Source organism: Kitasatospora sp. NPDC090308 (genome assembly GCF_044769485.1).
Classification (GTDB): domain Bacteria; phylum Actinomycetota; class Actinomycetes; order Streptomycetales; family Streptomycetaceae; genus Kitasatospora; species Kitasatospora fiedleri.
Map to the genome: position 1 here is coordinate 444,994 of NZ_JBIVXY010000003.1, position 114,188 is coordinate 559,181.

Here is a 114,188-nt window from a genome sequence, read left to right on the forward strand (position 1 = left end):
GTTGTGGGTGGTTGTGGGTGGTTGTGGCGCAGTGGGGTGGAGCCGGATCGAACGGGGAGGCTTAGAGCGCGTCCTCTTCGATCTTGCTGCCGCAGTAGTTGGAGACGGTGCTCCACTCGTTGAGCTCGCCCTCGTCGGTGTCGGCGACGGACAGGTTCTGCAGCTTCAGGACCTCGGACATGGTGAACTCCTCTGTTCTCGGTGGTGCGTCGACTCCCGGACGGTCGCCCGGGAGGGCAGGTGGGGCCCGGTGTCGGCACGGGCTCAGGGGCGGCCGACCGCGAGGGCCGGCAGGGTGGCGCCGGGCAGGTCCAGCGGTGCGCCGCCGGCGGTGTGGACGGCCAGCAGGACGCCGGCGGTGCCGGTGGCCAGGTCCATCGACAGGCGGTGCAGCTGGTCGCCGGCGATCGCGGTGCCGCCCCGGTACGGGACGGCGTGCCAGGCCAGCAGGCGGCGCTGGCGGGCGATCCGCTCGGCGGCGCCGGGCCGGTCGGGGTGGGCGGCGAGCAGGGCCAGCAGTCCGGCCCGGCCGTGGAACAGGCCGCCGAAGATCACCAGCCGGGCGCGGGCGGCCAGCAGGACGCCGTCCAGGGCGAGGGCGAACTCCTCCTCGTCGGGCCGGTGCCGCAGGTAGTGGCCCAGGGCCAGGCCGACTCCCGCGCTGCCGTTGCCCAGGTAGGGCAGCAGCCGGGTGCCGTCCAGCAGGTTGACCGCGCCCTCCTCGCTGGTGCGGCACTGCGCCAGGTCGGCGCGCAGCGCCCGGGCGGCCAGGTCGAGGTGGGCCGGGTCGCCGCTGTCCTGGTGCAGGTGCAGGAAGAACGCGGCGATCCCGCTCTGTCCGGTCAGCAGGCCCGCTCCGGCCGGGGTCGGGGCCGCCGGGTCGAGGGCGGCGGCCAGCCGTTCGGCGGTGCGGTCCAGGGCGTCGCGCAGGCCGCCGTCGCCGGTGGCGCGGTGCAGCCGGTGCAGGGCCAGTCCGATGCCGGCCAGGCCGCTGCGCAGCGACAGGTCGCCGGGCGGGGAAGGGTCGGGGCTGCGCCCGGCGCGCTGGAGGACGTCCAACGCCTCCTGTTCGCGGCCGAGTTCGTGCAGGACCAGGGCCGCGCCGTGCAGGCCGTCGTACAGGCCGGGGCGCAGGTCGCGGGAGCGGCGGGCGGCCCGCCACAGCCAGTCGGTGTGCTCCTCGTCGACCGGCTGCCCGGTGGCGTGCAGGGCGTGCAGGACGCCGGCCGCGCCGTGGGCCAGGGTGTAGCCGCCGTCGTTGAGACCGGCCGGGTCGCCCGGGAAGAGGCGGTCGGCGCGCTGCGGGGTGGCGGAGGCGAGGATCGCCCGGGCGAGCGCCTCGGGCAGTCCCGTGGCGTCCGGACGGTCGAAGAGCTCGTCGCCGGAGCGGTCCGCGGGGCGGTCGGGGATGCCCGGGCGGCGCAGGCCGCGCCGGACGCGTGCGGTGTGGGCGGTCGGCACGGGGAAGAACTCGGCCATGGCGTCCGCGAGTTGGTCGACCTTCGCGGGGCGCAGGTCGAGCAGCATGGTGTACGGCAGGAACAGGGCGAGCCGGATGCAGTCCAGCGCGTATCTGTCCCGTTCGAAGCCGGCCATGGCGTGCGGGGCGACGAAGCCCGGACAGGCCACGGACGGTTCGGGGTCCAGGCCGGGGCGGTGCGCGACCTCGAAGTCGACCAGACAGATCCGGCCGTCCGGGCGCAGCAGCACGTTCGCCGGGTGCAGGTCGCCGAAGGCGTACCCGCGGGCGTGCATCGCGTCGACCGCCCGCTGCAACTGGTCGAGGACGTCAAGGGCCTGCGCGGTGTAGCGGGCGAGGTCCCCGGGGGAGGGCTCGGGCCGGGTCAGCGGGTTGGAGCGCGCCAGGAACTGGCGCAGCGTCTCGCCCTCGACGTACTCCTCCGCCAGGTAGTGGTGCTCCCAGACGGTGAACTCGTCGATCAGCCGGGGCACGAACTCCAGCCCCGCCAGGGCCCGCAGGGCCCGCGCCTCGGTGCGCAGCCGGGCCACGGCGTCGGCCCCGGAGCCGTCCAGCCCCGCCAGCGGCCGGGCCTCGCGCAGCACCACCGGCGCGCCGTCGCCGTCCCGTTCCCGGGCCAGGTAGACGCCGCCGCCGTTGGAGAAGTGCAGCGCCCGCTCGATCTCGTACGGCAGCCCCGGCTGTCCGGCCGCGGCGGCCTCGTCGGCCCGCAGCTGCTCGGCGACGCACTCCGGCGGCTCCAGCCACGGCGGCAGCGCGAAGTACGGGTCGCGGCGGTCCGGGACGAGGGTGCCGTCCGGTGCCGCGATGGCCAGCACCCGCTCGCCGCCGTCCAGCGTGCACCAGCGCTCCAGGAAGCCGCCGTACCGCAGGTAGAGCGGCCCGTCCTGCCAGCGCAGGTCACCGAGCACGTACGGGGCGCGGCGGCCGGCCAGCAGCGGGCCGAGCGCGTCCAGCACGGTGCGCAGCCGGGTGTCGTCGGCCGGGTACAGCGTCATCAGCTTGCCGCTGCTGCCCCGGCGGGCGTACTTGCTGTTGTTCAGGTGGTGTATTCGGGGGTTGACCAGGAACTTGTGCGGCAGCCCGGTCTCCAGACAGTACGCCGAGACCAGGTCGATCACCTCGGCGGCCTCGGCCGGCACCGCGGAGACGTGGATCTTCCAGCCCTGGTCCGGCAGTTCGGCCTGCTCGGGGGTGAGGAAGAACCAGGACCCGTCCTCGTGGCTCCGCCAGCCCGCCGGGGCGGGACGGTCGGCGGCGGCGAACCGGCGCCTCTCGGCGCGGTCCACGGGGTGGTCGTAGAAGTGCGGATCATCCCCGGCGAACATGTGGTGATTGCGTTTCACGTCGTCCACCCCTTTCCGTGGTCGTGGATCTCGGTTTCCCTTGGTGGTGCGGATTTCCGTTCCGGAATTTCCGCTCCGGAGTTTTCCCGGCGGTTCGGGCGCCGGTTCAGGCGACGATCCAGCCCTGGTTCAGGTTGCGGCGGGTGTCACCGAGGACGCGGTCGGTGCGCTCCGCGGACTCCGGCGAGTCGGCGAGGAAGTTCGAGGTGGCGTGCATGGCGGACTCCTTGGCGAGATCGGTGGGTCACTGACCCCAGGTCACGTCGTCGGGGTGTGCGGACGGCGTGGCGGTGGGCGACGGGACGGAGGTGGCGGACACCCCCGGGCCGTCGGCCCGGGTGGCGGTGCCGTGCGGGGAGGAGAGCGCCGGGCCGGTCAGACCGACCAGTGTCGAGAGCCCGGCGACGAGCAGTCCGGCGAGCGCGGTTCGGGCCGTACGGGTGGCGTTCACGGAATTTTCTCTCCCTCGGGAAATCGATTCTGCTGCGGCATTCTCCGGCATTCTCCGGCTTTTGCGGAGTGCGGTCCGGTGCTGTCGGCATTCGCTTTCTTCGCTCTTTCTCCCCTGCCGACACCTCTACTTTGGCGTGCCCGGCGGGAGCGCGGAAGGCCGGTGGGATGGACGGATGTTGCCCTGGCACAAGTCGTCCACTCGTCCCACCCGTCACTCCTGTCCCACTGGTGCGCGGCGGCCCTCCCGCGCCCCACCGGTACCCGGACGGGGCCGCCCCGGCGACCGGCGGGAACCCGCTTGGAACCGGCTTGGAGCGCAGGTGGGCGGGGGTGGCGCGACGGCATCGCATAGGCTCGACCCCACGATGGTGCGGATCACTGTGCTCGGGACGCTGACGGCGCAAGTGGCGGGGGCCGCCACCCGGTTGGGGGGCCCGCGCCAGCGCGGCGTGCTCGCCCGACTGCTGGTCGCCCGCGGGACGGCCGTCCCCGCCGACCGGCTGATCGACGGCCTCTGGGACGGCCGCCCGCCCGCCAAGGCCGCGACCTCCCTCCAGGCGTACGTCTCCAACCTGCGCCGCCTGCTGGAACCCGAACGCGGCCCCCGGCAGGCGGCCCGCCTGCTGGTCAGCGAGGCCGGCGGCTACGCGCTGCGCGGCGTCCGCACCGACGCCCAGGACTTCGAGGACCTGCTCGACGCGGCGACGGGGGCAGCGGCAGGAGCGGGGGCGGGGACGGTGGGCGGGGCCGCCGGGGCCGAGCGGTTCCGGGCGGCGCTCGGGCTGTGGCAGGGACCGGCCTACCACGAGTTCGCCGACCGGGCCTGGGCCGCCCCCGAGATCGCCCGACTCGAGGAACTGCGCACCACCGCCCGCGAATCCGCGATCGAGGCCGACCTCGCCGCCGGTCGGGCCCGCCCCGCCGCGCAGGAGGCCGCCACCCTCGTCGAGGACCACCCGCTGCGCGAACAGACCTGGCGCCTGCTCGCCCTCGCCCTCTGGCACAGCGGCCGCCAGGCCGACGCCCTCGCCGCGATCCGCCGCGCCCGCACCTACTTCGCCACCGAGCTCGGCCTCGACCCGGGACCACTGCTCACCACCCTCGAATCCGCGATCCTGCACCAGCGCACCGACCAACTCGCCCCCGGTCAGGGCCCTTTCGCGGCCGAGACGACGACGCAGACCACCGGCCTGCCGAGCGGGGGCGGCCTGCCGGGCGGAGCCGGTGGGAGTGGCTTGATCGGCGGAGTCGGCCTGCCTGGCGCGGGCGTTGGGGTCGGTGGGGTAAGCGAGGTTGGCTTGCCTGCCAGAGCCGGTGGGGCCGACGGAGTTGGCCTGTCCGGCCTGTCCGGCTTGCCCGGCGGGGTCGGTGAGGTCGGTCTGTCCGGCGGGGTCGTTGGGGTCGGCAGCGATGGCCTGCCTGGCGCGGGCGTTGGGGTCGGTGGGGTAAGCGAGGTTGGCTTGCCTGCCAGAGCCGGTGGGGCCGACGGAGTTGGCCTCCCCGGCCTGTCCGGCTTGCCCGGCCTCCCCGGCCTGTCCGGCTTGCCCGGAGGGGTCGGCGGGATCGGTCTGTCCGGCGGGGTCGTCGGGGTCGGCGGCGATGGCGAGGTCGGCCTGCCCGGCGGAGCTGGCCTGTTCGGCGGAGGTGGCGCGGGTGCGGTGGCCGGTTCCGTCCTCGGGCCGACGCGGGCTTCCGCCTCTGCCTCCGGTCCCGCGTCCGCCTCCGGTCCCGGTCCCCTCCCCGTGCCCGCCTCCTCCTCCGCCTCCGCGTCCCTCTCCACCTCCACCTCCCTCCCCGTGCCCGCGTCCGGTCCCGCGTCCGTCTCCCTCCCCGCGTTCCTGGGTGCCGGGCCCGATCGGCCCGCCAGCGGTCGGCCGCAGGTGTTCGTCGGGCGGCGGGGCGAGTTGGCGGCGTTGCTGGGGGCGGCCGGGCGGGCGCGGGGCGGGGTGGGGTTCGCGTTGGTGAGCGGGGAGGCCGGGGTCGGGAAGTCCACGGTGCTGGGGCGGTTGCGGGAGCGGCTGGCGGCGGACGGCTGGCGGGTGCTGACCGGGCGCTGCCCGGAGAGCGCGGGGGCCCCGGCGGCCTGGGCGTGGACCGAGGTGTTGCGTGAACTCGCCTGGCACGAACCGGACACCGCCGCCGATCCGCTGCTCGCCCCGCTGCTGGCCGGGCCGGAGTTGACGGGCCGTCAGGACCCGCTGTCGGGGCGTTTCCGGCTGCACCGCGCGGTCGTCGCCCGGCTGCACGCCGCCGCCCGGACGGCGCCGCTCGCCGTGCTGCTCGACGACCTGCACGCGGCCGACCCGGAGACCCGGGAGCTGCTGGGCGAGTTGGCCGCCGACCAGGCGTCCTTCGGGGCCGGGGGCGGTCTGCTGCTGGTGGCCGCCCTGCGTCCGGGCGAGGGTGAACTCGCCGAGGTGCTGGCCCGGTTGGCCCGTCGTTCTCCGGTCCGGGTGCCGCTCGGCGGGCTCGCCGAGTCCGACGCCGGGCGGCTGATCGAGGCGGTGTGTGCCGCTCCGGTCCGTCCCGAGACCGTCCGGGCGCTGGCCGAGCGCACCGGCGGCAACCCGTTCTACCTCGCCGAGAGTGCCCAACTCCTCGCCCTGGAGGGGGAGTCGACCGCGCTGCGGCAGGTCCCGCAGGGTGTCCGGGACGTGCTGCGCCGCCGGTTCGAGCGGCTGCCCGCCCCCGCCGTCGACCTGCTGCGGCTGGCCGCCGTGGCCGGTCGGGAGAGCGACGTCGACCTGCTGCTGCGGGCCGGTGAGCAGGACGAGGACACCGCGACCGAGGCCGTCGAGGCGGCCGTCGCGGGCGGCCTGCTGCTCGAACCCCGGCCCGGCACCGTCCGGTTCGCCCACGTGCTGGTGCGCGACACCCTGTACGCCGATCTCGGCGGCCTGCGCCGGGCCCGCCTGCACGGCCGGATCGGACACGCCCTGCACGACCTGCGGCCCGGCGAACTCACCGCACTGGCCCACCACTTCACCCAGGCCGCGACCACCGCCACGGCCGCCCTCGCGGTCGACCACTGCGTCCGGGCCGCCGAGGCCGCCGAGCGGCGCTACGCCCATCCCAGCGCCGTCAGCCTGCTCCGGCAGGCCGTCGACAACCTGGACCGCGCCGCCGAACAGCCCGGCGAGGACCGCGCCGCCCGCCGGATCGAGCTGCTCGGCGCGCTGCTGCGCGCCCAGGTCCGGGCCGGGCAGGTCACCGCCGCCACCGGGACCAAGGCGCGCGCGCTCCGGCTCGCCCGGGAGAGCGGCCGGGAGGAACTGCTGATCGCCGCCTGGACCGCCTGGACCGAGCCCACCCCGTGGGTCACCCACCCGTACGGCACCTTCGACCAGGAGGCCGTCGACCAGCTGACCCGGCTGCTGCGCCGCACCGACCTGCCGCCCGCCACCCGCTGCCGCCTGCTCGACGCGCTCACCCAGGAACTCGACTGCACCGGCTCGCCGGAGGCGTTCACCGCCGGGAGCGAGGCCGTCGCGATCGCCCGCGCCGAGGGAGACCCGCTGCTGCTCTGCCTGGCGATCGCCGCCCAGGCCCGCTCCTGCGACCACGAGTTGGCGCCCATCGACCGGGCCAGGCTGGCCGCCGAACTCGCCGAGCTGGCCACCGAGCACGACCTGCCCGCCTACCGCTGGCACGCCGAGCACCTGGCCGCCACCGCCGCCGCCGTGCACGGCGACCTCCCCGCGCTGCGCCGCCACCTGGCGGCCGGCGAGGAGATCGCGCACCGCTACGGGTTGCCCGAACTCGCCGACGTGGTGCTGTTCCAGCGCGGCATGCTGGAACTCGCCGCCGGCCGCGTCGACGAGGCGGTCGCCCGCTACGAGCAGGCCCTGGCCGGTCTGCGCGCCCGCGACTCGCTGCACGCCGGCGGCCTGGCCGCGCTGATCCGGGTGGTGATCGCCCACCGGCAGGGCCGGCTGGCCGAGATGCTCCCGCTGATCGAGGAGCACCGCGCGCAGTACGGCCCGCTGGTCGCCGACGTCACCGCGCTCGCCCTGCTCGCGGCCGGGCACGGCCCGGAGGCGGCCCGGCGGGCCCGGGGCGAGCGCCGGGGAGTCCAGGCCGACTACTTCCGCTCGCTGTTCCTGCAACTGCGCGCCGACCTGGTCATCGCCCTGGACGAACGCGCCGAGGCCGCCGAACTCCTGGACGAGATGCGCCCGTTGGGCCACCTGGTGGCCGGCGCGGCGTCCACCTCGATCGCGGTCCGCCCGGTCGCCCTCACACTCGGGGAACTCGCCCGCCACCTGGGCCGCACCGCCGAGGCCGCCGAGCACTTCCGCCGGGCCGCCGAGGTCGCCCACCGCTGGGAGGCGCCGGGCTGGGAGGCCGAGGCGCGGGCGGCACTGGAGCAACTGCCGGCACCGGGGGAGCCGGGGGAGTGACCCGCGGGGCCGCCCCGAGCCGCCCGCGCCCGGGGCGGGACTTGGAGCGGCGGTGCCAAGCGGGCTCCAAGCGCCGCCTTCCACACTGGGGTCCGACACCGCGTCGACCCCTGAACGGAAGGCTTCTGCCATGTCCACACTCCTCGGCCGCCTCGGCGGGGCCGCGGCGGCCCGACCCTGGCGCACCGTCGCGGCCTGGGTGCTGCTGATCGGTGCGATCTTCGGCCTGGCGCAGGCGTTCGGCGGCGAGCCGCGGGACGACTACCGGGTGCCGGGGACGCGGTCCACGGCGGGCATGGACCTGCTGAACGCGCGCTTCCCGGAGAGCTCGGGGACCAGCGCCCGGGTGGTGGTGCACGACCGGGAAGGGAAGGCGCTGCCCGCGGCGGCGCTGGTGGGCCTGCGGGAGCGGCTCGCCGGACTGCCGCACGCGCTGTCGGTCAGCGAGCCGATACCGTCGGCGGCCGGTGACACCGCGCTGCTGACGGTCGGTTACGACGTCAAGACGACCGCGTTCAAGGGCGCGGAGGGCCTGGACGCGCTGCGCGCCGCCGCTCGGCCGACCACCGACGCCGGGTACCAGGTGGAGTTCGGCGGGGAGCTGCCGGAGAACTTCACCGCCCCCGACGGCGCGGCCGAGGCGATCGGCATGGCCGCGGCGCTGGTGATCCTGGTGGTCGCGCTCGGGACGGTGACCGCGGCGGGCCTGCCGCTGCTGGTCGCGCTGGCCGGGCTCGGCGCGGGCACCGGGCTGATCACCCTGATGGCGGCCGTCACCGGCATCAGCGACATCGCGCCCACCGTGGCGTCCATGGTCGGCCTCGGCGTCGGCATCGACTACGCGCTGCTGCTGGTCTCCCGGCACGTCGAGGGGCTGCGCCGGGGCCTGGACGGCCGGGCCGCCGCCGCCGAGGCGAACGCCACCGCCGGCTCCTCGGTGGTGGTCGCCGGGGCGACCGTGCTGGTCTCGCTGTTCGGCCTCAAGCTGGCCGGGCTGGCCACCTACGCCTCGTTCGGCTACGCGACCTTCGCCACCGTCGGCGCCGTGATGGCCGCCGCGCTCACCCTGGTCCCCGCCCTGGCCGCCCTCGCCGGACCCCGGATGCTGCGCCGCGCCGAACGCCGGACCGAACGCCGCGCCGCCGCCGCGCCCGCCGAAGCCGGAAGCACGGAGGCCGAGAGCGCCGGCCCGACCCGCACCGAGCGCTGGGCCCGGCTGATCGGCCGCCGCCCGGTCACCGCCGTCGTCCTCTCGCTGGTGGTGCTGCTCGGCCTGGCCGCGCCGGTGCTCGGCATGCGCACCTGGCCGCAGGACGCGGGCAGCCAGGCGGCCGGCAACACCACCCGCAAGGCGTACGACCTGATCGCCGGGGCGTACGGCCCCGGGGCGAACGGGCCGCTGCTGCTCGCGGTCGACCTGGAGCAGCTGCCGGAGTCCGAACTGCCCGCCCTGGAACGGAAGCTGGCGTCCGACCCGGCGGTCGCCGCGGTCCAGCCGGCCCGGCTCAGCGCGGCCCGGGACGCGGCCGTGGTCAGCGTCCAGCCGACGACCGGCCCGCAGGACCGGGCCACCGAGAAGCTGCTGAAGCGGCTGCGCGGCGGGGAACTGCCGGCCGGGGTCGAGGTCACCGGCCAGGTCGCCGCGTTCTCCGACATCTCCGACCGGCTCGCGCAGCGGCTGTGGGTGGTGATCCCGTTCGTGGTCGCGCTCTCGCTGGTCCTGCTGACCGTGCTGTTCCGGGCGCCGGTGATCGCGCTCAAGGCCGCCGCGATGAACCTGCTGTCGGTGGCCGCCGCGTACGGGGTGATGACGGCGGTCTTCCAGCACGACGCGGGCGCGAAGCTGCTCGGGCTGCCGCACGCGGTGTCGGTCTCCAGCTGGGTGCCGATCCTGATGTTCACCGTGCTGTTCGGCCTGTCGATGGACTACGAGGTGTTCCTGCTCTCCCGGGTCCGCGAGGACTGGCTGGCCACCGGCGACGCCCGCGGCAGCGTGGTGCGCGGGCTGTCCGCCACCGGGCGGGTGATCAGCAGCGCCGCCGCGATCATGGTGGCGGTCTTCACCGGCTTCGCGATCGACCCCGACATCACCGTCAAGATGATCGGCGTGGGCATGGCCGTCGCCGTCCTGGTGGACGCCACCGTGGTCCGGATGGTGCTGGTGCCCGCCACCATGACCCTGCTCGGCCGCCACAACTGGTGGCTGCCCCGCTGGCTGGACCGCCTGCTCCCCGAGCTGCGGATCGAGCCCGGCGAGACCCCGGCCCCCGCCCGGCAGCCGGTCACCGCCTGACCCCCGGGAGCCCGTCCCGCCCGCCCGCGCCCCCGCCCGCCCGCGCCCCCGTACGGCCGCGCGGGCGGGCGGCCGGTCGAAGCCAAGTGATCATGACGGCGTGTTGAAACGGACATCAGGGTACAAATCCCATCTAATACGCTCATGAGTCTCCTGCGTGAGAACGCCGTTCTCGCCCTCTTCTTCTGCCTGGGCCTCGGCTACCTGGTCGGAAAACTGCGCGTCGGACCGATCCAGCTCGGCGGCATCTGCGGAGTCCTGATCGTCTCGATGCTGGTCGGCGCCCAGCACGTCTCGGTGAACGCGGACGTCAAGAACGTGGCGTTCGCGCTGTTCATCTTCTCGCTCGGCTACATCGCCGGCCCGCAGTTCTTCGCCAACCTGAACGCCAAGGGCCTGCGCTTCGGCGTGCTGTCCGTGATGGAGGCGGTCGTCGTCGTCCTGATGGCCCTGGGCATCGCCGAGACGTTCGACCTGGACGTCGGCACCGCCGCCGGCATCCTGGCCGGCGCCGCCACCGAGTCCGCCGCCGTCGGCACCGGGCAGGACGCGATCGCCAAGCTCCCCGGCATCACCGCGGACCAGACCACCCAGCTCCAGGCGCACGTCGCCACCGCCTACTCGGTCTGCTACCTGTTCGGCCTGATCAGCATCGTCCTGCTGACCAGCCAGCTGTTCCCGATGCTGATGCGGATCAAGCTGCCCGAAGCCTCCCGCCAGGTCTGGGAGAAGATGCGCGGCGGCGGCAACGAACTCGAACCCGGCGAAGCCCCCGCGCTGCCCGCCCTGGTCGGCCGCACCTACCTGGTCTCGCAGGGCGAGGGCACCCGGGTCAGCCAGATCCAGGAGCGCTCCGGCCAGCTGGTCACCGTCGAGGCGGTCAACCGGGGCGGCAAGAAGCTCGGCGTCGACGACGACCCGGTGCTGCGCCGCGGCGACCAGGTGCTGGTGGTCGGCCGCCGGGCCGCCGTGCTGGACGCCGGGCACGAGCTCGGCCCCGAGACCAGCGGCGTCCCCGGCCTGGACAGCCCGATGGCGGTCCGCCAGGTCGTGGTCACCAACAAGGAGGTCGCCGGGCGCACCCTCAACGCCGTCCGCGACCGGGACCACGACGCCACCGGCGGCGTGTTCCTCACCGACATCCAGCGCGTCGACCACCACCTGCCCGCCGTCGGCGACACCGAGGTGCACCGCGGCGACACCCTCACCGTGATCGGCGCCCGCTCCCGGGTCGAGAAGTTCGCCGAGAAGGTCGGCGCCACCGTCCGCTCCGACACCGCCGACTACATCTACATCTCGCTCGGCATCTGCCTGGGCGTCCTGCTCGGCAAGATCGTCGTCCGCTTCGGGGACATCAGCCTGACCCTCGGCACCGGCGGCGGCTGCCTGATCTCCGGCCTGGTCTTCGGCTGGCTGCGCTCGCTGCGCCCCACCTTCGGCGCCTACCCGCCGGCCGCCGCGCAGACCATCAAGGACCTCGGCCTGGCCGTGTTCATCGCCGTCACCGGCATGGCCGCCGGCCCCGACGCCGGACCGCTGCTCAAGCAGTACCCGGTGCTGCTGCCGGTCTCCGGCATCCTGATGGTGGTCGTCCCGGCCTTCCTCGGCCTGTTCATCGGCCGCCGCCTCCTCAAGATCGAACCGCCGATCCTGGTCGGCGCGATCGCCGGACAGCAGTGCTCCACCCCCGCGATCACCGCCGTCGGCAACGCCGCGCAGAGCAGCGTCCCGATGCTCGGCTACACCATCACGTACACCATCTCCAACTTCCTACTCCCGCTGACCGGCCCGCTGTTGGTCGGCCTGGTCGGCCTGAACGGAGGGTGACGGTGGACTGGATCACCGACCACGTCTTCAAGCCGTACCCGGAACTGCTGATCTTCCTGACCATCGCGATCGGCTTCCTCGTCGGCCGGCTGCACTGGAAGGCCATCGGCCTGGGCGCGGTCACCGGCTGCCTGGTCGCCGGGCTGTTCACCGGCTGGCTGACCGACGTGCAGGTCAACGGCACCGTCAAGTCGGTGTTCTTCATCATGTTCCTGTTCGCCCTCGGCTACAAGGTCGGCCCGCAGTTCTTCCGCGGCCTGAAGAAGGACGGCCTGCCGCAGGTCGCGGTCACCCTGGCGGTCTGCCTCAGCGGCCTGGCGATCTGCTGGGGCTTCGCCGAGATGCTCGGCTACGGGCCCGGCCTGGGCGCCGGACTGCTCGGCGGCGCGCTTACCCAGTCCGCCGTGATCGGCGTCGCCCAGGACGCCATCGGCGGACTGCCCGGCCTCAGCCAGGACCAGATCACCGCCCAGCAGAACCTCGTCCCGATCGGGTACGCCGTCACCTACCCGCTCGGCACCATCCTGTGCGCGATCCTGCTGGCCAACATCGCCCCGCGCTTCCTGCACAGCGACCTCGCCGCCGACTCCCGCGAACTGGCCGCCGAACTCGACGCCCCCGCCGACGACCCCGACCTCGCCCAGGGCTACTACGAGGTCGTGCTGCGCGCCTACACCGTCGTCAACGGCCCGGCCGGCTCCACCATCGAGCAGTTCGAGCAGCGCGAGCAGGCCGCCGGGCGCCGGATCTACCTCACCCGGGTCCGCCGGGACGGCAAGATCCTCGACCACGACCAGCAGACCGTCATCGAACGCGGCGACGTGCTCGCCGTCAGCGCGATCCGCCACGACCTGGTCGAGTTCGACCCGGTCTCCGGCATCGGCCCGGAGACCGACGACGTCGAACTGCTCGGCTACCAGACCGAGCAGCTGCACGTCGTCGTCTCCGAGAAGGCCCAACTCGGCCGGACCATCGCGGACCTGCGCCGCGAACCCTTCATGGTCGGCGTCTTCGTCGACAAGGTCTACCGCTCCGGCGCCGAGTTCCCGTACCGGCTCACCACCCAGCTCGAACGCGGCGACACCCTGGTGCTGTCCGGCCCGCAGCGGCTGGTCGGGCCGGCCGGGAAGGCGATCGGCAAGCCCGTGCCGACCAGCTTCGCCACCGACATGACCTGGGTCGGCCTGGGCATCTTCCTCGGCGGCTGCATCGGCATCCCCGCGCTCACCCTCGGCGGGGTGCCGATCAGCCTCTCCACCTCCGGCGGCGCGCTGATCATGGGCCTGGTGTTCGGCTGGATCCGCGGCAAGTACCCGACCTTCGGCAACGTCCCGCCCGGCGCCCAGTGGTTCATGGACACCCTCGGCCTGTGCGCGTTCGTCGCCATCGTCGGCATCAACGCCGGACCGAGCTTCACCAGCGGCCTCTCGCAGGCCGGTTGGGGCCTGCTGGTGTGGGGCGCCGTCGCCACCGTCGTCCCGCTGGTGGTCGGCCTGCTGATCGGCCACTTCGTGTTCCGGATGCGTCCGCCGATCCTGATGGGCGTGGTGGCCGGCGCGCAGACCACCACCGCCGCGATCGGCGCCATCAACGAAGCCTCCCGCAGCCAGATCCCCACGCTCGGCTACACCATCCCGTACGCCGCAGGCAACGTCCTGCTGACCATCTGGGGCGCCGTCATCGTCGCCCTGCTCGGCTAGCCGCCTCCCCGGAAGGACCCGCACCCATGAGCAAGCCTTCGATCAGCCGTGAGGAGATCCACCGGCTCTCCCAGCTCAGCCCGTTCGAACTCAAGGGCAAGTTCATCGAACTCGCCGAGCACTACCAGGCCGACCAGCCCGGGCAGAAGGAGAAGTCCACCGCCAACATGCTCAACGCCGGACGCGGCAACCCCAACTGGGTCTGCACCGGCCCCCGCGAGGCCATGCTCGCCCTCGGCCACTTCGCGCTCAGCGAGTCCCGCCGGGTCTGGACCGCCGACAACCTCGGCGGCATGCCCGAGCAGACCGGCATCGCCGGACGCTACGACCACTTCGCCCGCTCGCACCCCGAACTGCCCGGCATCGACCTGCTCACCGCCTCCGTCGGCCTCGCCGTCGACCGCTTCGACCTCGACCGCGACGCCCTCCTGCACGAACTCGCGGACGCCGCCATCGGCGACAACTACCCCGTCCCCGACCGGATGCTGACCTGCGCCGAACAGATCGTCACCGGCTACCTGCAGGACGAGCTGATGGACCGCCGGCCCCCCGAGGGCGCCCTCGACCTGTTCGCCACCGAGGGCGGCACCGCCGCCATGTGCTACATCTTCGACTCCCTGACGAAGAACGGCATCCTGCACAAGGGCGACAAGATCGCCCTGATGGTGCCGGTCTTCACCCCCTACATCGAGATCCCCGAACTCGACACCTACGAGTTCGAGGTGGTCCAGGTCCAGGCGTCCTCCTTCGCCGAGGCCGGCGTGCGCGAATGGCGCTACCCCACCGAGGAGGTCGCCAAGCTCGCCGACCCCGCCGTCAAACTGGTCTGCCTGGTCAACCCCAGCAACCCGCCCTCCCTGGCGCTCTCCCAGCGGGTCACCGACCAGATCAAGTCCATCGTCGCCACCGACAACCCGGGCCTGATCATCGTCACCGACGACGTCTACGGCACCTTCGTCGACCACTTCCGCAGCATCGCCGCCGACCTGCCCCGCAACACCCTGCTCGTCTACTCCTACTCCAAGCACTACGGCTGCACCGGCCACCGCCTCGGCGTCATCGGCCTCCAGCGCGACAACGTCATCGACGACGCGCTCGCCGCCCTCCCGCAGACCGAGAAGGACCGGCTCGCCAAGCGCTACGGCAGCCTCAGCCTCGACCCGGCGGGCATCCGCTTCATCGACCGGCTGGTCGCCGACTCCCGGCAGGTCGCCCTCAACCACACCGCCGGGCTCTCCCTCCCGCAGCAGGCCCAGCTCACCCTGTTCTCGCTCTTCGCGATGCTCCCCGAGGGCAAGGCGTACAAGGCCAAGGTGCAGTCCATCGTCAAGCAGCGCCTCGACCTGCTGCTCGAAGGGTCCGGGATGAAGATCTCCGAGGACCCGAAGCGGGCCGGCTACTACGTCGAACTCGACCTGCTCGCCGAGGCCGAACGCACCTCCGGGACCGAGTTCGCCACCTACCTGCGGCAGAACTACGAACCCACCGAACCCCTCTTCCGCCTCGCCGAACAGACCGGCGTCGTCCTGCTCAACGGCGGCGGCTTCGACGGCCCCGAGTGGTCCGTCCGGGTCTCCCTGGCCAACCTCGACGACCTCGACTACCTCAAGATCGGCCACCACCTGAAGACCATCTTCGACGACTACCGCGCGGAGTGGCAGGCCGCCGAAGGCCGTTGACGTCCCCGCCCCGTCCGGGGTCCGTCGGGGGTCCGCCCGGGGTCCGCCCGGGTTTGTCCCGGGCGGGGCGGGCGGCGCATGCTGGAAGGGCGACCGGGGCGAGCCGGCCCCGAGGAGTGCGCCACGGAGATGCGCCATGGAGACCACGGAGACCAGGGCAGCGAACGGGGTGGTGGTAGGGGTCGACGGGTCGGTGCCCGCCGCCGAAGCGGCGGAGTGGGCCGCCCGGGAGGCCGAGCGGCGGGGGGTGGGGCTGCACCTGGTGCACGCCGTCAACACCGGGACGGTGACGCTCTCGCCGCGCACCGGGACCACCGTCACCGACCTGATCCTGCGCGAGGCCGCCGAACTGCTGGAGGCGGTGCGGGCCACCCTGGCGGCCGCCCACCCCGGGCTGCGGATCACCGGCGACGTGGTGCCGCGCGAGGCCGGGGACGCGGTGCTGACCGCCGCCGAGCACGCCTCGCTCGCGGTGCTCGGGACCAGGGGCCACGGCGGGTTCGCCTCGCTGCTGCTGGGCTCGGTCAGCCTGCGGGTCGCCGCCCACGCCGCCTGCCCGGTCACGGTGGTGCGCGCCGCCGGCCACCCCGACGGGCCGGTGCTGGTCGCCCTCCACGACGAGCGCGACACCGCCGCGCTGCGCTTCGGCTGCGAGACCGCCGCCCGCCGGGGCCTGCCGGTGCGGGCCGTGCACACCTGGTCGCCGGTGGTCGCCGACGTCGGGCGGATGGCGCCCATGGTCGACGAGTTGGGGGAGGAGGCCCGGCTGCACGAGCAGCTGCTGCGCCGCACCTGCGACCCGGTCCGCGAGGAGTACCCGGGCGTCGAGGTGGAGAGCCACCAGGTGACGGGTTCCGCCGCCGCGACCGTGGTCGAGGAGTCCCGGACCGCCGCCCTGGTGGTGCTCTCCCGGCACGAGCCCGCGCCGCGCTTCGGCCTGCGGCTGGCGACCCCCGTGCACGCCGTCCTGCACCACGCGCACTGCCCGGTGGCGGTCGTCCCGGTGTGACGGCGGGCGGGGGGACGGGGGACGGGGGATGGGGGATGGGGGATGGGGCGGGCGGGGTGACGGCGCGTCAGGCGGGCGGGAGGAGCGGTCCGACGAGGCGGCGGACGACGGTGCCGGCGAGCGCGGCGGCCGTGGCGGGGGGCGGGTCGCCGACGGCCCAGGTCTCGACGGCCAGGCGCATCGCGGTGCTCGCGGCGGCGGCCGGCAGCCGGACGTCCAAGTCCTCCGGGTCCAGCCCGGTGAGCCGGGCCAGCGCGGGGCGCAGCGCGGTCTCGGCGTCGTGGTGGACCCGGTGCCAGACGTCGCGCAGCGCCGGGTCCCGGGGCATGGCGCGCAGCAGGCCGCGGGTCCGCTCCAGGGACTCGGCGGCCGGGCCGGGCGCGGGGGCCAGGGCGGCGCGGGCGGAGTCCAGCAGGGCGGTGAGCGCCGGGGTGCCGGGGGCGGTGGCGGCGAGCAGGGCGACCCACCGGCGGAGTGCCTCGGCGAGCAGCGGGGCGACCGCGTCCTCCTTGGCGCGGAAGTAGCGGTAGAAGGTGCGCAGCGAGACGCCGCAGCCGCGGGCGATGTCCTCGGCGGTGGTGCCCTCGGCGCCGTGCTCGGCGAACAGGCGGGCGGCGGTGAGGGCGATCTCCTGCTGGGTGGCGGCCTTGCGGCGCTCGGTGAGGGAGAGCGGCGGCGGGGCGGGGACCGGACGGGCCGGGCGGGTCGGCCGGGCGGGATCGTGGGACTCGGACATCTGTCTCCCCCGGTGCGTGGTCGTGCGGTCGGACGGCTGCGCGGACGGCTGCGCGGGCGGCGGGGCGGACGGTGGTGCGGGCGGTCGCGCGGGCGGGTCACCAGCCTAGCCGGGGGGTGGCACGGGGTGCGGAGTTGGCGCAACGTGCCAGCCGGTCGTGCCGTGCGCTTCGGCGGCCCCACCCCCGAGGCCGTTCCCCCGTCCCGGGGCGCGGAACCGCGGGACCGGGTCCGGGCGTCACCCCGGCGGCGGGCATACTGCTCGCCGTGCGCGGGTATCCGCGCGTGCACGCACCGCCACGCCCGCGCCGGGCGGCGGGCACCGCGAGCGGAAGACACGGGGACCACGGGGCATGGGGCTGACCAGCACGACGCTGCTGCTGTTCACGATCGAGGTCGCGGTGGCGGCGCTGGGGGCGACCGTCTGGTGGTGGCCCGCCCTCGCCCGGCGGCACTGGCGGGCGGTGCTCGGGCGGGTCGGGATGCTGCTGGGCAGCCAGCTCGCGCTGCTCGCCGTGATCGGCCTGCTGGCGAACAACTACTTCTCGTTCTACAGCAGTTGGAACGACCTGCTGGGCACCGGCCAGGACGCCCCGGTCTCCGTGCGGGCCGCCGCCGCGCCCGCCGCCCCGGCCGCCCCGGCCCCGTCCGCCGCCCCGTCGACCGAGCCGGACCCGCCGAACCTCCCCGTCCTGCCCGCCCAGGAGACCGGCCGCGAGCCGGTCAACACCGGCGGCCCGCTCGACCCCGGGCGGGTCGGCGAGATCCGCGCGGTGCGGATTCCCGGCGCCCGCACCGGCCTGAGCACCGACGGGTACGTCTACCTGCCGCCGCAGTACTTCCAGCCCGGCAACGAGCAGCGGAAGTTCCCGGCGGTCATCGCGATGACCGGCTTCCCCGGCGACGCCAAGGCGCTGATCACCCGCTTCAACTACCCGGGCGTCGCGCTCGACGAGATCCGGGCCGGACGGATGCAGCCCACCGTCCTGGTGCTGATGCGCCCCTCGCCCGCGATGCCCGCCGACCCCGAGTGCGAGAACGTCCCCGGCGGGACGCAGGCCGAGACGTACTTCGCCAAGGACGTCCCGCGCGCGATCGGCGCGACCTACCGCACCGCCGACGGCCCCGGCGGCTGGGGCGTGATGGGCAACTCCACCGGCGGCTACTGCGCCGCCAAGCTCGCCATGCGCCACCCCGAGGTGTTCGCGGGCGGCGTCTCCATCTCCGGCTACCTGAAGGCCGCCGAGGACGTCACCACCGGCGACCTGTTCCAGGGCAGCGGGCGGCGCCGCGACGAGGCCGACCTGCTCTGGCGGCTGCGGAACCTGCCGATGCCCGCCACCGGAGTCATGCTCAGCGGGGCGGAGAAGGGCGACGGGGACTTCCGCGCCGAGGCCGACGCGTTCACCGCCGCCGCCGGGCCGCCGCTGACCACCGCGGTGGCCTCCGTCCCCGAGGGCGGGCACAACTACACGACGTGGATCAAGCTGCTGCCGGCCGGCTTCCGGTTCCTGTCGCAGCGCCTGAAAGCCTGAGAGCCTGAAAGCCTGAAGCCGGGGCCGGGAGGGGGGGCGGTCCGGGGCCGGTCCGGGGCCGGTGGGGGTCAGGCCGGGGTGAGGGTGCCGGTGTGCAGCTCGCCGACCCGGCCGGTCTCGCCCTCCCAGGTCCAGAAGACCTTGACGGTCAGGGCGGTGAGGTCCATGACGTGGCTGACGGTGATGCCGCTGCGCTCCGTCCAGGAGACGAACCAGACGCCGGGGGCGACGGCCGCGACGTGCAGCGGGACGTCCTCGTACTGGCCGGCCGACTCGCCGAGGCCCTCCCAGCGCAGCCGGGTGCCGTCCGCGGAGTACGAGTTGCGGAAGGAGGCGCCGTTGTCGACCTCGAAGAGGTAGGTGCGGCCGGCGAAGCCCGGCAGGGGGGCGTTCATGGAGGTCCTTCGGGCGGTCGGAGCGGCGGGCGGGTGCGGCCGGATCGGCCGCACCCGCCCAACCTATCGGACCGGGGGTCGGGTCAGCAGCCGAAGTCGACGCGGCGGAACGTCACGTAGTGGTCGGCCGTGTAGTAGTCCTCGTGGTGGACCTTGCCGGTGATGATCCGCCGGGTGCCGCGGGTCGAGCTGCCCGGGGTGATCACGGTGTACTCGTGGTAATAGCCGGAGGACTGCGCGGGCAGCACGCCCTCGCGGTTCTGGAACACCACGCCGTCCTGCGAGTACGGGAACGGCCCGCCCGCGTCGATCAGGCGGATGGTGTCGCGGCCCTGGCTGGGCAGCGCCGAGTAGCAGATGTTCCCGCTGACGGCGGCGTGGGCCTGGCCGGTGGCCACGGCGGCGGGGGCGAGGGTCAGCAGGCCGAGGGCGGCGACCGAGACGGCACGGATCTTCAACGCGCGTAGAGTCATTCGCATGCCAGCAGTGTGACGCCGGCCGGACCCCGGCGGAACCCTTGGCGCGAACACTTCACTTTCGGGTAACTGGCCTGGAACCCGGCCGACTTGTGCCGTACCGCCGCCAGTGGCGTCCCCGCCGTGCGGTCCTGACATCCGGGCACCGGCCGGGCCGCCGCCCGGTCGGGGTGACGGAGCGTGGTGTGAGAGTGCTCTCAGCCGGGCGGAGGCCCTTGGAGACAAAGCGACAATCTGCCTAGCCTGCGGGGGCGCCCCCGACCGGGCGCACCCGCCGTCGGGACGCCGAGTCCCGCCCGACCGACGGCGTCTTCCCACAGCACACACGGGCGGGAGCGGGGGACCCACGGCAGTACGCCCTGCCCTGCCCCCGCCCTGTTCGGCGGCGGGACGGGCGCGGCTCGGGGTGAAGCCGCGCACCCGCGCGCGGCCGGGCGGCCTCAGCGCCCGAACCCGACAGCTCACCTCGCAGGCGTCGCGGAGGACCCCACCCCATGCGACCCACCACCCTTGCCACCCCCGCCCGCCTCGGCGTGCTGGCCGGTGCCGCCGCGCTGGTCGGCGTACCGCTGGCCGCCGCCGGACCGGCCGGTGCCGCCACCGCCACCACCGTCGTCCAGGACCGGCTCGCCCCGGCCGGGATGACCGCCGGCACCGCGAGCACCGCCTCGCTCACCCTGCACGCGAACCGCTGCTTCACCGCGAAGACCGTCGGCGTCGGCATCCGCGACGCGGCCGGCGCGAACCTGGACTTCCCGGGCAGCGCGAGCAACGTCCGGGTCTGCCCCGGCGGCACCACCGTCACCACCGCCGCCCGCACGCTCCCGGCCGGCAGCTACACCCAGTTCGGGTTCTGGCAGGACACGGCGGGCGGCTGGCACAACCTGCCCGCGCGGACGCTGACCGTGGCGGGCGCCACGGCCACGCCGACGCCCAAGCCCACCCCGACGCCCACCTCGACCCCGACGCCGAACCCCGGCACGCCGACGCCGACCCCGACGCCCGCGCCCAGCGCGGTGCCCGTCCCCGGCAAGGCGCTGACCTGGTCGGAGGAGTTCTCCGGGCCGATCGCCTGGGGAAGCAAGTGGACCGGTGACCGCAGCAGCGCCTACCGCTACGGCAGCCACAACCCCGACGACAACAAGCTGGACTGGCTCGCCCCGTCCGCCGTCACCGTCTCCGGCGGCGTCGCCACCTTCACCGCCACCCCCTCCGCGCACACCCTGGAGAACGGCAAGCAGGCGTGGGACACCGGCCTGCTCACCACCGAGTACAGCAAGGACGGCTTCCAGGTCCGCACCGGCGACTACATCGAGGCCCGGGTGAAGCTGCCCACCGGCGGCGGCGCCTGGCCCGCGCTGTGGACCTGGAAGGACGGCAACAACGAGATCGACAGCTTCGAGTACCACCCCGACAACCCGAACCTGCTGGAGCTCTCCAACCGGATCCGCTCCGGCCTGAACTACCACACCGACGCGAACGCCGTCGCCCCCGACCGCTGGGTCACCATCGGCACCTACTACGGCGCCGACTCGGTCGACTGGTACGTCAACGGGGCGAAGGTGTTCTCCGACGGCACCGGCGTCGGCGCGAACTGGTCGGCCTACCCCATCCTCAACCTGTCGCTCAGCGCCGGGCAGTACCACCCGGCGGCGAGCGGCAGCGCGCCGGTCTCGTTCAGCGCCGACTACCTGCGGGTCTACCGCTGACGGTCGCCGGCCCCTGCCGGCGCCCGCTCACGAGACGGTGAGCGTGAACGGCGTCCGGTCGTCCGCCGGGTCGTGGTCGTCCGCGCTCACCACCCGCACCTGCCCCACGGCCCGCCGGCCGTGGGGCAGGCGCGCGTCCGCCCGCACCGGCACCAGCGCCGTCGCCGACCGCAGCGGCGGCAGCCCCGCCGGGAAGACGCAGCTGACGGTCCGCCCGGCGGCCGTGCACGAGGACGGGAAGTACGGCCCCTCCGGAGCGAACCCCGGCGGCAGGTCGACCACCACCGTGAACGGCGAACCCGTCGCCTCCGGACCGCCGTTCCCGACGAACCCGTGCACCGTCGTCACCCCGCCCGGCGCCACCGGCTCCGGGTCCAGCCGCACCACCCGCAGATCCGAGTCGGACGCCGGCGCGGCGGCCGCCCCCAGCGCCCCCAGGGCGAGCACGGGCGCGGCGAGCAGGGCGAGGAGACGGGGCACGGGTGTCCTCCTGCGGAGCGTGAGTACCTGGACGCCCAGCGTAGTGAAGGGTCCGGCCCGGCCGGGTCCGGCCACGCCGCTGCGGTGCGGCACACGACCGCCCTGGCCGACGCCGTCCGGGCCGACCCTGATCAGCCGAGCAGATCGATCACCCAGGCCGTGACCGCGCGGGCCACCCCCGAGGCGAGGCCGCGCACCACCTGGGCGGTGAGCGTGCGGTCGGTGGTCCGGGCGGGCCTCTTCATGGTGCGGACGCGCTGCTTGCGGGACATCGTTTCCTCCCCTGACGGGTCGTGGTGGATCCGGGTCGGCCGACCGGTGTGAACACCACGATCCTTGGGCGGAGCGGTAGTTGGCGGATCGGCGGACGGACCCGGACCGGCCCGGAAGCGGCCCGCGTCGCCGCAGGTGGGCGCTAGGGTGAGAGGCCGCTCGGCGGACGGCGGCGGACGGCGGCGGACGGGCGGAGGAGGTCGGGTGGGGCGGGGACGCGGGCAGGGCGCCCGGGCGCAGGCGGAGATCGGGGAGTTCGCCCGGGAGCTGGCGGAGTTGAAGGCCGACGCCGGGGATCCCAGCGGCCCGCAACTGTGCAGGGCGGCCGGGGCCGGGCTGAGCACCAGCGGGATCAGCGAGCTGCTGAGAGGCAAACGCGGCGAGTTCGGGATCCCGCAGTGGGAGACCGTCCGGGCGTTCGTCGGCGGATGCCGGGCGCACGCCGCGAGCAAGGGCATCGCGCTGGCGGAGCCGCTGGGGGATGTCGCCCACTGGCGCAAGCGGCACGGCGAGCTGGTCAAGACGCTCGACCGCCTCGACCGGGACGGACCGGTGCTGCCCCCGTTCGCCCCGCTGCCCGCCGTACCGCCCGGGTTCACCGGGCGCGGCGCCGACCTGGAAGAGCTGCTGGCCGTCCTCACCCCCGCCGCGGGCGACGAACAGGCCGTGCTGGTGGCGTCCGTCCACGGCATGGGCGGCATGGGCAAGACCACGCTCGGCCTCGCCGCCGGGCACGCCGCCGTCCGGCGCGGCCTGTTCACCGGCGTGCTCCTGCTCGACCTGCACGGCTACGACGACAACGCCCTCGACCCCGGCCAGGTGCTGGACACCGCCCTGCGGGCTCTGGGCACCGCGCCCGAACAGATCCCGCCCGACCCCGACCAGCGGGCCGCCCTCTACCGCACCCAGCTCGACGCCCGCGCCCGGGCCGGTGAACGCGTCCTGGTCCTCGCCGACAACGCCTCCGGCGCCGACCAGGTCCACCACCTGGTACCGCCGCCCGGCGCGCATCGCCTGCTGGTGACTTCTCGCGACGACTTCGCCGCCGTCCTCGACGCCCACTTGATCGACCTCGACGTCCTCACGCCGGAACGCGCCGCCGAACTCCTGGACACCGCCCTGCGCCTGACCCTCCCGCAGGACGCGCGGATCACGGCCGACCCGGACGGCGCGGCCCGGCTCGCCGACCTGTGCGGCCGCCTGCCGCTGGCGCTGCGGATCGCCGCCGCGCAGCTCGCCGCAGACCGCAGCCTGCGACCGGCCCGGCTCGCCGACGAACTGGACGACCTGACCGAGCGGCTTGACCTGCTCGACGACGGTTCGCGCGCGGTCCGCAGCGTGCTGGAACGCTCCTACCGTCGCCTCGCGCCCACCCATGCCGAGGTGTTCCGGCTGCTGGCCGTCAACCCCGGCCCGGACCTGTCCCTGGACGCCGCCGCGGCAGCCACCGGCATCAGCAAGACCAGCGACGTCCGCCGCCGACTCGTCGCGCTCTCCCGCGCCAGCCTGATCCGCCAGGACCCCGGGACCGGCCGCTGGCGGATGCACGACCTGGTGCGCGCCTACGCTGGGGAGCTGGCCCGCGAGCATCCCGGCCACACCGCAGTGGCGTTCCAGCGGCTCCTGACGTACTACTGCCGCCTGGCCGCAGCCGCGGACGCCGATCTGCAGCCCACCCGCATCCGGAAGGACCACGCGCGGCAGTACGCGGACTGGACGAACGCGCTGGCGATCATGGACGCCGAACGTGCCAACATCACGGCCGCCGCCCACGCGGGGCGCGAGGCCGGGCACCACCACCTCGTGGTGTTGCTGGCGATGTCCTTCGAGACGTACTGCGACGTACGCCGTCACCTCAAGGACAGCCTGGCCGTGGCCCAGGTGGCTCTCGCCTCCGCCCAGGACTCCTCCGATCGGTTGGACGAGGCGTCGGCCTGGGACAACCTGGGCGTCGTGCTCAGGGGGGTGGGCCGTTTCGAAGAAGCGGAGCAGGCCCATCGCAACGCGCTGGCACTATGGCAGGACGTCGGCGACAGGCGGAACGAAGTCGTCGGTTGGGGCGGCCTGGGAATCGTGTTGCGCGAAATGGGGCGTTTCGAGGAAGCCGAGCGGGCTTTCCGTGCAGCCATGTCGCTGAACCTGTCCCTGGGACGGCACAACGGCGGGACCGCGCACAACCTCGGCCTCGTGCTAGAGGAGTTGGGCCGTTTCGAAGAAGCGGAGCAGGCCCACCGCACGGCGCTGGCGCACAACCAGGCCCTCGGTGACTACCGGAACGAAGCCGGTGTCTGGCACAACCTGGGCACCGCGCTGCGCAGCGCAGGCGACATGAGGCAGGCCGTGGATGCCGGTCGGCGGGCCGTCACGATCTTCCGGGAGCTGGGCGACCAGTATCGGCTCGGCTGGGCGTCCGACGAGTTGGCCGACACGCTGCTCGCGGCGGGCCACCCCGCGGCCGAGGTGCGGGCGTTGCGGGAGGAGTCGGCCGCCGCGTACCGGCTGGCCGGGGCGGAGGAGAAGGCGGTCGCGGCGCTGGCCAAGGCGGACGGGCCGGGGGCGGAAAGCGGGTGACGGGGCGGCGGGGGCGCTGGGATGATCGGGCGGCCGGTGCACGTACCGGTTGATAAGGGAGGCCGTCATGTCCGCTCGGGTGTACCCGTGGCAGTTGTCCTGGGGCGAGGTGGATCCGGCGCGGCACCCGTTCGCGCTCGACGAGGGCGGGCGGGACGAACTCGCCGCCGCCGTCCTCGCGTTGCGGCCGCCCGCGGCCGATGCGCCCGACCGGTACGAGTTCGGACCTCGGGTGACGGAGCTGTTGGTCGGGCGGTACGGGGCGTGGGCGTGCGGATGGGACTGGGCGGTGGGGGAGGGGGGTGGCGGCGGGCCCGTGCAGAGTTGGTGCTGCCCCGCCCATTCGCTGCGGGCCGGGCCCGGGCAGCGGCCCGGACGGTGGTGGCGTCGCTGGGGGAGTGGCGAGAGTGGCTGGAGCGGCTGGCCGAACGATTCGCCGAGCTCGCGCCGCCGCCGGGCGCGACGGCACCGGAGCGGAGCCGGGCCGTGCAGCGGGCGGCCGTCCGGCTGGTGACCGTGGTGGTGGACGCGACGCAGGCCGAGGACGCCTGGTACGCCCTGTGCGAGCGGACGCTCACCTGGTACCTGGACGCGGCCGGGATCGCGGGGGAGGCGGCGGCCGCGCTGGTGGACGAGGCGATCGGCGGGCGCTTCGCGAGCTGGGTGACACCGGAGGCCGCCCTGGTCGACACCGTCGGCGCGGACCTCGCCCGCGCCTGCCGTGCTGACCACTGACGCCGACGCGCTCGCCGGCTGGCGCGCCGTGCGGCGGCAGGTCGACTGGGCCGGGGCCGCCCCGGCGGGCGAGTACGGTCCGCTGCGCCCCGCGACCGACGGGCTGGCCGCCTGGATCGCCGCCCAGCGGGTGACCCGCGGCGCGCCACGGGCCGAACGGCTGCTGGCGGCAGCAGAGTCGGCGCGGGCGGACGCCGCCCGGGGGCTGCCGCTCACGCCCGAGCTGCTGCTCGGCTGGCAGCGGCTCGTCCTCGGCGACGGGGAACTGGGCTTCCGACGCACCGACGCGTTCGCCAAGGGCGGCCGCGAGCGGTACGGGTACGCGCCGTCGCTGCGGGACGACCTCGCCGCGTGCCTGCGGGAGAGCGCCGATCCGGGGCTGCCGCTGCCCGCGCGGGCGGCCCGGGCGTACCTGGACGTCGCGTTCTTCCACCTGTTCGCGGACGGCAACGGACGCTGCGCGATGCTGGTGCTCTGCTACGTGCTGGAGCTGGCGGGTGTCCGGCTCGACCTGGTCGGGCCGCTGGCCGTCGCCCGCTATCCCGACGACCCGGCGGGCGCGGCCGATCTCGCTCTGCTGGTGTCGGTGTTGATCCGGGCGGCCCGGCGGCGGGCGGATCCGGGCCCAGACCCGCACCACCGCTGACGGCGGGTCAGAGGACTTCGCCGAGGCGGGCGGCGATGGACTGCATGAGGGGGACGAGGCCGGCGGCGCCGGACTGGGCTTCGAGGGACTGGATGCGGGCCTCGGGGCCGGAGACGGAGAGGGCGGTGGGGGTGGGGGCGCCGGGGACGGCGACGGCGATGCAGCGGACGCCGATCTCCTGCTCCTGGTCGTCGACGACGTAGCCGAGGTCGCGGGCGGTGGCGAGCTGGGCGAGCAGCGCGGCGGGGGCGGTGACGGTGTGCGGGGTGTGGGCCTGGAGCGGGCCGGGGCCGAGCAGGGCGCGGGCCTCGTCCTCGGGGAGCTGGGCGAGCAGGGCCTTGCCGACGCCGGTGCAGTGGGGCTGGACGCGGCGGCCGACCTCGGTGAACATGCGCATGGAGCGCCGGGACTGGACCTGTCCGACGTAGACCACCTCGCCGCCCTCCAGGACGGCGAGGTTCGCGGTCTCGCCGGTGGCCTCCATGAGTTCGGCGAGGTAGGGGCGGGCCCAGGAGCCGAGCAGGCGGCCGGCGGTCTCGCCGAGGCGGATCAGGCGCGGGCCGAGGGTGTAGCGGCGGGCGGTGTCCTGCCGGACGTAGCCCTGGGCGACCAGGGTGCGGACCAGGCGGTGGATGGTCGGCATCGGCAGGCCGGAGGTGGCGGACAGTTCGCTGAGGGTGGCGACGCCGCCGGAGTCGGCGAGCGCCTCCAGGAGTTGGAAGGCGCGCTCGACGGACTGCACCGAGCCGGTGGTGCGTTCGGTGGAGGTGCTGGCCACGAGCGTTCCCTTCGATGTCCGGGGAGGAGTAGAGTCCACGCGATTCATCAACAAACCGTTGAAATTCTGTATCGCGGAAACTAGTCTCCACTGTACAGAACGGAACAGTCCAAGGAGAGTCCTGCCCATGGCCGCCGCAGATCAGGGTTCGTCCCCCTCCGTCCCCGGTGTCACGGTCTCCGGTCCGCCGGTGCCGCGCGCCGGGGAGGTGCTGACCGCGGAAGCGCTGGAGTTCGTCGCCGGCCTGCACCGGGCCTTCGAGGGCCGCCGCCGGGAACTGCTGGCCGCCCGCCGCGAGCGCCGCGCCGAGATCGCCCGCACCGGAACGCTGGACTTCCTGCCGCAGACCGCCAACGTCCGCTCCGGCGACTGGCGGGTCGCCCCCGCCCCGCGCGCGCTGACCGACCGCCGGGTGGAGATCACCGGCCCCACCGACCGCAAGATGGTCGTCAACGCGCTCAACTCCGGCGCCCGGGTCTGGCTCGCCGACTTCGAGGACGCCACCGCCCCGACCTGGGAGAACGTCGTCTCCGGCCAGGTCAACCTGATCGACGCCTTCGAGGGCCGGATCGACTTCACCGGCGAGCGGGGCAAGGCGTACGTCCTCAGGCCCGCCGCCGAACTCGCCACCGTCGTGGTCCGCCCGCGCGGCTGGCACCTGGACGAGCGGCACCTCACCGTCGACGGCGCCCCGGTGGCCGGCGCCTTCGTCGACTTCGGCCTGTACTTCTTCCACAACGCCGCCCGGCTGCTCGCCAGGGGCGAGCAGGACCCGAACTCCGGCCCGTACTTCTACCTCCCGAAGACCGAGAGCCACCTGGAGGCCCGGCTCTGGAACGAGGTCTTCACCCACGCCCAGGCCGCCCTCGGCATCCCGCACGGCACGATCCGCGCCACCGTGCTGATCGAGACCATCACCGCCGCCTTCGAGATGGACGAGATCCTCTACGAACTGCGCGACCACGCCGCCGGGTTGAACGCCGGCCGGTGGGACTACCTGTTCTCGATCGTGAAGAACTTCCGGGACGCCGGCGAGCGCTTCGTCCTGCCCGACCGCAACACCGTCACCATGGCCTCCCCGTTCATGGCCGCCTACACCCGCCTGCTGGTGCGGACCTGCCACCGGCGCGGCGCGCACGCCATCGGCGGGATGGCCGCGTTCATCCCCTCCCGCAAGGACCCGGAGGTCAACGCCGCCGCGCTGGTCAAGGTCCGGGCCGACAAGGAGCGGGAGGCCGCCGGCGGCTTCGACGGCTCCTGGGTCGCCCACCCGGACCTGGTGCCCGTCGCCCGGGAGTGCTTCGACGCGGTGCTCGGCGAGCGTCCGCACCAGAAGGAGAACCCGGGCCCGGCCGAGCCGGTCACCCCCGCCCAGCTGCTCGACGTCGCCGCGGCCGGCGGCAGCTGCACCCGCACCGGGCTGCACAACGCCGTCCAGGTCGGCATCCGCTACATCGAGGCCTGGCTGCGCGGGCTCGGCGCCGTCGCCATCTTCCACATGATGGAGGACGCCGCCACCGCCGAGATCTCCCGCTCGCAGGTCTGGCAGTGGATCCACAACGGCGTGGTGCTCGCCGACACCGGCGAGAAGACCACCGCCGACCTGGTCCGCCGCCTGGTCGCCGACGAACTCGCCGCGCTGAGCGCCGAGTTGGGCGAGGACGCCTACGCCGCCGGGCGCTGGACGGAGGCCGCCGCCCTGTTCGAGCAGGTCGCCCTCGCCGAGGACTTCCCGGACTTCCTCACCCTCCCCGCGCTCGCCCTCATCGACTGAGCGTCCCACCGACTGAGCGTCCCACCGACTGGGCGTCCCGCCCCGCCCACTCCGCCCCGTACCGCCGCACCCCCACGCCGGCCGCGGTACGGGGCGGTCCCACGAGAGGAGCACCATGGCACGCGTCTTCTTCAACGGCCAGGCGATGACCGGCGGCCCGTTCCACGCCAAGGTCCACGGCCACCTGATCGGCCCGGCCCGCACCGCCCCCGGCTACCGTTTCTTCTCCGTCCGCGACGAGTGCCCCGCCCTGCTCGCCGACCCGGACGCCGACACCGCCGTCGAGGGCGAGCTGTACGAGCTGCCGCTGGAGCGCCTGCGGGACGCCGTCCTGCCCGGCGAACCGCGCGAACTGGAGCTCGGCGTCATCGAGTTGGCCGACGGCACCCCCGCGCTGTCGATGGTGCTGGCCCGCGGCCAGCTGGAACGCGGCGTGCACCGCGAGATCACCGCGCACGGCGGCTGGCGCGCCTACCTGGCCACCCTCGGCCGCGAAGCCTGAACGGAGCGCCCGGGCCGCCCCGGCACCGGGGAAAAGCGGGTGCGGCCGGGGGAGTGCGCTGGCTAGGGTGATCCACGTCCGGGTGCGCAGGCAGGGGTTACTTCTCTGGATGGGTCCGTCGGCTCCGGCCGGTGCGGCCCAGGTGAAGGAACCGTTCCACGTCACCCCCGCCGCCTCGACCTCCGGACACCCAGCTGTACGCAGACTGCCACCTCCCGGTGCGCAGGCGCCGGTTACTTCCTGTAAAGAACCCACCGGCGCCGCTTTCGATCTCGGGAGGCAGCCGCGCCGGGGCGTCCGGTGCGCAGGCGGGGGTTACTTCCGGCTTCGGCGGTTCCGGGTTCGAGTCCCGGTCGCCCGTGCCCCGCACGGGCGGTAGCTCAAGGGCAGAGCACTGAACTGTCACCTCCACCGCGGCGGGCCGACCCGGCCCGCACGATCTCGGACGCCCCGGCCCGGCACGCCTCCCCGCAGGACGCAGGAGGAGTTCCCATGGCCCGCTTCAACACCCGCCGCGCCACCACCGCGAGCGGCCCGACCTCGCCCGTCGCCACCACCGGGCGGACCGCCCCCAACCACAACGGCGGGACGGGCCACCTGCGGGACGAGAAGTCCGAGCTCTTCCTGCTCGCCGTCGCCAACCTGGTCGGCCAGGACACCTTCTACGAACGCGGCGGCGACCGCGACGACCGCTACACCGCCCTGGTGCGCGAACTCGCCGTCCGCGACCCCGAGTGGACGCTCGGCCTGCTGCGCTGGCTGCGCTACGGCGCCGCGATGCGCACCGCCCCGCTGGTCGGCGCCGCCGAGTTCACCCGCGCCCGGCTCGACGCGAAGCTCCCCGGGCACTCCCGGCAGGTGGTCGACGCGGTGCTGCGCCGCCCCGACGAGCCCGGCGAACTGCTCGCCTACTGGACCTCCCGGTACGGCCGCGCCCTGCCCAAGCCGCTCAAGCGCGGCGTCGCCGACGCCGCCGCCCGGCTGTACGACGCGCGCGCCCTGCTCAAGTACGACACCGCGAGCAAGGGCTACCGCTTCGGCGACGTCCTGGAGCTGACCCACCCCGGCCCCCACCGCGACAAGCCGTGGCAGGGCGAGCTGTTCCGCTACGCGCTGGACCGGCGCCACCGCCCCGACGAGGCCCTCCCGCCCGCCGGGAGCGCCGTGCTGACCGCCCACCGGGAGCTGATGGCGCTGCCCGTGGCCGAGCGCCGCGCGGTGGTCGAGAGCCCCGGCGGGGCCGAGCGGCTGGCCGCCGCCGGGATGACCTGGGAGGCGCTGGCCGGCTGGCTCCAGGGCCCGCTGGACGCCGCCGCCTGGGAGGCCGTCATCCCGTCCATGGGCGCGATGGCGCTGGTGCGCAACCTGCGCAACTTCGACCGGGCCGGCGTCTCGGACGAGGCGGCCGAGGCGGTCGCCCGCCGGATCGCCGACCGGGGCGAAGTGCGCCGCTCGCGCCAGTTCCCGTTCCGCTACCTCGCCGCGCACCGGCACGCGCCCTCGCTGCGCTGGGGCCACGCCCTGGAGCGGGCGCTGCGGCACTCGCTGGAGAACGTGCCGGAACTGCCCGGGCGGACCCTCGTCCTGGTCGACCGCTCCGGCTCGATGTTCGACCGGCCCGGCGCGCAGACCGAGCTCAACCGGGCCGACACCGCGGCCGTCTTCGGCACCGCGCTCGCCCTGCGGGCCGCCGAGGCGAACCTGGTCGAATTCGGCACCACCAGCCGGGAGATCGACCTCCGGCCGGGCGACTCGCTGCTCAAGGCGGTCGACCGCTTCGGCAACCGCGGCGGCACCGACACCGCCGCCGCCGTCCGGGCCCACTACCGGGGCCACGACCGGGTGGTGATCGTCACCGACGAGCAGGCGTACGGCGGCCGGGTCCGCGACCCGCTGGAGTCCGTCCCGGCGCACGTCCCCTGTTACACCTGGAACCTGGCCGGCTACCGCACCGGCCACGCCCCCTCCGGCACCGGCGGCCGCCACACCTTCGGCGGCCTGACCGACGCCGCGTTCCGCCTGATCCCCCTGCTGGAGGCCGGGCAGCACGCCGCCTGGCCGTGGGAGCGGCAGGAGAACCAGGAGCGGCAGGACCGGTAGGACCGGTAGGGGCGGCAGGACTGGGAGGTGACGGGCCGTCAGTCGGTGGCCGGGTGCTCCCGGCCGCTCGCGTCCCTGCGGGCCGCTCCGTCCGGAGGCTACCGGGCAGCGGCCCGGACGGCGGCGTTGACGGCCAGCGGTACGGACGGCCAGCGGTACGGACGGCGGTGTGGAGCGGCCCCGGACCCTTCGCCGTGGGTCCGGGGCCGCGGGTCCGGGGGCCGGCCGTCGTCCCTGGCGGCCGGTCCCCGGAGCTCGGTGGGGCGTCAGCCGCGGGCGGCCAGGTCGCGGGCGGCGCGGGCGGCGGCGAGGGCGATCCGGTCCTCGTCGGCGGTGGTCAGGCGGCCGTTCTCGACCACCGGGTTGCCGTTCACGAACAGCGCGGTCAGCGGCGGGAGCGCGCCGAGGACGAGCGCGGCGACCGGGTCGGCGATCGAGGAGTGCAACACCCCGTCGACCTTCCAGAGCGCGAGGTCGGCGAGCTTGCCGGCCTCGATCGAGCCGATCTCGGCCTGCCGCCCCAGCACTCGGGCGCCGCCCATGGTGCCCAGGCGCAGCGCCTGGCGCACCGTCAGCGCGTCGGGGCGGCCGTGCAACCGGTTGATCAGCAGCGCGTTGCGCAGTTCGGTGCCCAGCTCGCCGGACTCGTTGGAGGCGGTGCCGTCCACGCCCAGGCCGACCGGCACGCCCGCCCTCAGCATGTCGGGGACGCGGGCGATCCCGGCGGCCAGCCGGGCGTTGGAGGACGGGCAGTGCGCGACGCCGGTGCCGGTCTCGGCGAACTTGGCGATGTCGGAGTCGTTCATGTGGACGCAGTGCGCCATCCACACGTCCTCGCCCAGCCAGCCCGTCGACTCGAAGTAGTCCGTCGGGCCCATCCCGAACAGCTGCCGGCAGAACTCCTCCTCCTCGGCGGTCTCCGAGCCGTGGGTGTGCAGCCGCACCCCCTTGCGGCGGGCCAACTCGGCGGACTGCCGCATCAGTTCGGTGGAGACCGAGAACGGCGAGCAGGGCGCGATGGCGACCCGCAGCATCGAGCCGAACGAGGCGTCGTGCCACTTGTCGACGGCGGACTCGGAGGCGGCGAGGATCTCGTCGGTGTCCTCCACCGCGTGGTCCGGCGGCAGCCCGCCGTCCTTCTGGCCGCGGTCCATCGAGCCGCGCAGCGCGGTGAACCGCAGGCCCAGCTCCTGCACGCCCGCCACCGAGGCGCCCAGCACGTCGCCGCCGCCGCGCGGGAAGACGTAGTGGTGGTCGGAGGCGGTGGTGCAGCCCGACTTGAGCAGCGCGGCGGCCGAGCCCTGGGTGGCGGCGTGCACCAGGTCCTCGTCGATCCGGGCCCAGGTCGGGTACAGCGCCACCAGCCAGTCGAACAGGATGCTGTCCTGGGCCAGCCCGCGGGTGATCCACTGGTAGAAGTGGTGGTGCGTGTTGACCAGCCCGGGGGTGAGCAGGTGCCCCTCGCCGTCGATCCGCCGCGCCACGTTGTCCAGCCAGGCGGGCGCGGGCCCGTCCCCGACCGACTCGATGGTGTTGCCGAGCAGGACCACGTGGCCGCGGGCGTACTCGGTGTCGTGCGCGTCGACGGTGGCGATCGCGACGTTCTCGATCACGATCCGCCGGTCGGCGGCGGGGGGCTGGACTGCCATGGGGGGACTCCTTGGAGGGAACGGCCGGCGGAGCCGACGTGGTGGAACAGCAGGTTGAGCAGCACCGCGGCCAGGCAGCCGGCCGAGATGCCCGAGTGCATCAGGGTGCGGACGGCCTCCGGGAACCCGTCGTAGAAGGTCGGCACGGCGATCGGGACGATCCCCACCCCGAGCGAGACCGACACCAGGATGGTGTGCGAGGTCGACTCCATCCCGGCCTCCGCGAGGGTGCGGATGCCGGACGCCGCGACCGTGCCGAACAGCACGATCCCCGCGCCGCCGAGCACCGGCTGCGGCACCAGCGACACCAGCGAGCCGAGCACCGGGAACAGTCCGAGCAGCACCAGGATGCCGCCGCCGGCCGCGACCACGTACCGGCTGCGCACCTTGGTGAGCGCCACCAGTCCGATGTTCTGGGCGAACGCGCTGCACGCGAAGCCGTTGAACACCGGGCTGACCGCGGTGGCCAGGCCGTCGGCGCGCAGCCCGGCCGCCAGGGTCGGCTCGTCGGCCTCGCGGTCGACGATCCGGCCCAGCGCCAGCATGTCGGCGGTGGACTCGGTCATCGCGACCACCATGACGATGCACATCGACACGATCGCCGCGGCGTCGAACCGCGGCCCGCCGAAGTGGAACGGCGAGGGTAGCGCAAACACCCGGGCGTCGCCGACGGCCGAGAAGTCGGCCAGGCCGAGCGGGAAGGCCGCGGCGGTGCCGACCGCCAGGCCGATCAGCAGCGACATCTGCTGCCAGAAGCCGCGCAGCAGCCGGTTGCCCAGCACCACCGCGGCCAGCGTGAACGCGGCCAGGCCGACCGCCTTCGCCGAGCCGTAGCCGGGCGCGCCCGGCGAGCCGCCGCGCGCCCAGTTGACCGCCACCGGCAGCAGCGACACCCCGATCAGGGTGATCACGGTGCCCTGCACGACCGCCGGGAAGAACCTGACGAGCCGGCAGAAGTACGGCGCCGCGAGGAAGCACAGGACCCCCGCGACGATCACCGCCCCGAAGACCACCGGGAGGGCGTCCTGCGGGCCGTGCTCCTTGGCGATCGCCAGCATCGGGGCGACGCCGGCGAACGAGACGCCGTTGACGAACGGGAGCCGGGCCCCGATCCGCCAGACGCCCAGGGTCTGGAGCAGGGTGGCCAGCCCGGCGGTGAACAGGCTGGCCGATATCAGCAGGGCGAGTTCGCCGGGGCTCAGCCCGACGCCCGCGCCCACGATCAGGGGTGGAGCGACCACGCCGGCGTACATCGCGGCGACGTGCTGGAGCCCGGTGCCGAACAGCTTCGCCGGGGAGAGCACCTCGTCGACCGGGTGGGTGGGGGTGGAACCGTCGTCGGTGGTGGGGGTGGTGCGGAGTGCCATGGAAGAGCCCCTTTGCTGTCCCTGGCTCTCGGCGCAACCCGGGCGCTGGAGAGGGTGGGTGGATCGGCCGGAGGACGGGACGACGGTGCAGGGTCCCTCCGGGGCGCTCTCCGGCCCCCGGGACTGCCGCCGTGAGGGCGGGCACGGTCTCCGAACGGTGTGGGGGAGGGAGCGGAAGCGCGGTACTGCGGCGTACGGCGGTGCGGAGTGCCGCGGTCGGGGCGTCGGGCGCGTTACGCGACCGGGATCACCGGGGTGACGCCCTCGCGGTGCACGGTGCCCTCGATCAGGCCGTACATCCGGTCGGCGGCGAAGTAGACCTCGTTCTCGTTCTTCAGTCCGAACGGTTCCAGGTCGACCAGGAAGTGGTGCTTGTTCGGCAGCTCCAGGCGGACCTCGTCCACCTCGGCGCGGTTGTTCAGCACCCGGGTGCCCATCGCGTGCAGGGTCTGCTGCAGCGAGTAGGAGTAGGTCTCGGCGAACGCCTCCAGCAGGTGGCGGCGCACCTGCTGGTATGAGCGGTTCCAGTTCGGCTCCGGCTGGCCGTCGCGGCCGTGGAAGCCGAACGCCCAACGGGCCGTCACCTGGGTGGCCAGGATGCGGTCGTACGCCTCCTGGAGGGTGGTGTACCTGTCCTTGATGTAGCCCCAGAACTCGGAGTTGGTGGTGTTCATCACCACCAGGTCCTTGAGTCCGGAGACCACCCGGAACCGGTCGCCGTCGTACACCACCTCGGTGGTGCGCACCTCCTGGCCCTTGCGGACGAAGGAGTGGCCGACCTCCTCGGAGCCGATGAACCGGGAGGAGGAGTCGGGGGTCCTGATCCGCTCCCAGGCGTACTCCTCGACCCGGATCCGGGCGCTGTGGACCACACCGCGCTCGGTGTCGTCCACGAAGTGCCGGGCCAGCAGGACGGCGAAGCCCTCGGCGGACTCGATGCCGTGCTCCTTGGCGTAGGCGTACACGGTGTTCTTGGTGGTGTCGGTGGGCAGGCAGTTGGCGTTCGAGCCGGTGAGGTGCACGTCGTCGAACTCGCCGCGCAGCGAGACCGAGACGTTCAGGTCCTTGATCTCGTGGCGGGTGGAATCGCGGGAGACCCGGACGATGCGGTTCTCCGCCTTGCCGTACTGGTTCTGGCCGAGCACGTGGGCCATGACGTGGCTCCTAGGGTTCCGGGCGGCCTACCTAGCTTCCGCGGTAGACCGAGTAGCCGAACGGGTTGAGCAGCAACGGCACGTGGTAGTGGTGCTGCGCGGGCGCGACCGTGAAGACGATCGAGACCTCGGGGAAGAACGGCCGCCCGGCCGACCCCGCGTAGTACGCGGCGGTGTCGAACAGCAGCCGGACGACCGAGCCCGCCTCCGCGGCCGGCAGGTCCTTGACCCGGCCGTCGGAGTCCGTGGCGGAGGTGCCGAGCACCTGCCAGCCACCCTCGGTGTGCAGTGCCAGCTCGACCGGTACGCCCGCGGCCGGGCGGCCGAGGCTGGTGTCGAGCACGTGCGTGGAGATGCCGGTCATGATGGGGAAGACCTCACTGGATGGCAGGGAGTGACTGTCCGTCGGTTCACCGGGGCGCGTCAAGCAGGCGGTCGATGCGGATCTCGTTGATCTTCCGCAGCTCCTCCCGGACGGTCTCCGCCTCGGTGGCGGGGTCGTTCGGGTAGCGCGCGCGCAGCGCGGCGAGCATGCCGTCCGCGGTGCGCCCGGTCGCGCAGACCAGGAACACGTGGCCGAACTTCGCCTCGTAGGCGGTGTTGGCCGCGCGCAGTTCGGCCAGGACGGACGGGTCGGCGCCCCGGACGCCGGCCTGCTCGCGCTCGGAGACGGCGTCCCCCGGCTTCGGGGTGCCGATCCGGGCGTGGCCGGCCATCGCGTCGCGCAGGTCGGCCGCGGAGAGCCCCGCCGTCGCCGCCGCGTTGGCGGCGGACAGCTCCGCGCGGTCGTGCCAGGGGCGGGTCGCCGCGACGGCGGCGGCCCAGGCGGGGCTGGAGCAGACCTCCAGCAGGAGCTCCCGCAGTCCGGCCGCGTCGGTGGCGGCCAGGGCGGAGAGGGCAGGGGGTGGCTGGGTCACGGTGGACCTCCTGAGGGTTGGTGCCACCCGCACAAGCTAGATCGGCCGCAACAGGCCGTCAACACTTTGTTGAACTGTTTGTGGGGACGGCGCACGGCGCCGGGTCCGCGACCCGGCGCCGTGTGCGATCCGCCAAATCCCCGGGGCCGGGCCCCGGCGGGGTCAGGACTTCTCCTGCCGGTTCAGGTAGTTGTACACCGTGAACCGGCTGACGCCGAGCGCCGACGCGACCGTCTCCACCCCGTGGCGGACGGTGAACGCGCCGCGCTCCTCCAGCAGCGCGACCACCCGCTGCTTCTCGGCGCGGTCCAGCTCGGCCAGCGGCCGGCCGTCGAACTGCCGGGCCGTCTCCGCCAGCAGCCGGTCCAGCGCGCTGCTCAGGTGCGGCAGCCGCACGGCCACGGCCGGGGCGCCGTCCCACTCCAGGACGACGTCCTCCGCGCGGGCCTCGGCCGGCTCGATCGCGGTCGCGCCGACGGCGGCCAGCAGGGGTTCCAGGGCGGCGGCGAGCGGGTGCTTCAGGGCGTCGCTCACTGCTTATCCCCTCCTTCGGATCCTTCCGGACCGGCTGTCCCCGGGGCGCCGGGCTCCTCGTCCAGCACGCTGACCTGGACCGAGATCCGGCTCGCCCCGGCCGCCAGGGTCTCCCGCAGCAGGCGGGTGACGGCGGCCAGGGCCGGCTCGGCGTCGCCCTCGGCGCTGGTGCCGAACGGTCCGACCGAGACGGCGAGTCCCGCCTCGTCCACCACCCGGCGCGCGGCCCTGGCGTGCTCGGGGAACCCGTCCAGGTCGAACGGCTCTGTCGTGAACTCCACCATCAATCGCACCCGCCCACCTTATCGATCCGGCCGGTCCGGACGATCGGACAGGTGTGCGCGGGCGGACGGCCGACGGCCCGGGCAGCTTCAACAAAATGTTGCGGCGTCCTTGACAGTTCCGGGCGGCGGCGGAGAAGCTTCCGTCAAGCAGAATTCAGCTTCCGGATCGTGGAAGTTGCACGGCGAGAGAGCGAGAGGTGAACGACGTGACCGCTGCCGCCCAGCACCGCTTCACGGTCAACCTGTCCATCCTGTTCGGCGAACTGCCCCTGCTGGAGCGGCCCGCGGCCGCCGCGGCGGCCGGCTTCACCGCCGCCGAACTCTGGTGGCCCTTCGGCGAGGAGCCCGCCCCCGGGGCGGAGGAGACCGGCGCGCTGGTCGCCGCGTTCGAGGAGGCCGGGGTCGAACTGACCGGCCTCAACCTCCTCGACGACCTGGTCCGCGGCGCCCGCGGCACGCTCTCCCTCCCCGCCGAGAGCGAGCGCTTCCGGGCGAACGTCCCGGTCGCCACCGCCCTCGCCGCCCGCCTGGGCACCGGCGCGCTGAACGCCCTCTACGGCAACCGCGTCCCCGGCACCGACCCCGCCGAGCAGGACGCCCTCGCCCTGGAGAACCTCGCCCTCGCCGCCCGGGCCGCCCACTCGATCGGCGCGGTCCTGCTGGTCGAGACGCTCAACCGGGCCGAGTCCCCCGACTACCCGCTGGTCACCGCCGCCGCCGCGGTCGACGTGGTCGACCGGGTCAACGCCGCCACCGGGCTCGGCAACGCGAAGTTCCTCTGCGACCTCTACCACCTCGCCCGCAACGGCGAGGACCCGGGCGCCGTCATCGGGGCGCACGCCGACCGGATCGGCCACGTACAGATCGCCGACACCCCCGGCCGCAACGAACCCGGCACCGGCGACCTCGACTTCGAGGACCTGTTCGCCCGCCTCACCGCCGCCGGCTACCGCGGCCGCGTCGGCCTGGAGTACCGCCCGGCCGGCGGCGTCAGCGCCGAGAGCTTCGACTGGCTGCCGCGCGAACTGCGCGCCGCGCGCTGAACTCTCCCCTCAAGACACTCACGTAAGGACCCGCACGCGATGAGCCGCAAGATCGCCTTCATCGGCCTCGGCATCATGGGCAAGCCCATGGCCGTCAACCTGGTCGGGGCCGGCCACCACGTCACCGGCTACAACCTCACCCGGGAGCCCGTCGACGCCCTGGTCGCGGCCGGCGGCCACGGCGCCGCCTCGATCGCCGAGGCCGTCGCCGACGCCGAGGTCGTCATCACCATGGTGCCCGCCGACCCGCAGGTCGAGCAGGTGATCCTGGGCGAGGGCGGCGTCCTGGAGCACGCCCGGGACGGCGCCCTGGTCATCGACATGTCCAGCATCACCCCGCAGACCTCGATCAAGGTCGAGGCCGCCGCGAAGGCCCGCGGCGTCCGCACCCTGGACGCCCCCGTCTCCGGCGGCGAGGCCGGCGCCGTCGAGGCGGTGCTCTCCATCATGGTCGGCGGCGCGGCGGCCGACTTCGCCGAGGCGAAGCCGCTGTTCGACGCGCTCGGCACCACCGTCGTGCACGTCGGCCCGGCCGGCGCCGGGCAGACCGTCAAGGCCGCCAACCAGCTGATCGTCGCCGTCAACATCCAGGTGCTGGCCGAGGCCGTGGTCTTCCTGGAGAACGCGGGCGTCGACCTCGCCGCCGCCCTCGACGTGCTCGGCGGCGGACTGGCCGGCTCCACCGTGCTGAACCGCAAGAAGGGCAACATGCTCGCCCGCGAGTTCGCCCCCGGCTTCCGGATCGACCTGCACCACAAGGACATGGGCATCGTCACCGACGCGGCCCGCGCCGTCGGCGCCGCGCTCCCGCTCGGCGCGGTCGCCGCCCAACTGGTCGCCTCCGCCCGGGCCAACGGCGACGGCTCGCTCGACCACTCCGCGCTGCTGCGCGGCGTCGAGCGGCTCTCCGGCCGCGAGGTCAAGTAAGGGAAGCAACCGGACTCCCCCGGCGGCGCGCACCTGTCCGCCCGCGCCCGCGCCGCCGGGGGGCACGAACCCCTCCCCGCCGAGGGGAGCCTCCCGCACGGGAGGACGGCGGGGAGGGAGACTCTCGGGCAGCCGGGTGGCGCGCGTCCGGGGGGTCCGGACCCCTGCCGCCCTCCCGGCCCCGTTCCGCCCGCTCGTTTCTGCAGAAAGGCCCGGTGCCGTGCGAGGTCATGTGGTCGTCGCCCCCGACAAGTTCAAGGGGTCGCTGGAGGGCGCCGAGGTCGCCGCGCGGATCGCGGCCGGCATCCGGCGGGCGGTGCCCGGGGTGGAGGTGCGCGAGCTGCCGGTGGCCGACGGCGGGGAGGGGACGCTGGCGGCGGCGCTCGCGGCCGGGTTCTCCCGGGTGGAGGTGAAGGTCGCCGGGCCGACCGGCCTGCCGGTGGTCGCGGGGCTGGCGGTGAAGGGGGAGACCGCGGTGGTCGAGCTGGCGCAGGCGTCCGGGCTGGCCCGGCTGCCCGGCGGCCGGACGGCGCCGCTGGCCGCCGGCTCGTACGGGGTCGGGCAGCTGGTCGCGAAGGCGGTCTCGCTCGGGGCGACCCGGGTGGTGCTGGGCCTCGGGGGGAGCGCCTGCACCGACGGCGGCGCGGGCCTGGCGCAGGCGCTGGGCGTCGAGCTGTACGACGCCGACGGCGCGCCGCTGCCGCCCGGCGGGGCCGCCCTGCGGCGGCTGGCGCGGGTGGAGCCGGGCCCGCTCGCGGACGGGCTGCGCGGGGTGGAGGTGGTCGTCGCGTGCGACGTGGACAACCCGCTGCTGGGCCCGCGCGGGGCGGCGGCCGTGTACGGCCCGCAGAAGGGCGCGGACGCCGCCGACCTGGTGGTGCTGGAGGAGGGGCTGACCCGCTGGGCGGACGCGGTCGCCGGGCTGACGGGCCGTGAGGTCCGGGACGCGCCGGGCGCGGGCGCGGCCGGCGGGGTGGGTTTCGCCGCGCTGGCGCTGCTGGGGGCGACGATGCGCCCGGGCATCGAGCTGCTGCTGGAGCTGCTGGGCTTCGAACGGGCGGTGCGCGGGGCGCGCCTGGTGGTGACCGGCGAGGGCTGCCTGGACGCGCAGACCCTGCACGGCAAGGCCCCGGCGGGGGTGGCCGCGGCGGCGGCCCGGGCCGGGGTGCCGGTGGCGGCGGTGGCCGGGCGGCTGGAGCTCGCCGAGCGGGAGTGGCGGGCGGCGGGCTTCGTCGAGGCGCTGGCGCTGGCCGAGCTGGCGGGCGGCCCGGCGGAGTCGATGGCCCGGGCGGGCGAGCTCGCGGAGCTCGCGGGGGAGCGGCTGGCGGCCGCGCTGCTGCGCTGACGGACCGTCGCACTCTCGTACGTTCACACATTGACGTTTTGTTGAAGGCGAGCCTAGGCTCCCAGCACTCCTTCGACCCACCCTCGCCCTCACGACGCTCGGAGGTCCCCTCATGCCCATCGACGCCGCGGTGATCCGCTCCCGGCGGGTGGTCCTGCCGGACGGCGAACGCCCCGCCGACGTGCTGGTGCGGGCCGGGCGGATCGAGCGGGTCGCCCCGCACGGCACCCTGCCCGCCGACGGCCGGCCGCTCACCGACCTGGGCGCCACCGCCCTGCTGCCCGGCCTGGTCGACACCCACGTGCACGTCAACGAACCCGGCCGCACCGACTGGGAGGGCTTCGCCTCCGCGACCAGGGCCGCCGCGGCCGGCGGGGTCACCACGATCGTCGACATGCCGCTCAACTCGATCCCGCCGACCACCACCGTCCGGGGCCTGGCCGCCAAGCGGAAGACCGCCGAGGGCCAGACCTGGGTCGACCTGGGCTTCTGGGGCGGGGCCGTCCCCGGCAACACCGGCGAACTCGAACTCCTGCACCGAGAAGGGGTGTTCGGCTTCAAGTCCTTCCTCGCCCCGTCCGGGGTGGAGGAGTTCCCGCACCTGGCCACCCCCGCCGACCTGGAGTCCGCGCTGGCCGAACAGGCCCGGCTCGGCGCGCTGGCGATCATCCACGCCGAGGACCCGGCCGTACTGGACGCCGCCCCCCAGGTGCCCGGCGCCCACTACCGGGACTTCCTGGCCTCCCGCCCGGACGGCGCCGAGGCCGCCGCGGTCGCCGCCCTGCTGGCCGCCGCCCGCCGCACCGGCGCCCGGGTGCACGTCCTGCACGTCTCCTCCGCCGCCGTCCTGCCGCTGCTGCGCCGGGCCCGCGCGGACGGCGTCCAGGTCACCGCCGAGACCTGCCCGCACTACCTGACCCTGGCCGCCGAGGAGGTCCCCGACGGGGACACCGCCTTCAAGTGCTGCCCGCCGATCCGCGACGAGTCCAACCGCGACCTGCTCTGGCAGGCCCTCGCCGACGGCGAGTTCACCGCCGTGGTCTCCGACCACTCGCCCTCCACCCCCGACCTCAAACTCCTCCGGCGGCACGGCGGCAGCGGCGACTTCGCCGCCGCCTGGGGCGGCATCGCCTCCCTGCAACTGGGCCTGCCCGCCGTCTGGACCGAGGCCCGCCGGCGCGGCCACACCCTGGCGGACGTGGTCCGCTGGATGTCCGCCGGACCCGCCGCCCTGGTCGGCCTGACCGGCACCAAGGGCGCCATCGCGCCCGGGTACGACGCCGACCTGGTGGCCTTCGACCCGGACGGCGAACTGACCGTCCGCGCCGAGCGCCTCCACCACAAGAACCCGGTCACCCCGTACGCGGGCCGCACCCTCACCGGGCTGGTCCGGCACACCTGGCTGCGCGGACGACCCGTCGACCCCGACGGCGCCCCGCACGGCCGACAGCTCACCCGACCCCGAACGCCGAACGAAGGAGCACCAGTTGAGTACTGACCTGACCCCGGACGCGCCCTTCACCGAGCTGGTCGACCTGGCCTCCCGGCTGCTCGGCGCGGGCGTGGTCGCCACCAACGAGGACACCTTCGCGGACGCCGAGAACCTGCTGGTCGCCAAGCCCGCCGAGTTCCGCCCGCACACCTTCGGCCACAAGGGCCAGATCATGGACGGCTGGGAGTCCCGCCGCCGCCGCGGCGCCAGCGCCGAGCAGCCGCACCCCACCGAGGACGACCACGACTGGGCGGTCGTCCGACTCGGCGCCGCGGGCCGGATCCGCGGCGTGGTCGTCGACACCGCCCACTTCACCGGCAACTACCCCGAGACCGCCTCCGTGCAGGCCGCGTCCGTCCCCGGCCACCCCTCGCCCGAGGAGCTGGCCGCCGCCGAGTGGACCGACCTCGTCCCGCGCACCGCGCTCAAGGGCGACACCGCGCACCGGTTCCCGGTCGACGACCCGACCCGCTGGACCCACGTCCGCCTGAACATCTGGCCGGACGGCGGCGTCGCCCGCCTGCGGGTGCACGGCGAGGTGCTGCCCGACCCGCGCGAGCTGGCCGGCCTCACCTTCGACCTCGCCGCCCAGGAGCACGGCGGCGTTGCCGAGGCCGCCTCCGACCGCTACTTCTCCTCCCCGCACAACCTGAACGCTCCCGGCCGAGCCACCGTCATGGGCGACGGCTGGGAGACCCGGCGTCGGCGCGACAAGGCCAACGACTGGGTGCGAGTGGCCCTGGCCGGGGGCGGCGAGGTGCTGGCGGCGGAGGTGGACACCTCCTGCTTCGTCGCCAACGCCCCCGGCTGGGCCGAACTCGTCGGCACCGACGGCGAGACCGAGACCGTCCTGCTGCCGCGCACCCGCCTGCAGCCCGACACCCGCCACCGCTACCGGCTCCCCGCGGGCACCCCCGTCACCCACGTCCGGATCAACGTCTACCCCGACGGCGGCCTCGCCCGCCTGCGCCTCACCGGCCGCCTCACCCCCGCCGGCCAGGACGCGCTGGCCCTGCGCTGGTTCAACGCGCTCCCGCTCCGCGAGGCCCGCGAAGCCCTCGCCGCGGCCGGCCTCCCCGCGGACCTCGCCGAGGCCCGGCCCCTCACCGACGCGACGGCCATCCGCCCGCTCCACGAGAGCTGAGCCCGGGGGCGCGCCCACCGGGGTCCGGGCCCGCCCGCCGCAGAGTCCCTCCTCCACACGCCCGAAGGATCACCATGCCCAGAACCCTCACCACCGAGTCCGGCGCGCCCGTCGCCGACAACCAGAACAGCGCTTCGGCGGGCGAGTACGGCCCGCTGCTGCTCCAGGACCAGCACCTGCTGGAGAAGCTGGCCCGGTTCAACCGGGAGCGCATCCCGGAGCGGGTGGTGCACGCCCGCGGGTCGGGCGCGTACGGGTACTTCGAGGTGACCGACGACGTCTTGCGGTACACCAGGGCCGCGTTCCTCTCGGCGGTCGGCAAGCGCACCGAGCTGTTCCTGCGCTTCTCGACCGTCGCGGGCGCGCTGGGCTCCACCGACGCGGTGCGCGACCCGCGCGGCTTCGCCGTCAAGTTCTACACCGAGCAGGGCAACTACGACCTGGTCGGCAACAACACCCCGGTGTTCTTCATCAAGGACCCGCTCAAGTTCCCGGACTTCATCCACTCGCAGAAGCGCGACCCGTACACCGGCGTCCAGGAGCCCGACAACGTCTGGGACTTCTGGGCGCACTCCCCGGCCTCCACCCACCAGATCACCTGGCTGTTCGGCGACCGCGGCATCCCGGCCTCGTACCGGCACATGAACGGCTTCGGCTCGCACACCTACCAGTGGGTCGACGCCGAGGGCCGGGCGCACTGGGTGAAGTACCACTTCAAGACCAACCAGGGCATCCGCTCGCTGGACGCCGAGCAGGCCGCGCAGACCGCCGGCGGGGACGCCGACAGCCACCAGCGGGACCTGCGCCAGGCGATCGAGCGCGGGGTGTTCCCGTCCTGGACGCTGTACGTGCAGCTGATGCCGGTGGAGGACGCCGCCGACTACCGGTTCAACCCGTTCGACGTCACCAAGGTGTGGCCGCACGCCGACTACCCGCTGGTCAGGGTCGGCCGGCTGGTGCTGAACCGGAACCCGGAGAACGTGTTCGCCGAGGTCGAGCAGGCCGCGTTCTCGCCGAACAACTTCGTGCCCGGCATCGGCCCGTCGCCCGACCGGATGCTCCAGGGGCGGCTGTTCGCCTACGCCGACGCCCAGCGCTACCGGCTCGGCGTCAACCACACCCAGCTGCCGGTCAACGCCCCGCGGGCGACCGGGGCGGCCAACTACGGGCAGGACGGGTACGCCGCGCTGAACCCGAACGGCCGGAACAGGAACTACGAGCCCAACTCGTACGGCGGCCCCGCCCAGACCGACGAGCCGCTGCACGCCCCGCAGCCGCTCTCCGGCCACACCGGCACCCACACCACCCCCGCCCACAGCAAGGACGACGACTTCTTCCAGGCCGGCGAGCTCTACCGGCTGATGACGGCGGACGAGAAGTCCCGCCTGATCGCCAACCTGGCCGGCTCGCTCGCCCAGGTCGGCCGGGACGACGTGGTCGAGAAGAACCTCGCCCACTTCCACGCCGCCGACCCGGACTACGGCAGCCGCCTCGCCGCGGCCGTCGCCGCCCTCCGCGCGGCCCAGGAGGACTGACCCGGCGCCCGCCCGGGAGGACCGGCCCCGGCGTGCGTGCGCCGGGGCCGGTCCGGCATATGCGTGTCAAGGGGGCGGCCCTCCGTGGGGGCGAATATCCGGTGAGGGGACGGTGCGCGGGCGGTGCGCTGGCTACGCTGGGCGGAAGGCGGGACCGGCGGGGAGGGGCGGAGCCATGTCGACGGTGCGCAGGGGCCGGCGTGACGGGTTGCTCGGGCCGGGCGGGGGCGGGAGCGGGCCGTTCGGGGTGCTGCGCCGGGCGCTGCGACTGCTGGAGGCGGTCGACCGCCGCCCGGCCGGCGCGACGCTGGCCGAGCTGGCCCGGGAGCTGTCCGTCCCGGAGGAGCAACTGCGGCCGCTGGCCGAGGAGTTGGAGACCGAGGGGTACCTGGTCGGGCTGGACGGCGGCTGGGCGCTGGGCGGGGCGTTCACCCTGCTGGGCACCCAGCACCGGGAACCGATGGTGCGGGCCCGGCTGCACCACCGGCTGGAGGAACTCCGCGAGGAGCTGGGCGCGGCCGTCTACTTCAGCCGCTACCACGACGGCGAACTCTCGGTGGAGGCGGTGAGCGCCGCCGAGGACGCCCCGGCGGTGCACGAGTGGGCGGACTTCCGGGCCACCGCGCACGCCTCCGCGATCGGCAAGTGCCTGCTCGCGCAACTCGACCACGACGCCCGGCTCGACCACCTGGCCCGGCACCCGGCCGCCCGGCTGACCGCGCGCACCATCACCGAGACCGACCGGCTGCTGCACCGGCTCGACCGGCAGCCCGCCACCGTCCCGGTGCTGGACCTCCAGGAGTACTCGATGGACACGGTCTGCGCGGCCGTCCCGATCGTCGCCGGGAGCACCGTCGGCTGCCTGGCCACCTCGCTGCCGGTCGCCCAGGCGCACCGGCTGCGCGAGGCCGCCGAGCTGCTGGCCGTCCGGGCGACGCCGCTGATGCTGGCGATGGCGGTCTGACCGCCCGTCAAACCGCTGTACGAACCGGGGACGGGCGGCGAGGATGACCCGATGAACGACCACTCGCCCCGGGCCGTCGTCCGGCCCTACCGGCCCACCGACCGGGCCGCCCTGTTCGACGTCTGCGTGCGCACCGGCGAGCTCGGCGGCGACTCCCGGCAGACCTACCCCGACCTCGACCTGCTGCCGAACATCTTCGCCGCCCCGTACGCCGAGCTCGAACCGGACCTGTCCTTCGTGCTGGACGACGGCGAGCGCGCGGTCGGGTACGTGGTGGCGACCGCGGACACCCCCACCTTCGTCCGCCGCTTCCGTAACGAGTGGCTGCCCACCCTCGCCGACCGCTACCCGCCGCCGACCGGCGCCCCGGCCACCCCCAGCGAGACGATGATCGACCTGATGCACACCCCCGAGCGGATGGTGCTGCCCGAACTCGCCGACTACCCCGCCCACCTGCACATCGACCTGCTGCCCAGCCACCAGCGGGCCGGCTACGGACGGGAGTTGATCCACACCCTGCTGGCCGCGCTGGCCGCCAAGGACGTCCCGCGGGTCCACCTCGGCATGGTCACCGCCAACACCGCCGCCCGCCCCTTCTACGACCGCCTCGGCTTCCACCCCATCCCCGTCCCCGACCCGGGCCCGATCACCTACCTGGGCCGCCGCACCACCGACTGAGCCGCCCCGCTACGACCACCGCCGGTCGAAGGGGAGGCTGCGGGGAGGGCGGGGGCGAGGCTGTTCGCGGGTCGCCGATCTGCTGGACGAGGTCCACCGGGCCGCGGCGGGCGGCGGGTTCGCGGAGGCCGAGCGCTTGGCCCGGCAGGCCGCCGACCTGGGCGGTGCGGTCCCGGCGTGGCGGAGACCGCGGGCACGCCCGTCATGGTGAGCCGCACGCTACAGGCGCAAGACCGCCCGGCGGAGGCGGGACGCGAACTGCGGGCCGGGTCGGCCGGCGGTGGCCGCCTGAAATCCGACGCCGAAGCGCTGCTGCGCACCGCGCTCGCCACCCTGCTGCGCCGCGCGGGACGGCACCCGGAGGCGGACGAGGAGATCGGCCGCGTCTTGGTGGCGGATGCCTCGCCCGCCTGGGCGGTGCGGACCCGGCACGCGAACGCGGCCCCGCCGGCCGAGCTGGGACGGCACCGGGAGGCCGCCGAGCGGTACGCCGAGCAGTGCGCCGAGGTCGCCGGCCGGGCGGCACAGGAGGGTTGACGCGGTCTGCCGGTCTGCCGGTTAGCCGATCAGCCGGTCCCGGTCCGCCGCGCCCCGGTGTCGGGTCAGCAGCGCCGGGGGCGGACAGGACTGACGGTGCGTGCGTTGCTCCCCGAAGAATTTCCGTTTTGCGCATATTGTCACTCCAGTGCCCCGTCGGGGCACGGGGCCGGACCCCGGCAGCGGGCCCCGGCCGTGGCACACGACCGCGCGGAGCACCATGGCGAGCACCGGGACACCACCCGAGACCCCCGACCGGTCGGCCGACGCCGGGCGGGTGCTGGGCCGCCGGCGGAACTGGCTGACCCCCGTGGTGCTCAGCGCCCTGGTCGCGCTGGGCCTGTCCCTGCTCTACATGGGCAACATCCTGACGCCGCAGAAGCACCTGCACCGGATGCCGATCGCCCTGGTCGACTCCGACGCGGGCCCGCCGCTGCCGGGGCAGTCCCGCCCGCTCGGCGCGCAGGTCGTGGAGCAGGTGGCGGCCGGCACCCCGGCCGGCGAGATCGACTGGCGGCGGGTCAGCCGGGCGGAGGCCCAGCGCCAGCTCTCCTCCGGCAAGGTGTACGGGGCCCTGGTGGTCCCCGAGGACTTCTCCCGCGCGGTGGCCGCGCTGACCACCGCCGACGCCCCCGCCCGCCCGAAGCTCCAGGTGCTCACCAACCCCGGGACGGGCAGCCTCGGCTCCGGCATCGCGAGCCAGGTCAACCAGGAGGCCGCGCACCGGGTCTCGCTGGCGATCGGCGGCCAACTGGCCGCCACCGCCACCACGGAGACCGCCAAGGTGTTCCTGACCGACCCGGTCGAGGTGGTCACCGAGGTGGGCCACCCGATCGGCGAGCACAGCGGCTCCGGCCTCGGCGCGTTCTACTTCACCCTGCTGCTGCTCCTGGCGGGCTTCATGACCGCCAACATCGTGCACGCCGGACTCGACGTCTCGATGGGCTTCGCGGACGCCGAGATCGGCCCCTTCCACCTGCGCGAACCCACCCTGCGGATCAGCCGCGCCCAGGTCCTGCTGGCCAAGATGGGCATGACGGCGGCCGTCGCGCTGGTCTCCGCCAGCCTGGTGATGCTCGCCGCGGTCGCCGTCCTGGGCATGGAGGCCCCGCACGCCTGGCAGCTGTGGCTGTACTCCTACTGCGCCGTCACCACGGTCGGCCTGGGCGTGCTGGCGATCATCGCCGCGTTCGGCAACGTCGGGCAGTTGATCGCGATGTTCGTCTTCATCGCCTTCGACCTGCCAGCCTCCGGCGCGACCGTGCCGCTCAGCGCCTCACCCGGCTTCTACCGCTTCCTCGGGGTGTTCGAGCCGATGCGGCAGATGGTCGACGCCGTCCGGTCGATCCTGTACTTCGACGCGCAGGCCGGCGCCGGGCTGGTCCGCGGCTGGCTGATGCTGCTGCTGGGCGTCGTGGTGGCCCTGGCCTTCGGCTTCGGCATGACCCGCTACTACGACCGCCGGGGCATGCGCTTCGAACCCGGCCACCGCTCCTGAGCCCCCGGCTCCGGACCGCCGTCACCGCCGCCGGGCGCCCGCCACCTCCCCGGACGCCCGGCGGGCCGTCTCACCACACCGCGCCCGCCACCCCCGCGCCCGCGAACGACAGCGCCGTGCCGAGCAGCACCGAGACCGCCAGGTACAGCCCCGACAGCGCGAGCCGCCGGGTCGAGGCCAGCGTGAAGACCTCGTACGAGAAGGTCGACCAGGTCGACAGCGCCCCGCAGAAACCCGTGCCCAGCAGCAGCAGTCCGTCGGTGTCCAGGCGGCCGCGCAGCGCCGCCTCGGAGAGGAAGCCGAGCAGCAGGCAGGCCGCGGCGTTGGCGGCCAGCGTCCCGTACGGGAACGGGCTGCGCACCCGGGACTTGACGGCCACCCCGGTCAGGTAGCGGGTCGGCGCGCCGAGCAGGCCGCCGGCCAGGACGAGCAGCCAGTCAGCGACCACCGGACGCCTCCTGGTGCGCCGGGACGCCCACCGCGGCGCGGGCCGCGAACACGCCCAGCACCACGCCGGCCAGCGCCGCCAGCACCGTCAGCAGCAGGTAGGCCGCGGCGGTGCCGTAGGCGTCGCCGCGCACCAACTCCCGCACGTTGTCCGTGTAGTGGGAGAAGGTGGTGAACCCGCCGAGGAAGCCGGTGCCCAGCAGGGCGCCCGCCAGCCGCTTCTGCCGGGGGAAGCGGGCCGCCAGCACCGTCATCAGGGCGCCCATCACCAGGCAGCCCACCGCGTTGACGGTGAGGATCGGCCACGGGAACGCCGTGCCCGTCGTCGGCCACAGCCGCTCCACCCCGTAGCGGGCCCCCGCGCCGAACGCCCCGCCCACCGCCACCGCCCCGACCACCGGCAGTTGCCGGCCCGGGGCGTGCTCGGAGTGGGCGTGGCCCGGGGGCCGGGCCGGACGGCCCGGGTGGTCCTTCAGGTCGAGGTACGGGTTGGTCATCGGGCTCCTCCGAGGGACGCCGTGGGCCGATCGGGCGAAAAGCGCGAACACGTGGGTGACCCGTCCGGCCGGTCGGACGGAACGGGATAAGAAGTGACAGGCGGTCATGTTCGGTACGAAACAGCGTATTTGACGCAGACCGCCGGTCCGCGGACATTCGGGAGCGAGACGTGACGCACGGAGCCGAGGAGCGTTCCCGCAGCGCCCTGGAGCGCGGGCCGCTGGCCTACCTGGCCGCCTCGCTGCGCGGCGTCGGGCAGGTCGACCTGCAACCGCAGCTGCTCACCGGGGCATTCATCCTCGCCGGGCTGTGGGCGGCCGGCTGGAAGGTCGGCCTGTTCGCCACCCTCGGCACGCTGGTCTCCACCGCCGCCGCCCACGCGTTCGGCGTCGACCGCGGCTCCATCGCGCTCGGCCTCCAGGGCTACTCGGGCTGCCTCACCGGCATCGCCCTGATCACCTCGCTCGGCCACCACCCCGCCACGTACGTCCTCGCCGCGGTCGGCTGCGTGCTGTGCACCGTCCTGACCGCCGCCCTCACCACCCTGCTGCGGCCCTACGGACTGACCGCGCTGACCGCCCCGTTCTGCGTGGTCTCCGGGGTGATGGTGCTCGGGGCCCCCTCCTTCGCCCGGATCTGGCACGGCGCGCCCGCCCCCGTCGCCGACCCCACCAGCGGCGACACCGGCATCACCTTCTCCGACCTGTGGCACGCCTTCTTCACCAACGTCTCGCAGGTCTTCCTGGTGGACAGCTGGTACGTCGGCCTGATCATGCTGGTCGGCCTGGCCTGCGCGGGCGTCCGGGTGCTGCTGGCCGCCGCGCTCGGCTCGGTCGCCGGCATCGTCACGGCCTGGGCGCTCGGCGCGCCCACCGCGCAGGTCTCCGCCGGCATCTACGGCTACAACGCCGTCCTGGTCGGCATCGCGCTCGGCGCGGTCTTCCTGGCCGCCACCCCGTGGAACGCCGGCTACGCGCTGTTCGGCGCGGCCCTGTCCACCGGCCTGACCGCCGCCGTCACCTCGCTCTTCAAGCCCTTCAACGGCCACACCTTCACCTGGCCGTTCATCCTCACCACCTGGGTGCTGCTGGCCGCCGTCCCGCAGCTGCCCAGGCTGCGGGCCGCCGCCAGCGGCTGAGCACCCCGCCGCACCCCGTCCCCGTCCCCGTCCCGTCCCCGTCCCGTCCCCGTCCCGTCCGAGGAAGGCACCCACCGATGAACCTCGCGCCCCGCGAGATCGACAAGCTGGTCGTCTACGTGGTCGCGGACCTGGCCCGCAAGCGCCAGGGCCGCGGCCTCAAGCTGAACTACAGCGAAGCCGTCGCGCTGATCACCGAAGCCATCCTGGAAGCCGCCCGGGACGGCAGGTCCGTCGCCGACTGCATGGAACTCGGCCGGCACGTGATCGGCGCCGACGCCTGCATGGACGGAGTGCGGCAGATGCTGCCGCTGCTCCAGGTCGAAGCCTCCTTCGTGGACGGCACCAAGCTGGTCTCCGTGCACGACCCCATCGGCGGCTGAGGGTGTCCGGCACCCGGATCCACGTCCTCGCGGTCTGCGGGCACGAAGCCGGGCACGGCACCGCCCTGCGGCAGCTCGCCGGGCCGGACACCACCGTGGTCACCAGCGGCCGGGAGCTCTACCGGGCGCTCGCCGCCCGCCCGGCCCGGCAGGACACCGCGGTCGTCCCGATGACGCTCGGCCGCGACCCCGGGCTGATCGCCGACGCCGCCCGCACCGTCCGCGCCCTGCCGCCCGACCTGCGCCGCACCGTCGCCGTCGCCGACCCGTTCGGCGGCCCCGAGCACCTGGTCGGCTGGCTGCGGGCCGCCGCCTCCGCCGTCCCCGCCGAGGCCGCGCTGCTGCTCACCGCCCCCGGCGGCGACCCCCACCAGGACGCCGAGCTGGACCGGGTCGCGCACCTGGTGCGGCGGTACGGGCGGCACCGGCTGGTGCAGACCGCGCTGCCGGGCGGCGACCCCGACCCGGCCGAGGGCGTGCGCCGCTGCGTGCTGCTCGGCGCCCGGCAGGTCGCGGTGCTGCCCGCGTCCTTCGTGCCCGCCGCCCCGCCGCCGGCCCCCGCCAAGGTGACCGTCCTGGACGCCGGACCGCTGCTCGGCCCCGCCGCGCTGGCCGCGGTGCTCTCCGCCCGGGCCACCGCCGCCGTCCGCCGCCTGCACGACAGCGGCGAGGACGGCCTCGCGGCCGCCCTGGCCGCCGCCGACCGGCACGGTCCCGCCCACAGCCACGGGCCGGACGGCGGCCACTCCCACGGGCCCGACGGCGGCCACGGCCACGACCACCATCCGCACCACGGGCCCGGGGCGGGCCACTCCCACGACCACGCCCCGCCGCCCCCGAAGGCGCAGCAGCACATCCACTCGTCCCCGCTGACGGCTGCAAGGAGTCACCAGTGAGTTTCGGCACGTACCTGTACGGCGACGGCGACATCGAGATCAACGCGGGCCGGCGCACCGTCGAGGTCGAGGTGGTCAACACCGGCGACCGGGCGATCCAGATCGGTTCGCACTACCACTTCTTCGAGGTCAACTCGGCACTGCGGTTCGACCGCGACCGGACGCTCGGCATGCACCTGAACATCCCGGCCGGCACCTCGGTGCGGATCGAGCCCGGCGGCACCCGCGAGGTCGAGCTGTGCGAGTACGGCGGCACCGGCCGGCTGGTCGGGTTCAGCGGCCTGCTCAACGGCAGCACGGTCTCCTCCCGGGCCCGGTTCGAGGCCTTCCACCGGGCCCTGGAACTCGGCTTCGAGGGCGCCGCCGAGACGCCCGCCGACAGGCCGGCGGACAAGCCGAAGCCCGGGGGCACGCCCGCCGACAAGTCCGCCGACAGGGGCCCGGGCAAGGGCTCCGCCAAGAAGAAGGGCGCCAACTGATGCCGATCATGACCCGCCGGCAGTACACCGACATGTTCGGTCCCACCGTCGGCGACCGCTTCCAACTCGCCGACACCAACCTGGTCGTGGAGGTGGAGAAGGACTACAGCGAGGGCCTGTACGGCGACGAGATCGTCTACGGCGGCGGCAAGAGCATGCGCGACGGCATGGGCGCCGACCCGCAGGCCACCGCCGCCCAGGGCGCGCTGGACACCGTGATCACCAACGTGGTGGTGATCGACCCGGTGATCGGCATCGTCAAGTGCGACATCGGGATCAAGGACGGGCTCATCGCGGGGATCGGCAAGTCCGGCAACCCGCAGACCCAGAACGACGTCCACCCGAGCCTGGTGATCGGCCCCGGCACCGAGGCGATCTCCGGTGAGCACCTGATCGCCACCGCCGGCGCGATCGACACCCACGTCCACCTGATCTCCCCGCAGCAGGCCCAGCAGGCGCTGACCAACGGCATCACCACCCTGATCGGCGGCGGCACCGGCCCCTCCGACGGCTCCAACGGCACCACCTGCACCCCCGGCCCGTTCAACATCGCCCGCCTGCTGGAGGCGTGCGAGGACGTGCCGGTCAACATCGGCCTGATGGGCAAGGGCAACGGCAGCCTGCCCGGCGCGCTGGACGAGCAGATCGAGGCCGGCGTCTGCGCGCTGAAGGTGCACGAGGACTGGGGCGCCACCCCGGCGGTGATCGACGCCGCACTGTCCGCCGCCGACCGGCACGACGTGCAGGTGGCGATCCACACCGACAGCCTGAACGAGTCCGGCTACTTCGAGAGCACCCGCTCGGCGTTCGACGGCCGCACCATCCACACCTTCCACTCCGAGGGCGCGGGCGGCGGCCACGCCCCCGACATCCTGCGGGTCACCGGCGAGCCCAACGTGCTGCCCTCCTCCACCAACCCGACGCTGCCGTACACCAAGAACTCGGTGGACGAGCTGCTCGACATGGTGATGGTCTGCCACCACCTGAACCACGACATCCCCGAGGACGTCTCCTTCGCCGACTCCCGGGTGCGGGCCGAGACCATCGCCGCCGAGTCGGTGCTGCACGACCTCGGCGTGATCAGCATGGTCTCCTCCGACTCGCAGGCGATGGGCCGGGTCGGCGAGTCCGTCACCCGCACCTTCCAGATCGCGCACCACTGCAAGGACCAGCGCGGCCCGCTGGAGGGTGACAGCGCCCGCAACGACAACCAGCGGGTGCTGCGCTACCTGGCCAAGGTCACCATCAACCCGGCCATCGCCACCGGCATCGCCGACCACGTCGGCTCGCTGGAGACCGGCAAGCTCGCCGACATCGTGCTCTGGCCGATCCACTCCTTCGCCGCCAAGCCCAAGATGATCATCAAGGGCGGGATCATCTCCTGGGCCCAGATGGGCGACCCGAACGCCTCGCTGCCCACCCCCCAACCGGTGCTCTACCGGCCGATGTTCGGCCAGTTCGGCCGGGCCCAGCAGTCCACCCACGTCACCTTCATGTCGCAGGCGGGCATCGCCGCGGGCGTCCCCGAGCGGCTCGGCCTGCGGCGCAAGGTGCTGCCGGTGCGCGGCACCCGGGTGATCGGCAAGCACAACATGGTGCGCAACAACGCGCTGCCGAAGGTCGAGGTCGACCCGGAGACCTTCAAGGTCACCCTGGACGGCGAGGTCGCCACCATCGAGCCCGCCCAGTCGCTGCCGCTCAACCAGCTGTACTTCGTGGTGTAGCGGATGTTCCTCAGCCCGGACGACCGCCCGGAGCCCCCGTCCCCCGAGCAGCCGTCGCCACGGCCGCAGCCGCAGCCGCCGCTGCTCGGGGGGCTGTCCGCGCTGCTGGTCAGCCTCCAGCTCGCCGACTCCGCGTTCCCCAGCGGCTTCTACACCCTCTCGCACAGCCTGGAGGGCTACGCCCAGGCCGGGGCCGTCACCCCCGACACGCTGCCCGCGCTGCTCGCCGACCTGCTGCGGCACGCCGTCGGCCCGGGCGACGCCACCGCCCTCGCGCTGGCCCACCGGGCCACCACCGCGGGGGAGCCGGACACCGTCGCCCGGGTCGACCGGCGGCTGTACGCGGGCAAGCTGAGCCGTGAGATGCGCCAGGCCGCCACCCGCACCGGGCGGCAGCTGCTCGACCTGGCCGCGGAGGTCTTCGACCGCCCCCCGATCGCCGCCTACCTGCGGCTGGTCGAGGAGCGCCGGGCCCCCGGCTGCCAGGCCGTCGCGGCCGGCGTGGTGCAGGCCGCCGCCGGGGTGCCGGTCGGGCAGGCCGTGGCGAGCGACCTGTTCGCGTTCAGCGCCAGCTTCGCCGGGGCGGCGCTGCGGCTGCGGCTGACCGACCACCGCAGGGCCCAGGTGCTGCTGCGCGGCGCCGCCCCCGTCATCGAGGAGACCGTCCGCGCGGCCCTCGCCCGTCCGGAGGCCGACCTCGGGTCGACCGCCTTCGCCTCCGACATCATGTCCGGCCGCCACGAGCGCGCCGAGGCGCGCCTGTTCGCCAGCTGAGCCACCGGCGGCGACCGCCGGAGGAAACCAGCAGCAACCACCAGCAGCAACCACCAGAGAAGGAGTGCCCGTGGACGACAACGTCCTGCGGATCGGGATCGGCGGGCCGGTCGGCTCCGGCAAGACCGCGCTGATCGAGGCGCTGGTGCCGGTGCTGATCGCCCGGGGCCACCGCCCCGCCGTGATCACCAACGACATCTACACCCAGGAGGACGCCCAGCACGTGCGCCGCGCCCTGGCCGGGGTCCTGGACCCCGAGCTGGTGGTCGGCGTGGAGACCGGCGCCTGCCCGCACACCGCCGTCCGCGACGACCCGACCATGAACCTGGCCGCGGGCGCCGAACTCCTGGAGCGCTTCCCGGAGGTGGACACCCTGCTCTACGAGTCCGGCGGCGACAACCTGACACTGACCTTCAGCCCGGTGCTGGCCGACGTGTTCGTGTTCGTGCTGGACACCGCCGAGGGCGAGAAGATGCCCCGCAAGCGCGGTCCGGGCATCACCGAGTCCGACCTGCTGGTCATCAACAAGATCGACATCGCCCAGTACGTGCGCACCGACATCGAGGTGATGGAGGCCGACGCGCACAAGGTCCGCGGCGGCAAGCCGGTCATCCTCACCAACTCGCTCGACGGCACCGGCGTGGAGCAGCTCGCCGAGTTCCTCGGCAGCCGCCGCAAGGCGCTGATCTGACCGTGGCCACCGCCCCGCCCCGGCCGACGGCGGCGACCGCCGACCGGCTCGACGCGGCGTACTGGTCCGCCGGCCGCCTCCCCGCGGAGGTGGCCGGCTGGGCCGCGCGCCCCGACACCCTCGCCCCCGGCTCGCCCGCCAAGGTCGGCATCCTCGACCTGGCCTTCGCCGTCCGCGCCGGCCGCACCGAACTCGTCGAGCGGTACCAGAAGACCCCGCTCCAGATCATGCGCCCGCTGTGGATCGACCCCGCCCGGCCCGACGCCGCCCACGTCTACCTGATGGCCACCGGCGGCGGCGTCACCCAGGCCGACCGCTACCGGATCGACGTCCGCTGCGGCCCCGGCACCCGGGTCCACCTCACCACCCAGGCCGCCACCAAGGTGTTCCGGATGGAACAGGACTACGCCAGCCAGCTGGTCCACCTCGAAGCGGCCCCGGGCGCGTACCTGGAGTACCTGCCCGACCCGCTGATCCCGTTCCGCGACTCCCGGTTCTACCAGCGCACCACCGTCACCGCCGCCCCCGGCTCCACCGTGGTGCTCGGCGAGACGATCACCGCCGGACGGCTCGCCCGCGACGAGCGGCACGACTACCGGGTGCTCGCCACCGACCTGGAGATCGTCCGCCCCGACGGCACCCCGCTCGCCGTCGACACCCTGCGGCTCACCCCCGGCGGCGACCGGCGCACCGTCACCGGCCCCGCCGTGTTCGCCGGGCACGACCACCTCGCCACCCTGTTCGTGGTCAGCGACCTGCGCCCCGCCGCCGAGATCGCCGACACCCTGCACCGCGCCCTCGACGGCCGCGGCCTGCGGTACGGCGTCTCCACCCTGCCCGAGGACGCCGGCGCCTGGCTGCGCCTGCTGGAGGACAGCCCCGTCCGCACCGCCGCCGCGCTCGCCGACGCCTGGCGGGCCGTCCGGCTGCTGCTCACCGGCACTCCCGCGCCCGCCCTGCGCAAGACCTGACCCGCCCGTCCCAGGAGGTAAACCCCCGTGCTCTCCGCGCCCCCGCCGATGCCGCCGGCCTACAACGCCGGCGACACGGCCTGGCTGCTGGCCTCCACCGCCATGGTCCTGCTGATGACGCCCGGCCTGGCGTTCTTCTACGGCGGCATGGTCCGGCTCAAGCACATCCTGATGATGCTGAAGATGAGCTTCGCCGCGCTCGCCTTCGGCACCCTGGTCTGGTGGGCGCTCGGCTACACCCTGGCCTTCGGGCCGGACGCCGGCGGGGCCGGGGTGATCGGCACCCTGGACCTGGCGTTCTTCCGCGGCATCGAGATCAACACGCTCAGCGGCGCCATCCCCACCTACATCTTCGCCACCTTCCAGATGGGCTTCGCGGTGGTCACCGTCGCCCTGATCAGCGGCTCGGTCGCCGACCGGGCCCGGATGCGCGGCTGGCTGGTGTTCGTCCCGCTGTGGCTGCTGGTCGTCTACGCGCCCGCCGCGCACTGGGTGTTCGACTCCCAGGGCTGGATCCACGACCGGCTCGGCGCGCTCGACTTCGCCGGCGGCCTGCCCGTCGAGCTCAACTCCGGCGCCGCCGGGCTCGCCGTCGCCGTCGCCCTGCGCGGCCCGCGCGACTGGGCCCGGCGCGCGGAGCGGCCCAACAACATCCCGCTGGTGGTGATCGGCGTCGGGCTGCTCTGGTTCGGCTGGTTCGGCTTCAACTCCGGCTCCGCGCTCAACGACCAGGGCACCGCCGCCGCGGCCTTCCTCAACACCCAGCTCGGCGGCGCCGCCGCGATGGTCACCTGGCCGCTGGTCGAGAAGTGGCGCACCGGGCGGGTCAGCACCACCGGCGTGGTCTCCGCGGGCGTGGCCGGCATGGTCGCCATCACCCCCGCCTGCGGCGAGATCGACCCGCTCGGCGCGGTGGTCACCGGCCTGGTCGCCGGGCTGGTCTGCGCCTGGGCGGTCACCCTCAAGTACCGCTTCGGCGTGGACGACACGCTCGACGTGGTCGGCGTGCACGGTGTCGGCGGCATCACCGGCCTGGTCATGGTGGGGCTGTTCGCCACCGCCCGGATCAGCGGGCAGAAGGGCCTGTTCCACGGCGGCGGCTGGAGCCTGCTGGGCAAGCAGGTGCTCGCCGTGCTGGCGGTGGCCGCGTTCTCCTTCACCCTGACCTGGCTGCTGGCCAAGCTCGTCGACGCCGCGGTCGGCTTCCGGGCCGCCGCCGCGTACCAGCACGTCCCCGGCGAGGCCGCCGAGACCGCCTACGACACCCTCACCGCCGAGCGCCTCGGCACCCTGGTGGACTCCGGCGCCGTCCGCAGCGACAGCGAACTCGTCCGGAAGATCGCCGAGTTGATCAGGACCAGGCGCGAGGACGGGAGCTGACGGGAGGCCCGCCGACGGGGCCGCCGGGGGCGGGCCGGGCAGCCGACCGGACAGCGGCCCGCGCAACGGCCCGGACGCACGAAAGGCAGGGAGCGCGCGCTCTCCTGCCGATATCAAACTTATACCGCAAGGGGGGCCTTGCGGCAAGGCCCCCCCGATGCCGCACAATCGCTGGTCTGAACCGGGGAACCCGCGCAAACAGCACGAACGGGGCAGACCGCGAGCAGCACGCGGACGGAGCGCGGCCGACCCGGCAGCGGATCGGAGTCACCACCCATGAACCAGCCGACGACCAGCGCCTTCGACCTGCCCGCGCGGCTCGCCGCCAAGGCGGACCCGGCCCTGATCGCCGCCGACGACCGGCACTTCGCCGAGGTCGCCGACACCCTGCGGCGGGACGTCGCGGAGCTGACCGCGCGCCTGGAGGAGGTGCGCCGCAGCCCCGGCGGGGCCGGGCAGGCCGCGATGGACCGCGACAACGAGGTGCACCGGCTCTCCGCCCGGCTGCGCACCCTGGGCCGCTTCGGCCACGACCTGTGCCTGGGCCGGATCGTCCGCGCCGACGACCCCGAGCCGATCTACATCGGCCGCCTCGGCCTCGCCGACGCCGACGGCCGCCGCCTGCTGGTCGACTGGCGCTCGCCCGCCGCCGAACCCTTCTTCGCCGCCACCCACGCCAACCCGATGGGCCTGGCCAGCCGCCGCCGCTACCGCTGGCAGCGCGGCCGGGTCGGCGACTACTGGGACGAGGTGTTCACCGCCGACGGCCTCGAGGGCCACGCCGCGCTGGACGACCAGTCCGCGTTCATCGCCAGCCTCGGCAGCTCCCGCTCCGCGCGGATGCGCGACGTGCTGGCCACCATCCAGGCCGACCAGGACGCCATCATCCGGGCCGGCTCGCGCGGCTCCCTGGTGGTCGACGGCGGCCCCGGCACCGGCAAGACCGTGGTCGCCCTGCACCGCACCGCCCACCTGCTGTACTCCGACCCGCGGCTGGGCCACCGCAAGGGCCGGGTGCTGTTCGTCGGCCCGCACCAGCCCTACCTGGCGTACGTCGCCGACGTGCTGCCCAGCCTCGGCGAGGAGGGCGTGCTGACCTGCACCCTGCGCGACCTGCTGCCCGAGGGCGCCGCCGTCGCGCCCGAACCCGACCCCGAGGTGGCCCGGCTCAAGGCCGCCGCCGGGATGGTGCACGCGATCGAGAAGGCCGTCGCCGTCTACGAGGAGCCGCCCGCCGAGGGCCGCAAGCTCTCCACCGAGTGGTACGAGCTGTGGATCGACCCCGAGGACTGGACCGAGGCGTTCGCCGCCCCCGGCCCCGGCACCCCGCACAACGAGGCCCGCCAGCAGATCCTGGACGAGCTGATCACCATCCTGCTGGACAAGAACGCCGACTCCTTCGACGACGAGGACGGCATCTCGCCCGAGGTGCTCCGCCGCGAACTGCGCCGCGACCCCGAACTGCTCGGCGCGCTGCGCCGCGCCTGGCCGATCCTGGAGCCCACCGACCTGGTCGGCGACCTGTGGACCGTCCCCGCCTACCTGCGGCTGTGCGCGCCCTGGCTGAGCCGCGAGGAGATCCGCACCCTCCAGCGCCCCGACCCGGCCGCCTGGACGCTCGCCGACCTGCCGCTGCTGGACGCCGCCCGCCGCCGCCTCGGCGACACCGACGCCGACCGCCGCCAGCGCGTCCAGCGGGCCCGGCTGGCCACCGAGCGCGAGCTGATGGACGGCGTGGTCGACCACCTGCTGACCTCCGACGACGACGGCGAGGGCGCGGTCGCCATGCTGCGCGGCGCCGACCTCCGCGAGGCGCTGATCGACCACGACGACCCCGAGCCGGTCCACCCCGACCTGCTGGCCGGGCCGTTCGCCCACGTCGTGGTGGACGAGGCGCAGGAACTCACCGACGCCGAGTGGCAGATGCTGATCGCCCGCTGCCCGTCCCGCTCCTTCACCATCGTCGGCGACCGGGCCCAGGCCCGGCACGGCTTCACCGAGTCCTGGACCGAACGCCTGGAGCGGGCCGGCCTGGAGCGGATCACCCTCACCTCGCTGACCGTCAACTACCGCACGCCGGAAGAGGTGATGGCCGAGGCCGAACCGGTGATCCGGGCCGCGCTCCCCGACGCCAACGTCCCCACCTCGATCCGGCGCAGCGGCCTGCCCGTGCACCACGGCGCCCGGGCCGAACGGGACGGGCTGCTGGCGGCCTGGCTGGCCGAGCACCCCGAGGGCACCGCCTGCGTGATCGGCGACCCGTTCTTCCCCGGCCTGCCCCGGGTCCGCTCGCTCAGCCCCGAGCTGGTCAAGGGCCTGGAGTTCGACCTGGTGGTGCTGGTCGACCCGGACTCGTTCGGCGACGGCATCGAGGGCGCCGTCGACCGCTACGTCGCGATGACCCGGGCCACCGGGCAGCTCGCCGTGCTGCGCTGAGCCCGGGCGCCGGGGGGCCGCGGCTCAGTCCACCGCCTCGGGGTGGGTGAGCCGCAGCTCCTCGATGTCCAGCCTGGTCTCCAGCGTGACCAGCACGGTGTCGTCGATCCGGTGCTCGGCGCGCAGCCGCACCAGCGCGGCCCGCTTGCGGGCCAGCAGGGCCAGGTGCAGCGCGGTGTCCCGGGGGTCGCGCGCGAAGGCGTCCGGGGCGTCGGAGGAGGTCAGGTCGGCCAGCGCGGCCTCGAGTTCGCGCCGGTAGCGCTCGACCAGCTCCCCGTCCGCGCCGACCTCGGCCGCCGCCTCCGGCAGCGCCGCCAAGGCGGTCCGCAGCACCGTCTCGTGGGCGAGCCGCTCCTCCGCGCCGTCCGCCGAGGGGTCCGGCAGCCGGGCCCAGCGCACCACGCCCGGCAGCACCAGGCCGGGCAGCAGGGTCAGCACGATCACGCCGAAGGTGACGAAGACGACCAGGTCCCGGTCCGGGAACGGCTCCCCGGAGTCCAGCACGGCCGGGACGGCCAGCGCCGCCGCCAGCGACACCGCGCCGCGGAACCCGGCCAGTCCGCTGACGATCCGGGCCCGGCCGCTGACCCGCCGGGCCCGCTGCTGCGGACGCCGGTCCACCGCCCGGATCAGGTACGCGGAGGCGAACAGGAACGCGATCCGGGTGCCGGTGAGCACCGCCGCCACCACGACCACCAGGGCCAGCGCCCGCGCCAGCGTGGTGGCGGCCAGCCCGCGCACCGCGCCCTGCGCCTCGATGCCGACCAGCACGAACAGCGCGCCGTTCAGCAGGAACGTCCCCAGCGACCAGGAGGCGACGATCTGCCGACGGGCCGCGGCGCTGCCGGTGGTCGGCGAGGTCTGACTGATGATCAGCCCGGCGGTGACCACCGCCAGCACGCCCGAGGACCCGATCGACTCCGCCAGCAGGTAGCTCCCGAACGGGATCAGCAGGAAGACCAGGTTCGCGCTCAGCGGGTCCGAGACCCGGCGCCGCACCAGCACCCCCAGCCAGGCCACCAGCCCGCCCGCCGCCGCCCCGCCCACGTACGAGAGCGCGAACAGCCAGGACACGTGCAGCACCCCGAGCGGCTCCTCGCCCACCGTGACGCCCACCGCCAGGCCGTAGACCACCAGCGCCGTACCGTCGTTCACCAGGCTCTCGGCCTTCAGCACCATCAGGTTGCGGCGCGGCAGCAGCCGGGCCACCACCCCCACCGCCGTCGCGTCCGTCGGCGCCACCGCCCCGCCCAGCACCCAGGCCGAGCCCCACGGCACCCCCGTCGCGTGCGCCGCCGCGGCCACCGCGCCCGCCGTCAGCACCACCAGCGCGGTGCTCGCCAGCACGATGCCGCGCAGGTTGCGCCGGATCTCCTGCAACGAGGAGGTCATCGCCTCCCAGTACAGCAGCGCCGGCAGGAACAGCAGCAGCACCGCCTCCGGCGGCAGCTCCACCTCGCGCAGCGCGGGCAGGAACCCCAGCAGCACGCCCGCGCCCAACTGCAGCACCGGCGCGGCGATCCCCAGCCGCACCGAGGCCGCCCGGCACGCCAGCAGCGCGACGCCCAGCAGCACGACCAGTTCCAGCCCGACCATCAGGGACCGCCGCCTCCCGCGCCGCCCGCACGGCCCTCCCGGACGGGGCCGCGCGCCCTCGGACGCTACTGCGGCCCGGCCGCGCCCACCCGCATTGACCGAGCGGCCGATCGGGTGCTCCCGGCGGGCCGCCACCGGCCCGGCCCGCGGGCGGGGCCCGACGGGGGCGGGGAAAACCAGGGGAGCGGACGGCCGCGCGCTGCTACGGTCGGGCGCCATGAGCTGGCTTCCCGACGACTTCGTCCACCCCGTCCTGGTACCGCTGCCGGGCGGCGGTCACCACCTGCGGCCGATCCGGGAGGCGGACACCCCCCTCGACTACCCGGCCGTGATGGGTTCGCGCGAGCGGCTGTGGACCGTCTTCGGCCCGGCCTGGGGCTGGCCCGCGGCCACCATGACCTACGAGGCCGACCGGGCCGACCTGCTGCGGCACGAGCAGGAGATCGCCGCGCACCAGTCCTTCAACTACGCGCTGTTCGACGCGGCGGAGACGGCCCTGCTCGGCTGCGTCTACATCGACCCGCCGGAGAAGGCCGGTGCGGACGCCGACATCTCCTGGTGGGTGGTGGACGAGCTGGCGGGCGGCGAGGTCGAGCAGGCCCTCGACGCGCTGGTACCGCAGTGGATCGCCGCCGACTGGCCGTTCGAGCGGCCGCGCTACCCCGGCCGCGGGATCTCCTGGTCGGACTGGCTCGCCCTGCCGTAGGGCCCGTCGTCGAACCCCCGGAGCCTGAGCGGCCGTCCGACCCGTCCGACCCGTCCGACCCGTCCGACCCGGCAGGACCGCGGGGACGCCCCTCCCGCGCCGAGCCGCACCACGCCCGAGCAGCGGGGGGACCAACGGATCGCGTCCGGTGGGGTACAACTCCGGAAGCATGACGCAGAAGCCTTACCTGGACCGGGAGACGGCCGCCGCCCTGGCCGCCCGCGGCGGGGTGCCCGCGCCGCTGACCCCCGAGGCGCTGGGGGAGTGGCAGCGACGGGACGCGGAGCGGCGGCCCCGGCCCACGCTGCGGCAGCTCGCCGACGGCGGGCGGTTCGAGACCGCCGAGCACGACGCCGACGGTACCCCGCTGATCGCCGCCCGCCCGGCCGGGGCGGCCGGGCCGCTGCCCGCGCTGCTCTACCTGCACGGGGGCGGGCTGATCGGCGGCAACGCGTACGCCGTCCTGCCGCGCGTGCTGCGGGAGTTGGCCGAACCACTCGGGCTGGCCGTGCTCTCCGTCGAGTACCCGCTCGCGCCCGCCGCCCGCTACCCGGCCCCGCTGCACGCCTGCCGGACGGCGCTGCGCTGGACGGCCGCGCACGCCGGGCGGCTGCGGATCGACCCCGGGCGGATCGTCCTCGCCGGCAAGAGCGCCGGGGGCGGGCTGGCCGCCGCGCTCGCCCTGCTGCTGCGCGACGAACGCGACGAACGCGACGAGTGCGGTGAACTCCCTTCCCCGGCCGGGCAGTTGCTGCTCAGTCCGATGCTGGACGACCGCGGCGGCACCGCCTCCGCCCGGCAGGCCGCCGGGCACGACACCTGGGACGCCGTCTCCAACGCCACCGCCTGGCAGGCCGCGCTCGGCCCGCTGCACGGCACCCCCGACCTCCCCCCGTACGCCGCGCCCGCCCGGGCCCGCGACCTGTCCGGCCTGCCGCCCGCCTACCTGGAGGTCGGCTCCGCCGAGACCTTCCGCGACGAGGTCACCGCCTACGCCGACGCCCTGTGGCGCGCCGGCGGCCACGCCGAACTGCACGTCTGGCCCGGCGCCCCGCACGGCTTCGACACCCTCGCCCCGCGGGCCGCGATCAGCCGGGCAGCGGTCGCGGCCCGGGCGGGCTGGCTGCGGCGGCTGCTGTTCAGCTACGACCTCGGGGGAAATTGACGTCGGGACGTGCTCGTCCGGCGGGCCGGCTGGTGGTCGATCGGCAGCCGGTCTGCTGGACCGGCGCCGGCGCCGGCTCAATGCTCGGCTTCCACCGGGTCGCCCGCCGGGCGGAGCGGTCGCCACCGCCCGCACTCGGCGTGGGTGGGCTCCACGCAGATCCGTTGCACGGATCTCTTCGAGCAACCCGCCCAGACGTGTACGCGAGATGCCGGACGGAGCGGGATGCAAACAGGCCGCACGGGTCCGGCCGCACCTCACCGCTCACCCGATCTGCGGGGACCTTCACAGGTCACTGTCCCACCGGGGTCGGGGCTGCTCGTTCCTGGTCGTTCCTGGTCGTCAGCCGACGCTCTTCGGGGCGGTGACGAGGGTCTGCAGGGCGCGGACCAACTGGGTTGCGTCCGAGGAGGAGAGCGGGGCGAGGAACCGGCGTTCCATCTCCGCGCGGGCGTGCTCGGCTTCGCGCAGACAGTCCTGACCCGTTGGGGTCAGCTGCACGGTGTTCTTGCGCCGGTCCTGGGGGCTGCGGTGGCGCGCAACGAGCCCCTTCTCCTCCAGGGCGTCGACGAGCGCCACCATCGTCGTGCGGTCGACGCCGAGCCTGCCCGCCGCCTCCAGCTGGGACAGCGGGTACTCCGCCGCGAGCACGACGAGGACCGCCAGCTCGCGGCCGTCGAGGCCGAACGGCGCCAGCGCCAGCGCGGAGGCCTCGGTCAGCCGAAGGTGCACGTGCTTGAGCAGATAGCCGAGTCGGGAGGCGAGGGCCTCGGATGTCGCGTCGCCCGTCATGCTCGCATTGTATCCCAGAACTGATGGTCAGTATTGCTGACGATCACCTATGGTGACAGTATTGCCGTCGCCGGGGGCGGCACGTCGAGCCGAAGGGGGCGTGTGCACCATGACCGACCAGCAGCAGGACCGAGTGACGTTCGGTATCAAGACCACCCCGATGCGCGTCGCCTACGAGGACGTACTCCGGGTGTGGCAGGAGGCCGACGCCCTGCCGGAGATCGCGGACGCGTGGCTGTGGGACCATCTGATGCCGATCGCAGGCCCCAGGAACGGGCAGATCCTCGAAGGGTGGACCCTCCTGAGCGCCTTGGCCGCGCAGACCCAACGGCTGCGGCTGGGACTGCTCGTGACCAGTAACCGGATCCGCCGGCCCGCCGTCCTGGGCAAGATCGCCACCACGGTCGACGTGATCTCCCGGGGCCGCCTGATCATGGGTCTCGGCGTGGGCGGCACCCACCAGCCACCCAACGCCGGTGGCGTCACGGGCGAGAACCCCGCCGTCGCGGAGTACGACGCCTACGGCCTGACCCTGGTCCCCCCGGCCGAGGGCATCGCCCGCCTGGCCGAGACCGTCACCATCCTCAAGCGCATGTGGACAGAGGAAGCCTTCGACTTCCACGGCCGCTACTACACCCTCAAGGGCAACCGCAACGAACCCAAGCCCGTCCAGCAACCGGGCCCACCGCTGCTCATCGGCGGCTGGGGGACCAGAACACTCCGTCTGGTCGCCGAGCACGCGGACATCTGGAACATTCCCGGCCCGCCGCACAACACCCTCGACTACATCATCCAGCGCAGCCGCGTCCTGGACGCCCACTGCGCCGCCATCGGCCGGGACCGCCGGACGATCACCCGCTCCGTGCAGTACACCGTCTCCTACGACGACCTCGCCGGTGACCGCAGGTCGGTCCTGGACCTCATCGGCGCCGGTCTGACGCACATCGTGCTGAGCCTGCGAAGCCCCTACCCCCCGCAGGCCGCACAGCGGCTCGTCGACGAGATCATCACGCCCGTACGCGCGGAGCTCGACAGGCAGTGAAGGCCGGGCGTCGGTCCAGGCGGGCGGGGCGCCATCGACTGAACCGGGCGACCGTTGACGCCGGGCCGGCGTCCTCGAACTCAATTTCCCCCGAGGTCGTCGGCGGGCAGCCGGGTGTCGGTCCAGCCGGTGTCGGTCCAGCCGTCGGTGGTGCGGGTGTGGCGGCGGCGCAGGTGTCGCTGTTCCGGGCCCGCCTGCCAGAACTCGGCCTCCGCCGCGTGCAGGGCGTAGCAGTGCAGGGCGGGCGAGGGCGTGGAGCAGGCGGGGGAGGGGCGGACCGGCCCGCGCAGGCGGACCTGGCGGCCCTGGGCCGGCCAGTAGACGGTGAGCGCGGCGTCCGGGCGGGTGGCGAGCTGGTGGGCCTTGGCGGAGTCGGGCTCGGTCCAGAAGTGCCAGGCGGCGGCGGACGCGTCGACGTCCCGCAGCACCAGCACCCGGGCGTCCGGCCGCCCCGCGGCGTCCACCGTGGAGAGCGTCACCACCTGGGCGTCCGGGCCGCCCGCCGCGAGGGCGTCCAGCAGCCAGGCGGTGAACAGCGCGGCGGGGCCGGTGGCCGTCCGGTCCGGCGGCGGGTAGGCGGGTGCGGCCAGCACCGGGTGGGCGATCAGGGCGCGGACGAGGGGGGTGCGGTCGTCGGTCACGGGGCTTCCTGGTCGGAGGGCGGGGCACCGGGCGGCATCAGCACGCTGACCCGGTAGGTCGTCGGGTGGGCGAGCCGTCCGCAGAGCGTGTCCACCCGCAGGTGCGACGCGTCGTACGGGCAGGAGCGGAGGTACGCCCGGAGCGCGTCGGCGTCCTGCGTCGAGTGGAGCGGGTGCCACTGCCAACCCGTGTGCTCCTCGGCGTGGCGGCGGCGTTCCCCGTCCTGTCGGCGTTCGCGCTTCCGTTGACCTGGCATGGGGCACACACTGGCGGTTCGCGGGGGCGGGGGCAAGCGGGTCGGCGGCGGCGGGTCACTCGATCGGGTCTTATTAGACTCGATGTTGATAAGAGTGGTCGAACCCCTTGTCCGGCCCGCTACCCGCGAGTAGTTTGCCGGTGTGCCCACCCGGGGCCGCTCCCCCCGTCCGTCGCGCGTCAGGAGGCACCCCCATGCCCCGCCCCACCCCGCCCGTCAGCGTGCACGACAGCCTGGTGCTCGAACCGCGCGACGTGCGCTTCGACTGGTCCCGGCTGCCGCTGCACTGGATCCCCGACGAGCCGATGGCCACCCACACCATCAACGTGCTGCACCTGCTGCTGCCCGAGGGCGAGCGGTGGTTCGTCAAGGTGTTCAAGGAGGCGCTGCCGCTGATCCGCGACGAACAGCTGCGCGAGGAGGTGCTCGGCTTCATCGGGCAGGAGGCGATCCACGCCGAGGCCCACCAGGAAGTCCTCGACCACCTGCTCGGCCAGGGCCTCGACCCGCGCCCCTACGTCCGGCAGATCAGCTGGCTGTTCCGCCGCGTCCTGGGCGACAAGCCCGGCCTGACCGCCCGCCAGCACCGCGAGAACGTCATCGAGCGCGTCGCCTTCGTCGCCGCCATCGAGCACTTCACCGCCTTCCTCGGCAACTGGGCCCTCAACTCGCCCGGCCTCGACCGGGCCAAGGCCGACCCCACCATGCTCGACCTGCTGCGCTGGCACGGCGCCGAGGAGGTCGAGCACCGCAGCGTCGCCTACGACCTGATGCGCCACCTCGACCCCGGCTACCTGCGGCGCGTCCGCGGCATGTTCGTCTCCGGCCCGCTGCTGATCCACCTGTGGATCCGCGGCGCCCGCTTCATGCTCGCCGCCGACCCCACCCTGGAGGGCCGGCTCGTCCCCACCTGGCGCGAGGCCCGGCGCGCCGCCCGGCGCGGCCTGCTGCCTGAACCCGCCCGCTTCCTGCGCTCCGCCGCGCGCTACTTCGGCCCCGGCTACCACCCCACCCGCGAGGGCAGCTCCTCGCAGGCCCTCGCCTACCTGGCGAAGTCGCCGGCGGCCAAGGCCGCCGCCACCCACTGAGCAGGGCGCGCCCGAACGGGAAACCCGGCGGAACCGGACGCCCGGCGGAACCGGGCGCGCGCCCGAACCGGACGCGCGACCAGGGACGCGAACACCGATGGCCCCCGGCGGGGCGTGAACACCTCTTGGAGCCGTACCCCCATGGATCTCGAAACGCCACCCCCCGACCTGTACGGACGCCCCCGGGCCGACCGCTTCTTCGCCCGGCTGACCGCCTTCGGCGACTGGTACAGCCCCGCGCTGGGCCGCCCCGGGCTGCGCCGCAGCCCGCGCCGACCGGAGGCCCGGCCGGTGCCGCCGCTGCACCTGGTGGTGGTCTCGCACCGGGTGGTCGCCGAGGACGTGGCGGAACTGCGGCTGGCCGACCCGTCCGGCGGGATGCTGCCGCCCTGGCAGCCCGGCGCGCGGATCGTGCTGACCCTGCCGTCCGGCCGCGAGCGGCACTACTCGCTCTGCGGCGACCCGGCCGACCGGCACGCCTACCGGATCGCGGTGCGCCGGATCGCGGACGGCGGCGGCGGCTCCGTCGAGGTCCACGACGACCTGCACGTCGGGGTCCGCCTGCGGGTGCGCCGCCCGCGCAACGGCTTCGCGTTCTGCGGCGAGGAGAAGGTGCTGTTCCTGGCCGGCGGCATCGGCGTCACCCCGCTGCTCCCGATGGCCCGGGCCGCCCGACACGCCGGCCTCGACTGGCGGCTCGTCCACACCGGCCGCACCGCCGCCGCCCTCCCGTTCACCGACGAACTGCGCGCCCTCGACCCGGCCCGGGTGATCGTCCGCACCGACGACGAGCACGGCCTGCCCGACGCCGCCGAGCTGCTCGCGCACGCCCCCCGCGGCGCCGCCGTCTACGTCTGCGGCCCCGCGCCGATGCTGCTCGCCGTCCAGCGCGCCCTGCCCCAGTCGCCCGCCACCGCACTGCACTTCGAACGGTTCGGGGCCGCGCCGATCCGCGACGGGCGCCCGTTCGGCATCCGGATCGACGGCCGGACGCTCACCGTCCCCGCCGACCGCTCCGCGCTGGACGTCGCCCGCGAGGTCAGGCCCGACCTGCCCTACTCCTGCCGACAGGGCTTCTGCGGCACCTGCGTGCTCAGGACCACCGACGGCACCCCCGAGCACCGCGACCGCCGGCTCACCGCCGAACAGCGGGCCGCCGGCCTGATCCTGCCCTGCGTCACCCGGGCCGCCGAGGGCGAGACCCTCGTCCTGGAGGTGTGAGAGATGAAGCAGCCGCCCCGATTCCCGTACAGCGAAAGGGACCTGGCGAAGTTCCGGGAGGTCCAGCAGCTCTCCTACCACTGCGCCGAACAGGTCGCCGCCTGGATCGAACCCGGCGTCACCGAACGCCAGGCCACCGCCGAACTGCGCCGCTGCCTGGTCCGGGCCGGCGTGCAGGACTTCTTCCACGTCCCGTTCGCCTGGTTCGGCGACCGCACCGCCTTCCGGCACTTCCGCACCCCGCTCCAGTTCTTCGCCGGCTCCCGGGTGCTCACCGAGGGCATGCCGTACGTCCTGGACTGCGCGCCCGTGGTGGACGGCTACACCGCCGACATCGGCTACGGCGGCAAGGTCGGCGACAACCCCGTCTGGGACCTGCTCGCCAAGGACCTCCGGGTCTACCGCGAACTGATCCTGCGCGAGGTCAGGGCCCGCCGCACCCTCGCCGAGGTGTACGCCGCCGTCGACGCCCAACTCGCCGCCCACGGCTACGACAACCGCCACCAGGTCTACCCCGGCCGGGTCATCGGCCACCAGGTCACCCGGAACACCGCCCGCGGCCCGGCCGGCGTCAACCTGTTCGGCTTCGGCGTCCGCACCCTCCAGACCCTGGGCCGCGAACTCGTCAAGGAACGCCTGGAGGGCCGCTCCCCGCTCTGGGCCGGCGGCCGCGCCTCCCACCACGCCCCCACCCCCGGCCTCTGGGCGGTCGAACCGCACATCGGCTTCCGCGACGTGGGCATCAAGTTCGAGGAACTCCTCGTCGTCACCGAGGACGACGCGTACTGGCTCGACGACGACCTGCCGCACGTGCGGCGCTGGACACTCCAGGAGGCACGCGCATGACCGGCCGCAGCAACGGGACCCGCCGGCGCACCGTCGACTCCGGCGGGATCGCCCTCGCCGTGTACGAGCAGGGCGACCCGGCCGACCCGACGGTGATCCTGGTGCACGGCTACCCCGACGACCACTCGGTCTGGGACGACGTCGCCGCGGACCTCGCCGTCGACCACCACGTGGTGCGCTACGACACCCGCGGCTCCGGGGCCTCCGGGGTGCCCGCCGCCCGGGAGGACTACCGGCTGGAACTGCTCGGCGCGGACCTGTTCAACGTCGCCGACGCCGTCAGCCCCGACCGGCCGGTGCACGTCGTCGCGCACGACTGGGGGAGCGTGCAGTGCTGGGAGGCCGTCACCGCGCCCGGCGCGTACCGGCGGATCGCCGGCTACACCACGATGTCCGGCCCGTGCCTGGACCACATGGGCCACTGGATCCGGCACCGGCTGCGCCGCCCCACCCCGCGCCACCTGTCCCAACTGCTGCGGCAGGGCGCGCACTCCTGGTACATCGCGCTGTTCCACCTGCCCGTGCTCGCCCCCGCCGCCTGGAGGCTCGGCCTGGCCCGGCTGTGGCCCCGGGTGCTGCGCGACCTGGAGGCCGTCCGCCCCCGGCCCGGCCACCCGCAGGCCACCCTCGCGCGGGACGCCGTGCACGGCATCGAGCTGTACCGGGCCAACATGCGCCCCACCGTGCGCCGGCCGCGCGAACGGCACACCGAGGTGCCGGTGCAGCTGATCACCCTGCAACGCGACCACTACGTCTCCGACTTCCTCTCCGAGGGCCTGGAACGCTGGGTGCCCCGGCTCACCCGGCGCACCCTGAACGCCACCCACTGGTCCGCGCTGCTGGAGAAGGGCCCCGCGGTGGCCGCCCTGGTCCGCGAGTTCACCGCCCGCGACCACGGCGCCGTCCGCCAGGAACCCTCCGCGGCGGGCGAGTTGGTCGTCGTCACCGGCGGCGGCAGCGGCATCGGCCGGGCCACCGCGCTGGCCTTCGCCGAGCAGGGCGCCCGGATCGTGGTCTGCGACCGCGACCTGCCCGCCGCGCAGCGCACCGCCGAACTCTGCACCCTCTCCGGCGTCAAGGCCGCCGCGTACCGGGTCGACGTGAGCGACGGCCCGGCCGTCGACGCGTTCGCGCAGCAGGTCGCCGCCGAGCACGGGGTGCCCGACGTGGTGGTCAACAACGCGGGGATCGGCCACTCCGGCACCTTCCTGCAGACCACCGAGGAGGAGTGGCGGCGCGTCCTGGACGTCAACCTGTGGGGCGTCATCCACGGCTGCCGCGCCTTCGGACAGCTGATGGTCGACCGCGGCGAGGGCGGCCACCTCGTCAACCTCGCCTCCGCCGCCGCCTACCTGCCCTCCAAGGTGCTCGCCGCGTACGCCACCTCCAAGTCCGCGGTCCTCATGCTCTCCGACTGCCTGCGCGCCGAACTCGCCCCGCACCGGATCGGCGTCTCCACCATCTGCCCCGGCATCGTCAACACCAACATCACCCGCACCAGCACCTTCTCCGGCCTCGGCGACGGCGAACTCGCCGCCAAGCAGGCCAAGGTCGCCAAGATGTACGCCCGCCGGGGCTTCCCGCCGGAGAAGGTCGCCGCCGAGATCGTCCGCGCCGTCCGCACCCGCAAGGCCGTCGTCCCCGTCACGATCGAGGCCAAGGCCGCCCGCCTGCTCGGCCGGCTCAGCCCCGCGCTGCTGCGCCGGGCGGCCCGGATCAACGCGGGCTGAAACGTCCCTGCCGGGGGCGCGCACCACCCCGCGCCCCCGGCTGCGCGGTCCGCCGCGCCGCCCGGCTCCCGGTCCAGCACCGGGAACGGCGGCCCCGCCGCCCCGTAGACTGGCCGTCCGTGGACCTGACGACGATGGCCGGACCGCTCGCCTCCTTCGCCCTGGTGGTGGGCCTGCTCACGCTCACTCCCGGGCTCGACACCGCACTGATCCTGCGCACCGCCGTCCTCGGGCGGCGACGCCAGGCGTGGGGGGTGGTCCTCGGCATCCAGACCGGCACCCTGGTCTGGGGCACCGCCTCCGCGGCCGGGATCAGCGTGCTGCTCACCGCCTCCCGCCTCGCCTACGAGACGCTGCGCTGGGCCGGCGTCTGCTACCTGCTGTGGACGGGCGTGCGGATGCTGCGCGAACGGCACCCGCGGCGGGACGGGGCGGGCGACGGCAGCGACGGCAGCGACAGCGGCGACCGTGACGGCGACGGCAGCGACGACGGGGCGGGCGGGTGGTGGGCCGGGTGGCGGCGCGGGACGCTCACCAACCTGCTCAACCCCAAGGTCGGCGTCTTCTACGTCGCCGTCCTCCCCCCGTTCATCCCCGCCGGGGCCCCGCACCTCGCGGCCGGCGTCCTGCTCACCTCGGTCCACGTGGCCGAGGGCCTGCTCTGGTCCGCCGCCCTGATCGCCTTCGCCCACACCCTGCGCGCCCGCCTGCGCCGCCCCGCCGTCCGCCGCCTGCTCGACCGGGCCACGGGCGTCGCCGTGCTCGGCTTCGGCGCGAAGCTCGCCCTCGGCGACTGACCGCGCCGGGCGGCCGACCCCGCCGGAGCGCCCGCCCGGGGGCGGGGCACCGGGCCGGTCAGCCCGCGGCCGGGCGGGTCAGGGCGTGCAGGTGGCGTTCGCGGGGGCGGGGGAGGAGGGCTTCGAGGGGGTAGCCGGCCTTCCGGGCGACCCGGCAGGAGGCGGGGTTGTCCGCGTGGTGGATCAGTTCCAGGCGGGTCAGGGCGGGGCCGTCGGCGGGGGAGAGGGCCCAGGCGGAGAGGAGGGCCACCGCTCGGGGGGCGAGGCCGCGTCCGCGGGCGGGGCGCCGGTCCAGTAGCCGACCTCGCCGGTGGGGCCGGTGCCGCCGGGGCGTTTGAGCACGACGTGGCCCACGGCCCGCCCGTCCGTGACCATGGCGAAGGCGAGGCGCTCGCCGGTGGCGCGGCCCGCGCGTTCGGCGGCGATCCAGCGCAGTGCCCCGGCGCGGTCGGACACCCGGTGGGAGGTCCGGCGGCGGATCTCCGGGTCGGCGAGCAGGGCGGCCAGCGCGTCGGCGTCGCCGTCCTCCCACGGGCGGAGCGTCAGGTCCGCGGAGGTCAGTGTCGTCATGCCGGTGCGCTCCGTTCCGGTGGGGTCCGTTCCGTCGGGGTCCGCTGGGGTCCGTCGGGGCCCGAGCCTATCCGGTCGGGCACGTCCCGTTCCGCCGGCCGGCCGGCGAACATCTGATGATCCGTCAGGAGGTCGCAGGGCGGGGGCGCACGAGGCGCACGCACGGGTGATCGATATGATTCCTGACGGGTCGTCAATTTCCTTTTCCTGCAACGCGGATGTCCGTATTCCGCTTACCATTCGGCCAAAAGAGGTGCATGCGGGGCCGTACCGGTGATCTTCCCGCGGTGGTTCGGCGTGCCTTCCCGACGACGGACGACGAGAGCAGGGCATGACCCAGACAGAACAGCAGACCAGGGCGCCCGTGCGGGGCGCCGGGCGGCGGCGGGCCGAACGGGCCGCCGCCGTGGTGGCGGCCTTCGCGGCGGCCACGGCCGTCGCCGCCCCCTCGGCCTCGCCGGCCGGTGCGGAGGGGTCGGTGACGGTGCGGGTGGTGCGGGCGGTGGACGAGAGCGGGACGTGGAGTCCGGCGCTGGAGCCGGGGCTGGCCGGGGTGACGGTGACGCTGACCGGCGAGGACGGCGCGGTGCGCACGGGGGTGACGGCGGCCGACGGGACGGTGACGCTGGCGCCCGCCAAAGCGACCGCGAGCGGCCGGTACCGGGTGGACGTGGTCAATCCGCGGCCGGGCGTGCTGTACCCGGCGTTCGCCGCCCGCGAGGGGCTGACCGGGGCGCCGGACCGGCTCAGCAGCAACGAGGAGTTCGTCGACCTCTCCGACGGCGGGCAGGCCGTGCTCACCACCGGCCTGTGGAACCCGTCCGACTACTGCCAGCGCAACGCCCCGCTGGCCACCGCCTGCCAGCCCGCCGCCGCCGACCCGGCGAGCAAGCGGACCCTGCTGAGCTTCCCGTACGAGTCGCGCGGCATCAACCAGGACGTCACCGACATCAGCACCGCCGCCGACACCGGCAACGTGTTCGGCCTGGCCTGGGACCGCGACGGCCGACGGCTGTTCAGCTCGGCCCAGGCCAAGCGCGACACCCGGTACGGCCCCGGCGGGCCGGGCGCGATCTACGTCACCGACCCGGCGAAGAGGACCACCGCCCTGTTCGCCACCGTTCCCGACGCCGGGACGGCCGCGCACGGCGGCGACGGCGACCCGGCGTTCCTGGCCGCGGCCGGGAAGGAGAGCCTGGGCGGGCTGAAGCTCACCGAGGACGGCCGCGACCTGTACGTGGTCAACCTGCACGACCGCAGGCTGTACCGGTACGACGCCACCGCGGCGTCCGCGTCCGCGCCGAAGGCGGTCTACCCCATCCCGTCCGGCGGCTGCCCGGCGGCCGGGGACTGGCGCCCGTTCGGCCTGGGCATGCAGGACGGGACCGGCTACGTCGGCGGCGTCTGCTCCGGCCAGTCCACCCAGCGGCTCGCCGACCTGCGGGCCGTCGTGCTGCCCTTCGACCCGGCCACCGGGACGTTCGGCGCGGCCGTGCTCGACCAGCCGCTCGACCACCGCGGCACGTCCGCCAACGACTGCGCCGGCTACTACTGGTACCCCTGGCTGGACACCGCGCCGTCCGCCGGGGTCTGCTACTTCCACGGGGAGCCCGAACTCGGCGAGATCGGCTTCGAGACCGACGGCTCGATGCTGCTCTCCTTCCGCGACCGGTACACCGACCAGGCCAACTCCTACCCGGTGCCCGGCCGGCCGCTCCCGCCCGGCTCGACGCTGGCGCTCTCCTCCGGCGACCTCAACAAGGCGTGCGAGTCCGGCGACGCGTACGTGCTGGACGTCAACCTCGGCTGCGGGCAGACCACCCGGGGCAAGGGCTTCTACGACGTGCGCCGCTACTACGGCTCGCACACCTACGCCAGCTACGCGGGCATGGCGCTGTCCAGGGCGGAGGACTCCATCGCCACCTCCGGCTACGACGTGCTCGACCACGCCAACACCGCCGGCACCATGTTCACCCTGCGCACCGGCGCACCCGACCCCGGCGCGGGCCAGGAACTCTCCGACGGCTTCTCCAGCTTCGGCAAGGGCTCCGCGATGGCCGACCTCGAAGTGCTCTGCGACCGCGCCCCGCTCCAGATCGGCAACCGGGTCTGGTACGACCCCGAGCGCTCCGGCCTGCAACTGCCGCAGCAGCGGCCGGTGCCCGGCGCGACCGTCCACCTGTACGACGCGGACGGCACGCTGGTCGGCACCACGAAGACCACCGACCGCGGCGAGTACTACTTCGACGACGGCGACGTCACCGGCGGCCTCCGGCCCAGGACCGCCTACACCATCCGGCTCGACAACCCCGCCGACTACACCGAGGGCGGACCGCTCCACCACTGGGTCCCGACCGCGGACAACGTCGGCGACAACCGCCTGATCGACTCCGACGGCACCGTCCCCGACGGCGGCACCTACGTGGAGCGGGCGCTCACCACCGGCGGGCCCGGGCAGGACGACCACGGCTTCGACTTCGGCTTCCAGCGCCAGCGCGGCGCGCTGCGCCTGGTCAAGCACGACCAGGACGGCCGGCCGCTGCCCGGCGCGGTCTTCCAGCTGTGGCGCGAGGCCAACGGCACCGGCGGACTCCAGGCCGACGGCGACCGGCCCGACACCAAGGTCGGCGACCCGTGCACCACCGGCACGGACGGCACCTGCGCCGACCGGGCGGACCTCGGCACCTACTACTGGCAGGAGGTCAGCCCGCCCGAGGGCTACCGAGCCCCCGAGCGGCCGGTCCTCGGACCGGTCGTGCTGGACGACGAGCACCTCGACGCGGGCATCACCACGACCGCCGTCAACACCCTCCTCCCGCAGACCGGTCCGAGCCCCACCCCGACCGCGACGCCCACGCCCACGCCCGCCCCGGCCCCCACCCCGGACGCGCCCGCCCCGCCGCAGGCCCGCCCGGCCCCGTCCGGCAGCCTGGCCAGCACCGGCCTGGACGGGGCCGTCCCGTTCGCGCTGGCCGGCGGCGCGCTGCTGCTGGTGCTCGGCACCGGCCTGGTGGTCGTGGCGAGGAGGCGCCGCAGCAGCTGATCCGCCGTCAGACCGGGGCCCCGGGCCCGGACCCGGGGCCCCGCCCGTCAACTCCCGCCCCCAGCAGAGGAATCCGTGGCAACACAGCAGAAGAACCGCCGCCGGTACGCGGTCGCGGCCGTGGTGGCCGCCGTCCTGGTCGCCGCCGCCGGGGTGACGGCCTGGCAGGTGGCGGGCCGGGAGGGCGGCAGCCGCCCGCTCAGCACCGAGGAGGCGTCCCGGCTGGCCCTCTCCCGGTTCACCCTGTACGGGGCCAGCCCGGTCCAGGTCGCGCTGCGCGTCGACGAGGGCGCCGGCACGGTGGTCGAGGTGCACGGCCTCGTCGACTACCGGACCGGGCACGCCGCCGGCGGCTACCGGGTGCGCGGGCCCGGCGGAGCGCTCCACACCGGGCTGGTGGTCTGGGACACCGGCGGCCTCGGCCTGGCCGACGCCCCCGCCGGAACGGACGGCCTGCCCTGGGAGCAGGCCGAACACGTCCCGCGCACCGGCTGGACCTCCCGCCCGTACGGCAGCGACCCGCTCGACGCCGGGCTGGAACTGGCGGTCCGGCTCGGCGCCGACCGCCCCGACAACCCGCTGCTGCTCGCCCAGGCCGGCCCCCGCCGGCTCGGCCGGGACCGGATCGACGGCCGCGAGCACGACCGGATCTCCGGCCCGCGCCCGCGCGACGCCGCCGCGGGCACCGGCGACGCCACCTCGCCGCTCACCTACTGGGTCGACGCCGAGGGCGGCCTGCGCCGCGTCACCATGCGGATGCCCGGCCTCGGCACCCCCGCCACCCTCGACTTCGAGGGCGGGCGGGACGGGGCGCGGCTGCCCGAGGCGCCCTGGGCCACGGCGGGCTGAGGTGGCACCAGACGTTCCCCCGCCGGGGGGCCGACGGCGGGCCGGGGCGGCGTCAGGAGTCCGCGGGCAGCGGGTAGGCGTCCGGGTCGACCGGGCCCGGCAGGCCGACGGCCGGCACCGCCGGGGCGTGCGGGTCGGCCAGCGAGGGCTGCGCGGGCGGCACCGGCACGGCGTTGAACGCGGTGCCGGGCGGGGCCTGCACGCCCGCCGCCCGGCCGGCCGGAACGGGCCCGCCGGGGGCCGCCGCGTCGCAGGCCGCCAGGCGCTCCAGCCCGGGCGGGCTCTGGGTGGCCGGGCCGTTGCCGGTGAAGCAGTTGCCCGGGTCGGCCGCCGAACTGACCAGGTCCACCCCGTTGCCGGTGACCCGGTTCGCGGTGACCCGGTTGCCGGACGCCGGGTGGCCGGGCGGGTCGGTCACCACCACGCCCGCCGCCCGGTTGCCCCGGACCAGGTTCCGCTCCACCCGGTTGCCGGTGCCGCCGCCGATCCCGATGCCGATCCCGAAGCCGCCGTCGGCCTGCTCCGGCGAGTCCGCCGCGTTGTTGTCGGCCACCACGTTGCCCGCGATCACCGCGGCGTGCTGCGGGGCCAGCGACTCCAGGTCGTTGGAGTTGACCGTCACCCCGACCCGGTTGCCCACCACCCGGTTGCCCACCACGGTCAGGTTCTCCGAGGCGTTGGTGATCTCGATCCCGACCGCGTTGCGCTCCACCGTGTTGCCCCGCACCAGGGTGTCGCACGGCTTGCACTGCCCGACGTAGATCCCCGAGTCGGCCTGCCCGGACGCGTACGACTCCTCGATCACCCCGCCCCGCGCGTCGAACGCGTAGATGCCGTACAGCGCGTTCCCGTACGCCGTCACCCGGGTCGCCCGGAAGCCCCGCACGGCGGGGAAGCGGGTGGTGTCCAGCGGGTCGTACGCCGAGCCGCCCGCGCCGTGGCGCTGGAGCTTCTCGTCGGTGACGCCGGTGAACAGCACCCCGTTGGCCAGGTAGCCGTGCACGGTCAGGTTCTCCACCACGCTGCCCGCGCCGGTCGCGGTGATGCCGTTGACCAGCTTCAGCCCGCCGTCGAACACCACCGCGCCGCGGTCCGTCCCGCGCAGCACCACCCGCGGCCGGGTGATCCGCACGCTCTCCCGGTACGTCCCGGGGCCGACCAGCACCAGGTCGCCCGGGTTCGCGGTGTCCACCGCCCGCTGCACGGTCGGGAAGTCCTCCGGCACCCGCAGCACCGTCCCCGGCGGGTGGCGGTCGGCGGACCGGGAACCGCCGTCCGGGGAACAGCCGGCCGCGGCCGGGAGCAGCAGCAGTGCCGCGCCGAGCAGCAGCCGGCCGGACCGGAACTGACGGTACGTCAATCGTGAAGCAGTGAGGAGCAGTTGCATGAAGCGTGTTCTACCGTCTGTCACGGCCGCCGTGCACACCGAACGGGCGAACCCGCCGGACGCCGCCGTCCCCGCGCGCCCCCGGATCGACCGCCGGGCCCTGCTGGCCGCGGGCGCCGCCCTCGCCGCCGGGGCGGGCGCCGCCACCGCGACCGCGCTGGTCCGCGAACCGGCCGCGGCACCGGCCGCCCCGCCGCCGCCCGCGGCCGTCCCGTTCCACGGCGCCCGCCAGGCCGGGGTGACGCACCGTCCGCTCGCCGCCACCCGGCTGCTCGCCCTCGACCTGCCCGCCGACGCCGACCGGGCCGCGCTGCGCGCCCTGCTCGCCGCCGTCGGCGAGGTGCTGGCCCGGGCCGCGGACGGCGGCCTCGACGACCCGCGACTGCCCGGCACCCCGCCGGTCACCTCGCTCGCCGCGGTCGGCCCCGCCCTCGCCGCCCGCCTGCGCCTGCCCGCCCCCGGGACGCTCGCCGAGCTGCCCGCCCTCCCCGGCGACCGCCTCGACCCGGCCCGCGGCGGCGGCGACCTGCTGCTCCAGGTCGGCGCCGAACAGCCCTGGACCACCGGCCTGCTGACCGAGCACCTCCTCGCGGCGGCGGCCCCCCACGGCGCGGCCGTCCGCTGGCACCAGTCCGGCTTCCTGCCCCCCACCCCGGACGGGCGGACCCCGCGCAACCTGTTCGGCTTCAAGGACGGCACCGCCAACCCCGACCCCGCCGACCCCGCCCTGTGGCACCGGGACGGCACCGTCCTGGTCTACCGCCGCATCCGGATGGACACCGCCGCCTTCGCCGCCCTCCCCGCCGACCGCCGGGAACTCGCCACCGGCCGCCGCGCCGCCACCGGCGCCCCGCTCACCGGCACCGCCGAGCACGACGACCCCGACATCTACGCCAAGCACCCCGACGGCTCCTACGTCATCCCCGCCACCGCCCACGTCCGCCTCAGCAGCCCCCGCCTCGACGGCGGCGCCCGGATGCTCCGCCGCGGCTGGTCCTACGACGACGGCCCCACCGACCGCGGCCTCCTCTTCTGCGCCTTCATGCCCGACCCCGCCCTCTTCACCCGGGTCCAGACCCGCCTCGCCCAACGCGACGCGCTCACCCCGTTCCTGACGCACACCGCCTCGGCGGTGGGCTGGGTCCTCCCGGGCGCACGGGAGGGCGGCACGCTGGGGGACGGGCTGTGAGCGCCGTCCGGGCCGGGTGTTGACACGGGGTGCGCGGCCCCTGATCATCACTTGCCATGATCATTGCTGAGGATGTCGCGGAGCCCGGGATACCCGTGGCCGGGTTCGTGGTGGGCTGGTTGTTCGCGGCCGCGATCATCGTCCACGGGCTGGTGCTGGTCACCGATTTCCGCGGCGTCCGGACGCGGCTCGCCGACCGCTGGACCGCGCTGCTCGACCGCTCCCGGCTCACCGGGAACCCGGTCCCGCTCCTGGCGCCGCTCTTCGCCCGGCACGGCATCGCCTACGGGGTGGCCTCGCTGGCCGCCGGCGCCGTCATGGTGGTGTTCCTGGTGCTGATGGCGCTCTACCCCGTCGTGCAGTGACGTCCCGGAAGCGGCGTTCCGGGAGTCACGGCCCCGGGGCGACGGGCTGTTCGAGGAGTTCGGCCGAGGGTGCGAAGCCGTGCCGCCGGTACAGCGGGGCGCTGCGTTCGGAGGGCCAGACGACCAGGGTGTCCAGCGGCCGGGCGCGGGCGTGGCGGTTCAGCTCCTCCAGCAGGGCCCGGCCCAGGCCGTGGCCGCGCCGTTCGGGGGTGACGTAGAAGTTCGTCACGTAGCCGAGGGCGTCGGCGGACGGGTAGGGGCTGGGCACCTTCTCCACCAGGCAGAGGAACACGTGCCCGCAGACCCGCCCGTCCGCCTCCGCCACCCAGGCGAGCCACGGCCCGGCCAGCCGGGTGCGCAGCCACCGCTCGCACTCGGCGAGGAACTCCGCCGCCGACCCCGGCGGTTCGCCGCCCTCGTCCTCCCGCTTGAACCGCAGGCGCAGCGCGGCCAGCGCGGACGCGTCGTCAACTCCGGCCCGGCGGACGGTCACTCCGTTCATGGGGCCCACTCTAGGCGGCGTGCGAGGAACTGCCGCCCGGGGCCCGGGTGTCGGCGAGGTCGTGGTGGATCGGGCCGCCGGTGGTGGAGAGCGGGAGGCAGGAGCCGCCGCGGGTGAGGGAGACGAGTTGGGCGGCGATGGAGACGGCGGTCTCCTCGGGGGTGCGGGCGCCGAGGTCGAGGCCGATGGGGGAGTGCAGGCGGGAGAGTTCGGTCTCGGTGAGGCCGGCTTCGCGCAGGCGGGTCTCGCGGTCGCGGTGGGTGCGGCGGGAGCCCATCGCGCCGACGTAGCCGACGGGCAGGCGCAGGGCGCGTTCGAGGAGCGGGATGTCGAACTTGGCGTCGTGGGTGAGGACGCACAGCACGCTGCGGCCGTCGAGCCGGTCGAGCTGGGTGTCGAGGTAGCGGTGCGGCCAGTCGACGACGAGTTCGTCGGCCTCGGGGAAGCGCCGTGCGGTGGCGAAGACCGGCCGGGCGTCGCAGACGGTGACGTGGTAGCCGAGGAACTTGCCGATCCGGACCACCGCCGAGGCGAAGTCGATCGCGCCGAAGACCAGCATCCGCGGCGGCGGCACGTACGCCTCGACGAAGACGGTGACGGTGTGTTCGGCGGACGGGTCGCAGGGCCGCCCGTCCAGCCCGAGGACCAGGCGGCCGGTGCGCCCGGCGGAGAGCATCGCGCGGGCCTCGGCGACGGTGGCGCGCTCCAGCCGGAAGGAGGCGAAGGAGCCGTGGTGGGCGTCGGCGGTGACGGCGAGGGCGCCGCCGAGCAGGGCGGGCGGGCCGTCGACGATCCGGGCCACCGCGACGGGGGTGCCGGAGGCGGTGTAGGCGACGGCGGCGTCCAGGCCGGGGTCGGCGCCGGGGACGACCGGCTGGACGAAGACGTCGAGCAGGCCGCCGCAGGTCAGGCCGACGGCGAAGGCGTCCTCGTCGCTGTAGCCGAAGCGTTCCAGGGCGGGCGTGCCGGTGTGCAGCGCCTCCCGGCACAGCTCGTACACCGCGCCCTCCACGCAGCCGCCGGAGACCGAGCCGACCGCCTCGCCGTCCGCGTCGACGGCCAGGGCCGCGCCGGGGTCGCGCGGCGCGGAGCCGGAGACGCCGACCACGGTGGCCACCGCGAAGGGGCGTCCGGCGGCGTGCCAGGTGTGCAGCTGGGCGGCGATGTCGTGCACGGGATTGCTCCTCACGGACTCACGGACGGCGGGTGCCGCCCCGCCGGAGGGTGCGGCGGGGCGGCGGGGAGGGCCGGGCGCTAGTGCACGCCCAGCCAGGATTTGATCGGGACGATCGCGAAGTACACGGCGAACACGCCGGTCAGCACCCACATCAGCGGGCCGGGCTCCCGCCACTTGCCGGTGCCGGCCTTGATCGCGGTGTACGAGACGACGCCGGCCGCGACGCCCGCGGTGATGCTGTAGGTGAAGGGCATGACCACGCAGGTGAGGAACGCCGGGATGGCGGTCTCGCGGTCCGACCAGTCGATGTGCCGGGCCTGGCTCATCATCATCGAGCCGATCACCACCAGCGCGGCGGAGGCGACCTGCACCGGCACCACGGCGGCCACCGGGGAGAAGAACAGCATCAGCGCGAAGACGCCGCCGGTGACGGTGGAGGCCAGGCCGGTGCGGGCGCCGTCGCCGACGCCGGTGGCCGACTCGACGAACACGGTCTGCCCGGACGCCCCGGCCAGGCCGCCGATCGCGCCGCCCGCGCCGTCGATGAACAGCGCCTTGGACAGGCCGGGCATCCGGCCCCTGTCGTCGGCCAGCCCGGCCTCGGTGCCGACGCCGATGATGGTGGCCATCGCGTCGAAGAAGCCAGCGAGGACGAGGGTGAACACGGCGACCGAGGCGCTGATCGCGCCCAGCCCGTGCGAGCCGAACGCGCCGAACAGGTCGACGTGCCCGAACAGCCCGAAGTCGGGGGCGGCGACCGGCGAGCCGGGCCAGGTCGGCGCCGAGCCGCCCCAGTCCGCGCCGGTCAGCCCGGCCGCCCTGTCGACCACCAGGGCGACCGCGGTGCCCGCCGCGATGCCGATCAGGATCGCGCCCCGCACGCCCCGGGCCAGCAGCACGAAGACGGTGAGCAGGGTGAGCGCGAAGATCAGCACCGGCCAGCCCCGGAGCTCGCCGAACGGGCCGAGCGAGAGCGGGGTGGGGCCGCCGGTGTGCACGAACCCGGCCTTGTAGAAGCCGATGATCGCGACGAACAGGCCGATGCCGATGGTGATGGCGTGCTTGAGCGGCAGCGGGATGCCGTTCATGATCCTCTCGCGCAGTCCGGAGACCACCAGCAGCACGATCAGCAGGCCGTAGATCACGCACAGGCCCATCGCCTGCGCCCAGGTGGTGTGCGGCGCGACCAGCGCCGATATCGCGCCGGAGACGGACAGCCCGGCCGCGACCGCCAGCGGCACGTTGCCGACCACGCCCATCAGGACCGTGGTGACGGCGGCGGCCAGCGCGGTGGCGGTGGTCAGCTGGGCGTGGTCCAGCTTGGCGCCGGTGACGTCCGCGCCGCTCAGGATGATCGGGTTGAGCAGGACGATGTAGGCCATCGCCATGAAGGTGGTGAGTCCGCCGCGGATCTCGTTGCCCAGGGTGGAGCCGCGCGCGGAGATCTTGAAGTAGGTGTCGAGGGCGCCGCGCGGGGGTGTGTCGGGCGCGGTGGGGGCCGCGTCGGTGGGGCCGGGCTCCGTGGAGGTCCGGTTCATGTCCACTCCCAAGGTTCATAGGGGGTTGGGGTGGGCGAGCCGACCTGAATGCCCGTCAGGGGGGTACGCAGGGGGACTGGTTCGACTCACGGGTGGGGGTGCTGCGGGGCCCGGCGAGACTCCGGCAGCGCCCCGGGGCCGGGGGAAGACTGGACACCGGCCCCGGGGACGTTCTCGAACGGTCCGTCAGAGCGTGTCGGTCAGGTGCTCCGGCCGCACCGGGATGCGGGTGAGCGCCTTGCCGGTGGCCTGGCGGATGGCCGCGACGATCGACGGGGTGGCGGAGACGGTGGGGGCCTCGCCGACGCCGCGCAGCCCGTACGGGGCGTGCGGGTCGGGCAGTTCGAGGATCTGCACCGGGATCGGCGGGGTGTCCAGGATGGTGGGGATCAGGTAGTCGGTGAAGGAGGCGTTGCGCACCTTGCCGTCCTCGACCACGATCTCCTCCATCACGGCCAGGCCCAGCGCCTGGGTGCAGCCGCCCTGGATCTGGCCGACCACCGAGAGCGGGTTGAGCGCCTTGCCGACGTCCTGCACGGCCGTCAGCTCGACCACCTTGACCAGGCCCAGCTCCACGTCCACGTCCACCACCGCGCGGTTGGCGCAGAAGGTGTACTGGACGTGGCCGAAGCCCTGCCCGGTCTCCTTGTCGAACGGGACGGTGGGCCGGTGGTGGTGCTCGCGGGTCTGCTCGATGGCGTCGTCCCCGAGCAGGTCGACCATCGAGATCAGCACGCCCGCCGAGGCCGAGACCACCTTGCCGCCGGCCAGCGACAGGTCGGTCTGCTTCCAGCCGTAGCGGTGGCGGCCCCGCTCCAGCAGCTCGTGCCGCACCGCCTCGGCGGCGAGCTTCACCGCGCCGCCGGTCATGTACGTCTGCCGGGAGGCGGAGGTGGAACCGGCCGAGCCGACCTCGGTGTTGGCCGGGTGGATGGTGACCTGCTCGACGCCCAGCTCGGTGCGGGCGATCTGGGCGTGCACGGTGACGCCGCCCTGGCCGACCTCGGCCATCGCGGTGTGCACCATGGCCACCGGCTCGCCGCCGATCACCTCCAGCCGGACCCGGGCGGTCGAGTAGTCGTCGAAGCCCTCGGAGAAGCCGACGTTCTTGATGCCCACCGAGTAGCCGACGCCGCGCACGATGCCCTCGCCGTGCGAGGTGTTGGACAGCGCGCCCGGCAGGGTGCGCACGTCCAGGTGCTCCAGGTCCAGCGGCGGCGGCAGCGGCATGTCCTTGACCCGCTGGAGCAGTTCGGCGACCGGCGCGGGCGCGTCGATCTCCTGCCCGGTCGGCATCCGGTCGCCCTGGGTGACGGCGTTCAGCTGCCGCAGCTCCACCGGGTCCATGCCGAGCGCCTCGGCCAGCTTGTCCATCTGCGACTCGTAGCCGAACGCGGCCTGCACCGCGCCGAAGCCGCGCATCGCCCCGCAGGACGGGTTGTTGGAGTACAGCGCGATCGCGTGCATCCGCACGTTCGGGATGACGTACGGGCCGTGGCCCAGCGAGGCGGCGTTGCCGACCACCGCGGGGGAGGCGGAGGCGTACGCGCCGCCGTCCAGCACGATCCGGCAGTCGGCGAAGACCAGCCTGCCGTCGCGGGTCGCGCCGTGCTCGTAGCGCATCCGGGCCGGGTGGCGGTGCACGTGCCCGAAGAAGGACTCGTCCCGGGCGTAGACGATCTTGACCGGCTTGCCGGTGTGCAGCGCCAGCAGGCAGGCGTGGATCTGCATCGACAGGTCCTCGCGCCCGCCGAACGCCCCGCCCACCCCGGCCAGCGTCAGCCGGACCTTCTCCTGCGGCAGGTCGAGGACGGGCGCCATCTGCTGGCGGTCCACGTGCAGCCACTGGGTGGCGATGTACAGGTCGACGCCGCCGTCCTCGGCGGGCACCGCCAGGCCGGACTCCGGGCCCAGGAACGCCTGGTCCTGCATGCCGACCTCGTACTCGCCGGACACGATCACGTCCGCCAGCGCCCGCACCTCGTCGGTCACGCCCCGGCCCGACACCAGCCGCTGCTCGTGGCAGACGTTGCCGTGCGCGTGCGACTTGTACTCGTGCGGCTCGTGCACGTAGCCGTGCGTCTCCGGGTCCAGGCACTGCTCCTCGGTGGTGATCGGGGTGAGCACCTCGTACTCGACCACGATCCTCTTCACCGCGCGGCGGGCCGTCTCCGGGTGGTCGGCGGCGACCAGGGCGATCGCCTCGCCGTGGTAGCGGACCTTGTCGATCGCCAGGGCCGGCTGGTCGGCGATCTCCAGGCCGTAGTACTTCTCGCCCGGGATGTCCTCGTGGGTGAGCACCGCGTACACCCCGGGCACCTTGAGCGCCTCCGAGACGTCCACCGACAGGATGTTCGCCCGCGGGTGCGGGGAGCGCAGCGCCGTCCCCCAGAGCATGTCCTCGTGCCACAGGTCGGAGGAGTAGGCGAACTCGCCCTTCACCTTCAGCGTGCCGTCCGGGCGCAGCGGGGAGCCGCCGATGCCGTCCTTGGACGCCTGGTTGATCTTCTGCAGGTTCTTCTGGCCCTGGATCGTCCGCTCGCTCACTTCCCCGCCCCCTCGGCCGAGGCGGCGCACGTGCGGGCCGAGGCCAGCCGCACCGCGTCCATGATCTTCTCGTAGCCGGTGCACCGGCACAGGTTGCCCGACAGCGCCTCGCGGATGTCCGTGTCGGACGGCTGCGGGTCCGCGGCCAGCAGCGCGTCGGTCTGCACCAGCAGGCCCGGGGTGCAGAAGCCGCACTGCACGGCGCCCGCGTCCACGAACGCCTGCTGCACCACGCCCAGTTCGCCGTCCGGGCCGGCCAGGCCCTCCACGGTGCGCACCTCGCGGCCCTGCACCTGGCCCGCCGCCACCAGGCAGGAGCACACCGGCACCCCGTCCAGGTAGACCGTGCACGAGCCGCACTCGCCCTGCTCGCAGGCGTTCTTCGAACCCGGCAGGCCGACCCGCTCGCGCAGGACGTACAGCAGGGACTCGCCCTCCCACACGTCGTCGGCCTCCACCGGCTTGCCGTTCGCGCTGAACGTGACCCTCATGCCGCGCTCCTGATCTGCTTGCGATAGTCGTTCCAACACCACGTCAGGGTGCGCCGGGCCATCACGGCCAGCGCGTGCCGCCGGTAGTCGGCGGTGCCCCGGACGTCGTCGATCGGGGAGGCCGCGCCCTTCACCAGCTCGCCGAAGCGCTGCACCACCTCCGGGCCCAGCAGCCCGCCCGACTCCCACAGACCGCGCCCGGCCAGCACCCCGGCCAGGTACTCCTCGGCCTCCACCGCCCGGCGCGGCGTCGGCGCGGCCGAGCCGATGCCGGTGCCGACCGTGCCGTCCTTGGGGTGCAGCGCGAAGCCGAACGCGCAGACCGCGATTACCATCGCGTTGCGGGTGCCGATCTTCGAGAACTGCTGCGGCCCGTCCGCGACCGGGATGCGCACTGCGCGGATCAGCTCGTCCGGCTCCAGGCTGTTGCGCTTCACCCCGAGGTAGAAGTCGTCGATCGGGATCAGCCGCACCCCGCGCACCGAGTGCGCCTCCACCAGCACGTCCCGCCCCGCGGCCAGCAGCGCCGGGTGCGAGTCGCCGGCCGGCGAGGCCGCGCCCAGGTTGCCGCCGACGCTGCCCCGGTTGCGGATCTGCGGCGAGCCGACGGTGTGCGCGGCCAGCGCCAGGCCCGGCAGCGGGCCGGACAGCTCCTCGATGATCCGGGCGTACGGCACCGCCGCGCCCAGCCGGACGGCGGCGCCGTCGCCGCTCCACTCGGTGAGCTCGGTGATGCGGTTCAGGTCGAGGATCGCGGATGGCCGGTGCACGTCGAAGTTCATCTCGACCATGACGTCCGTGCCGCCCGAGATGGGCAGCGCGGTGGGGTGCTCGGCCTTCGCCGCGAGTGCCTCGTCCCAGGTGGCGGGCCGAAGGAACTCCATGCGGGTAACTCCTCAAGTCGTCGCCGGCGGACGCGGGCACTGCGCCCTTGCCGGTGCCGGCCGGGCCCGCGGGCCCGACCGGTCACCGCGGTGCAGCCCGGCGGCGTGTTGGCAAGTGAACCGCTGTGACGGGGGCCACTGGCAGTCACCGATGGCATGAGGCCCGGCGGTGACCCGCAGCACCGTCCTGTACGTTCCTCTAAGGTGCACGACCCCCCCGCTCACCTCGTGCACACTGGGCCGTTCCGGCCCACCGCTCCCACCCTCACAGACCAACTCCCAGACCGAGAAGGGCCCGCCCATGCGCGTCCGTGACCTGCTCGCCCCCGGCGCCCCCCGACTGCGCCTGCTCGCCGGCGAGGACGAGCTCGACCGGCAGGTCACCGGAGTCATGACCACCGACCTCCAGGACCCGGGCCGCTACCTGCACGGCGGCGAACTCGTCCTGACCGGCATGCTCTGGCGCGCCGCCCCCGCCGACTCCGAGCGCTTCGTGCGCACCATCGTCGCGGCCGGCGCCGCCGCCCTCGGCGCCGGCGAGGTCGAGGTCGGCCCCGTCCCCGACGACCTCGCCGACGCCTGCCGCCGCCACCGGCTGCCGCTGCTCGCCGTCCCCGACGACGTGGCCTTCGGCGCCGTCACCGAGTACGTCGGCCGCCAGGTCTCCGCCGACCGGGCCGCCGACCTCGCCGCCCTGGTCGACCGGCACCGCCTGCTGGTCTCCGCCGCCGGGGCGGGCGGCCTGGACGCCGTCCTCGACCTGCTCGGCGGCGACCTCGACCTCGACTGCTGGGTGCTCACCCCCACCGGCCGCGTCGTCGCCGGGCCCGCCGACCACCTGCCGCCCGCCGACCGCGACCAGCTCGCCCGCGCCCACCTCGCCGCCCAGCGCCAGCGCCGCCGCCCCCCGCACCGGGCCCGCCTCGCCACCGGCACCTACTCGCTGCTGCCCGCCGCCGCCGACCCGGACACCGACAGCCCGCTCGCCGACTGGATCCTCGCCGTCGCCGGCGACGTCACCGAGTGGACGCCCAAGCGCCAGCAGCTCGCCGAGAACCTGGCCCGCCTGGTCGCCGCCGAACGCACCCGCCGCGACGAGGGCCGCCGGCTGCGCCGCCGGATCGCCGACGAGGTCCTCGCCCTGCTCCGGCGCGACGCCGACCCGGCCGAGATCGGCCGCGCCCTCCAGGCGTCCACCACCATGGCCACCCGCTACGAGGGCTCCACCGAGACCTCCGGCGACCAGCCGCAGTGGCTGGTGCTCTCCGCCGACGCCACCGGACTGCCCGACGGCGCGCTGCGCCCGATCCTGGAGGAGGCGCTCGCCGCCGCCACCGACCGGGCCCTGGTCGCCGCCACCGGCCCCCACGGCGCCGTCGTCGTGCTGCCCGCCCTGGACACCGCCGTCCCGGCCGACGCCGTCCGCGCGCTGCTCGCCCCGCTGGAGGCCGGCCTCGGCTCCGAGGGCCGGATCACCGTCGGCGTGTGCGCCCCCGCCGCCGAGTCCGGCGGCCTGCGCGGCGCCCTGGAGGAGGCCCGGCACGCCCGCCGGATCGCCGCCGCCCGGGTCGGCCGGGTCTGCGTCGCGGGCCCCGAGGAACTCGCCTCGCACGTCCTGCTGCTGGCCGCCGTCCCCGACGAGGTCCGCCGCGCCTTCCGCAGCCGCCTGCTCGACCGGGTCATCGCCTACGACCTGGAGCACCAGGCCGACCTGGTCCGCACCCTGGAGGTCTTCCTGCGCTCCGACGGCTCCTGGACCCGCTGCGCCGCCCAGCTGCACGTCCACGTCAACACGCTGCGCTACCGGATCGGCCGGATCGAGGAGCTCACCGGCCGCGACCTGTCCCGGCTGGAGGACCGGGTCGACTTCTACCTCGCCCTGGAACTCTCCTGAGACGCGGCCGGGGGCCCGCCGTCCGGCGGGCCCCCGGTGGTGCGGTACCCCTGCGTCACACGGCGCCGCGGCGCTTGCCCCGCTGCCGGCGCGGGTACGGGAACAGCTGCGGCGAGCGCTTGGCGGCCACGTCCTCGACCCAGCCGAAGACCAGCACCAGCAGGCCCAGCAGCGGGATGCCCACCAGCAGGGTGAGCCACTGGCTGGTCAGCAGCCACCGCATGTGCGCGTAGAAGAAGTCGACGTCCCACAGGTGGTCGATCAGCGGGACGGCCAGCACCAGCGCGGTCACGTGCCACAGGTAGACGCTGACGGCCCGCGAGTTGAGCAGGCTGACCAGGCCGTTCCAGCGCTCCAGCGGGGCGGGCCAGCGCTCCCAGGACGGGCTGAGGTGCAGCAGCATGGCGACGAAGCCGAAGGACCACACCGCCTGGGCGATCGGCCAGGCCTCGATGTCGGTGGGCTGGCTCGGGTCGACCGGCCGGGTCTGCAGGTACCAGAACCCGGCCACCATCACCAGCGGCGCGAGCGACGGCAGGACGTACTGCGGCAGCCGCTTGAGCAGCCCCTCCTGGTGCGCCATGCCGAGGATCCAGCAGGAGCCGAAGGTGGCGAAGTCGTTGACCGTCTCCCAGACCCGCTGGTAGACGAAGTCGTGCTCGAAGGCGAACCCGTTCATGGCGATCACCAGCGCCAGCGGGGCGCACAGCGTCAGCACCGGGAAGCGCCGCAGCATCCGCAGCATCAGCGGCGAGAGCAGCACGTACCAGAGGTAGGCCCGCAGGTACCACAGCGGCACCACGAGCTGGGTGGCCCAGCCGGACTCCAGGTGCAGGTGCAGGCCGTGCAGCCCGTCCTCCGCGTACGGCGGCGTGCTCAGCGGCAGCAGCCAGAACGCCAGCTTGCCCCACCACCAGCCGGGGTGGCCGTCCGCGTCGGGGCCGCCGCCGTCGACCACCTGGAGGGTGACCACGATCGCGCCGAACAGCCACATCGGCGGCAGCAGGCGGCGCAGCCGGCCGCGGATCACGCCGAGCGCGGGGCGGCCCAGCGAACGGGCCATCAGCGAGCCCGCCAGCGCGAACATCACGCCCATCGACGGGAACAGCAGCGGCAGCCAGAACCAGCCGAAGTTGTGGTAGAGCACCACGCGGACCAGGGCCAGCGCGCGCAGCAGGTCGAGGTAGCGGTCCCGGCCGCCCTTGCGGACCGGCGGCGCGGGCTCCTCGTGCTCCTCCAGCTGGCGGCGCATCTGCTCGGGGATGCGCAGCGCCATGGTGTCGTCGTGGCGGACGAAGTCGGCGGGGACGCGCAGCGCGATGGTGTCCTCGTGGCGTCCGCGCCGCTCGGCGGGGGAAGTCATGTCAGCCCTCCACCGGTGCCGCGGCGACCTCGCCGGTGCGCCGGAGCTTCTGCCAGCGCAGCCGGCCACCGGTGAACGCGGTGATCGTGGACTGCAACAGGACGATGTACATCAACTGCCGGTAGACCACCTGCTGGAGCGGCAGGCTGATCAGGTGCCAGGGCTTCTCCCGGTCGAGCCGGAAGGCGTACCAGGACAGCGCCGCCTGGAGCAGGATGAAGCCGCCCCAGCTGGCCAGGGTGATCGGCGCGTCGGTGAACAGGATGCCGTACAGCAGGAACAGGTCGACCAGCGGCGCCAGCAGCGGGGCGACCACGCCGAACAGCACGACCAGCGGCAGGCCGATCCGGCCGAACCGGCCGGCCGGGCCGCGGGCGGTCACCGCCCGGCGGTGCTTCCACATCGCCTGCATGGAGCCGTAGCTCCAGCGGTAGCGCTGCGACCACAGCTGCTGGAGGCTGGCGGGGGCCTCGGTCCAGGCCCGGGCGCGCTCGGCGTAGACGATCCGCCAGCCCGCGGAGAGCACCGCCATGGTGATGTCGGTGTCCTCGGCGAGGGTGTCGTCGCTCATGCCGCCGACCGCCCGCAGGGCCTCCTTGCGGAAGGCGCCGACCGCGCCGGGGATGGTCGGGATGACGTTGAGCACGTCGTACATCCGGCGGTCCAGGTTGTGGCCCAGGACGTACTCGATGTGCTGCCAGGCGCCGATCAGGCTGTCCCGGTTGCCGACCTTGGCGTTGCCCGCCACCGCGCCGATCCGCGGGTCGGCGAAGGGCTGCACCAGCTCGCGCACGGTGGACGGCTCGAAGACGGTGTCGCCGTCCATCATCACGACGATGTCGTAGGAGGCGGCCGCGACCCCGGCGTTCAGCGCGCTGGGCTTGCCGCCGTTGACCTTGCGGATCAGCCGGACGAACGGCAGGGCCATCTCCTCGACGATGTCCGCGGTGCCGTCCGTGGAGCCGTCGTCGATGACGATCACTTCGATCGGGTAGTCGCTGGCGGCGAGCGAGTTGAGCGTGTTGGCGATGCACTCGCGCTCGTTGTACGCCGGGACGAGGACGGTGACCGGTTCGGTGACCGGCTCGCCCCAGGCGCCCTGCCGCTTGGAGCGGCGGGCGTGCACCGGCGCGAGGACGATCATCAGCGCGAACCGGCCGAAGTTCAGGAAGCCGACCAGGGCGAGCAGCCCGACCAGCACCGGCAGGGTGATCACGGCGAACTGGCTGGCCCAGATGAACACCTTGCCCGCCCACAGCTGGTAGCCGTGCACCGGCACCATGGCGGCGGGCGCGCCGAGCGCGTCGGAGATGGTGGTGAAGCGGTAGCCCTCGCCCTGGAGCTTGACGATGATCTGCTCCAGCGCCTCGACGGTCTCCGAGCGGTCGCCGCCCGCGTCGTGGAGCAGGACCAGCTCGCCCGCGCCGGGCTTGGCGGGCATCGCGGCCTTGACGATCTCCTCGACGCCGGGGCGCTTCCAGTCGTCGGTGTCGCGGTCGATGAACGCGGTCAGGTAGCCGTGCGCGCCCACGTACTTGATGACCGGGTAGTTCCAGTCGTCCATCGCGGAGGCGTCGGAGGAGTACGGCGGCCGGAACAGCGAGCTGTGCACGCCCGCGACGCCGGCCAGCGCGAGCTGGGTCTGCGCCAGCTCCCAGCTGATCCGGGCGTGCGACTGGAAGGCCAGGTCGGGGTGGGTGAAGGTGTGCAGGCCGATCTCGTGGCCGTCCGCGACGATCCGCCGGATCAGGTCGGGGTTGCGGGTGGTCATCGAGCCGGTGACGAAGAAGTCGGCCCGGACGCCGTGGTCCTCCAGCACCTTGAGGATCTTCGGGGTCCACTCGGGGGAGGGGCCGTCGTCGAAGCTCAGCACCACGGTCTTGTCCGGGATGCGGTAGCTGACCGGCTCGGCCTTCTTGTCGCGCGCGTCGATGACCGGGCCGCCCTTGAGCAGGTCCTCGGGCACGGTGGTCTTGTCGACCGACTGCGCGATCCGGGTGTCGTGGAACACCTCGTTGGTGGCCAGGCCGCGCAGCACGAGGAGCGCGAGCAGGCACGCCAGCAGGGACAGCGGCATGAAGAACCGCAGCGGCGGCGCGGCCAGTCGGCGCGGCCTCAGCAGGGACTGCCGGCGGCGCTGGTGGCGGGACAAGGGCGCTCCTGGAGATGGGCGGTGCGGAGGATCAGGGCTGCTTGGACGGGGAGGTGCCCGTCGGCGTCGAACCGTGCTGCCCGGAGGTGGACTTCGTCCCGGCGGAGGTGGCGGCCGTGCCCGCGGGGGTGGACCTGGTGCCGGCCGGGGTGGACTTCGTGCCGGTGGGGGAGGACTTCGTCCCGGTGGCCGCGCCCTTGGACGCGGTGGTGCCGGGCTTGGCGGTGCTCCGGGCCGACGAGGACGCCGAGGGCGAGGGCGAGGCGCTGGGGGAGGGCGACACCGGGGCCGTCGCGGCCGGGGCCTGCGCGGGCTGCGGGGGGATCTCCAGCGCCGGGGCGTCGGCCTGCATGCCGATCAGGCTGCCGCCCATGGTGACCGCCAGGACCGCGCCGACCAGCGAGACCGGCCAGCCCAGCCCGCGCAGCAGCCGGCCGCGCAGGCCCGACTGGTCGACGAACACCGGTTCGGGCGGCAGTTCCTCGAACGCGTCGAACTCGTCGGACTCGTCGAACTCCTCGAAGGCGTCAGGCCCTTCGAACTCCTCGAAGTCGTCGTCGGGTGCGGCGGATCGTGCCGGATGCGCCGGTCCGGGACCGGAGGGAGTCATGGCAGGGCGCACCTTGCGGGGCCCCTTTCAGTGCAGGGTGACGGGATACGCGGGAGCTTAGGCCGAACGCTAGTCCACCGGTCCGAACCGAATCTGCACCGATGTCCGGATTTGGTGCGTTCTGGCGCGGTGTTGTAATCGGATCGAGATCACCGGAGAGGTGTAACCGTGCGTACAGGTGTACGGACCGTTGACCTTGGCTCATGTCCGTCAGAAACCGGCCCCCGTCCGGCGGAGTGCCCTTGCGGGCCTCGTTAGGATGACCGCCTCATATGATCGGCCGTTCGACCCCCGTGCTGCGCAGCCGCCGGACGTTCTGCCGCCGGACCGCCGCCACGCCCAAGGAGCCCGTGTGAGCCAGCCCCGCCGCGTCCCCCGTTCCCGCGCGTGGAGGGTGCTCGCGCTGCCGGCCCTGGTGTGCGTGCTCGCCGCCTGCTCCAGCACCCCCGCGCCCGGCGGCGGCGGGACGGCCGCCGGCCCCGGGGCGTCCGCCTCCGGCGCCGCGCCGTCCCCGACGCCGACCGGCCCGCCCGGCACCCTGTTCGACACCTTCCACTACACCGGGGCCGACGACCCGGCGCTGGCCGAGCACGGCTGGGAGGTCCGGGACGGCGCGGGCGGCCCCGGGATCAAGGACACCTGGTCCACCGCCGGCGCCGCCTTCCCCGAGGACGCCGACGCCCAGGGCGGCCGGGTGCTGCGGCTGCGCTCGACCACCGACGGCACCAAGCAGGGCACCGGGCAGGTCGAGGTCTACAGCACCGGGAACAACCTCTTCAACGGCACCTTCGCCGCCCGGGTCCACCTCGCCGACAAGCCCGGCAGCGGCCGCACCGGCGACCACGTCGTGCAGACCTTCTTCCCGATCTCCGCCGAGGACTCCTCGGCGAACTACAGCGAACTCGACTACGAGTACCTGCCCAACGGCGGCTGGGGCTCGGTCGGCCCGCAGCTGGACACCACCAGCTGGTTCAAGGCCGACCCGCCGGACCGGGTCACCCACGCGCTCAAGAAGAGCCTCGGCGGCTGGCACCTGATGATGATCACCGCCCTGGACGGCAAGGTCACCTACTCGCTGGACGGCAAGGAGCTGTTCACCAGCTCCGGCAAGTACGTCCCGCGCGAGAAGATGGACATCCACTTCAGCAACTGGTTCATCGACCTGCTGCCCTCCGTCGCCGGACCGCGCAGCTGGGACATGAAGGTCAACTGGTTCTACTACAAGGCCGACGAGGCGCTCTCCCAGGCCGACGTGCAGCAGGCCGTCGACGGCTTCTACGCCGCGGGCACCGACTACGTCAACACCGTCCCGAAGTCCTGACCCGCGGCCGGGCCGGGGGGACGCGGGCCGGCCCGCGCCCCCTCGGCGGCGTCAGTGCCCGGCGGCCGGGATGACCGAGGTCAGCCAGGTGAACACGCCCGGGACCATCGGCTTCCAGACGTCGCTGCTGTGCGCGCCGGCGGTCTCCTGCACGGTGACCGTGGTCGGGGCCTTGGCCGCGGCCTTCAGCGCCTCGCCCGCCTCCAGGCCGTCGCCCCGGTTGCCGCTGACGTACAGCGCGGTCCTCGGCGGGGTCTTGGCGGACTTCAGGATGTTCAGCGGATTGGAGACCTCGCGCAGGTGCGGGTCCTTGGCGGTCAGCGACTTGTCCTCGGTGCCCGGGTCGTTGTACCCGGACAGGCTGACCCCGGCCCGGTAGCGGTCCGGGTGCTCCAGGGCGAGCTTGGCGGCGCAGTGCGCGCCCGCCGAGTAGCCCGCCACCGCCCAGCGGTCGGCGGCCGGGTCGGCGCGGAAGTTGTCCAGCACCATCTGCGGCACGTCCCGGGCCAGCCAGGTGTCCGCGTTGACCTTGCCCGGGACGTCGGCGCAGCCGGTGTCGGTGTTGTCGCCCAGCAGGTTGGTGCGCGGCGAGACCAGGATGAACGGGGCGACCTGCCCGCTGAGCATCATCGGCTTCAGCTGCTCGGACACCCGCAGGGTGCCGAACCAGGTCTTCGAGGAGCCCGGCCAGCCCGGCAGCAGCTCCACCACCGGGAAGGTCCGGTCCTTGTACGCCGGGTCGTCGTACTGCGGCGGCAGCCAGACCAGCACCTCGCCGTCCACCCCGGAGACCTGCCCCTTGAGGTCGGTGGTCCGCACGTCGTCCGGCACCTTCGCGTCGCCGACCGGCTTGAACTGCTGGACCACCTTGGGGCGCTGCGCGTCGTTGCCCGGCCCGCCGTCGGTCTGCGCCTGCACGTTCGGCACCGCGCGGACGTGGTTGCCGGTGCCCAGCAGGTCGTCCCAGCTGCCGTAGATCAGGTTGGCGTTGTTCACCATGACGAACACCATCAGGACGGCTGTGAGCTGACAGAACAGCAGCATCACGATCCTGGACAGCGCCTGGAAGGGCTTCGGGCCGCGCACCCGGCCCCACAGCAGCAGGGCTACCGCGATCGAGACCGGCACCAGGACGATCGTGAGGAGGAGGAACGGGGTGCCTGTCAGCTGCATCGGGGTCTCTCGAATCGGGTCGTCCGGCCGTCCGGGGCACGGTCCCCCGGTACACGCATCACACTTGTCAGACTGCGTCATACGCGCGGTCAGTTGCCGTCGACACTCGCGAAAACCTGAGAGGAACATCACGTTTTCGTGAGAATCCGCTGTGTGATCCGGCCCCAGTCTGCCAGTTCGCCCACAGCCTTCCGCCATCGGACCGCAACCTTTACCCGATCAAGGAGCATTCGTTCCGTGACCCGTACCAACGGCCCCGCCCGCCCCGTCCTGCCCAGCCTGCTGGGCCTCGGCCCGCGCGCCGAGCGCCGCCGCCGCACCCTGCCCGCCGGGGTGCTCAGGCTCCCCACCATCGGGGTGGACATCGGCGGCACCAAAGTGGTCGCGGGCGTCGTCGACGGCGAGGGGAACGTCGTGGACCGGCTGCGCACCGAGACCCCCGACAAGAGCAAGAGCCCCAAGGTGGTCGAGGACGTCATCGTCGACCTGGTCCTCCGGCTCGCCGACGAGCACGACGTGCACGCGGTGGGCGTCGGCGCGGCCGGCTGGGTGGACGCCGAGCGCTCCACCGTGCTGTTCGCCCCGCACCTGAACTGGCGCGGCGAACCGCTCCAGCAGGCGCTCAGCTCCCGGCTGCGCTTCCCGGTGGTGGTGGAGAACGACGCCAACGCCGCCGCCTGGGCCGAGTGGCGCTTCGGCGCCGGGCGCGACGAGGAGCACATGGTGATGATCACCCTCGGCACCGGGATCGGCGGCGCGGTCGTCCGCGACGGCCGGGTCGACCGGGGCAAGTACGGCCTGGCCGGCGAGTTCGGCCACATGCAGGTGGTGCCCGGCGGCCACCGCTGCCCGTGCGGCAACCGCGGCTGCTGGGAGCAGTACTCCTCCGGCAACGCGCTGGTCCGCGAGGCCCGCGGGCTCGTGGTCGAGGAGTCCCCGGTGGTCCAGCCGCTGCTGGCCCGGGCCGGCGGCACCCCGCTGGGCATCACCGGCCCGCTGGTCACCGAGGCCGCCCGGGACGGCGACCCGGTCGCCGTCGAACTGCTCTACGAGGTCGGCCGCTGGCTCGGCGTCGGCATCGCCAACCTGGCCGCCGCGCTCGACCCCGGGCGCTTCGTCGTCGGCGGCGGCGTCAGCGAGGCCGGCGACCTGCTGCTCGGCCCCGCCCGGGACGCCTTTCGCCGCACCCTCACCGGCCGCGGCTTCCGCCCCGAGGCGGGCATCGTGCACGCCGCCCTCGGCAACGAGGCGGGCCTGGTCGGCGCCGCCGACCTGGCCCGCCAGGTGGCCCGCCGCTTCCGCACCGTCAAGCGCCGCCGGGTGGACGGCTGAGGACGCCTGACGGGGCGGGAGCGGCGGGCGGCGGGGCTCAGCCCGCGTAGGTGCGGACGTAGTCGAAGCGCGCCGTCGCCCCCGACCGGTTCATCGACACCAGGCCGATCTTCAGCGGGCCCTTCACCGGCAGCGTCCACACCCCGGCGTACGTCCAGGTCACGCCGTCGCGGCTGGTGACGGCCCGCACCTCGTGCTCGCCGTGCGCCGCGTCCAGGTGGTGCACCAGGCGCAGCCACATCGTGTCGGCCGTCGGGCCGCCGAACATCGGGGCGTTGGCCACCGCCGTCGGCGGGGTGGTGGTCGGCCGCTCGCCCTCCTTGCCGAACTCGCTGACCTGGAGCACCGCCCCGCCGCCGTTGTTCAGCGCCAGCACCGAGTGCACCAGCTTGAACCACCGGTCGTCGTTCTCGTACAGCACCAGGCCGGCCTGCTGCGAGGTCTGGCCCGGCGCGAAGACCAGCTTCGTCTCCACCGTGAAGTCCCCGTCCGGGGCCGGGCGCTGGAGCACCGAGGCGCTGTTGTCGCCCAGGTACAGCTCCGCGTCCTGGGTCGGCCAGGAGAGCGAGCCGCCGCCCGCCGCCACCCCGGCGGCGGGGCCGCGCACCCAGCTCCACGGCGAGCCGGCGGTGGTGCCCGGCACCGCCGCCGCGTCGAACTCGTCGCTGTAACCGGGCAGCAGCGCGCCCGGCGCCGGGCCCGCCACCCGGGCGGTCACCGGGGCGTACAGCGCGGTGGCGCTCACGTTGTCGCCCGCCGCGCCCGGGCCCCGGGCGGCCAGCGCGACCGCGCCGGAGCGGGCCGCCCCGGCGGGGACGGTGCGCTGCTGCACGGCCACCGGGTCGTGCAGCCGGTCGTGGCTGACCTCCACCGTCAGCGCCGTGCCGCGCAGTTCGGCGGTGACGGCGTGCCAGGTGTTCCAGGTGAACCCGGCGGGCAGCGCGGTCAGCTGCTCCCCGGCCGGGGCCCCGCCGACCACCGCCTCGGTGACCAGGGCGTTCCGGCTCCGGTCCAGCCAGGCGGTGATCCGGTCGCCCGGCCCGGCGTAGGCCAGCGCCAGCCCGGCCCGGCCGCCCGCCGCGGTGACCCGCAGGTCGGCCTCGGCGCGGACGTTCGCCGGGGTGGTGCCCGCGCTGACCGCGAACGCGGGCGCGTCCCCGCTGTCGGCGTGCGCCGCGTACCCGCCGGAGTCGGTCTCCACCCGCGCCGACCAGCCGCCGGTGCCGGCGCCCTCGGTGCGCCAGCCGGTCAGCGTCCCGCCGTCGAACGCGCCGCCGGCCGCCGGGGCGGTGACCGGCGCGGTCTGCGCGGTGTCGGACGGGCCCGCCCCGGCGCGCAGCACCGGCCAGCCGTCGATCCAGTCCAGCCGGTCGATCAGCAGCGGGCGGCGGGTCAGGTTGAGGGTGCCCCCGGCGGCGGGCGCCAGGTCGGGCGCCTCGGCCGGGATGCCGTGGTAGACCAGCCAGTCCTGCCCGGACAGGTCGGTCTGCACCGCGTTGTGGCCCGGGCCGATCCAGCGGTTCCCGTTCGCCCCGGCCACGATCCCGGCCTTGCTGGTGAGCGCCGTCAGGTCGGTGCCCAGCTCGTCGCGGAACGGCCCGGTCGGGCTGCTGGCCCGGCCGACCTTGACCTGGTAGCCGCTGAACGCCCCCGAGCAGCAGCCGCCGTCCGAGTAGAACAGGTAGTAGTAGGCGTCCCGGTGCACCACGAAGCCGCCCTCGACCCGCCGCCCCTTGGCGACCTGGGTCACCGCGCCCTGGGTGCGGGTGCGGTCCGGGGTCAGCTGGGCGACGCAGATGGTGTCGTAGCTGCCCCAGTACAGGTACGCCTGGCCGCCGGTGTCGGTGAACTGGGCCTGGTCGATGTTGCCGCTCGGGCAGCCGCTGGGGGAGGGCAGCACCGAACCCCGGTCGGTCCACGGGCCGGTGGGGGTGGGCGCGGTGGCCAGCGCGACGGTGCCCGCGCCCGGCACCGAGTAGTACAGGCTGTAGTGGCCGTCGAAGTAGCGGATGTCCGGCGCCCACAGCCGGGAGCCGTTCTCCCAGGCGGGCTGGGTGGCGGGCGTGAACACCTGGCCCGCGTACGTCCAGTGCACCAGGTCCGCCGAGCGCAGGATCGGCAGGATGCGCTCGCCGTCCTCGCCCTGGCTCTGGAAGACCGGGTTCTGGGTGCCGTAGGCGTACCAGAGGCCGTCCTTGCCGCGGATCGTCGACGGGTCGGGGAAGGTGTCCACCACCCCGGCGGAGACCGGGTTGGTGTAGGTCGCGGCCTGTGCGCCGTCCGCGGTCGCGGCCGGCGGGACGGCCAGCAGCCCCCAGGCGAGCGCGCAGGCGGCCAGCAGGCGCGGGAGCAGTCTTCGGTGGCGCGGGGTGCGGGGGGTCATGCCGTCTCCCTGCTCGGGGTGGTGCCGGCGGTCGGCGCGGCGGGTGCCGTGCCGTCGGGTTCGAAGGCGCTGAGGGTGGAGTCCTCCAGGTGGGTGCCGATGTCGTACATCGGCGCCATCCAGTGGTGGAAGTTGTCGCCGCGCTCGCGCAGCAGGTCGTACAGCCGCCGGGTCAGCCGGGCCCGGACGTCCGCGTACGCCGCCTCGCCGTGCCGGTTGACCAGCTCGTGCGGGTCCTCGACCAGGTCGTACAGCTCGTTGACGGACTCCGGGTTGACCACCAGCTTGTACCGGTCGTCGCGGATCATCCGCTGCGGGTACGGGAAGTGGTGGCCGTGGAACTCGGCGACCAACTCCTGCGGCCAGTCCGGCCGTTCGCCGCGCACCAGGGGCAGCAGGCTGCGGCTGTCGACCGCCGGGGCCGGGTCGGCGCCGGCCAGTTCGAGGATCGTCGCGGTGCAGTCGGTGAGCGAGACCAGCTCCTCGCGCACCTGCGGCGGCGCGCCCGGCACCCGGACGATGCCGGGGATGCGGTAGATGTCCTCGTACATCGCCGGGCCCTTGTCGTGCAGCCGGTGCGCGCCGGTGAACTCGCCGTGGTCGGCGGTGAAGAACACCGAGGTGGCGTCGGTCAGGCCGAGTTCGTCGAGCCGGGTGAGGACGCGGCCGATCTGCTCGTCGATCAGGGTGACGTACCCCCAGTAGACGGCGATCAGCTTGCGGCTCACCTCGGCGGGCATCGTGTCGAACGCCCAGTGGTCGCAGTAGTTGCGCTGGACGGGCGGCTTGCCCTCGAAGGTCTCGGCCACCGAGGGCGGCAGCTCGACCAGCGCCGGGTCGTAGCGGTCGTAGTAGGCGTCGGGCAGCAGGTAGGGCAGGTGCGGTCCGAAGAAGTGCGCGGCCAGGAAGAACGGCCGCCCGTCCGCCGCGTACCGCTCCAGCTGCTCGATCGTCCGGGTGGCCAGGTAGTGCTCGAAGGTGGCCTCCACCGGCTGCTGGAGCCGGGCCGCCAGCAGGTTGCCCGGGTTGCCGTTGGGCGAGGTGCCGCGCACCGGGTCGGTGATCCGGTACGGCGGCAGGCCGCGTTCGGCCAGGTAGGCCAGGTAGTCGGGGTGGTCGACGGGGTTGTGCCAGCCCGGCAGGTCGGGCCCCTCGAAGCCGTACGAGGCGGCGTTGCGCTCGGTGCCGCCGTGCCACTTGCCGACCAGGCCCGTCCGGTAGCCGCGCTCCCGGAGCGCCTGCGGGAAGGTGAAGACGTCCGGCCGCAGGTCCTCCAGGTAGCCGACGTTGCGCTCCTGGTTGGCCAGCAGCCGGTGCCGGAACGGGTTCTGACCGGTCAGCAGGCTGGCCCGGGCCGGGGTGCAGATCGCCGTCGGGGTGTAGAACCGGTCGAAGCGGGTGCCGGACGCGGCCAGCCGGTCCAGGTGCGGGGTCGCCACGTGCGGGTTGCCGTACGCGCCGAGGGTGTCCACCCGGTGCTGGTCGGTCATCAGGAACAGCAGGTTCACTTCCCGTACGCCTTCGCGTAGGCGTCGCCCGCGTAGTACTCGGACGGGGCCGGGGAGTTCTTCAACTGGCCGGTGGAGACGAAGAAGTCGCCCAGGCCCTTCAACCAGCCGTCCACCGTGCCGTCCTGGCTCTTGGCCACCAGGTCCGCGGTGGTCAGGGTCTGCACGTTGGCGGCGTCCGCCTTGACCTTGGCCGGGTCGAGCTTGAGCAGCGCGGCGGCCTCGGCGACCGACTCGTCCGGGTGCGCGGCCCGCCAGTCGTTGGCCGCCTGGAGCACCTTGACCACCTTCTCGGACAGCCCCGCGTCGGTCTTCGGCCCGGAGACGAACGCGGTCGGGAAGGCCCGGCCGGTGAAGTCCCGCGTCCCGGCGATCTCCACCAGGTCCGGCTTCTTCGCCTTGATGCTGTCGATCAGCGGGTACCAGATCCCGGCCGCGTCGATCTGCCCGCCCACGAACGCGGACACCACCGTCGCCGGGTCCATCGGCACCTTCTGCACGTCGCTGGGCGACAGCCCGGCCTGCTGGAGCGCCAGGTTGAGCACCATCTCGCCGGAGGTGCCGGCCGGCACGCCGACCTTCTTGCCCTTCAGGTCCTTGACCGAGGTGATGCCCGGCTGGGCGATCACGTGGTCGGCGTAGGTCAGGGTGTCGATCGCGACCACCTTGGCCTTGCCGGAGGCGGGCAGCCAGAGCGCGCCGGGGCCGATGTAGCCGAAGTCCAGGTCGCCCGCGCCGAGCGCCTGCACCTGGAGCGGGCCGTTGGTGAACACCTTCAGCTCCGGGTCGAGGCCCTGCTGCTTCCACAGGCCCTGCCGGTCGGCGATGGCCAGCAGGCTGGCGCCGTTGTAGTCGCTGATGTAGCCGAACCGGACCTTCACGGCCTTGCCCGCGGCGGACGAGCCCGACGAGGCGGAGGAGCCGGACGAGCAGGCGGTGGCGGAGAGCGACAGGACGGTCACGGCGGAGACGGCGAAGAGGGCGCGACGGAGTATGCGCATGGCGATGCGGTCCTTGGGGAGAGGTGACGGAGCGTCAGGAAGCGGAAGGGGACTGGTGGTAGACGGCGTGCCAGACCTCGTTGCGGAGGCGGGCGAACGCGGGGGAGAGCCGGATCTCCTCGGTGCGCGGGTAGGGCAGGTCGACCTCCACCACCCGGTGGATCCGGCCCGGGCGGGAGGCCATCACGACCACCCGGCGGGCCAGGTAGACCGCCTCGTCCACGTCGTGGGTGACGAACAGCACGGTGCGCCGCTCCCGGCTCCAGGTGTCCAGCAGCTGGTCCTGGAGCTGGATGCGGGTCAGGGCGTCCAGCGCCCCGAACGGCTCGTCCATCAGCAGCACCCGCGGGTCCACCGCGTACGCCCGGGCGATCGCGCAGCGCTGCCGCATCCCGCCGGAGAGCGTCTTGGGCAGCGCGTCGGCGAAGTCGCCCAGGCCCACCAGCTCGATCGCGTGCTCGGCCCGGCGGCGGCGCTCGGCGGCCGGCACCTTGGCCAGCCGCAGCCCGAACTCGACGTTCCGGCGCACCGTCAGCCACGGGAACAGCGCGTACTGCTGGAAGATCACGCCCCGGTCGGGGCCCGGACCGGTGACCGGCTCCCCGTCCACCAGCACCTCCCCGCCGGTCGGGGCGACCAGCCCGGCGGCCATCCCCAGCAGGGTGCTCTTGCCGCAGCCGGACGGGCCGACCACGGTGACGAACTCGTTGTCCGCGACGTCGAGCGAGACGCCGTCCAGGGCGGTGAACCGGCCGCCCTTCACCGGGTAGCTGCGCGAGACGGCGCGGAAGGAGATCTTGCTGGTCGTCCCGTCGGCCGGGGCGGGCCCGCTCGGCGGGGAGGGCTTGCTCAGCGGAGCGAGCTTGCTCAGCGGGGAGGGCTTGCTGGTCATCGGCGTTCCTGCCATCGGGTGAGGCGGCGCTCGGCGAGCTGGAGCAGCCGGTCCATGACCAGGCCCAGCACGCCGATGGTGATCAGCCCCACGAAGATCGTCGGGAGGTCGTAGTAGAGCTCGGCCTGCTGCATCCGGAAGCCCAGGCCCTCCTGGGCGGCGATCAGCTCGGCGGCGACCAGGGTGCCCCAGGCCGAGCCCAGACCGATCCGCATGCCGACCAGGATGAACGGCGCCGCCGCCGGGACGACCACCCGCAGGAAGATCGCCCGGTCGTTCGCCCCCAGCACCCGGGCGGCGTTCACCAGCGTCGCGTCCACGTCCAGCACGCCCTGGAAGGCCGCCACCACGCTGGACAGGAAGGCCGCCAGGAAGATCACCACGACCTTCGGCACCTCGCCGATGCCCAGCAGCACCACCGCCAGCGGGATCAGCGCCAGCGGCGGAATGGTCCGGAAGAACTGCACGTACGGTTCCAGCAGGGCCCGGGCCGTCGGGTACCAGCCCATCAGGAAGCCGACCGGCACGGCCGCCAGGGTGCCGAGGGCGAAACCGAGCAGCACCCGGCGCAGGCTGGCCAGCGCGTCGTCCAGCAGGGTGCCGTCGGCGATCAACTCGCCCGCCCGGTCGGCGACCTCACCGGGGCCGGGCAGGCCCTGGACGCCCGCCGCGGCCAGCAGCGACCAGGCGGCCAGGCCGACGGCGACCGCCAGCAGGTTCAGGGCGAGGGTGCGGACCACCCGGCGGACGCTCGAACGGGACGCCGTCGCGGCGGGCCCGGTGGGGGACTCGGCGGGGGACTCGGTGGGGGGAGCGGTCACGGCCATGGCGTGACCGGTCTGCGACTGCCGTGCACGGGGACGTCCTCGGGGATGCGGGTGCGAGTAGGGAAGGGAGACGGGGGCGGTGCGGGGGTCACGGCGCCTCCTCGGGGTCCGGCCGCCGGTAGTGCGAGAGCAGCGGGGTGGTCTGGAGCACCAGGGCGATGCCGCCCAGCGCGCCGCCGTACTCGCCGAGCGCGGCCCGGCGCAGGTCCAGCCGGCTGCGGGCCAGCGGCAGCACGTGCGCGGCCAGCGCCTCCTGCACCGGGTCGAGCAGCAGCGGCCCGGCCCCGGCCAGTTCGCCGCCGACCACGACCACGCCCGGCCCGACCGCGTTGCACACGGCGGCCAGCACCGTGCCGACGTGGCCGCCGACCGTGCGCAGCACGCCGAGCGCGGCCGGCTCGCCGCCGGTGGCCGCGGCCAGGAACTCCGCGAGGTCCGCGGACCGGCCGCCCGCCTCCCGGTGCGCGTCCAGCACCGCGCCGACGGAGGCCACCGTCTCCAGGCAGCCCCGGCCGCCGCAGTCGCAGGGCGGGCCCGCCGGGTCGACCGTGATGTGGCCGAGCTCGCCGGACAGCCCGTACGCCCCGGCGTGCAGGGCGCCCCGGATCACCAGGCCGCCGCCGACGCCGTGCGACAGGCGCAGGTACAGCACGTCGCGCGAGCCGGTCGCCGAGCCCCACACCGACTCGGCGAGCGCCGCCAGCCGGGTGTTGTTGTCCACCAGCACCGGCACGCCGAACGCCGCGCCGAGCAGCTCGCGCACCGCCCCCGCGCCGTCCGGCCGGTCACCCGGTGCGGCTGACCCCGTGCCGGACCCCGTGCCTGACGGCAGGTCGGACGGCGGGTCGGACGGCCGGTCAGCCGGTGCGTCGACGGCTCCGACCGGCCCGACCACGCCCACCCCGATGCCGGTGACCGAGCCCAGGCCGAGCGCGCCGTCCGCGAGGCCGTCCACCAGCTGCCGGGCGAGGGCGATCCGCTCCGGCCACGGCAGGCCCGCCGGGTGCGCCCGGCTGGCCGAACCGACCACCTCGTGCGCCACGTTGACCGCCGCGACGTGCACCGCGCGCCGGGCGAAGTCGATCCCGACGGCCTGCCCGGCCGCCGGGTTCAGGCTCAGCGTCTCCACCGGCCGTCCGCGCCGCCCGGTGCCCGCCGCGGGTGCCGACGCCACCACCGCGCCGGCCGTGACCAGGCCGCCGACGATGTCGTACAGCGTGGTCCGGGACAGCCCGGTGTGGCTGCCGAGCCCGGCCCGGCTGAGCGGGCCGTGCCGCCGCAGCAGGTCCAGGACCAGCTTCTCGTGGCCCCGGCGCAGGCGGGCCAGCGGTCCGTCGTGGGGGTGCGGGGAGTGCATGGCCCCCAGCATGGAGAGCGGCCCGGATTTACGTCAATGAGCCGGATTAAATGTCATGCCGCCGCAACGCGCGGCAACACTGCGGCCCGCCGCGGCACCCGGACGGGTGGCCGGCGGGCCCCGCCCCGCGCGCCCCGCCGGGCCGGCGGACCAGCCTGTGAACGTCCGAACGGGCCTGTTGTTACGGCGACTTGGCGCCCTGTCACGTATTCGACTTGTTTTCGGCCCAGCCCGGGGCGGCGCCTTGTCGCGTGCGCGACGGGTGTGGGAGAACGGGGGACCGACGCCGACCCAGGGAGGCCGCATGCGCGCCCGCGCCCGTCTCGTCCCCGCCCTCGCGCTCCTCACCGCCACCGGCCTGCTGGGCGCCGCCGCCCCCGCGCGGGCCGATCAGGCCGGGCAGGCCCCGCCGGGCAAGCAGCCGGTCGCGGTCGGCTGGGGCGGGGCGGTGGCCAGTGTGGACGCCGACGCCACCGCCGCCGGGCTGGAGGTGCTGCGGCGCGGCGGCAACGCGGTGGACGCCGCCGTCGCGACCGCCGCCGCGCTCGGCGTCACCGAGCCCTACTCGGCCGGGATCGGCGGCGGCGGGTACTTCGTCCACTACGACGCCCGCACCGGCGAGGTGGAGACGATCGACGGCCGGGAGACCGCCTCCCGGCACGCCGACAGCTCGCTGTTCCTGGAGAACGGCACCCCGCTGCCCTTCGACGACGCCGTCACCAGCGGCCTGTCCATCGGCGTGCCCGGCACCGCCGCGACCTGGGAGCAGGCGCTGCGCCGCTGGGGCAGCCGGAGCCTGGGCCAGGTGCTGGAGCCCGCCGAGCGGATCGCCGACCGCGGCTTCACCGTCGACCAGACCTTCCAGGACCAGACCGCCGCCAACCGGGCCAGGTTCCAGGACTTCCCGGCCAGCCGCGCGCTGTTCCTGCCGCACGGGCAGCTCCCGGCGGTCGGCTCCACCCTGCGCAACCCCGACCTGGCCGCCACCTACCGGGAACTGGGCCGCCGGGGCACCGACGCGCTCTACCGGGGCCCGATCGGCGCCGACATCGTCCGCACCCTCCAGCACCCGCCGGTCGACCCCGCCTCCGGCCGCAACGCCCGCCCCGGCCGGGTCGACGCCGCCGACCTGGCCGCCTACCGGGTCCGCGCCCAGGACCCGACCCACGTGAACTACCGGGGCCTGGACGTGTACGGCATCGCGCCGTCCTCCTCCGGCGGGACGACCGTCGGCGAGGCGCTCAACATCCTGTCCGGCAGCAGCCGGGCCGACCTCGCCGACCCGGTCCGGTACGACCACCGCTACCTGGAGGCCAGCCGGATCGCCTTCGCCGACCGCAACCGCTGGGTCGGCGACCCGAGCGCCGTGCAGGTGCCGACCCGCCAACTGCTCTCCCCGTCCTACGCCGCCGCCCGGGCCTGCCTGATCCGCCCGGACCGCGCGCTGACCAGCCCGCTCGCCCCCGGCGACCCGTACCACCCGGCGGCCTGCGGCAGCAGCGGGCAGCCGGCCGCCGAACCGTACGAGGGGCAGAGCACCACCCACCTGACGGTCGCCGACCGCTGGGGGAACGTGGTCGCGTACACGCTGACCATCGAGCAGACCGGCGGCAGCGGCATCACCGTGCCCGGCCGCGGCTTCCTGCTCAACAACGAGCTGACCGACTTCGACTTCGCGCCGCTCACGCCGGGCGTCCCCGACCCCAACCTGCCCGGCCCGGGCAAGCGGCCGCGCTCCTCGATCTCGCCGACCATCGTGCTCAAGGGCGGCAAGCCGTACCTGGCGCTCGGCTCGCCCGGCGGCGCGACCATCATCACCACCGTGCTCCAGGTCCTCACCGGCCGGGTCGACCGCGGGCTGACGCTGGAACAGGCCATCGCCGCGCCCCGGGCCAGCCAGCGCAACACCGCCGCCACCCAGGCCGAACCGGCCTTCCTGGCCTCGCCCGAGGCGGCGCGGCTCCAGGCGCTGGGCCACGTGTTCACCTCCACCCCGGAGATCGGCGCGGCCACCGGCGTCGAACGGCTCCCGGACGGCCGCTGGCTGGCCGCCGCCGAACCGGTCCGCCGCGGCGGCGGCGCGGCGGGGGTGGTGCGGCCCGCGCGCTGAGCCGCCGTCAGCTGCCGGACGCCGTCGGTGGCGGACGGTATGTTCGGACGGGGTGTCCGGCCCGCGCGCCGGGTGCCCCGTCCGTCCGCACCGCCGAGGGAAGGCCGCCGTGACCGTCCGCATCGCCACCTGGAACATCAACTCCGTCACCGCCCGGCTGCCCAAGCTGCTGGAGTGGCTGGAGTCCGCCGCACCGGACGTGCTCTGCCTCCAGGAGCTCAAGTGCGCCACCGACGCGTTCCCCGCCGAGGCGGTCGCCGAGCTGGGCTACGCCTCCGCCGCGCACGGCGACGGCCGGTGGAACGGCGTGGCCCTGCTGTCGCGGATCGGCCTGGAGGACGTGGTCCGCGACCTGCCCGGCCAGCCCGGCTACCTCGCCGAGGACGCGCCGCTCCCGGTGGTCGAGCCGCGCGCCGTCGCCGCGACCTGCGGCCCGGTCCGGGTCTGGTCGGTGTACGTGCCCAACGGCCGCGAGGTCGACCACGCGCACTACCGCTACAAGCTGGAGTGGCTGGCCGCGCTGCGCGACGCCGTCCGCGAGGACGCCGCGGGCGGGCGCCCGTTCGCCGTGCTCGGCGACTTCAACGTCGCCCCCACCGACGAGGACGTCTTCGACGTCGCCGTCTTCGAGGGCCTCACCCACGTCACCGCCCCCGAGCGCGCCGCCCTCACCGCCCTCCAGGAGACCGGCCTGCGGGACGTCGTCCCGCGCCCCCTCAAGTACGACCGGCCGTACACCTTCTGGGACTACCGGGCGCTGGCCTTCCCGAAGAACCGCGGCATGCGGATCGACCTGACGTACGCCAACAAGCCGTTCGCGGACGCCGTCACCGACACCTACGTCGACCGCGAGGCCCGCAAGGGCAAGGGCACGTCGGACCACGCGCCGGTGGTGGTCGACCTCGACCTCTGAGCCCGGGTCAGGAGAGCAGCCCGCCGAGGACGGCCGACAGGAAGCCGCACAGCACCGGATTGGCGTTGGCGCGGTCCAGCCCCGCCCAGGTGTACACCGCCAGCGCGAGCACCCGCAGCGGGTCGGCCTCCCGGTGCTCCCACCCGCCGGAGGAGCTGCGGGTGCTCGCGCCGGCGGTGACCGCTCCGCCGATCGAAGCCCGCGGCGCCCCTCCCCTCCGGCGGGACCCCGCCCCGCGCGCCCGTGGCGGCCGGGGACGGACTCGAACGGCTGCACGGGTTCGCCGGGCCGGGTGGCACTGCCTAGCGTGGGCGGCAACTAGGAGTAGCGGGACGGACACCCGCCCGCTGCCCCCACTCCGACCCCCTGGAGGTACGGCATGCGCCCGACGCGCACCGCCGCCGCCGCACTGCTCGGCACCACCGTCCTGCTCGGCCTGGCCGGCACCGCTCCCGCGTCCGCGAAGGGCGGCGAACCCGCCTGGGTCAGCCCGGCGCAGGCCCAGCCCGGGCAGTCGGTCTCGGTCAGTGTCACGTGCGCGAGCAGCACGGAGAAGACCGTCACCGCGACCTCGCTGGCCTTCGCCGGCGGTTCCACCACGCTCAGCGTCGGCCCCGACGGCAAGTACTCGGGCAGCGCCACCGTCATCTCCGAACAGGAGATGGCCGCGGCCGCCGCCAAGCGCACCACCACCGACTCGTCCTGGGGCATCGACGGCAAGTGCCCCAACGGCGACGGCTTCGTCGGCGCGGTGGCCATCGCGGCCGCCGCCGCCAGCAGCGGCTCGGCCGCCGGGGCCGGGGTCTGGGAGGGCGCCCGGATCCCGCACGGCGGGGTGGAGACCGGCCTGGGCGGCTCGGTCGGCGTGGACGGCACCCGGCTGGCCGTCGGCGCGGGCCTGGTGGCCTCCGGCATCGGCGGGTTCTGGCTGCTGCGCCGCCGGGGCGCGGCCTCCGGCCGGGCCTCCTGAGCGGCCGTCCGGTACGAGCCCACCGTACTCGGCAGGCCGCGCGTCCCCCGCGGCCGACGGCACGGGGAAGGGCGGCACCCGCAGCGGGTGCCGCCCTTCCGCGCGCGTTCAGTCCGTCCGGGTGGTGCGCTCCAGCGTCCCGAGGGTCAGCAGGTACTGGCCGACCAGGTAGGTCAGCATGATCAGGAAGCCGTGCGCGGGCAGGTGCCGCCAGCCCGCCAGGTCGGTGGCGATCAGGGTGTCGGAGAACAGGAACAGCGCCCCGCCCAGCCCCGCCCGCACGTTGACCTGCGAGGCGGTCACCGCGGTGGCGGCCAGCAGCAGGCTGTAGCACGCCACCGGGACGCGCATCCCGGCGTCCAGGTCCGGCCACAGCAGCACGATCAGCACCGCCCAGACCACCGCGTAGCAGCCCGCCACGACCAGCGCCCGGCGGCGGTCGGCCAGCGCGCCGAGCTTCACGAACATCGTCACGTAGCAGACGTGGCCGGCCGCGAACGAGCCCATCCCGGCCAGGAACGCCACCGTCCCGCCGATCTCCAGCAGGATGTCGCCGCCCGCGCCGAACAGCAGCGCCGGCACCAGCAGCCGCGGCGTGCCGGGCTTCGCGGCGGCCCACACCCAGCCCGCCAGCAGTGGCATCAGCAGCGGCTTGGTGGCGTACTGCAGGGGCGTCAGGTGGACGGCGATCGCCAGCAGGTGCGCCACCGAGACGGCGGCGAAGGCGAACAGCAGGGCCCGCGCGGTGCGCGGGTCACGGGCGGGGGTCATGCGGTGGCACTCTCCGGTCCGGCGGCGGTGGCGGGGGGTTCGGTGCGCGGCCCGGGCTGCCAGCCCGGGCCCTTGGCCAGGTGGCGCAGCCGGTCTCCCCAGGTGGTCGCGGCGCGGACGTCCCGGGCGATCGAGGCGTACTCGTGGGTGGCGACCCGCAGCGGGTTGAAGGTGCCGATGTTCTTGGTCAGGCCGAACACCGGGCGCTCGGCCTCCGCCGCGAAGGAGCCGAACAGCCGGTCGAAGACGATCAGGATGCCGCCGAAGTTGCGGTCCAGGTAGCCGCCCTGCGAGGCGTGGTGCACCCGGTGGTGCGAGGGGGTGTTGAAGACGTACTCGACCGGGCGGGGCAGCTTCCCGATCCGCTCGGTGTGGATCCAGAACTGGTACACCAGGTTCGCCGAGGAGCAGAACGCCAGCGCCGCCGGGTGCACGCCCGCCAGCACCACCGGGACGAAGAACACCCAGCTGGTGGCCGAGGTCCAGGGCTGGCGCAGCGCGGTGGACAGGTTGTAGTGCCGGCTGGAGTGGTGCACCACGTGGCAGGCCCACAGCACCCGGATCACGTGGTGGCCCCGGTGCGACCAGTAGTAGAAGAAGTCCTGGGCGAGCAGCATCAGCGGCACCGTCCACCACAGCACCGGCACCCGCAGCGGCGTCAACTCGTAGAGGAACGAGTAGATCGCCACGATCGGGATCTTCCACCCCGCGTCGAACAGCAGCGAGCCCAGACCCATGGTCAGACTCGTCGCGGTGTCCTTCACGGCGTAGCCCCGCTCGTCCTCGTCCGGATGGAACCGGTACGAGACGATCTCCAGGACCGTGAGCAGCACGAAGGCCGGTATCGACCAGAGCACGACATCGGGCAGGTGTGGCATGCCCGGAACCCTAGGCGACGGCGGCGGCCGGCGGAAGAGGTTGTTACCGGCGCGTAGCGAGCGGTGCGGCGTCTAGGCTTGGCACCGACATGGAGCGGCACGAAGCAGCCGCCGGCCTCGCCACGGCGACCGGCGGGACGGGGACGCGGCGCACGGGCGGGGCAGGGCGGCTCGCCGCCCAGGCACGCCCCGGGGCAGCCGCGGACGGCCCGGCGCAGACCCGCCCGGTCGGCCGTCCGGGCGGTCGGCCGGCCGTCGAACCCGCCGCCGCGGCCGAGGAGTTGGCCGCCCGGTTCGCCGCCGCCGGACCCGCCGAGGCCGACCTGCTGGCCACCGCCGTGTTCGGCGCGTACGGGGCCCGGCACCTGGGCGGCGCACCCCAGCAGGCCGAACCCGCGCCCGGCACCAGCTGGTGGCACGGCCCCACCGTCCACCACAGCACCTCGCCGCTGTTCCGGCCGCTCGGCTACCGCCGGATACGCCGCGAGGCGCCCGCCCAGGCCGGCACCCGCCCCACCGGCGGCGGCCGGCACCGCAAACCCGAACGCCCCGCCGCCGCCGGCGCCCTCGCCGCCACCGCCGAACTGCGCACCGCCGCCCGGCTGCTGATGGCCCACCCGCTGGTCACCGCCGACGGGCCGCACGGCGCCGCGCTCCCGCTGATCCGGCGTCACGCCGAGGCGCTCGCCGAACACTTCCACGCCCTGCTCGGCTACCGGCTCACCCTCGGTCCCGCCCACGCCCGCCTGCACAAGGCCCCGCTGCCCGGCCGCACCCTGGCCGGACTCGACCCCGCCGGGTACGCCGCCCTCGCCCGCGCCCTGGCCGGCGGCTCCGCCGCCCCCGCCGCCTCCGCCCCGGTCCGCGCCCTGCTCGACGCGTGGCGCCCGCCCGCCGAACTCGCCGCCGACCTGCTCACCGCGCCCCCGCTGCCCGCCGCCGGACCCGAGGTGACCGTCCGCCGCCTGCTCGCCGAGACCCCCGTCGTCCGCTATGACGGACTCGCCCCCGCCGAACGCGCCCACCTGCTCGCCGCGGCCCCCGCCGAGACGGAACGATTCGCCGACTTCCTCGGCCTCACCGCCGAGATCCGCGCCGAGGGCGTCGCCCTGCTCGACCCCGCCGACGAACTCACCGACCTCGCCCTCCCCGGCCCCGGCACCCTCGCCCAGGCCGCCCTGCTGCTCGCCGAACGCCTGGTCGAGGAGCTCCGCCCGGCCGCCACCGAGAACGCCCCGCCCGCCGTCCTCGTCCCCGACGCCCTGATCGACGGCACCCTCGGCGACATCACCGACGACTACGGCATGAGCGCCGGCTGGGACGCGGGCTACCTCGCCGACCTCGCCGCCTTCCGCCGCGACGCACTCGACCTGCTCCACCGGATGGGTCTCGCCGCCCCGGCCGGCCGCACCTGGCTGCTGCTCGCCCCCGCCGCCCGCTACGCCCCCCGCGCCGAACCCGAGCCCACCATCGGCACCGGCCGCCACTCCCGCCCGGCGACCGCCCCGGCCACCGCCCCGGCGGCCGGGCGGGGGCGGGACCGGCAGGCGGTGTGAGGACGCCCGGTCGGCCGGCGCGGTCGGTGCCGGGCCGGTGGGTGATCGGTGGTGATCGGTGGGCGGTCAGCAGGTGAGCGGTCAGTAGGTGAGCGGGCGGACGTGCTCGGCGACGGCGCGGGGCTCCTCCCGCATCATGTCGTACCGGACGCGCTGGCCCTGGTGCAGGAAGCGGTGCGCGTCGGTGTCGGCGATCACCGAGTCGTAGTAGACCGTGACGTCGGGGCCGCCCGCGTCCGGGGTGATGTAGCCGTAGCCGTGCTCGATGCCGAACCACCGTACGGTGCCGGTCTCCATGGTGGACTCCCTTCCGGCCGGGTCAGTCCCAGTATCAGGTCCGGGCGCCGGGTCCACCACTCGTTCGGCTCAGCGGCCGGCCGGGGCCGCCTGCGCGGTCGGGGCCTGCTGCCGGACGGTCTCCACGGTGGCGCCGACGCCGAGCGAGCCCAGTGCCACCGAGGCCGCGACGGCGGCGCAGGCGAGCAGGCGGCGGTGGCGGCGGGGCAGCGGGAAGCGCGGGTCCTGGGCCGGGGGGACGGTGCGGGCGTTCATGGTGGAGAGCCTGGCAGCCGGGTGTTACGCGGTCGCGAAACGCGGGTGAAGTCTGGAAGGGATCTCGGCGTCGGAACCCCCGCTCCCGCATCCGCGCAGGTCGAACGCCTGACCGTGGACGCGCGCGGTGCGGCGGGCGGCATGCGGGCGGCATGTGGGCGGTGGCGGGGGTGGCGGCACGCGCGGCGGGGTGGCGGGGGCGGGCGCGGGCGGATGACGGCCGCCCGGCCCGCCGTTCGGCGTGGATCCGACGCGGACCAGGGTGCCACCGCCGCCGGGCGGCGTTGACCAGGGCGCACTCTTGGCGGAGGTCCGGGAGTCGGCCGCTCGGCCGGGCGCTCGGCCGGGCGCCGCACGGGCTGCCGGGCCGGCCGGGGGCCGCGGGCCCGACGGCGGGTTCACTCCTGCGGGCGAGACCGGTCGGGGTGCTCCGTCCCGACGCTGGTGCCGACCGCGTCGCGCAGGCCGTGCGCGGGACGCGGGTGGGGCGCGCCCGCCGCCGGGTCGGTGCGCAGCTCGCGCACCAGGGCCACGCACAGCCCCAGCATGACCAGTACGAACGGCAGCGCGACCAGGACGGTGGCGTTCTGCAGCGCGGTCAGCCCGCCCGCCAGCAGCAGGGCGGCGGCCACGCCCGCCATCAGCACGCCCCAGACCACCACCAGCCAGGTGCGCGGGTGCAGGGCGCCGCCGGCGGAGAGCGAGCCGAGCACCAGGGCGGCCGAGTCGGCGGAGGTGATGAAGTACAGCATCACCAGCAGCACCGCGACCACGCTGGTGACCGCGCCCAGCGGCAGCGCCTTCAGCATCTCGAACAGCCCGGCGTCCGCGCCCCGCGGGATGGTGGCCACCAGGTCGGCCGCGCCGGTCGCCTGCAGCCGGATCGCCGAGCCGCCCATCACCACGAACCACACCGCGGTCGCCCCGCTGGGCACCAGCAGCACGCCGACCAGGAACTGGCGCACCGTCCGGCCCCGGGAGATCCGGGCGATGAAGGTGCCGACGAACGGGGCCCAGGACAGCCACCACGCCCAGTAGAAGACCGTCCAGGTGCCCAGCCAGTCCTCGTCCGTGAACGCCCCGGTCTGGGTGGCCAGCACCACCAGGTCGGAGAGGTAGCCGCCGACCGTCGAGGGCAGCGCGTCCAGCACGAAGACGGTCGGGCCGACCACGAACACGAACACCATCAGCAGGGCGGCCAGCACCACGCTGACGGTCGACAGCCACTTCACGCCGCGGTGCACGCCCGACATCGCGGACAGCACGAACGCGCTGCCCAGGGCCGCGATCACCACCAGCTCGACGCCCTCGGTGGCCCGGACGTCGGTGACGTAGCCCAGGCCGCCCGCCACCTGGATCGCGCCCAGGCCCAGGCTGGTCGCCGAGCCGAACACGGTGGCGAACACCGACAGCAGGTCGATCAGCCGGCCCGGCCAGCCGTCCGCCCCGCGCTCGCCGATCAGCGGCACGAACGCCGCCGACATCCGGTTGCCCCGGCCCTTGCGGAAGGTCGTGTAGGCCAGCGCCAGACCGCCCACCGCGTAGATCGCCCACGGGTGCAGCGTCCAGTGGAACAGCGAGAACTCCAGCGCCCGCTGCGCCGCCGCCGCGCTCTGCGGGGCCGGGCCGGAGCCCGGCTGCGGCTGCGCGTACAGCTGGAGCGGCTCGCCGACGCCGTAGAACAGCAGGCCGATGCCCATCCCGGCGGAGAACATCATCGCCACCCAGGCCAGCGTGGAGAACTCCGGCTCCTCACCGTCCCGGCCCAGCGGGACCCGGCCGAACCGGCTGACCGCCAGCACCACCGCGAGCAGCAGGAACACGTCCGCGGCCACCACGAACAGCCAGCCGAAGTTGTGCAGCACCCAGGCCAGCCCGGTGTCCGAGACCCGGCCCAGCGAGTCCTCCGCGCACACCCCCCAGGCCACCACCCCCAGCACGGCGGCCGCGCCGACCCCGAACACCACCCGGTCCAGAGGGAGGGCGCCGGCGTCCGGCGCGGCGGGCTGACGGTCCGTCGAGGGCTCCGAAGGCGTGGGCATACGGGGCACTATGTCCACAACCGGGCCCAGGAGGGGGCGCGGCACGCCGGAACGCGGCGGGGGCTCGGCGGGTCGGCGCGGGGGCGCAGCGGGTCGGCGGAACGCCGCGGGCGGCGCGGCCGACGGCGGGTCAGGCGGCGGGTCAGGCGGCCGGGACCGGGGGCGGCTCGTACGGCGTCAGCACCATCCGGACCATCTCCTCCAGCCGGGTGCGGGCGTCGTCCAGCGTGGTCCGCCCGGTCACCCAGGACGTCAACTCGCCCTGCCAGGCGTGCCCCACCATGTGCCGCACCAGCTCCCCGGGGGCCGGCGGGACCTCCGGCAGCACCGCCCCCAGCGCCGCCCGGTCCGCCCGGGCCAGGCCCTGTAGCGCCTCGCT

The 114,188-nt window shown here is 74.6% G+C and carries 98 protein-coding genes and 1 pseudogene (1 of these 99 running past the window's edge); 53 read left to right on the top strand and 46 right to left on the bottom strand.

Annotated features, from left to right (window positions below):
* Positions 1-61: 61 nt before the first annotated feature.
* The 3 genes from ACIQVD_RS09530 to ACIQVD_RS09540 form a co-directional block, all read right to left on the bottom strand.
* The gene (locus ACIQVD_RS09530) at positions 62-181 is read right to left on the bottom strand and encodes a class III lanthipeptide (RefSeq protein ID WP_199847198.1); all 120 of its coding nucleotides are present in this window, start codon (positions 179-181) and stop codon (positions 62-64) included.
* A gap of 83 nt (positions 182-264) precedes the next feature.
* Positions 265-2,826, bottom strand: coding sequence for a class III lanthionine synthetase LanKC (gene lanKC / locus ACIQVD_RS09535; RefSeq protein WP_402287341.1), 2,562 nt, complete (start codon positions 2,824-2,826; stop codon positions 265-267).
* A 244-nt stretch (positions 2,827-3,070) separates the two neighbouring features.
* Positions 3,071-3,277 (bottom strand): hypothetical protein, encoded by a 207-nt coding sequence (locus ACIQVD_RS09540; protein ID WP_402287343.1) that lies wholly within the window; start codon positions 3,275-3,277, stop codon positions 3,071-3,073.
* A gap of 367 nt (positions 3,278-3,644) precedes the next feature.
* Between ACIQVD_RS09540 and ACIQVD_RS09545 the strand changes: the two genes are divergently transcribed.
* The 6 genes from ACIQVD_RS09545 to ACIQVD_RS09570 all read left to right on the top strand — a co-directional run bounded on the left by ACIQVD_RS09545 (position 3,645) and on the right by ACIQVD_RS09570 (position 16,187).
* Positions 3,645-7,679: a BTAD domain-containing putative transcriptional regulator gene (locus ACIQVD_RS09545; RefSeq protein ID WP_402287345.1), complete on the top strand. Its 4,035-nt coding sequence runs from the start codon at positions 3,645-3,647 to the stop codon at positions 7,677-7,679.
* 130 nt (positions 7,680-7,809) lie between these two features.
* Positions 7,810-9,972 carry an MMPL family transporter gene (locus ACIQVD_RS09550; RefSeq protein WP_402287348.1) on the top strand — a complete coding sequence of 721 codons (2,163 nt, stop codon included), beginning with the start codon at positions 7,810-7,812 and terminating at the stop codon, positions 9,970-9,972.
* 144 nt (positions 9,973-10,116) lie between these two features.
* On the top strand, positions 10,117-11,799 hold the full coding sequence (gene aspT, locus ACIQVD_RS09555; RefSeq protein ID WP_400679016.1) for an aspartate-alanine antiporter: 1,683 nt from the start codon (positions 10,117-10,119) through the stop codon (positions 11,797-11,799).
* A gap of 2 nt (positions 11,800-11,801) precedes the next feature.
* Positions 11,802-13,499: an aspartate-alanine antiporter gene (aspT, locus tag ACIQVD_RS09560; protein WP_400679017.1), complete on the top strand. Its 1,698-nt coding sequence runs from the start codon at positions 11,802-11,804 to the stop codon at positions 13,497-13,499.
* A gap of 26 nt (positions 13,500-13,525) precedes the next feature.
* Positions 13,526-15,178 (top strand): bifunctional aspartate transaminase/aspartate 4-decarboxylase, encoded by a 1,653-nt coding sequence (locus ACIQVD_RS09565; RefSeq protein WP_400679019.1) that lies wholly within the window; start codon positions 13,526-13,528, stop codon positions 15,176-15,178.
* Positions 15,179-15,314: 136 nt separating this feature from the next.
* Positions 15,315-16,187 (top strand): universal stress protein, encoded by an 873-nt coding sequence (locus ACIQVD_RS09570; protein ID WP_402287351.1) that lies wholly within the window; start codon positions 15,315-15,317, stop codon positions 16,185-16,187.
* Between the two features lie 67 nt (positions 16,188-16,254).
* On the opposite strand, the gene ACIQVD_RS09575 is transcribed toward ACIQVD_RS09570, so the two are convergent.
* Positions 16,255-16,923 (bottom strand): TetR/AcrR family transcriptional regulator, encoded by a 669-nt coding sequence (locus ACIQVD_RS09575; RefSeq protein ID WP_402287354.1) that lies wholly within the window; start codon positions 16,921-16,923, stop codon positions 16,255-16,257.
* 352 nt (positions 16,924-17,275) lie between these two features.
* Here ACIQVD_RS09575 and ACIQVD_RS09580 point away from each other — a divergent pair, with 352 nt between their 5' ends.
* On the top strand, positions 17,276-18,457 hold the full coding sequence (locus ACIQVD_RS09580; protein ID WP_402287356.1) for an alpha/beta hydrolase: 1,182 nt from the start codon (positions 17,276-17,278) through the stop codon (positions 18,455-18,457).
* A gap of 68 nt (positions 18,458-18,525) precedes the next feature.
* On the opposite strand, the gene ACIQVD_RS09585 is transcribed toward ACIQVD_RS09580, so the two are convergent.
* Together ACIQVD_RS09585 and ACIQVD_RS09590 are read right to left on the bottom strand one after the other, a co-directional pair.
* Entirely contained in the window at positions 18,526-18,852 is a 327-nt protein-coding gene (locus ACIQVD_RS09585; protein WP_030460502.1) for a MoaF-related domain-containing protein, read from the bottom strand.
* Positions 18,853-18,935: 83 nt separating this feature from the next.
* On the bottom strand, positions 18,936-19,331 hold the full coding sequence (locus tag ACIQVD_RS09590) for a ribonuclease domain-containing protein (RefSeq protein WP_400679025.1): 396 nt from the start codon (positions 19,329-19,331) through the stop codon (positions 18,936-18,938).
* Positions 19,332-19,822: 491 nt separating this feature from the next.
* Between ACIQVD_RS09590 and ACIQVD_RS09595 the strand changes: the two genes are divergently transcribed.
* Positions 19,823-21,037, top strand: a complete 1,215-nt coding sequence (locus tag ACIQVD_RS09595; protein ID WP_402287360.1) for a hypothetical protein — start codon at positions 19,823-19,825, stop codon at positions 21,035-21,037.
* Positions 21,038-21,064: 27 nt separating this feature from the next.
* Here the strand turns inward: ACIQVD_RS09595 and ACIQVD_RS09600 are convergent, their stop codons facing one another.
* Positions 21,065-21,517 carry a hypothetical protein gene (locus tag ACIQVD_RS09600; RefSeq protein ID WP_402287362.1) on the bottom strand — a complete coding sequence of 151 codons (453 nt, stop codon included), beginning with the start codon at positions 21,515-21,517 and terminating at the stop codon, positions 21,065-21,067.
* A gap of 131 nt (positions 21,518-21,648) precedes the next feature.
* The gene (locus ACIQVD_RS09605) at positions 21,649-21,789 is read right to left on the bottom strand and encodes a hypothetical protein (protein ID WP_400679029.1); all 141 of its coding nucleotides are present in this window, start codon (positions 21,787-21,789) and stop codon (positions 21,649-21,651) included.
* Positions 21,790-21,994: 205 nt separating this feature from the next.
* Here ACIQVD_RS09605 and ACIQVD_RS09610 point away from each other — a divergent pair, with 205 nt between their 5' ends.
* From ACIQVD_RS09610 to ACIQVD_RS09620, 3 genes are all read left to right on the top strand, one after another.
* Positions 21,995-24,361 carry a tetratricopeptide repeat protein gene (locus ACIQVD_RS09610; RefSeq protein ID WP_402287365.1) on the top strand — a complete coding sequence of 789 codons (2,367 nt, stop codon included), beginning with the start codon at positions 21,995-21,997 and terminating at the stop codon, positions 24,359-24,361.
* A gap of 381 nt (positions 24,362-24,742) precedes the next feature.
* Positions 24,743-25,096: a hypothetical protein gene (locus ACIQVD_RS09615; RefSeq protein WP_402287367.1), complete on the top strand. Its 354-nt coding sequence runs from the start codon at positions 24,743-24,745 to the stop codon at positions 25,094-25,096.
* Positions 25,083-25,742: a Fic family protein gene (locus tag ACIQVD_RS09620; protein ID WP_402287370.1), complete on the top strand. Its 660-nt coding sequence runs from the start codon at positions 25,083-25,085 to the stop codon at positions 25,740-25,742. The genes ACIQVD_RS09615 and ACIQVD_RS09620 overlap by 14 nt, the downstream gene beginning before the upstream one ends.
* A 7-nt stretch (positions 25,743-25,749) precedes the next feature.
* Here the strand turns inward: ACIQVD_RS09620 and ACIQVD_RS09625 are convergent, their stop codons facing one another.
* The gene (locus tag ACIQVD_RS09625) at positions 25,750-26,568 is read right to left on the bottom strand and encodes an IclR family transcriptional regulator (protein WP_400679035.1); all 819 of its coding nucleotides are present in this window, start codon (positions 26,566-26,568) and stop codon (positions 25,750-25,752) included.
* Positions 26,569-26,647: 79 nt separating this feature from the next.
* Between ACIQVD_RS09625 and aceB the strand changes: the two genes are divergently transcribed.
* The 3 genes from aceB (at position 26,648) to ACIQVD_RS09640 (ending at position 30,896) form a co-directional block, all read left to right on the top strand.
* A complete protein-coding gene (gene aceB / locus ACIQVD_RS09630) occupies positions 26,648-28,294 on the top strand; it encodes a malate synthase A (protein ID WP_402287373.1) in 1,647 nt (548 codons plus the stop codon).
* 115 nt (positions 28,295-28,409) lie between these two features.
* Complete coding sequence (locus ACIQVD_RS09635) at positions 28,410-28,796, top strand: gamma-glutamylcyclotransferase (RefSeq protein ID WP_400679038.1); 387 nt, start codon at positions 28,410-28,412, stop codon at positions 28,794-28,796.
* Between the two features lie 492 nt (positions 28,797-29,288).
* Positions 29,289-30,896 (top strand): TROVE domain-containing protein, encoded by a 1,608-nt coding sequence (locus tag ACIQVD_RS09640; protein ID WP_402287377.1) that lies wholly within the window; start codon positions 29,289-29,291, stop codon positions 30,894-30,896.
* Between the two features lie 266 nt (positions 30,897-31,162).
* On the opposite strand, the gene ACIQVD_RS09645 is transcribed toward ACIQVD_RS09640, so the two are convergent.
* The 7 genes from ACIQVD_RS09645 to ACIQVD_RS09675 form a co-directional block, all read right to left on the bottom strand.
* Positions 31,163-32,545, bottom strand: a complete 1,383-nt coding sequence (locus tag ACIQVD_RS09645; RefSeq protein ID WP_402287380.1) for an 8-oxoguanine deaminase — start codon at positions 32,543-32,545, stop codon at positions 31,163-31,165.
* Positions 32,506-33,912, bottom strand: coding sequence for a nucleobase:cation symporter-2 family protein (locus tag ACIQVD_RS09650; RefSeq protein ID WP_400679042.1), 1,407 nt, complete (start codon positions 33,910-33,912; stop codon positions 32,506-32,508). Before ACIQVD_RS09650 ends, ACIQVD_RS09645 begins: the two co-directional genes overlap by 40 nt.
* Positions 33,913-34,145: 233 nt before the next feature.
* The gene (pucL, locus tag ACIQVD_RS09655) at positions 34,146-35,066 is read right to left on the bottom strand and encodes a factor-independent urate hydroxylase (RefSeq protein WP_400679043.1); all 921 of its coding nucleotides are present in this window, start codon (positions 35,064-35,066) and stop codon (positions 34,146-34,148) included.
* A gap of 31 nt (positions 35,067-35,097) precedes the next feature.
* Positions 35,098-35,430: a hydroxyisourate hydrolase gene (gene uraH, locus ACIQVD_RS09660; protein WP_400679044.1), complete on the bottom strand. Its 333-nt coding sequence runs from the start codon at positions 35,428-35,430 to the stop codon at positions 35,098-35,100.
* 46 nt (positions 35,431-35,476) lie between these two features.
* Positions 35,477-35,983 carry a 2-oxo-4-hydroxy-4-carboxy-5-ureidoimidazoline decarboxylase gene (gene uraD / locus ACIQVD_RS09665; protein WP_100839525.1) on the bottom strand — a complete coding sequence of 169 codons (507 nt, stop codon included), beginning with the start codon at positions 35,981-35,983 and terminating at the stop codon, positions 35,477-35,479.
* Positions 35,984-36,145: 162 nt separating this feature from the next.
* Entirely contained in the window at positions 36,146-36,517 is a 372-nt protein-coding gene (locus tag ACIQVD_RS09670) for a helix-turn-helix domain-containing protein (protein ID WP_400679045.1), read from the bottom strand.
* Positions 36,514-36,801, bottom strand: coding sequence for a thiamine-binding protein (locus ACIQVD_RS09675; RefSeq protein ID WP_400679911.1), 288 nt, complete (start codon positions 36,799-36,801; stop codon positions 36,514-36,516). The genes ACIQVD_RS09670 and ACIQVD_RS09675 overlap by 4 nt, the downstream gene beginning before the upstream one ends.
* A gap of 197 nt (positions 36,802-36,998) precedes the next feature.
* On the opposite strand from ACIQVD_RS09675, the gene ACIQVD_RS09680 reads away from it, so the two are divergent.
* From ACIQVD_RS09680 to ACIQVD_RS09725, 10 genes are all read left to right on the top strand, one after another.
* A complete protein-coding gene (locus tag ACIQVD_RS09680) occupies positions 36,999-37,844 on the top strand; it encodes a TIM barrel protein (RefSeq protein ID WP_402287387.1) in 846 nt (281 codons plus the stop codon).
* Between the two features lie 39 nt (positions 37,845-37,883).
* Positions 37,884-38,771, top strand: coding sequence for a 2-hydroxy-3-oxopropionate reductase (locus ACIQVD_RS09685; RefSeq protein ID WP_282203390.1), 888 nt, complete (start codon positions 37,884-37,886; stop codon positions 38,769-38,771).
* A gap of 220 nt (positions 38,772-38,991) precedes the next feature.
* Positions 38,992-40,116: a glycerate kinase gene (locus ACIQVD_RS09690; protein ID WP_400679047.1), complete on the top strand. Its 1,125-nt coding sequence runs from the start codon at positions 38,992-38,994 to the stop codon at positions 40,114-40,116.
* 112 nt (positions 40,117-40,228) lie between these two features.
* Complete coding sequence (gene allB / locus ACIQVD_RS09695; RefSeq protein ID WP_400679049.1) at positions 40,229-41,614, top strand: allantoinase AllB; 1,386 nt, start codon at positions 40,229-40,231, stop codon at positions 41,612-41,614.
* Positions 41,604-42,752 (top strand): allantoicase, encoded by a 1,149-nt coding sequence (alc, locus tag ACIQVD_RS09700; protein ID WP_400679050.1) that lies wholly within the window; start codon positions 41,604-41,606, stop codon positions 42,750-42,752. The genes allB and alc overlap by 11 nt, the downstream gene beginning before the upstream one ends.
* A 74-nt stretch (positions 42,753-42,826) precedes the next feature.
* Positions 42,827-44,287 (top strand): catalase, encoded by a 1,461-nt coding sequence (locus ACIQVD_RS09705; protein WP_402287391.1) that lies wholly within the window; start codon positions 42,827-42,829, stop codon positions 44,285-44,287.
* A 175-nt stretch (positions 44,288-44,462) separates the two neighbouring features.
* A complete protein-coding gene (locus tag ACIQVD_RS09710) occupies positions 44,463-45,251 on the top strand; it encodes an IclR family transcriptional regulator (protein ID WP_400679053.1) in 789 nt (262 codons plus the stop codon).
* A gap of 51 nt (positions 45,252-45,302) precedes the next feature.
* Entirely contained in the window at positions 45,303-45,929 is a 627-nt protein-coding gene (locus ACIQVD_RS09715) for a GNAT family N-acetyltransferase (RefSeq protein ID WP_402287395.1), read from the top strand.
* 177 nt (positions 45,930-46,106) lie between these two features.
* The gene (locus tag ACIQVD_RS09720) at positions 46,107-46,466 is read left to right on the top strand and encodes a hypothetical protein (RefSeq protein WP_402287398.1); all 360 of its coding nucleotides are present in this window, start codon (positions 46,107-46,109) and stop codon (positions 46,464-46,466) included.
* 220 nt (positions 46,467-46,686) lie between these two features.
* Positions 46,687-47,964, top strand: a complete 1,278-nt coding sequence (locus ACIQVD_RS09725) for a DUF3533 domain-containing protein (RefSeq protein WP_402287400.1) — start codon at positions 46,687-46,689, stop codon at positions 47,962-47,964.
* 70 nt (positions 47,965-48,034) lie between these two features.
* Here the strand turns inward: ACIQVD_RS09725 and ACIQVD_RS09730 are convergent, their stop codons facing one another.
* The gene (locus tag ACIQVD_RS09730) at positions 48,035-48,412 is read right to left on the bottom strand and encodes a fluoride efflux transporter FluC (protein WP_400679057.1); all 378 of its coding nucleotides are present in this window, start codon (positions 48,410-48,412) and stop codon (positions 48,035-48,037) included.
* Positions 48,402-48,908 carry a fluoride efflux transporter FluC gene (locus ACIQVD_RS09735; RefSeq protein ID WP_402287404.1) on the bottom strand — a complete coding sequence of 169 codons (507 nt, stop codon included), beginning with the start codon at positions 48,906-48,908 and terminating at the stop codon, positions 48,402-48,404. Before ACIQVD_RS09735 ends, ACIQVD_RS09730 begins: the two co-directional genes overlap by 11 nt.
* Before the next feature lie 170 nt (positions 48,909-49,078).
* On the opposite strand from ACIQVD_RS09735, the gene ACIQVD_RS09740 reads away from it, so the two are divergent.
* The 10 genes from ACIQVD_RS09740 (at position 49,079) to helR (ending at position 59,781) form a co-directional block, all read left to right on the top strand.
* Positions 49,079-50,047 (top strand): urea transporter, encoded by a 969-nt coding sequence (locus ACIQVD_RS09740; RefSeq protein WP_402287407.1) that lies wholly within the window; start codon positions 49,079-49,081, stop codon positions 50,045-50,047.
* A 77-nt stretch (positions 50,048-50,124) separates the two neighbouring features.
* A complete protein-coding gene (locus ACIQVD_RS09745; protein ID WP_100839511.1) occupies positions 50,125-50,430 on the top strand; it encodes an urease subunit gamma in 306 nt (101 codons plus the stop codon).
* Between the two features lie 2 nt (positions 50,431-50,432).
* Positions 50,433-51,326: a cobalamin biosynthesis protein CbiX gene (locus tag ACIQVD_RS09750; RefSeq protein ID WP_402287411.1), complete on the top strand. Its 894-nt coding sequence runs from the start codon at positions 50,433-50,435 to the stop codon at positions 51,324-51,326.
* Positions 51,323-51,805 (top strand): urease subunit beta, encoded by a 483-nt coding sequence (ureB, locus tag ACIQVD_RS09755; RefSeq protein WP_402287414.1) that lies wholly within the window; start codon positions 51,323-51,325, stop codon positions 51,803-51,805. The genes ACIQVD_RS09750 and ureB overlap by 4 nt, the downstream gene beginning before the upstream one ends.
* The gene (gene ureC, locus ACIQVD_RS09760; RefSeq protein WP_400679063.1) at positions 51,805-53,529 is read left to right on the top strand and encodes an urease subunit alpha; all 1,725 of its coding nucleotides are present in this window, start codon (positions 51,805-51,807) and stop codon (positions 53,527-53,529) included. Before ureB ends, ureC begins: the two co-directional genes overlap by 1 nt.
* A 3-nt stretch (positions 53,530-53,532) precedes the next feature.
* Positions 53,533-54,303 carry an urease accessory protein UreF gene (locus ACIQVD_RS09765; RefSeq protein WP_400679064.1) on the top strand — a complete coding sequence of 257 codons (771 nt, stop codon included), beginning with the start codon at positions 53,533-53,535 and terminating at the stop codon, positions 54,301-54,303.
* A gap of 70 nt (positions 54,304-54,373) precedes the next feature.
* Positions 54,374-54,994, top strand: coding sequence for an urease accessory protein UreG (gene ureG / locus ACIQVD_RS09770; protein WP_402287418.1), 621 nt, complete (start codon positions 54,374-54,376; stop codon positions 54,992-54,994).
* A gap of 2 nt (positions 54,995-54,996) precedes the next feature.
* The gene (locus tag ACIQVD_RS09775; RefSeq protein ID WP_402287421.1) at positions 54,997-55,965 is read left to right on the top strand and encodes an urease accessory protein UreD; all 969 of its coding nucleotides are present in this window, start codon (positions 54,997-54,999) and stop codon (positions 55,963-55,965) included.
* A gap of 27 nt (positions 55,966-55,992) precedes the next feature.
* Entirely contained in the window at positions 55,993-57,345 is a 1,353-nt protein-coding gene (locus ACIQVD_RS09780; RefSeq protein WP_402287424.1) for an ammonium transporter, read from the top strand.
* Positions 57,346-57,621: 276 nt separating this feature from the next.
* On the top strand, positions 57,622-59,781 hold the full coding sequence (gene helR, locus ACIQVD_RS09785; protein ID WP_402287427.1) for an RNA polymerase recycling motor ATPase HelR: 2,160 nt from the start codon (positions 57,622-57,624) through the stop codon (positions 59,779-59,781).
* A 24-nt stretch (positions 59,782-59,805) separates the two neighbouring features.
* Here the strand turns inward: helR and ACIQVD_RS09790 are convergent, their stop codons facing one another.
* On the bottom strand, positions 59,806-61,377 hold the full coding sequence (locus ACIQVD_RS09790; protein WP_402287430.1) for a Na+/H+ antiporter: 1,572 nt from the start codon (positions 61,375-61,377) through the stop codon (positions 59,806-59,808).
* A gap of 217 nt (positions 61,378-61,594) precedes the next feature.
* On the opposite strand from ACIQVD_RS09790, the gene ACIQVD_RS09795 reads away from it, so the two are divergent.
* Positions 61,595-62,083: an N-acetyltransferase gene (locus ACIQVD_RS09795; RefSeq protein ID WP_400679072.1), complete on the top strand. Its 489-nt coding sequence runs from the start codon at positions 61,595-61,597 to the stop codon at positions 62,081-62,083.
* A 169-nt stretch (positions 62,084-62,252) separates the two neighbouring features.
* Positions 62,253-63,248: an alpha/beta hydrolase fold domain-containing protein gene (locus ACIQVD_RS09800; protein ID WP_402287433.1), complete on the top strand. Its 996-nt coding sequence runs from the start codon at positions 62,253-62,255 to the stop codon at positions 63,246-63,248.
* A 342-nt stretch (positions 63,249-63,590) separates the two neighbouring features.
* Here the strand turns inward: ACIQVD_RS09800 and ACIQVD_RS09805 are convergent, their stop codons facing one another.
* A complete protein-coding gene (locus ACIQVD_RS09805) occupies positions 63,591-64,040 on the bottom strand; it encodes a MarR family winged helix-turn-helix transcriptional regulator (protein ID WP_400679074.1) in 450 nt (149 codons plus the stop codon).
* Between the two features lie 109 nt (positions 64,041-64,149).
* Here ACIQVD_RS09805 and ACIQVD_RS09810 point away from each other — a divergent pair, with 109 nt between their 5' ends.
* On the top strand, positions 64,150-65,082 hold the full coding sequence (locus ACIQVD_RS09810) for an LLM class flavin-dependent oxidoreductase (protein ID WP_402287436.1): 933 nt from the start codon (positions 64,150-64,152) through the stop codon (positions 65,080-65,082).
* Positions 65,083-65,162: 80 nt separating this feature from the next.
* Here ACIQVD_RS09810 and ACIQVD_RS09815 read toward each other — a convergent pair whose 3' ends face one another.
* Together ACIQVD_RS09815 and ACIQVD_RS09820 are read right to left on the bottom strand one after the other, a co-directional pair.
* Complete coding sequence (locus ACIQVD_RS09815) at positions 65,163-65,723, bottom strand: pyridoxamine 5'-phosphate oxidase family protein (RefSeq protein WP_402287439.1); 561 nt, start codon at positions 65,721-65,723, stop codon at positions 65,163-65,165.
* Positions 65,720-65,980 (bottom strand): hypothetical protein, encoded by a 261-nt coding sequence (locus ACIQVD_RS09820; RefSeq protein ID WP_402287442.1) that lies wholly within the window; start codon positions 65,978-65,980, stop codon positions 65,720-65,722. Before ACIQVD_RS09820 ends, ACIQVD_RS09815 begins: the two co-directional genes overlap by 4 nt.
* Before the next feature lie 194 nt (positions 65,981-66,174).
* On the opposite strand from ACIQVD_RS09820, the gene ACIQVD_RS09825 reads away from it, so the two are divergent.
* From ACIQVD_RS09825 to ACIQVD_RS09845, 5 genes are all read left to right on the top strand, one after another.
* A complete protein-coding gene (locus ACIQVD_RS09825; protein ID WP_400679080.1) occupies positions 66,175-67,068 on the top strand; it encodes a metal-dependent hydrolase in 894 nt (297 codons plus the stop codon).
* Between the two features lie 141 nt (positions 67,069-67,209).
* Positions 67,210-68,289 carry a PDR/VanB family oxidoreductase gene (locus ACIQVD_RS09830; protein WP_402287445.1) on the top strand — a complete coding sequence of 360 codons (1,080 nt, stop codon included), beginning with the start codon at positions 67,210-67,212 and terminating at the stop codon, positions 68,287-68,289.
* Positions 68,290-68,292: 3 nt separating this feature from the next.
* A complete protein-coding gene (locus ACIQVD_RS09835; protein ID WP_400679083.1) occupies positions 68,293-69,135 on the top strand; it encodes a M24 family metallopeptidase in 843 nt (280 codons plus the stop codon).
* The gene (locus tag ACIQVD_RS09840) at positions 69,132-70,865 is read left to right on the top strand and encodes an SDR family oxidoreductase (protein ID WP_402287447.1); all 1,734 of its coding nucleotides are present in this window, start codon (positions 69,132-69,134) and stop codon (positions 70,863-70,865) included. Before ACIQVD_RS09835 ends, ACIQVD_RS09840 begins: the two co-directional genes overlap by 4 nt.
* A 134-nt stretch (positions 70,866-70,999) precedes the next feature.
* The gene (locus ACIQVD_RS09845; protein WP_402287737.1) at positions 71,000-71,662 is read left to right on the top strand and encodes a LysE family translocator; all 663 of its coding nucleotides are present in this window, start codon (positions 71,000-71,002) and stop codon (positions 71,660-71,662) included.
* 58 nt (positions 71,663-71,720) lie between these two features.
* Here the strand turns inward: ACIQVD_RS09845 and ACIQVD_RS09850 are convergent.
* Positions 71,721-72,565: pseudogene (locus ACIQVD_RS09850) on the bottom strand (GNAT family N-acetyltransferase).
* Here ACIQVD_RS09850 and ACIQVD_RS09855 point away from each other — a divergent pair.
* Together ACIQVD_RS09855 and ACIQVD_RS09860 are read left to right on the top strand one after the other, a co-directional pair.
* On the top strand, positions 72,564-75,275 hold the full coding sequence (locus tag ACIQVD_RS09855) for an SdrD B-like domain-containing protein (RefSeq protein WP_402287449.1): 2,712 nt from the start codon (positions 72,564-72,566) through the stop codon (positions 75,273-75,275). The pseudogene ACIQVD_RS09850 and the gene ACIQVD_RS09855 sit on opposite strands and share 2 nt — an antisense overlap.
* Positions 75,276-75,350: 75 nt before the next feature.
* Positions 75,351-76,124, top strand: a complete 774-nt coding sequence (locus ACIQVD_RS09860; RefSeq protein ID WP_402287452.1) for a hypothetical protein — start codon at positions 75,351-75,353, stop codon at positions 76,122-76,124.
* 52 nt (positions 76,125-76,176) lie between these two features.
* Here the strand turns inward: ACIQVD_RS09860 and ACIQVD_RS09865 are convergent, their stop codons facing one another.
* Complete coding sequence (locus ACIQVD_RS09865) at positions 76,177-77,511, bottom strand: right-handed parallel beta-helix repeat-containing protein (RefSeq protein ID WP_400679091.1); 1,335 nt, start codon at positions 77,509-77,511, stop codon at positions 76,177-76,179.
* Between ACIQVD_RS09865 and ACIQVD_RS09870 the strand changes: the two genes are divergently transcribed.
* Both ACIQVD_RS09870 and ACIQVD_RS09875 read left to right on the top strand, forming a co-directional pair.
* Positions 77,510-78,700, top strand: a complete 1,191-nt coding sequence (locus ACIQVD_RS09870; RefSeq protein ID WP_402287455.1) for a Dyp-type peroxidase — start codon at positions 77,510-77,512, stop codon at positions 78,698-78,700. The two genes, ACIQVD_RS09865 and ACIQVD_RS09870, sit on opposite strands and share 2 nt — an antisense overlap.
* Before the next feature lie 56 nt (positions 78,701-78,756).
* Complete coding sequence (locus ACIQVD_RS09875; RefSeq protein ID WP_400679094.1) at positions 78,757-79,065, top strand: hypothetical protein; 309 nt, start codon at positions 78,757-78,759, stop codon at positions 79,063-79,065.
* A 25-nt stretch (positions 79,066-79,090) separates the two neighbouring features.
* Here ACIQVD_RS09875 and ACIQVD_RS09880 read toward each other — a convergent pair whose 3' ends face one another.
* The 6 genes from ACIQVD_RS09880 to ACIQVD_RS09905 form a co-directional block, all read right to left on the bottom strand.
* Positions 79,091-79,567, bottom strand: a complete 477-nt coding sequence (locus ACIQVD_RS09880; RefSeq protein WP_400679095.1) for a GNAT family N-acetyltransferase — start codon at positions 79,565-79,567, stop codon at positions 79,091-79,093.
* 10 nt (positions 79,568-79,577) lie between these two features.
* Entirely contained in the window at positions 79,578-80,741 is a 1,164-nt protein-coding gene (locus tag ACIQVD_RS09885) for an XdhC family protein (RefSeq protein ID WP_402287459.1), read from the bottom strand.
* 80 nt (positions 80,742-80,821) lie between these two features.
* Positions 80,822-82,282, bottom strand: a complete 1,461-nt coding sequence (locus ACIQVD_RS09890; RefSeq protein WP_400679097.1) for an NCS2 family permease — start codon at positions 82,280-82,282, stop codon at positions 80,822-80,824.
* Positions 82,283-82,468: 186 nt separating this feature from the next.
* Complete coding sequence (gene pucD / locus ACIQVD_RS09895) at positions 82,469-84,829, bottom strand: xanthine dehydrogenase subunit D (protein ID WP_402287462.1); 2,361 nt, start codon at positions 84,827-84,829, stop codon at positions 82,469-82,471.
* Positions 84,826-85,320, bottom strand: coding sequence for a (2Fe-2S)-binding protein (locus ACIQVD_RS09900; protein ID WP_100839485.1), 495 nt, complete (start codon positions 85,318-85,320; stop codon positions 84,826-84,828). Before ACIQVD_RS09900 ends, pucD begins: the two co-directional genes overlap by 4 nt.
* Positions 85,317-86,204: an FAD binding domain-containing protein gene (locus tag ACIQVD_RS09905; protein ID WP_400679099.1), complete on the bottom strand. Its 888-nt coding sequence runs from the start codon at positions 86,202-86,204 to the stop codon at positions 85,317-85,319. The genes ACIQVD_RS09900 and ACIQVD_RS09905 overlap by 4 nt, the downstream gene beginning before the upstream one ends.
* A gap of 301 nt (positions 86,205-86,505) precedes the next feature.
* Between ACIQVD_RS09905 and ACIQVD_RS09910 the strand changes: the two genes are divergently transcribed.
* Positions 86,506-88,098, top strand: coding sequence for a PucR family transcriptional regulator (locus tag ACIQVD_RS09910; protein WP_402287465.1), 1,593 nt, complete (start codon positions 86,506-86,508; stop codon positions 88,096-88,098).
* Positions 88,099-88,153: 55 nt separating this feature from the next.
* On the opposite strand, the gene ACIQVD_RS09915 is transcribed toward ACIQVD_RS09910, so the two are convergent.
* The 3 genes from ACIQVD_RS09915 to ACIQVD_RS09925 form a co-directional block, all read right to left on the bottom strand.
* On the bottom strand, positions 88,154-89,461 hold the full coding sequence (locus tag ACIQVD_RS09915; RefSeq protein WP_402287467.1) for an acyltransferase: 1,308 nt from the start codon (positions 89,459-89,461) through the stop codon (positions 88,154-88,156).
* A gap of 1 nt (position 89,462) precedes the next feature.
* Positions 89,463-91,550, bottom strand: a complete 2,088-nt coding sequence (locus ACIQVD_RS09920) for a bifunctional polysaccharide deacetylase/glycosyltransferase family 2 protein (protein WP_402287740.1) — start codon at positions 91,548-91,550, stop codon at positions 89,463-89,465.
* Positions 91,551-91,644: 94 nt separating this feature from the next.
* On the bottom strand, positions 91,645-92,223 hold the full coding sequence (locus ACIQVD_RS09925; protein WP_402287470.1) for a hypothetical protein: 579 nt from the start codon (positions 92,221-92,223) through the stop codon (positions 91,645-91,647).
* Positions 92,224-92,575: 352 nt separating this feature from the next.
* Here ACIQVD_RS09925 and ACIQVD_RS09930 point away from each other — a divergent pair, with 352 nt between their 5' ends.
* Positions 92,576-93,544 (top strand): glycoside hydrolase family 16 protein, encoded by a 969-nt coding sequence (locus ACIQVD_RS09930; RefSeq protein WP_402287472.1) that lies wholly within the window; start codon positions 92,576-92,578, stop codon positions 93,542-93,544.
* Between the two features lie 51 nt (positions 93,545-93,595).
* Here ACIQVD_RS09930 and ACIQVD_RS09935 read toward each other — a convergent pair whose 3' ends face one another.
* Positions 93,596-94,717, bottom strand: a complete 1,122-nt coding sequence (locus ACIQVD_RS09935) for an alpha/beta hydrolase (RefSeq protein ID WP_402287474.1) — start codon at positions 94,715-94,717, stop codon at positions 93,596-93,598.
* A gap of 237 nt (positions 94,718-94,954) precedes the next feature.
* Between ACIQVD_RS09935 and ACIQVD_RS09940 the strand changes: the two genes are divergently transcribed.
* The gene (locus ACIQVD_RS09940; RefSeq protein WP_402287477.1) at positions 94,955-96,049 is read left to right on the top strand and encodes an ROK family glucokinase; all 1,095 of its coding nucleotides are present in this window, start codon (positions 94,955-94,957) and stop codon (positions 96,047-96,049) included.
* A gap of 37 nt (positions 96,050-96,086) precedes the next feature.
* Here ACIQVD_RS09940 and ACIQVD_RS09945 read toward each other — a convergent pair whose 3' ends face one another.
* The 6 genes from ACIQVD_RS09945 to ACIQVD_RS09970 all read right to left on the bottom strand — a co-directional run bounded on the left by ACIQVD_RS09945 (position 96,087) and on the right by ACIQVD_RS09970 (position 104,029).
* Positions 96,087-98,432, bottom strand: coding sequence for a family 43 glycosylhydrolase (locus tag ACIQVD_RS09945; protein WP_402287479.1), 2,346 nt, complete (start codon positions 98,430-98,432; stop codon positions 96,087-96,089).
* Positions 98,429-99,940, bottom strand: coding sequence for a sulfatase-like hydrolase/transferase (locus ACIQVD_RS09950; RefSeq protein ID WP_402287482.1), 1,512 nt, complete (start codon positions 99,938-99,940; stop codon positions 98,429-98,431). The genes ACIQVD_RS09945 and ACIQVD_RS09950 overlap by 4 nt, the downstream gene beginning before the upstream one ends.
* Positions 99,937-100,941 (bottom strand): aliphatic sulfonate ABC transporter substrate-binding protein, encoded by a 1,005-nt coding sequence (locus ACIQVD_RS09955; protein ID WP_402287484.1) that lies wholly within the window; start codon positions 100,939-100,941, stop codon positions 99,937-99,939. The genes ACIQVD_RS09950 and ACIQVD_RS09955 overlap by 4 nt, the downstream gene beginning before the upstream one ends.
* A gap of 34 nt (positions 100,942-100,975) precedes the next feature.
* The gene (locus ACIQVD_RS09960; RefSeq protein ID WP_402287487.1) at positions 100,976-101,833 is read right to left on the bottom strand and encodes an ABC transporter ATP-binding protein; all 858 of its coding nucleotides are present in this window, start codon (positions 101,831-101,833) and stop codon (positions 100,976-100,978) included.
* Positions 101,830-102,660: an ABC transporter permease gene (locus ACIQVD_RS09965; protein ID WP_402287491.1), complete on the bottom strand. Its 831-nt coding sequence runs from the start codon at positions 102,658-102,660 to the stop codon at positions 101,830-101,832. The genes ACIQVD_RS09960 and ACIQVD_RS09965 overlap by 4 nt, the downstream gene beginning before the upstream one ends.
* Positions 102,661-102,748: 88 nt before the next feature.
* Complete coding sequence (locus ACIQVD_RS09970) at positions 102,749-104,029, bottom strand: ROK family protein (protein WP_400679122.1); 1,281 nt, start codon at positions 104,027-104,029, stop codon at positions 102,749-102,751.
* 292 nt (positions 104,030-104,321) lie between these two features.
* Here ACIQVD_RS09970 and ggt point away from each other — a divergent pair, with 292 nt between their 5' ends.
* The 3 genes from ggt to ACIQVD_RS09985 all read left to right on the top strand — a co-directional run bounded on the left by ggt (position 104,322) and on the right by ACIQVD_RS09985 (position 108,010).
* Positions 104,322-106,127 carry a gamma-glutamyltransferase gene (gene ggt / locus ACIQVD_RS09975; protein ID WP_402287493.1) on the top strand — a complete coding sequence of 602 codons (1,806 nt, stop codon included), beginning with the start codon at positions 104,322-104,324 and terminating at the stop codon, positions 106,125-106,127.
* Positions 106,128-106,236: 109 nt separating this feature from the next.
* Entirely contained in the window at positions 106,237-107,040 is an 804-nt protein-coding gene (locus ACIQVD_RS09980; protein ID WP_100839472.1) for an exodeoxyribonuclease III, read from the top strand.
* 379 nt (positions 107,041-107,419) lie between these two features.
* Entirely contained in the window at positions 107,420-108,010 is a 591-nt protein-coding gene (locus tag ACIQVD_RS09985) for a hypothetical protein (RefSeq protein WP_400679140.1), read from the top strand.
* A 108-nt stretch (positions 108,011-108,118) separates the two neighbouring features.
* Here ACIQVD_RS09985 and ACIQVD_RS09990 read toward each other — a convergent pair whose 3' ends face one another.
* Both ACIQVD_RS09990 and ACIQVD_RS09995 read right to left on the bottom strand, forming a co-directional pair.
* Positions 108,119-108,781 (bottom strand): lysoplasmalogenase, encoded by a 663-nt coding sequence (locus ACIQVD_RS09990; RefSeq protein ID WP_402287496.1) that lies wholly within the window; start codon positions 108,779-108,781, stop codon positions 108,119-108,121.
* Positions 108,778-109,659, bottom strand: a complete 882-nt coding sequence (locus tag ACIQVD_RS09995) for a sterol desaturase family protein (protein ID WP_402287499.1) — start codon at positions 109,657-109,659, stop codon at positions 108,778-108,780. Before ACIQVD_RS09995 ends, ACIQVD_RS09990 begins: the two co-directional genes overlap by 4 nt.
* 89 nt (positions 109,660-109,748) lie before the next feature.
* Between ACIQVD_RS09995 and ACIQVD_RS10000 the strand changes: the two genes are divergently transcribed.
* A complete protein-coding gene (locus ACIQVD_RS10000) occupies positions 109,749-111,215 on the top strand; it encodes a DUF2398 family protein (RefSeq protein ID WP_402287501.1) in 1,467 nt (488 codons plus the stop codon).
* Between the two features lie 81 nt (positions 111,216-111,296).
* Here ACIQVD_RS10000 and ACIQVD_RS10005 read toward each other — a convergent pair whose 3' ends face one another.
* From ACIQVD_RS10005 to ACIQVD_RS10020, 4 genes are all read right to left on the bottom strand, one after another.
* Positions 111,297-111,512 carry a cold-shock protein gene (locus ACIQVD_RS10005; protein WP_100839466.1) on the bottom strand — a complete coding sequence of 72 codons (216 nt, stop codon included), beginning with the start codon at positions 111,510-111,512 and terminating at the stop codon, positions 111,297-111,299.
* A 69-nt stretch (positions 111,513-111,581) separates the two neighbouring features.
* The gene (locus ACIQVD_RS10010) at positions 111,582-111,767 is read right to left on the bottom strand and encodes a hypothetical protein (RefSeq protein WP_100839465.1); all 186 of its coding nucleotides are present in this window, start codon (positions 111,765-111,767) and stop codon (positions 111,582-111,584) included.
* Positions 111,768-112,165: 398 nt separating this feature from the next.
* The gene (locus tag ACIQVD_RS10015; protein ID WP_402287504.1) at positions 112,166-113,809 is read right to left on the bottom strand and encodes a BCCT family transporter; all 1,644 of its coding nucleotides are present in this window, start codon (positions 113,807-113,809) and stop codon (positions 112,166-112,168) included.
* 142 nt (positions 113,810-113,951) lie between these two features.
* On the bottom strand, positions 113,952-114,188 hold the 3' portion of the coding sequence (locus ACIQVD_RS10020; RefSeq protein WP_400679153.1) for a TetR/AcrR family transcriptional regulator. It continues 393 nt past the right edge of the window; 237 of the gene's 630 nt are visible here — the last part of the coding sequence; its start codon lies beyond the right edge, outside the window — the gene reads right to left on this strand; the stop codon is at positions 113,952-113,954.

Bases quoted from the DNA above. Each gene is read 5' to 3' on its own strand.
- ACIQVD_RS09530 (WP_199847198.1), bottom strand. From the start codon at position 181: ATGTCCGAGGTCCTGAAGCTGCAGAACCTGTCCGTCGCCGACACCGAC.
- ACIQVD_RS09545 (WP_402287345.1), top strand. From the start codon at position 3,645: ATGGTGCGGATCACTGTGCTCGGGACGCTGACGGCGCAAGTGGCGGGG.
- ACIQVD_RS09550 (WP_402287348.1), top strand. From the start codon at position 7,810: ATGTCCACACTCCTCGGCCGCCTCGGCGGGGCCGCGGCGGCCCGACCC.
- aspT (WP_400679016.1), top strand. From the start codon at position 10,117: ATGAGTCTCCTGCGTGAGAACGCCGTTCTCGCCCTCTTCTTCTGCCTG.
- ACIQVD_RS09565 (WP_400679019.1), top strand. From the start codon at position 13,526: ATGAGCAAGCCTTCGATCAGCCGTGAGGAGATCCACCGGCTCTCCCAG.
- ACIQVD_RS09570 (WP_402287351.1), top strand. From the start codon at position 15,315: ATGGAGACCACGGAGACCAGGGCAGCGAACGGGGTGGTGGTAGGGGTC.
- ACIQVD_RS09575 (WP_402287354.1), bottom strand. From the start codon at position 16,923: ATGTCCGAGTCCCACGATCCCGCCCGGCCGACCCGCCCGGCCCGTCCG.
- ACIQVD_RS09580 (WP_402287356.1), top strand. From the start codon at position 17,276: ATGGGGCTGACCAGCACGACGCTGCTGCTGTTCACGATCGAGGTCGCG.
- ACIQVD_RS09585 (WP_030460502.1), bottom strand. From the start codon at position 18,852: ATGAACGCCCCCCTGCCGGGCTTCGCCGGCCGCACCTACCTCTTCGAG.
- ACIQVD_RS09590 (WP_400679025.1), bottom strand. From the start codon at position 19,331: ATGCGAATGACTCTACGCGCGTTGAAGATCCGTGCCGTCTCGGTCGCC.
- ACIQVD_RS09595 (WP_402287360.1), top strand. From the start codon at position 19,823: ATGCGACCCACCACCCTTGCCACCCCCGCCCGCCTCGGCGTGCTGGCC.
- ACIQVD_RS09605 (WP_400679029.1), bottom strand. From the start codon at position 21,789: ATGTCCCGCAAGCAGCGCGTCCGCACCATGAAGAGGCCCGCCCGGACC.
- ACIQVD_RS09625 (WP_400679035.1), bottom strand. From the start codon at position 26,568: ATGAATCGCGTGGACTCTACTCCTCCCCGGACATCGAAGGGAACGCTC.
- aceB (WP_402287373.1), top strand. From the start codon at position 26,648: ATGGCCGCCGCAGATCAGGGTTCGTCCCCCTCCGTCCCCGGTGTCACG.
- ACIQVD_RS09635 (WP_400679038.1), top strand. From the start codon at position 28,410: ATGGCACGCGTCTTCTTCAACGGCCAGGCGATGACCGGCGGCCCGTTC.
- ACIQVD_RS09640 (WP_402287377.1), top strand. From the start codon at position 29,289: ATGGCCCGCTTCAACACCCGCCGCGCCACCACCGCGAGCGGCCCGACC.
- ACIQVD_RS09645 (WP_402287380.1), bottom strand. From the start codon at position 32,545: ATGGCAGTCCAGCCCCCCGCCGCCGACCGGCGGATCGTGATCGAGAAC.
- ACIQVD_RS09650 (WP_400679042.1), bottom strand. From the start codon at position 33,912: ATGGCACTCCGCACCACCCCCACCACCGACGACGGTTCCACCCCCACC.
- pucL (WP_400679043.1), bottom strand. From the start codon at position 35,066: ATGGCCCACGTGCTCGGCCAGAACCAGTACGGCAAGGCGGAGAACCGC.
- uraH (WP_400679044.1), bottom strand. From the start codon at position 35,430: ATGACCGGCATCTCCACGCACGTGCTCGACACCAGCCTCGGCCGCCCG.
- ACIQVD_RS09675 (WP_400679911.1), bottom strand. From the start codon at position 36,801: ATGGTGGAGTTCACGACAGAGCCGTTCGACCTGGACGGGTTCCCCGAG.
- ACIQVD_RS09685 (WP_282203390.1), top strand. From the start codon at position 37,884: ATGAGCCGCAAGATCGCCTTCATCGGCCTCGGCATCATGGGCAAGCCC.
- allB (WP_400679049.1), top strand. From the start codon at position 40,229: ATGCCCATCGACGCCGCGGTGATCCGCTCCCGGCGGGTGGTCCTGCCG.
- ACIQVD_RS09705 (WP_402287391.1), top strand. From the start codon at position 42,827: ATGCCCAGAACCCTCACCACCGAGTCCGGCGCGCCCGTCGCCGACAAC.
- ACIQVD_RS09710 (WP_400679053.1), top strand. From the start codon at position 44,463: ATGTCGACGGTGCGCAGGGGCCGGCGTGACGGGTTGCTCGGGCCGGGC.
- ACIQVD_RS09715 (WP_402287395.1), top strand. From the start codon at position 45,303: ATGAACGACCACTCGCCCCGGGCCGTCGTCCGGCCCTACCGGCCCACC.
- ACIQVD_RS09725 (WP_402287400.1), top strand. From the start codon at position 46,687: ATGGCGAGCACCGGGACACCACCCGAGACCCCCGACCGGTCGGCCGAC.
- ACIQVD_RS09735 (WP_402287404.1), bottom strand. From the start codon at position 48,908: ATGACCAACCCGTACCTCGACCTGAAGGACCACCCGGGCCGTCCGGCC.
- ACIQVD_RS09745 (WP_100839511.1), top strand. From the start codon at position 50,125: ATGAACCTCGCGCCCCGCGAGATCGACAAGCTGGTCGTCTACGTGGTC.
- ureC (WP_400679063.1), top strand. From the start codon at position 51,805: ATGCCGATCATGACCCGCCGGCAGTACACCGACATGTTCGGTCCCACC.
- ACIQVD_RS09765 (WP_400679064.1), top strand. From the start codon at position 53,533: ATGTTCCTCAGCCCGGACGACCGCCCGGAGCCCCCGTCCCCCGAGCAG.
- helR (WP_402287427.1), top strand. From the start codon at position 57,622: ATGAACCAGCCGACGACCAGCGCCTTCGACCTGCCCGCGCGGCTCGCC.
- ACIQVD_RS09790 (WP_402287430.1), bottom strand. From the start codon at position 61,377: ATGGTCGGGCTGGAACTGGTCGTGCTGCTGGGCGTCGCGCTGCTGGCG.
- ACIQVD_RS09795 (WP_400679072.1), top strand. From the start codon at position 61,595: ATGAGCTGGCTTCCCGACGACTTCGTCCACCCCGTCCTGGTACCGCTG.
- ACIQVD_RS09800 (WP_402287433.1), top strand. From the start codon at position 62,253: ATGACGCAGAAGCCTTACCTGGACCGGGAGACGGCCGCCGCCCTGGCC.
- ACIQVD_RS09805 (WP_400679074.1), bottom strand. From the start codon at position 64,040: ATGACGGGCGACGCGACATCCGAGGCCCTCGCCTCCCGACTCGGCTAT.
- ACIQVD_RS09810 (WP_402287436.1), top strand. From the start codon at position 64,150: ATGACCGACCAGCAGCAGGACCGAGTGACGTTCGGTATCAAGACCACC.
- ACIQVD_RS09820 (WP_402287442.1), bottom strand. From the start codon at position 65,980: ATGCCAGGTCAACGGAAGCGCGAACGCCGACAGGACGGGGAACGCCGC.
- ACIQVD_RS09825 (WP_400679080.1), top strand. From the start codon at position 66,175: ATGCCCCGCCCCACCCCGCCCGTCAGCGTGCACGACAGCCTGGTGCTC.
- ACIQVD_RS09830 (WP_402287445.1), top strand. From the start codon at position 67,210: ATGGATCTCGAAACGCCACCCCCCGACCTGTACGGACGCCCCCGGGCC.
- ACIQVD_RS09835 (WP_400679083.1), top strand. From the start codon at position 68,293: ATGAAGCAGCCGCCCCGATTCCCGTACAGCGAAAGGGACCTGGCGAAG.
- ACIQVD_RS09840 (WP_402287447.1), top strand. From the start codon at position 69,132: ATGACCGGCCGCAGCAACGGGACCCGCCGGCGCACCGTCGACTCCGGC.
- ACIQVD_RS09845 (WP_402287737.1), top strand. From the start codon at position 71,000: ATGGCCGGACCGCTCGCCTCCTTCGCCCTGGTGGTGGGCCTGCTCACG.
- ACIQVD_RS09855 (WP_402287449.1), top strand. From the start codon at position 72,564: ATGACCCAGACAGAACAGCAGACCAGGGCGCCCGTGCGGGGCGCCGGG.
- ACIQVD_RS09870 (WP_402287455.1), top strand. From the start codon at position 77,510: ATGAAGCGTGTTCTACCGTCTGTCACGGCCGCCGTGCACACCGAACGG.
- ACIQVD_RS09865 (WP_400679091.1), bottom strand. From the start codon at position 77,511: ATGCAACTGCTCCTCACTGCTTCACGATTGACGTACCGTCAGTTCCGG.
- ACIQVD_RS09875 (WP_400679094.1), top strand. From the start codon at position 78,757: ATGATCATTGCTGAGGATGTCGCGGAGCCCGGGATACCCGTGGCCGGG.
- ACIQVD_RS09880 (WP_400679095.1), bottom strand. From the start codon at position 79,567: ATGAACGGAGTGACCGTCCGCCGGGCCGGAGTTGACGACGCGTCCGCG.
- ACIQVD_RS09890 (WP_400679097.1), bottom strand. From the start codon at position 82,282: ATGAACCGGACCTCCACGGAGCCCGGCCCCACCGACGCGGCCCCCACC.
- ACIQVD_RS09900 (WP_100839485.1), bottom strand. From the start codon at position 85,320: ATGAGGGTCACGTTCAGCGCGAACGGCAAGCCGGTGGAGGCCGACGAC.
- ACIQVD_RS09905 (WP_400679099.1), bottom strand. From the start codon at position 86,204: ATGGAGTTCCTTCGGCCCGCCACCTGGGACGAGGCACTCGCGGCGAAG.
- ACIQVD_RS09910 (WP_402287465.1), top strand. From the start codon at position 86,506: ATGCGCGTCCGTGACCTGCTCGCCCCCGGCGCCCCCCGACTGCGCCTG.
- ACIQVD_RS09915 (WP_402287467.1), bottom strand. From the start codon at position 89,461: ATGACTTCCCCCGCCGAGCGGCGCGGACGCCACGAGGACACCATCGCG.
- ACIQVD_RS09925 (WP_402287470.1), bottom strand. From the start codon at position 92,223: ATGACTCCCTCCGGTCCCGGACCGGCGCATCCGGCACGATCCGCCGCA.
- ACIQVD_RS09935 (WP_402287474.1), bottom strand. From the start codon at position 94,717: ATGCAGCTGACAGGCACCCCGTTCCTCCTCCTCACGATCGTCCTGGTG.
- ACIQVD_RS09945 (WP_402287479.1), bottom strand. From the start codon at position 98,432: ATGACCCCCCGCACCCCGCGCCACCGAAGACTGCTCCCGCGCCTGCTG.
- ACIQVD_RS09955 (WP_402287484.1), bottom strand. From the start codon at position 100,941: ATGCGCATACTCCGTCGCGCCCTCTTCGCCGTCTCCGCCGTGACCGTC.
- ACIQVD_RS09960 (WP_402287487.1), bottom strand. From the start codon at position 101,833: ATGACCAGCAAGCCCTCCCCGCTGAGCAAGCTCGCTCCGCTGAGCAAG.
- ACIQVD_RS09965 (WP_402287491.1), bottom strand. From the start codon at position 102,660: ATGGCCGTGACCGCTCCCCCCACCGAGTCCCCCGCCGAGTCCCCCACC.
- ACIQVD_RS09970 (WP_400679122.1), bottom strand. From the start codon at position 104,029: ATGCTGGGGGCCATGCACTCCCCGCACCCCCACGACGGACCGCTGGCC.
- ggt (WP_402287493.1), top strand. From the start codon at position 104,322: ATGCGCGCCCGCGCCCGTCTCGTCCCCGCCCTCGCGCTCCTCACCGCC.
- ACIQVD_RS09985 (WP_400679140.1), top strand. From the start codon at position 107,420: ATGCGCCCGACGCGCACCGCCGCCGCCGCACTGCTCGGCACCACCGTC.
- ACIQVD_RS09990 (WP_402287496.1), bottom strand. From the start codon at position 108,781: ATGACCCCCGCCCGTGACCCGCGCACCGCGCGGGCCCTGCTGTTCGCC.
- ACIQVD_RS09995 (WP_402287499.1), bottom strand. From the start codon at position 109,659: ATGCCACACCTGCCCGATGTCGTGCTCTGGTCGATACCGGCCTTCGTG.
- ACIQVD_RS10000 (WP_402287501.1), top strand. From the start codon at position 109,749: ATGGAGCGGCACGAAGCAGCCGCCGGCCTCGCCACGGCGACCGGCGGG.
- ACIQVD_RS10005 (WP_100839466.1), bottom strand. From the start codon at position 111,512: ATGGAGACCGGCACCGTACGGTGGTTCGGCATCGAGCACGGCTACGGC.
- ACIQVD_RS10010 (WP_100839465.1), bottom strand. From the start codon at position 111,767: ATGAACGCCCGCACCGTCCCCCCGGCCCAGGACCCGCGCTTCCCGCTG.
- ACIQVD_RS10015 (WP_402287504.1), bottom strand. From the start codon at position 113,809: ATGCCCACGCCTTCGGAGCCCTCGACGGACCGTCAGCCCGCCGCGCCG.